This is a genomic window from Bradyrhizobium sp. KZN70725 (assembly GCF_055264925.1).
Genome location: NZ_JBUYWT010000033.1, coordinates 1 through 96,143, shown reverse-complemented (window position 1 = coordinate 96,143; position 96,143 = coordinate 1). Strand labels below are relative to the sequence as shown.

General features: G+C 64.0%; 83 protein-coding genes, 1 tRNA gene and 1 pseudogene. 31 read left to right on the top strand and 54 right to left on the bottom strand.

Annotated elements, in window-relative coordinates; translation table 11 throughout:
* Positions 1-269: 269 nt before the first annotated feature.
* The 3 genes from ACZBJS_RS27275 to ACZBJS_RS27265 all read left to right on the top strand — a co-directional run bounded on the left by ACZBJS_RS27275 (position 270) and on the right by ACZBJS_RS27265 (position 4,122).
* The gene (locus ACZBJS_RS27275) at positions 270-722 is read left to right on the top strand and encodes a hypothetical protein (protein ID WP_463439492.1); all 453 of its coding nucleotides are present in this window, start codon (positions 270-272) and stop codon (positions 720-722) included.
* Between the two features lie 539 nt (positions 723-1,261).
* Positions 1,262-1,666, top strand: coding sequence for a hypothetical protein (locus tag ACZBJS_RS27270; RefSeq protein ID WP_463439491.1), 405 nt, complete (start codon positions 1,262-1,264; stop codon positions 1,664-1,666).
* A 56-nt stretch (positions 1,667-1,722) separates the two neighbouring features.
* A complete protein-coding gene (locus ACZBJS_RS27265; protein WP_463439490.1) occupies positions 1,723-4,122 on the top strand; it encodes a PriCT-2 domain-containing protein in 2,400 nt (799 codons plus the stop codon).
* 210 nt (positions 4,123-4,332) lie between these two features.
* Here the strand turns inward: ACZBJS_RS27265 and ACZBJS_RS27260 are convergent, their stop codons facing one another.
* The 4 genes from ACZBJS_RS27260 to ACZBJS_RS27245 all read right to left on the bottom strand — a co-directional run bounded on the left by ACZBJS_RS27260 (position 4,333) and on the right by ACZBJS_RS27245 (position 10,565).
* A complete protein-coding gene (locus ACZBJS_RS27260; RefSeq protein ID WP_463439489.1) occupies positions 4,333-6,063 on the bottom strand; it encodes a restriction endonuclease subunit S in 1,731 nt (576 codons plus the stop codon).
* Positions 6,060-7,517, bottom strand: coding sequence for a type I restriction-modification system subunit M (locus ACZBJS_RS27255; RefSeq protein ID WP_463439488.1), 1,458 nt, complete (start codon positions 7,515-7,517; stop codon positions 6,060-6,062). The genes ACZBJS_RS27260 and ACZBJS_RS27255 overlap by 4 nt, the downstream gene beginning before the upstream one ends.
* Positions 7,517-9,850, bottom strand: coding sequence for an EcoAI/FtnUII family type I restriction enzme subunit R (gene hsdR, locus ACZBJS_RS27250; RefSeq protein ID WP_463439494.1), 2,334 nt, complete (start codon positions 9,848-9,850; stop codon positions 7,517-7,519). Before hsdR ends, ACZBJS_RS27255 begins: the two co-directional genes overlap by 1 nt.
* Positions 9,851-10,355: 505 nt before the next feature.
* The gene (locus ACZBJS_RS27245) at positions 10,356-10,565 is read right to left on the bottom strand and encodes a helix-turn-helix domain-containing protein (protein WP_463439493.1); all 210 of its coding nucleotides are present in this window, start codon (positions 10,563-10,565) and stop codon (positions 10,356-10,358) included.
* 90 nt (positions 10,566-10,655) lie between these two features.
* Between ACZBJS_RS27245 and ACZBJS_RS27240 the strand changes: the two genes are divergently transcribed.
* The gene (locus ACZBJS_RS27240; RefSeq protein WP_463439487.1) at positions 10,656-11,177 is read left to right on the top strand and encodes a hypothetical protein; all 522 of its coding nucleotides are present in this window, start codon (positions 10,656-10,658) and stop codon (positions 11,175-11,177) included.
* 23 nt (positions 11,178-11,200) lie between these two features.
* Here ACZBJS_RS27240 and ACZBJS_RS27235 read toward each other — a convergent pair whose 3' ends face one another.
* Positions 11,201-11,434 carry a hypothetical protein gene (locus tag ACZBJS_RS27235; protein WP_463439486.1) on the bottom strand — a complete coding sequence of 78 codons (234 nt, stop codon included), beginning with the start codon at positions 11,432-11,434 and terminating at the stop codon, positions 11,201-11,203.
* 485 nt (positions 11,435-11,919) lie between these two features.
* Here ACZBJS_RS27235 and ACZBJS_RS27230 point away from each other — a divergent pair, with 485 nt between their 5' ends.
* Entirely contained in the window at positions 11,920-12,150 is a 231-nt protein-coding gene (locus ACZBJS_RS27230; RefSeq protein ID WP_463439485.1) for a hypothetical protein, read from the top strand.
* A gap of 1,148 nt (positions 12,151-13,298) precedes the next feature.
* On the opposite strand, the gene ACZBJS_RS27225 is transcribed toward ACZBJS_RS27230, so the two are convergent.
* The 3 genes from ACZBJS_RS27225 to ACZBJS_RS27215 all read right to left on the bottom strand — a co-directional run bounded on the left by ACZBJS_RS27225 (position 13,299) and on the right by ACZBJS_RS27215 (position 14,668).
* Positions 13,299-13,375 (bottom strand) — tRNA-His (locus tag ACZBJS_RS27225).
* A 188-nt stretch (positions 13,376-13,563) separates the two neighbouring features.
* Positions 13,564-13,998 carry a phasin gene (locus tag ACZBJS_RS27220; protein WP_028336028.1) on the bottom strand — a complete coding sequence of 145 codons (435 nt, stop codon included), beginning with the start codon at positions 13,996-13,998 and terminating at the stop codon, positions 13,564-13,566.
* 271 nt (positions 13,999-14,269) lie between these two features.
* The gene (locus tag ACZBJS_RS27215; RefSeq protein WP_092085090.1) at positions 14,270-14,668 is read right to left on the bottom strand and encodes a phasin family protein; all 399 of its coding nucleotides are present in this window, start codon (positions 14,666-14,668) and stop codon (positions 14,270-14,272) included.
* Between the two features lie 356 nt (positions 14,669-15,024).
* Between ACZBJS_RS27215 and ACZBJS_RS27210 the strand changes: the two genes are divergently transcribed.
* Complete coding sequence (locus tag ACZBJS_RS27210) at positions 15,025-18,900, top strand: PAS domain-containing protein (protein WP_463439484.1); 3,876 nt, start codon at positions 15,025-15,027, stop codon at positions 18,898-18,900.
* A 162-nt stretch (positions 18,901-19,062) separates the two neighbouring features.
* Positions 19,063-19,890, top strand: coding sequence for a metallophosphoesterase family protein (locus ACZBJS_RS27205; RefSeq protein ID WP_316396104.1), 828 nt, complete (start codon positions 19,063-19,065; stop codon positions 19,888-19,890).
* Here the strand turns inward: ACZBJS_RS27205 and ACZBJS_RS27200 are convergent.
* Positions 19,829-20,314 (bottom strand): Crp/Fnr family transcriptional regulator, encoded by a 486-nt coding sequence (locus ACZBJS_RS27200; protein WP_229192476.1) that lies wholly within the window; start codon positions 20,312-20,314, stop codon positions 19,829-19,831. The two genes, ACZBJS_RS27205 and ACZBJS_RS27200, sit on opposite strands and share 62 nt — an antisense overlap.
* Before the next feature lie 131 nt (positions 20,315-20,445).
* Positions 20,446-21,243 (bottom strand): alpha/beta fold hydrolase, encoded by a 798-nt coding sequence (locus tag ACZBJS_RS27195; RefSeq protein WP_316396103.1) that lies wholly within the window; start codon positions 21,241-21,243, stop codon positions 20,446-20,448.
* Between the two features lie 156 nt (positions 21,244-21,399).
* Here ACZBJS_RS27195 and ACZBJS_RS27190 point away from each other — a divergent pair, with 156 nt between their 5' ends.
* From ACZBJS_RS27190 to ACZBJS_RS27180, 3 genes are all read left to right on the top strand, one after another.
* On the top strand, positions 21,400-22,053 hold the full coding sequence (locus tag ACZBJS_RS27190) for a GntR family transcriptional regulator (protein WP_075969134.1): 654 nt from the start codon (positions 21,400-21,402) through the stop codon (positions 22,051-22,053).
* Entirely contained in the window at positions 22,050-23,579 is a 1,530-nt protein-coding gene (locus tag ACZBJS_RS27185; protein ID WP_057019029.1) for an aldehyde dehydrogenase, read from the top strand. Before ACZBJS_RS27190 ends, ACZBJS_RS27185 begins: the two co-directional genes overlap by 4 nt.
* A 79-nt stretch (positions 23,580-23,658) precedes the next feature.
* Positions 23,659-25,026: an MFS transporter gene (locus ACZBJS_RS27180; protein ID WP_057019028.1), complete on the top strand. Its 1,368-nt coding sequence runs from the start codon at positions 23,659-23,661 to the stop codon at positions 25,024-25,026.
* Positions 25,027-25,083: 57 nt separating this feature from the next.
* On the opposite strand, the gene ACZBJS_RS27175 is transcribed toward ACZBJS_RS27180, so the two are convergent.
* The 6 genes from ACZBJS_RS27175 to ACZBJS_RS27150 form a co-directional block, all read right to left on the bottom strand.
* Positions 25,084-26,067, bottom strand: a complete 984-nt coding sequence (locus tag ACZBJS_RS27175) for a carbon-nitrogen hydrolase family protein (protein ID WP_316396102.1) — start codon at positions 26,065-26,067, stop codon at positions 25,084-25,086.
* Between the two features lie 13 nt (positions 26,068-26,080).
* A complete protein-coding gene (locus tag ACZBJS_RS27170; RefSeq protein ID WP_057019026.1) occupies positions 26,081-26,608 on the bottom strand; it encodes a tautomerase family protein in 528 nt (175 codons plus the stop codon).
* Positions 26,609-26,711: 103 nt separating this feature from the next.
* Complete coding sequence (locus ACZBJS_RS27165; RefSeq protein ID WP_316396101.1) at positions 26,712-27,719, bottom strand: GlxA family transcriptional regulator; 1,008 nt, start codon at positions 27,717-27,719, stop codon at positions 26,712-26,714.
* Between the two features lie 349 nt (positions 27,720-28,068).
* Positions 28,069-28,713, bottom strand: a complete 645-nt coding sequence (locus ACZBJS_RS27160) for an N-acetyltransferase (protein ID WP_316396100.1) — start codon at positions 28,711-28,713, stop codon at positions 28,069-28,071.
* 1 nt (position 28,714) lies between these two features.
* A complete protein-coding gene (locus ACZBJS_RS27155) occupies positions 28,715-29,365 on the bottom strand; it encodes a 3-oxoacid CoA-transferase subunit B (protein WP_018268725.1) in 651 nt (216 codons plus the stop codon).
* Positions 29,366-29,389: 24 nt separating this feature from the next.
* Entirely contained in the window at positions 29,390-30,097 is a 708-nt protein-coding gene (locus ACZBJS_RS27150) for a CoA transferase subunit A (protein WP_016842309.1), read from the bottom strand.
* A gap of 244 nt (positions 30,098-30,341) precedes the next feature.
* Between ACZBJS_RS27150 and ACZBJS_RS27145 the strand changes: the two genes are divergently transcribed.
* The 4 genes from ACZBJS_RS27145 (at position 30,342) to ACZBJS_RS27130 (ending at position 35,773) form a co-directional block, all read left to right on the top strand.
* Positions 30,342-32,309 carry an AsmA family protein gene (locus ACZBJS_RS27145; protein ID WP_076829623.1) on the top strand — a complete coding sequence of 656 codons (1,968 nt, stop codon included), beginning with the start codon at positions 30,342-30,344 and terminating at the stop codon, positions 32,307-32,309.
* Positions 32,310-32,465: 156 nt separating this feature from the next.
* Positions 32,466-33,851 carry an ABC transporter substrate-binding protein gene (locus ACZBJS_RS27140; RefSeq protein ID WP_316396099.1) on the top strand — a complete coding sequence of 462 codons (1,386 nt, stop codon included), beginning with the start codon at positions 32,466-32,468 and terminating at the stop codon, positions 33,849-33,851.
* A 204-nt stretch (positions 33,852-34,055) separates the two neighbouring features.
* Entirely contained in the window at positions 34,056-34,925 is an 870-nt protein-coding gene (locus ACZBJS_RS27135; RefSeq protein WP_026191797.1) for a carbohydrate ABC transporter permease, read from the top strand.
* A complete protein-coding gene (locus ACZBJS_RS27130; RefSeq protein ID WP_316396098.1) occupies positions 34,922-35,773 on the top strand; it encodes a carbohydrate ABC transporter permease in 852 nt (283 codons plus the stop codon). The genes ACZBJS_RS27135 and ACZBJS_RS27130 overlap by 4 nt, the downstream gene beginning before the upstream one ends.
* A 92-nt stretch (positions 35,774-35,865) precedes the next feature.
* On the opposite strand, the gene ACZBJS_RS27125 is transcribed toward ACZBJS_RS27130, so the two are convergent.
* Genes ACZBJS_RS27125 through ACZBJS_RS27115 form a run of 3 tightly spaced genes read right to left on the bottom strand, consistent with a single transcriptional unit; the run spans position 35,866 to position 38,701 of the window.
* Complete coding sequence (locus ACZBJS_RS27125) at positions 35,866-36,690, bottom strand: ABC transporter permease (protein WP_168855443.1); 825 nt, start codon at positions 36,688-36,690, stop codon at positions 35,866-35,868.
* Positions 36,690-37,604 (bottom strand): ABC transporter permease, encoded by a 915-nt coding sequence (locus ACZBJS_RS27120; protein ID WP_057019022.1) that lies wholly within the window; start codon positions 37,602-37,604, stop codon positions 36,690-36,692. Before ACZBJS_RS27120 ends, ACZBJS_RS27125 begins: the two co-directional genes overlap by 1 nt.
* Positions 37,601-38,701: an ABC transporter ATP-binding protein gene (locus tag ACZBJS_RS27115; RefSeq protein WP_316396111.1), complete on the bottom strand. Its 1,101-nt coding sequence runs from the start codon at positions 38,699-38,701 to the stop codon at positions 37,601-37,603. Before ACZBJS_RS27115 ends, ACZBJS_RS27120 begins: the two co-directional genes overlap by 4 nt.
* A gap of 295 nt (positions 38,702-38,996) precedes the next feature.
* Between ACZBJS_RS27115 and ACZBJS_RS27110 the strand changes: the two genes are divergently transcribed.
* Positions 38,997-40,226: a tetratricopeptide repeat protein gene (locus ACZBJS_RS27110; RefSeq protein ID WP_316396110.1), complete on the top strand. Its 1,230-nt coding sequence runs from the start codon at positions 38,997-38,999 to the stop codon at positions 40,224-40,226.
* A gap of 155 nt (positions 40,227-40,381) precedes the next feature.
* Here the strand turns inward: ACZBJS_RS27110 and ACZBJS_RS27105 are convergent, their stop codons facing one another.
* The 3 genes from ACZBJS_RS27105 to ACZBJS_RS27095 form a co-directional block, all read right to left on the bottom strand.
* Positions 40,382-41,848, bottom strand: coding sequence for a glycerol-3-phosphate dehydrogenase (locus ACZBJS_RS27105; protein ID WP_253625403.1), 1,467 nt, complete (start codon positions 41,846-41,848; stop codon positions 40,382-40,384).
* 335 nt (positions 41,849-42,183) lie between these two features.
* Positions 42,184-43,707 carry an ABC-F family ATP-binding cassette domain-containing protein gene (locus ACZBJS_RS27100; RefSeq protein WP_316396096.1) on the bottom strand — a complete coding sequence of 508 codons (1,524 nt, stop codon included), beginning with the start codon at positions 43,705-43,707 and terminating at the stop codon, positions 42,184-42,186.
* 343 nt (positions 43,708-44,050) lie between these two features.
* Positions 44,051-46,738 (bottom strand): sensor domain-containing protein, encoded by a 2,688-nt coding sequence (locus tag ACZBJS_RS27095; RefSeq protein WP_316396095.1) that lies wholly within the window; start codon positions 46,736-46,738, stop codon positions 44,051-44,053.
* A 274-nt stretch (positions 46,739-47,012) separates the two neighbouring features.
* Here ACZBJS_RS27095 and ACZBJS_RS27090 point away from each other — a divergent pair, with 274 nt between their 5' ends.
* On the top strand, positions 47,013-48,116 hold the full coding sequence (locus ACZBJS_RS27090; protein ID WP_057019051.1) for an NAD(P)/FAD-dependent oxidoreductase: 1,104 nt from the start codon (positions 47,013-47,015) through the stop codon (positions 48,114-48,116).
* Positions 48,117-48,212: 96 nt separating this feature from the next.
* Here the strand turns inward: ACZBJS_RS27090 and ACZBJS_RS27085 are convergent, their stop codons facing one another.
* A complete protein-coding gene (locus ACZBJS_RS27085) occupies positions 48,213-48,398 on the bottom strand; it encodes a YdcH family protein (protein ID WP_016847370.1) in 186 nt (61 codons plus the stop codon).
* Positions 48,399-48,638: 240 nt separating this feature from the next.
* Here ACZBJS_RS27085 and ACZBJS_RS27080 point away from each other — a divergent pair, with 240 nt between their 5' ends.
* From ACZBJS_RS27080 to ACZBJS_RS27070, 3 genes are all read left to right on the top strand, one after another.
* On the top strand, positions 48,639-48,845 hold the full coding sequence (locus tag ACZBJS_RS27080; protein WP_016847372.1) for a YdcH family protein: 207 nt from the start codon (positions 48,639-48,641) through the stop codon (positions 48,843-48,845).
* 196 nt (positions 48,846-49,041) lie between these two features.
* Complete coding sequence (locus ACZBJS_RS27075; RefSeq protein WP_028336001.1) at positions 49,042-49,251, top strand: hypothetical protein; 210 nt, start codon at positions 49,042-49,044, stop codon at positions 49,249-49,251.
* Between the two features lie 30 nt (positions 49,252-49,281).
* Positions 49,282-49,533: a hypothetical protein gene (locus tag ACZBJS_RS27070; protein ID WP_018268738.1), complete on the top strand. Its 252-nt coding sequence runs from the start codon at positions 49,282-49,284 to the stop codon at positions 49,531-49,533.
* Here the strand turns inward: ACZBJS_RS27070 and ACZBJS_RS27065 are convergent.
* Positions 49,528-50,253, bottom strand: coding sequence for a GGDEF domain-containing protein (locus ACZBJS_RS27065; protein WP_057019015.1), 726 nt, complete (start codon positions 50,251-50,253; stop codon positions 49,528-49,530). The two genes, ACZBJS_RS27070 and ACZBJS_RS27065, sit on opposite strands and share 6 nt — an antisense overlap.
* A 145-nt stretch (positions 50,254-50,398) precedes the next feature.
* On the opposite strand from ACZBJS_RS27065, the gene purE reads away from it, so the two are divergent.
* Both purE and ACZBJS_RS27055 read left to right on the top strand, forming a co-directional pair.
* On the top strand, positions 50,399-50,887 hold the full coding sequence (purE, locus tag ACZBJS_RS27060; RefSeq protein WP_316396094.1) for a 5-(carboxyamino)imidazole ribonucleotide mutase: 489 nt from the start codon (positions 50,399-50,401) through the stop codon (positions 50,885-50,887).
* A complete protein-coding gene (locus tag ACZBJS_RS27055; protein WP_076829604.1) occupies positions 50,884-51,990 on the top strand; it encodes a 5-(carboxyamino)imidazole ribonucleotide synthase in 1,107 nt (368 codons plus the stop codon). Before purE ends, ACZBJS_RS27055 begins: the two co-directional genes overlap by 4 nt.
* A gap of 173 nt (positions 51,991-52,163) precedes the next feature.
* Here the strand turns inward: ACZBJS_RS27055 and aqpZ are convergent, their stop codons facing one another.
* On the bottom strand, positions 52,164-52,886 hold the full coding sequence (aqpZ, locus tag ACZBJS_RS27050) for an aquaporin Z (protein ID WP_057019013.1): 723 nt from the start codon (positions 52,884-52,886) through the stop codon (positions 52,164-52,166).
* A 264-nt stretch (positions 52,887-53,150) separates the two neighbouring features.
* On the opposite strand from aqpZ, the gene rpsU reads away from it, so the two are divergent.
* Together rpsU and ACZBJS_RS27040 are read left to right on the top strand one after the other, a co-directional pair.
* The gene (gene rpsU, locus ACZBJS_RS27045; protein ID WP_021078544.1) at positions 53,151-53,447 is read left to right on the top strand and encodes a 30S ribosomal protein S21; all 297 of its coding nucleotides are present in this window, start codon (positions 53,151-53,153) and stop codon (positions 53,445-53,447) included.
* 113 nt (positions 53,448-53,560) lie between these two features.
* Positions 53,561-54,223: a tetratricopeptide repeat protein gene (locus tag ACZBJS_RS27040; RefSeq protein WP_057019012.1), complete on the top strand. Its 663-nt coding sequence runs from the start codon at positions 53,561-53,563 to the stop codon at positions 54,221-54,223.
* 48 nt (positions 54,224-54,271) lie between these two features.
* Here the strand turns inward: ACZBJS_RS27040 and ACZBJS_RS27035 are convergent, their stop codons facing one another.
* From ACZBJS_RS27035 to ACZBJS_RS26990, 10 genes and pseudogenes are all read right to left on the bottom strand, one after another.
* A complete protein-coding gene (locus ACZBJS_RS27035) occupies positions 54,272-55,195 on the bottom strand; it encodes a hypothetical protein (RefSeq protein WP_316396092.1) in 924 nt (307 codons plus the stop codon).
* Between the two features lie 264 nt (positions 55,196-55,459).
* Positions 55,460-55,744 (bottom strand): cupin domain-containing protein, encoded by a 285-nt coding sequence (locus ACZBJS_RS27030; RefSeq protein ID WP_028340624.1) that lies wholly within the window; start codon positions 55,742-55,744, stop codon positions 55,460-55,462.
* Between the two features lie 37 nt (positions 55,745-55,781).
* Complete coding sequence (locus ACZBJS_RS27025; protein ID WP_057019011.1) at positions 55,782-56,879, bottom strand: calcium:cation antiporter; 1,098 nt, start codon at positions 56,877-56,879, stop codon at positions 55,782-55,784.
* Positions 56,880-56,932: 53 nt separating this feature from the next.
* Positions 56,933-57,751 carry an alpha/beta hydrolase gene (locus ACZBJS_RS27020; RefSeq protein ID WP_168855435.1) on the bottom strand — a complete coding sequence of 273 codons (819 nt, stop codon included), beginning with the start codon at positions 57,749-57,751 and terminating at the stop codon, positions 56,933-56,935.
* A gap of 15 nt (positions 57,752-57,766) precedes the next feature.
* Positions 57,767-57,937 carry a hypothetical protein gene (locus tag ACZBJS_RS27015; protein WP_200844487.1) on the bottom strand — a complete coding sequence of 57 codons (171 nt, stop codon included), beginning with the start codon at positions 57,935-57,937 and terminating at the stop codon, positions 57,767-57,769.
* A 10-nt stretch (positions 57,938-57,947) separates the two neighbouring features.
* Positions 57,948-59,345, bottom strand: coding sequence for an NAD(P)(+) transhydrogenase (Re/Si-specific) subunit beta (locus ACZBJS_RS27010; RefSeq protein ID WP_253638613.1), 1,398 nt, complete (start codon positions 59,343-59,345; stop codon positions 57,948-57,950).
* A gap of 43 nt (positions 59,346-59,388) precedes the next feature.
* On the bottom strand, positions 59,389-59,706 hold the full coding sequence (locus ACZBJS_RS27005; protein ID WP_016841609.1) for a proton-translocating transhydrogenase family protein: 318 nt from the start codon (positions 59,704-59,706) through the stop codon (positions 59,389-59,391).
* An 11-nt stretch (positions 59,707-59,717) separates the two neighbouring features.
* Positions 59,718-60,842: a Re/Si-specific NAD(P)(+) transhydrogenase subunit alpha gene (locus tag ACZBJS_RS27000; protein WP_229192827.1), complete on the bottom strand. Its 1,125-nt coding sequence runs from the start codon at positions 60,840-60,842 to the stop codon at positions 59,718-59,720.
* Positions 60,843-60,986: 144 nt separating this feature from the next.
* Entirely contained in the window at positions 60,987-61,139 is a 153-nt protein-coding gene (locus ACZBJS_RS26995) for an aa3-type cytochrome c oxidase subunit IV (protein WP_092080774.1), read from the bottom strand.
* A 267-nt stretch (positions 61,140-61,406) separates the two neighbouring features.
* A pseudogene (locus tag ACZBJS_RS26990) lies at positions 61,407-63,322 on the bottom strand (M3 family oligoendopeptidase).
* Positions 63,323-63,464: 142 nt separating this feature from the next.
* Here ACZBJS_RS26990 and ACZBJS_RS26985 point away from each other — a divergent pair.
* From ACZBJS_RS26985 to ACZBJS_RS26975, 3 genes are all read left to right on the top strand, one after another.
* Complete coding sequence (locus ACZBJS_RS26985) at positions 63,465-64,955, top strand: sigma-54-dependent transcriptional regulator (protein WP_316396090.1); 1,491 nt, start codon at positions 63,465-63,467, stop codon at positions 64,953-64,955.
* Between the two features lie 307 nt (positions 64,956-65,262).
* Positions 65,263-67,560 (top strand): L,D-transpeptidase family protein, encoded by a 2,298-nt coding sequence (locus ACZBJS_RS26980; RefSeq protein WP_316396089.1) that lies wholly within the window; start codon positions 65,263-65,265, stop codon positions 67,558-67,560.
* Between the two features lie 265 nt (positions 67,561-67,825).
* The gene (locus ACZBJS_RS26975; RefSeq protein ID WP_316396088.1) at positions 67,826-69,421 is read left to right on the top strand and encodes a peptidoglycan L,D-endopeptidase MepK; all 1,596 of its coding nucleotides are present in this window, start codon (positions 67,826-67,828) and stop codon (positions 69,419-69,421) included.
* Between the two features lie 36 nt (positions 69,422-69,457).
* Here the strand turns inward: ACZBJS_RS26975 and ACZBJS_RS26970 are convergent, their stop codons facing one another.
* The 3 genes from ACZBJS_RS26970 to ACZBJS_RS26960 all read right to left on the bottom strand — a co-directional run bounded on the left by ACZBJS_RS26970 (position 69,458) and on the right by ACZBJS_RS26960 (position 72,241).
* Positions 69,458-71,221: an adenylate/guanylate cyclase domain-containing protein gene (locus ACZBJS_RS26970; RefSeq protein WP_076828030.1), complete on the bottom strand. Its 1,764-nt coding sequence runs from the start codon at positions 71,219-71,221 to the stop codon at positions 69,458-69,460.
* Between the two features lie 173 nt (positions 71,222-71,394).
* Positions 71,395-71,667, bottom strand: a complete 273-nt coding sequence (locus ACZBJS_RS26965) for a DUF2312 domain-containing protein (RefSeq protein WP_016841616.1) — start codon at positions 71,665-71,667, stop codon at positions 71,395-71,397.
* A gap of 271 nt (positions 71,668-71,938) precedes the next feature.
* On the bottom strand, positions 71,939-72,241 hold the full coding sequence (locus ACZBJS_RS26960) for a DUF1244 domain-containing protein (protein ID WP_050422684.1): 303 nt from the start codon (positions 72,239-72,241) through the stop codon (positions 71,939-71,941).
* Positions 72,242-72,437: 196 nt separating this feature from the next.
* On the opposite strand from ACZBJS_RS26960, the gene ACZBJS_RS26955 reads away from it, so the two are divergent.
* Together ACZBJS_RS26955 and pyk are read left to right on the top strand one after the other, a co-directional pair.
* A complete protein-coding gene (locus ACZBJS_RS26955; RefSeq protein ID WP_038377731.1) occupies positions 72,438-73,046 on the top strand; it encodes a DUF1036 domain-containing protein in 609 nt (202 codons plus the stop codon).
* Positions 73,043-74,479 (top strand): pyruvate kinase, encoded by a 1,437-nt coding sequence (pyk, locus tag ACZBJS_RS26950; RefSeq protein WP_316396087.1) that lies wholly within the window; start codon positions 73,043-73,045, stop codon positions 74,477-74,479. The genes ACZBJS_RS26955 and pyk overlap by 4 nt, the downstream gene beginning before the upstream one ends.
* A gap of 77 nt (positions 74,480-74,556) precedes the next feature.
* On the opposite strand, the gene ACZBJS_RS26945 is transcribed toward pyk, so the two are convergent.
* Positions 74,557-74,985, bottom strand: a complete 429-nt coding sequence (locus ACZBJS_RS26945) for an OsmC family protein (RefSeq protein WP_016841620.1) — start codon at positions 74,983-74,985, stop codon at positions 74,557-74,559.
* Positions 74,986-75,079: 94 nt separating this feature from the next.
* The gene (locus tag ACZBJS_RS26940) at positions 75,080-75,754 is read right to left on the bottom strand and encodes a TetR/AcrR family transcriptional regulator (protein ID WP_026191806.1); all 675 of its coding nucleotides are present in this window, start codon (positions 75,752-75,754) and stop codon (positions 75,080-75,082) included.
* A gap of 397 nt (positions 75,755-76,151) precedes the next feature.
* On the opposite strand from ACZBJS_RS26940, the gene ACZBJS_RS26935 reads away from it, so the two are divergent.
* Positions 76,152-77,651, top strand: a complete 1,500-nt coding sequence (locus tag ACZBJS_RS26935; RefSeq protein ID WP_316396086.1) for a hypothetical protein — start codon at positions 76,152-76,154, stop codon at positions 77,649-77,651.
* 210 nt (positions 77,652-77,861) lie between these two features.
* On the opposite strand, the gene ACZBJS_RS26930 is transcribed toward ACZBJS_RS26935, so the two are convergent.
* From ACZBJS_RS26930 to ACZBJS_RS26865, 14 genes are all read right to left on the bottom strand, one after another.
* On the bottom strand, positions 77,862-79,061 hold the full coding sequence (locus tag ACZBJS_RS26930) for an ABC transporter substrate-binding protein (RefSeq protein ID WP_316396085.1): 1,200 nt from the start codon (positions 79,059-79,061) through the stop codon (positions 77,862-77,864).
* A 121-nt stretch (positions 79,062-79,182) separates the two neighbouring features.
* The gene (locus tag ACZBJS_RS26925) at positions 79,183-79,359 is read right to left on the bottom strand and encodes a hypothetical protein (RefSeq protein WP_316396084.1); all 177 of its coding nucleotides are present in this window, start codon (positions 79,357-79,359) and stop codon (positions 79,183-79,185) included.
* A gap of 250 nt (positions 79,360-79,609) precedes the next feature.
* Positions 79,610-81,532 (bottom strand): ATP-dependent zinc metalloprotease FtsH, encoded by a 1,923-nt coding sequence (gene ftsH / locus ACZBJS_RS26920; protein WP_057018122.1) that lies wholly within the window; start codon positions 81,530-81,532, stop codon positions 79,610-79,612.
* A gap of 258 nt (positions 81,533-81,790) precedes the next feature.
* Positions 81,791-82,825, bottom strand: a complete 1,035-nt coding sequence (gene tilS, locus ACZBJS_RS26915; RefSeq protein WP_316396082.1) for a tRNA lysidine(34) synthetase TilS — start codon at positions 82,823-82,825, stop codon at positions 81,791-81,793.
* Positions 82,826-82,877: 52 nt separating this feature from the next.
* Positions 82,878-83,918, bottom strand: a complete 1,041-nt coding sequence (gene ybgF, locus ACZBJS_RS26910; RefSeq protein ID WP_168855424.1) for a tol-pal system protein YbgF — start codon at positions 83,916-83,918, stop codon at positions 82,878-82,880.
* Between the two features lie 250 nt (positions 83,919-84,168).
* Complete coding sequence (pal, locus tag ACZBJS_RS26905; RefSeq protein ID WP_016846948.1) at positions 84,169-84,651, bottom strand: peptidoglycan-associated lipoprotein Pal; 483 nt, start codon at positions 84,649-84,651, stop codon at positions 84,169-84,171.
* A 272-nt stretch (positions 84,652-84,923) separates the two neighbouring features.
* A complete protein-coding gene (locus ACZBJS_RS26900) occupies positions 84,924-85,658 on the bottom strand; it encodes an N-acyl amino acid synthase FeeM domain-containing protein (RefSeq protein ID WP_057018120.1) in 735 nt (244 codons plus the stop codon).
* A 172-nt stretch (positions 85,659-85,830) separates the two neighbouring features.
* Positions 85,831-88,155 (bottom strand): putative bifunctional diguanylate cyclase/phosphodiesterase, encoded by a 2,325-nt coding sequence (locus ACZBJS_RS26895; RefSeq protein ID WP_316396081.1) that lies wholly within the window; start codon positions 88,153-88,155, stop codon positions 85,831-85,833.
* 184 nt (positions 88,156-88,339) lie between these two features.
* Positions 88,340-89,665 carry a Tol-Pal system beta propeller repeat protein TolB gene (gene tolB, locus ACZBJS_RS26890; RefSeq protein ID WP_028340643.1) on the bottom strand — a complete coding sequence of 442 codons (1,326 nt, stop codon included), beginning with the start codon at positions 89,663-89,665 and terminating at the stop codon, positions 88,340-88,342.
* Between the two features lie 72 nt (positions 89,666-89,737).
* Entirely contained in the window at positions 89,738-90,670 is a 933-nt protein-coding gene (locus tag ACZBJS_RS26885) for a cell envelope integrity TolA family protein (protein WP_316396080.1), read from the bottom strand.
* Positions 90,671-90,700: 30 nt separating this feature from the next.
* Positions 90,701-91,168: a biopolymer transporter ExbD gene (locus ACZBJS_RS26880; protein WP_016846953.1), complete on the bottom strand. Its 468-nt coding sequence runs from the start codon at positions 91,166-91,168 to the stop codon at positions 90,701-90,703.
* Positions 91,169-91,202: 34 nt separating this feature from the next.
* Positions 91,203-91,916 (bottom strand): protein TolQ, encoded by a 714-nt coding sequence (tolQ, locus tag ACZBJS_RS26875; protein WP_016846954.1) that lies wholly within the window; start codon positions 91,914-91,916, stop codon positions 91,203-91,205.
* Between the two features lie 550 nt (positions 91,917-92,466).
* Positions 92,467-92,853: a fluoride efflux transporter CrcB gene (gene crcB, locus ACZBJS_RS26870; RefSeq protein WP_057018130.1), complete on the bottom strand. Its 387-nt coding sequence runs from the start codon at positions 92,851-92,853 to the stop codon at positions 92,467-92,469.
* Positions 92,854-93,096: 243 nt separating this feature from the next.
* Positions 93,097-93,696 carry a superoxide dismutase gene (locus ACZBJS_RS26865; protein ID WP_016846956.1) on the bottom strand — a complete coding sequence of 200 codons (600 nt, stop codon included), beginning with the start codon at positions 93,694-93,696 and terminating at the stop codon, positions 93,097-93,099.
* Positions 93,697-93,835: 139 nt separating this feature from the next.
* On the opposite strand from ACZBJS_RS26865, the gene ACZBJS_RS26860 reads away from it, so the two are divergent.
* Together ACZBJS_RS26860 and ACZBJS_RS26855 are read left to right on the top strand one after the other, a co-directional pair.
* On the top strand, positions 93,836-94,366 hold the full coding sequence (locus tag ACZBJS_RS26860; protein WP_316396079.1) for a GNAT family N-acetyltransferase: 531 nt from the start codon (positions 93,836-93,838) through the stop codon (positions 94,364-94,366).
* A gap of 136 nt (positions 94,367-94,502) precedes the next feature.
* Positions 94,503-95,888 carry an MATE family efflux transporter gene (locus tag ACZBJS_RS26855; protein WP_316396078.1) on the top strand — a complete coding sequence of 462 codons (1,386 nt, stop codon included), beginning with the start codon at positions 94,503-94,505 and terminating at the stop codon, positions 95,886-95,888.
* Positions 95,889-96,143: the final 255 nt, after the last annotated feature.

The following is a 96,143-nucleotide window of genomic DNA, read 5'->3' as shown; positions in this document are numbered from 1 at the left end:
TCTAGTTCCAGAACTAGGCGCAGACATAGAAGCTCACATCGGCTCACAAACTTAGCAGCCGATAGCCGATCGTTCACCTCCTCCGCCAGACGGGGTCTCCTTGCCGCTTACTTCAGGAATGGCGTAGGCAATCAATTGCCGTACAGAGCCATTTGGAGCCGGTCTGAGCAATCTTTCCGCCTTCAGGCTACCAACAGCCCTCCACGCAACAACGAATCCAGACCGCCTCTAAAGCCATTAGGGGCCAAGCCATCGCAGATGGCGTAACGGTGCTTCGCACCTATCACCCAGGCCAACACCACAAAGCAATCTTTGCAACGCTGGCCGCAACAAAGCAACAAAGGACCATCATGGTCAAAGTAAACCGAGAAAAAGAACCCTTCGAGATGGCCAGCGAGGACGATCAAAGGCGAGAGCTTCAGTCCGATTTAATCCAGCTTTCCGAACACGAGGGTCTCATCTCCTACGGCCGGGGCGATGTCGTGACCCGAGCCAACATCCAAAAGCTCTCTGAGGAAGAGGAACGAACCGGCACACCAGTTTCCAGACAGCCAGATGGAGCCCGAAAGATCAAAGATTTACCCAACGGTTATCAGGCTCGATGCCTTCCTCCCTATTGGCATTGGTCCCTGCATAAGGATGGGGCCCTTCTGCCTCTTGGTGCATTCACCGATCTACCGAGAGCCGAAGCAGCTGCTCTCACCCACCAACATAAGAACTAAGAATGACCGATAACGAAGACATCTCCCTATTCAACGAACCCAAGTCTCAGGAGCTAATCGAAAAGCATGAACGAAGCTCTTGGGACCTAGCCGAACAGGTTAGGCGCCAGGACCCACGCCAGTATTGGTCTCCCTCATTTCAATCCAAGCTCCATCAACTCGCGCACAAAGAAAAGGAAAAGTTCTACGATGGCAACTAAATCCGAAGGACGTACGCCGCCTACGGCGGCTAAGACTAGTTTCGAGCCTCAGAAGGGACCGAAGACCGTCTCCATCGCTGAAGCCCTCGCTATGGCTAACGCTCAGACCGGAGGCAAGCAGGCACCAACCGATGCCTGGGCCCCCGCAAACGCTCATAAGCCCCAAGTTACAACCACCACCGCAGCCGATCCTCTCGCTCTAGCGAACTCCAACGGAGGCAACCTGCAGAAGCAGCGCTAAACTAATCTTCGCTCCAGGCGGGTTGGCATCAGCTAGCCCGCTCCCTGTACGACCGTCTCTGACGGTCTTTTTCACGACCAAAGAAATTTATACCACCAATGACAGTTATCGACGAGCAAGCTCAGGAGCGAAGCTCTTCTCTTGCGACCATCATCACCGTGCCCGTATCCCCGAACCTAGAGGCTAAGATCAATGCTGACGATCTTAACGAGCTCGTCCGACTAGGCGTGCCTGTAGATCGCTGGGTCTTCAGAAATCACGCCGTCCTGGTAAGCGGGCGCTATCGGCCGGGATCACTTCACAAGCACCTCAGCATTGCTCGTCTCGTTATGGACGCTCAGGAAGGTCAGATAGTCCGATTCAAAAATCATAACTCCCTCGATCTACGCCGCGAGAATCTAAAGTTGGCAAAATCTGCAAAGGGCAAGCACAGGGACAGGGCCTACATCCCGGAGAAGACCCAGAAGCAGGCGCAGCTGATCAACGCTCTCGGACTTATTTGAGTACGAATTTGACTAACTTGAACTTGAGTAACCTAGACGAACTAGAGACCGAACGATTGACCGTACTCGGACCTGAGGGTTACAGGAAATGGACTGAGGAGGACGAAGCAACAAGGAAGGTCCTAGAAGATCAGCTTCAGCCTATTATCGATACAGACGATGACGAAGATGTTGAAGACGAAGATACTGAAGATATCGACTGGGCAGCAGAGAGGCCGAGGATCGAAGAAGCTCTAGCCTTCATCGACAACCACGACCGAGAGACTTGGCTTCTGGTCGGCATGGCGCTCCACCATGCCACAGACGGATCACGTGAAGGCTACGGCATCTGGCGTGACTGGTCTTCGTCATCGGAGAAGTACGACAGCAAACGGCAGCGCTATGAATGGACAACGTTCAAGGTCGCCAGCCACCCGGTCACAATCACCTCGGTCTACAAGATCGCTAGGGAGAATGGTTGGCAAGAGGCAGCACGCCTGCCAAAGGCAGGCTCAGCTCCGAAAGCTCCGAAGACAGAACCCAAGCATTCCGTCTTCTTTGATTGGACTGTGAACGGTAACGAAATCGAAGACAAAGCCCTTGCCGGGATGCATTCAGCTTTCGAGAACAATCGCAAGAAAGGATCTTCTCACAACCCATCCGATAACCAATGGAAGGGCCTCCGGCAGATTGTGAAGACCATCGAAGGCATGGCCTGCCGTCTCCAAGACGCCCCTGAAACCAAAAGACGGCAGCTTGGCTGGACCAAGAGCTTCTACGCTTCCTTCATGGATTGCGGTGTCGGCAAGACCACGGCACTAATCGAGACCGTAAAGGCCGTGCTGGGAATTCCAAGGTACGATCACGTTTCGTTTGTTATCTTTCTGTCCAGACTCGAAGAGATCAGAACCCTAGTCGAGCGTATGGGCTTGGATAAGCAAACCTTCGCTGTCATCTCATCGGATGAAGCCTACAACGCTTTAGGCAACGATGATCCGAAGGAAGCCAGGGTTCTTTTCACGACGCAGAAGATGCTAGAGAAGAAATCCCAGCTCCATCAGCTGAGCTTCATCAGCATGACTGACTTCTACTACCGGGGCAAACCCAGGCAAGTCCGTATTTGGGATGAAGCCATTCTGCCGTCCTCGATCTTCACACTAGAGAGATGGAAGACACTGAAAATCATTGCCGACCTTGGCAGTCTGAACCGAGCCCTCGGGAACGCAATCGATGACTTTGCTAATAAGACGCTCGTACAGGCAAACGACGGTGACCTCATCGAGATGCCGATGTTTTCTCAGTACGGCATTGGAATGCAGGACGCACGTCAGGCTGTCCACGATAACGCCGAAGACGCTTCCGATATCGTAGAGGCTTTGTTCAATTCTGAAGGCCGTGTGGTCCGAATATCGAAAGACAAGGAAGGTACGACAACAATCGAGTACCAAGACTTCCTGCCGGATGACCTTCGTCCAATGCTGATCCTTGATGCATCAGGAAGACAGCGGAAGACGTATGAGCTTTGGGCAAGAGACCGTAAGGGTTTGGAGACCCTGTACTCACCGGAGAAGGACTACACCGGTTTCACGATCCATCACTGGAACGAAGGTGCTGGCAAGAGATCTCAGCAAAAGAGACAGAAGGACAAACTTCTAGCCGAAGGCATCGCAAAGGCGATCAATGAACTTCCTGAGACAGAGGAGTGTCTGGTCATCTATTTCAAGAAGATCAAAAGCCTGCCCGACATGATCCGGAAGCTCGTTAAGAACCCTGATCGGGTCCACTTCCTGCACTACGGAAAGCACACAGCAACGAACGACTACGCGCACATCAAGCACGTCTTCCTAGCTGGCATCCTTCAGTACAACACGGCGCAGTACGTCGCTACGGCACTAGCGGCCAAGGGAGCCCCGAAGGATCAGCAGTTGTCAGCTGACGAGCTCCTGAGCATCCGCTATGGAGAAATCGCTCACCACATCCTTCAGGCAGCTTGCAGAGGATACGTCCGCAACTGCATTGGCGATACATGCCCTCCGGATTGCCACCTGTACATCGTCTTCCCTACCGCCAAAGGCACAGGCATCCCCCAGGAGCTCATGGCCGATATCTTTCCTAACTCCAGCATTGAAGACTGGAGACCAATTGTGAACGTGAGGGGCAAAGCCTTGGAGCTCTTCAGCGCGCTGACGAAGGCCAAGATCGGAACAGTCATCCCTAAGGCCGATCTCCTGCTCAGCCTGACGATCAGAGCGGACAACCTCGCTAGGTCACTGAAGCATCCTGACCTCGGAGCCAAGCTCAAGGAGCAGGGACTACGGCTGATCATCAACCACGCAACCGTACAGCTCCTCCCTATTCCTAAGGACCGTAGGTCTCCATACGCCAACCTTCGGTTGGCTACACGCCTAGGCAGGAGGAGCCGGGCTTCGTCTGGTGCTAAGGCTCCAAGCAACCGCACCGTAGCCTTACCCTATTAGGTCATGAGGCCGCTTCGAGATCTGTGACCTTCGACGAAGAAAAAGAAAGAGCCCCGGAGTCCGCCAAGGATCCTGGGGTTTTCTTTTGCTCTCTGGAAAGAGTTTTCCAGATCCAGCTAAAATCTCACCTTGGAGAATGAGTGCTCACGCAGCTGTAGCAATTTCAAGCCAGCTTCCCGGCTCCCTCCTGCGCCTTGTCGAGCAGCGAGTTCACTCTGCTGCCTCAAGCTCGCGCTCTTCGTCCGGCTCTAGTGCCTCGGCCAGCAGCGCTTCAAGAAGACAGCTGCGGGTTTCGTCGGCCGTAGTGAGGCTGGCCTCCAGCCGATAGCATAGCGTCATCAGTTCATCCAGCTTGGCGACGATGCGGTGCTGCTCGGCCAGAGAAGGAAGAGGGATACGATAGGCCTTGATTTCGCCTAGCCCCAAGTCTGGCACTCCAATACTTTGAACTCCCGAGTGCGCCTGCTTCAACGCTAAATGAGAATCGAGAAAGAGCTGAAGAAATCGTTTATCGATGAAACGATGCTTCGGGCGGATCAGGCAACAAGAGTATGAAATCAGAAATCTTGTATCGACTTTAACAAGCCGAGCTTTTCCAAGGCGTGCACCAATTCTTGAGTAGATTATATCGTCCCGCCTTGGCAAAATCTTTCTTGAAAGGCGCTTGAAATCGTCTTCGGAAATGTACTTTGGGTTGCTAAAATCCAGCTCGCCGCCATCCTTCAAATCCTTGGCAGAAAGAAACGGAACCCCTTCCGCGACAGATCGAGGCATTTTGTGGTCAATGTCGCCGATCTGGTCGCAAAGCGAGTCCAAGCGCATCCAACCCCAAGTTTCGGGTGCTGCAAAAGCCGGTTCGCATTTCGCTTCCTCACGAACTTCCAATTTGCGCGCGCGGGATTGTTTGAGTTTGTTCCCTTGCATCCCAACCAGTACTTGCTTCGCGAGATCAGTGCCTGAGCCATCCTCCTTTCCTCGCTCGGTTAACCTCCCTTGAAACACGAGATCGAGGATGGTTTGGCGCAGTTGCTTGATCTGGTCGGCGCGCGCGGTGAGCGCCGGCAGGGCGTCGAGCGCAAAGCGGGCATCGTCACGGAAGCTGTCCGGATCCGGCGCATTGAGCCGAGAAAGAGTCGCCGCCGTGAACCGGTCGCGCGTCGCCTCGCGGTTAGCACGCGCTGTTACCAACCGGTCACATAGCGCCATCAGCTCATCGAGCTTAGCGACGATTCGGTGCTGCTCGGCAAGTGGCGGGAGGGGAAAGGGCGAATGCGCGAAATACTCAGCCGGCACGCGCTTCTGGCCGGCGGTTCCGGTCATTTTCGGGATGCCAGTTTCGATGAAGTGTGGGCTCTTGAGAAACAGCAGGATGTAGTCCGGATTGACGAATAGCGGGCGCACGATATGCAATTCCGTGGTACCGCTGCCGATCCCGCCCGTGAGGTGTCGAAACACGGTCGATTTGCCGTTCTCGAAGCATGGCGTGATCTTAGCGAGACCAACGTCGCCCTCGGCAAAATGCGTGTAGCCTTTCTTAATATCGCCCCAAGGGCAAACTTCATGTTCGTTCGCGACGCCGTACTCGGCGGCAATCATCGGCATCGGCACAAACGACACTTCAAGCGCATCGGGCGCTTCATTGCGGGGACTCAAAACCCCGATTTCGGCAAGCTGCGACCACTGCCAGTTGGCCGGTATTGAGAATGGTGTTTCGGATAGGGTCGGGATCGGCTTGCGGGTTCTAATCTCCCCGGCCTCCAGGAGCTGGGCCTTCTCCTTCGCAATCCGCTTCAGCAATTCCGATGCCGGCTCGTCACCACTGTCCTGCGGTACGAGCTTTCCGCGGATTGCAAGATCTAGCACAAACCGCCGAAGTCGCGGAACCGCGTCGCGCGCGCCAGCGATACGATCATAATACGTCAGCAAAAGCTCGGCGTTCATCGTGTGAGCGCCTCGACAAAAACCGCCTTCAGCTGGTTCCGGAGCGCCATCGCCTCGGCTTCAGCGGCCGTAAGCTTTGCCAGCAGCTCCTCTGGGTTTCCGTGGTCGTCCTCTACTGTGTGCGGATTCTTGATGTCGAGATTGTAGCCGCGTGCCTTCACTTCATCGAGCGCAATCTTCCAGGCCAAAGGCCCCTCTTTTCGGCCCTTGCGCTTTGGCCCGCCCCACCAGTCTACGCAGCCTTGCAGATGCTCTAACCGGATCGGCCTAGTCATCGAATAGGCCTTCTGTCCTTCAGGCACTCGGTGTTCCCAGAACCAAATATCCTTCGTTGGCTCGCCCTTCTCGAAGAAAAGGAGATTAGTGCCTATCGAAGCGTAGGGCCTGAAGACGGAATTGGGCAAGCGAACGATGGTGTGGAGGTTGCACTCCTCCATCAGGTGTTCCTTGAGCCGTGTCTTGACGCCTTCGCCGAACAGCGTGCCGTCGGGCAACACTACCGCAGCGCGTCCACCCGGCTTCAGCAGACGCACTATCAGCGCTAGGAACAGGTCCGCAGTTTCACGCGTCCTAAACTGGCTCGGAAAATTGTTCTCGATACCGTCCTCTTCCTTTCCACCGAACGGCGGGTTCGTCAGGACGACGTCAACTCGGTCGGAGAGCCCGTAATCGGCATAAGGGCGGCTAAGCGTATTATCGTGCCGAACGAAGTTAGGATTCTGGATTCCGTGCAGCAACATGTTCGTAACACAGAGCATGTGCGGTAACGGCTTCTTCTCGACAGCTCGAAGGCTGCTCTGCATAAGAGCTTCGTCTTCCGGACGCTTTACATAGCGCTTGCGCATGTGGGCGAGAGAGCACGTCAAAAATCCACCGGTTCCACATGCGGGATCAAGCAGGGTTTCACTAGGCTTAGGATCGACCCTGTCAACCATGAAAGCGGTCACCGCACGAGGCGTGTAATACTCACCAGCATTTCCGGCGCTTTGGAGGTCATTCAGAATCTGCTCGTAGATGTCTCCAAAGTGCTGTCGTTGAGCGAGGTCGTTGAAATCGATCTCCTGAATCTTATTGATCACTTGGCGCATCAGCTGGCCAGACTTCATGTAGTTGTAGGCGTCTTCGAACACGCCGCGAACAACAGCACGCTTCGCACCACCCGGCCCGCTGGTTTCCAAGGATTTCAACGCCGGAAAGAGATCGGTATTTACAAAATCGAGAAGTTTGTCGCCGGTAATGCCCTCCGGATTTGAAGCCCAATCCCGCCAACGCTGACCTTTAGGTATTGGGGAAGCATGCTTCTTATTCAGGAGCTCCAGTTCCTGGTCCTGATCGTCCAAGATCTTCAGGAAGAACATCCAGCAGAGCTGCGAAATCCGCTGGGCGTCACCGTCAACACCTGCGTCTTGCCGCATGATGTCTTGCACGGATTTGACCAAGTTTCTCACTGACATCAGCCGACATCCTTATAGAGCGTATTTTGGAGGTCTCTTACCGCAGATTCGAAATCCGACGGAGAGCCGAATCCCTTCACCAACTGGACCGGAGTACCCATGCTAGAAAGCGGAGCAATCCGCAATATGTTCGGATCATTCAGGTCAACCACTCCCTCATCCTGATACTTGTCCAATAGAACCTCAAGTACAGCACGCGCGGCCGGGCCATACTTAGCAAAGTAATTTCTCTTACGAATCTTTTCTGCGCGTTCCTTTCGCGTGAGCGGGCGTTGGTCGTAGCCTACATGAAGAATCAGGTCGAAAGGATCCAGGTCCTTACCGACTTCCGCGGCTAGATTCTTCAGGCTGACCCCATACTGTTCCAGTTCATCAACGATTGCTTGCTTTCGATCTGCCGCGTTCCAACGGCGTATGAAATCATTCAAAGACGAGAACTCGGCCCGGACCTGCTTCTTCGCGAACTCGCGGTACGACTCTGTCACCAGCTTGCCGTCGGCGCCAAGGAATTCGACACGCTCGCCAATGATCCGGACAGGAACGCCGCTCACGTAAACCTTCTGCTCCCCGCCGGCATCGCCCTCGTCGTCCTCTCCATCATCCTCTGGCCCGCCAATAGGGTCGGGAGGCACAGGATCGTCGTCATCGTCAGGCTCCCAAATCACGACGGGCTCACCGTCGAAATCTGGATCATTGAAGAGCGTCGTGGCCTTCTTGAAGTCCATGATCGTGAAGAAGAACTTGTTGTACTCTTCCAGTATCCGCGTGCCTCGCCCGATAATTTGCTTGAATGTCGTCATCGAGTTGATCGTCTTATCTAAGACAATCAGCTTGCACGTGCGCGCATCGACTCCGGTTGTCATTAGCTCCGACGTTGTGGCAATGACTGGGAAACGGCTCTGAGGGTCGATGAAGTTGTCTAGTTCTGCTTTCCCTTCGTTGCTGTCTCCAGTGATACGCATCACGTATTTCGGGTGCTCGATTGCAAGCGGACCGGCCTCATTGACAATCGCCGCCCTCATGCGTTCGGCATGATCGATGTCCTCACAGAAGACAATCGTTTTTGCGTAGGGGTCCGTTGCTTTGAGATACTGCATGACACGCCGCGCAACCAGCCGAGTGCGCTGATTCAGAACTAGAATGCGATCCATGTCAGCTTGATTGTATTCTCTTTGCGGCACATCGCGCCCAAGGTCATCGACCATTCCGGGCGGGGGCGTCCAACCCTCGATGTCCTTATCGATGTCGATCCGGATCACCTTGTAAGGCGCTAGAAATCCATCTTCGATTCCTTGCTTGAGACTGTATGTGTAAACCGGCTCCCCGAAATACGACATGTTGGAAACGTACTTCGTCTCCTTCGGAGTTGCCGTCATTCCGATTTGCACGGCTCCGGAAAAGTAATCGAGGATCTCGCGCCATTGAGCATCTTCGGCCGCGCTGCCGCGATGACACTCATCAATAACAATAAGGTCAAAGAATTCCCGCGATAATTTTTTGAAGGACTTATCTTCCTCTGCGGTGCCGGTTATCGCCTGATATAGCGCGAGATGAATCTCGAAAGCCGGATCGAATTTATGACCGGTGACCTTCACCATGGCCCCAGCGAACGGTTTGAAGTCGTTAATCAATGCTTGATCGATTAGGATGTTTCGATCTGCAAGGAAGAGTGCTCGTTTAACCTTTCCGGCCTTCCAGAGTCTCCAGATTATTTGAAAGGTCGTGTAGGTCTTACCGGTCCCGGTAGCCATAACCAGCAGCACGCGCCTCTGACCAGCCGCAATCGCCTCGATTGCGTGATTGATGGCGTCAGCTTGGTAATAGCGCGGTTCCTTTCCCGATGCGTCCTCGTGAAATGGCTGAAGAACTAACGGTTCTTCCTGATCCTTGATGCCGCGGTGACTCTTGTATCGAGACCAAAGGACGCTCGGTTCTGGGAACACTTGAAGTGAAAATTGAGTCTCGATGTCCTCTCCCGCTGCGGGCACCTTGTTGTGGGACGCAAAGGCATCGCCATTCGAACTGAATGCGCTGGGGACATTGAGTATCTCAGCGTAGCCAAGAGCCTGTTGCAACCCGTGGCTGACGGTGTGGTTGTTGTCCTTCGCTTCCACCACAGCTAAAGGAACGCCAACTTCCTTGTAGAGAACATAGTCGGCGAATTTTTTCTTCTTCTTATTGCGACTCGCTACGTTTCCTCGAACGACTACAGGGCCGGGAGCAAGCGTCACTTCCCGCCGAATCTGCGATATCGGATCCCAACCAGCATCCTTGATAGCCGGGGTTATAAAGAGGTCACAGACATCGATCTCGCTCAGTGTTTTCTTATCTATTGAACTCAAGGCCAGCCCCGCCGTTTGCGTTCTTTGTATCGATTTATAAGCCCTTAGGGGCGCCCCCCAGGTTCCAAGCTGCCACAACCTTTACGACAGTCAAATGCAAGTTTGCACTCGGTCTTGGGCTAATTCGACTAAGGTCGGACGCCGCGACAGGTAGGACCTCACCCAAGACGGCCGCGAACCTCGCTTCTTTTCTCGCTCGCGGTAAGGTGGAGAAGCCGTGGCAATCCTGAACGACCATCGGGGCCTTGGTAAGGGTGCAGTTCGCGATGCATGAAGCCGTATCAAGGAAGTGAGGATTAGCCGACTACGGACATGATCGGAAGACCGCAGAATTACTGCGTGGCTATTGCCGCATGCTGGGCAGAGAGATCCCAACTGAGCAGGTCTCGGCAAAGCCGAAGCAAACGTGAGAAAGAGTACGCCCATGGCGAATTCCGGCCAGGGGCCGCCTTACTCGGATAAATCTACCGCCAGGTACTACAGTTTCAGGTCAGGCCTAATCCGAGAGAAGTTTCGTCAAGGGCACGGATAGAGCTTCGGCGATCCGGCCCATAACTCGAAGACTCGGATTTCGTCTTCCGCGCTCGATCCCACCCATATACGTTAGGTCAATCTCAGCCTCGAACGCCAGCTCTTCCTGAGTCAGTCCACGCTGCTGACGAATGCGCCGAACGTTGCGCCCGAATATGCCGCACCAATCCCGCATTGCGAGATCGAGCAGCATCGGGCATATAAGCTCTAGGGAATATAGTCCCTATCGAACGATAACCACTATCTTCGTGCTGGAGGGGGCACCGTGTGGGAGAGGATAAAGCGAAGACTTGATCGGCCCTGGAAGCGCATCGCCTTCATTTTATGGCTTCCTTTATTCACCGCTACTGCCGTCTTTGCGTCCTATGCACTCCTGGTTCTGTACAAGGTGCAGGTCGCTTCGGGTGGGGATGAGCGGTACCTTTATTCGTGCCATCTCCAGGTCGCCCGTCAGCAATTAAGTGCGCGTGGGGACCAAAGCGATAGCTCGACCCTTGGCTTTGATCTCGCGAACGAAAGGCTGGCGTCGCGCCTCTCGGAGGACACAAGAGAAGTCGAACGAAGTCCGGCCTTCATGCGCTGCATAGGACAGGCGGAAAGCTTTGACGATTCTTGGTTGGGGAGACTTGGATTCTACTACGGCGCGTATTGGCTCAATTACGACTTCGCCGTCTGGAACACCCTCCTGCTGGTGATCTGGACCGGTTTGTCGGGAGTGATTCTCTTCACACCCATATTGCGGTTCATCAAGACAAGCGCGGTTAGCTGGGTCACATTGAGAGATTAGAGAGTGGCGACTGGGCCGAAAGCCTAATCCAGCGTAGCCGCCCGAATGTCGTGGAGCACCGCGAGCGCCATGTCGTTGACGCCACCTTTTCGACTCTTCACCATTTCCATATAGACGCCAAGCGCCTCCGGAAACTGTCCTGGTAGAAGCGCGTCGCTTTCCTCAAGACAGTTGATGAGAACTTGGAATGCCGCGACCATGGCCGCACCATAGGCGGCGATGACTTCGCCTTCGGGCGAGAGTTTCCTGTTCGGCATCAATCCCTCCGTTCATTATGTATCGGGTAGATGGTGGTTCGCCCGAACGAAAGTAGGCGCGCCTTCAAGGTTGTAGACACGCCTCGGCCAAAGATGGATCGCGCCTTACGCGGCCTGGCCAAAGAGCTCTGAGACCACGCAGGTACGGACGACGAAATATGGATAACGGTCTTTCCGGCAAAGTCGTCAGAAGTTGATATAGACCCTTATATCAAAAGTTGACGACTTGAGCGCTGGAGCGAAGCTCCCTAACGGCGCTACGCGCCAAATAAACCCTGCCTATGACCACTTAGTCTGTTCTTGTCGTCCACGCCTACGTGCGACCTTCGGTCCACTGGGCACTTTCGGAACGTTGACCGCAACTGGGCGGCATGCCGACTAAAGACTTCCTTGAAGCAGGCTTCCGCGCATGGCAGGAGCAATAGTGCGACGACGAGACGCTTCGCTATATGCCACCGGAGCTTTGAGAAAGTGAGTATCTGGAAGTGAAATTTGGAATTCTGCTGCCGATCGCGCTGGCCATTGGTGGCTGCGCGATCAATACGGTCAACACCCCCCCGTCCGTGGACATGCGTGGCGTCGATGCCAGCAAGTATGCGAACGACCTCGCTGATTGCCAGGACCAGGCCCGCAACGGCGGGTTCATCCAGATGGGAGCGCCGGTGAGCCGCTGTCTTGAGGAGCGCGGCTATAAAGTCACCGCGCGTATCAGCTAATGGAATGATCGTCTCCCGACCATTGAGCTGTTTTTGGGAATTTCTGCCAGCAATTTTTAAGGCTTGATACGCTTAAGCAAGGGTACCCCTTCCCCCTGCTACCCCCTAGGATGGATCTCTCAGCACAACCGGAAGCATTCCCCTTGGAGGTCACCAACACGGCTTCCTATCATCACACCCGAATCCGAACTGTCCAACGAACTATGAAATCTCTAAGACCTTTAAGCTTTCGATTGGGCCTAAGTGCGATTGTCTCGCTTGCCGCGTCACCAGCATGGCCTCAACAGAAGACCGATCAAGAGATAGCGTTAGCAGCGAAACCCTTTGTGCAGGCTTATCAACGATGCGTCGTGGCTCAAGCCACGCGATACGCTCCCTCGAAGGACTCCGCAGAATTTCTCGTAAAGGTAGCGGTGCAAGCTTGTCAGAACGACCGGCAACAACTTAGATCAATGATGATCAGAGAGGGAGCGCCGACTTGGCTCGTGGATGGCGCGCTAACCAATGTCGACAAACAGACCGAACAAATGGCGGCCGTGACAATTCTGGAGTCGAGGATTCAATAACCCTCCGTCAGAATCCAAACTGAGACACAAGCACCCTGCCCCTAGCATTCGCCGCCGCAATCTGTCGTCTCCCTGTCGTCCCTTCGGTCAACCGTAGCACCACACTCGGAAAGTCAAGGCCGACCTGGAAGCACCGAGCAAGGTTCAGCTCCAGCGTGCCGGTCAACCTTGACTGTCCTCCCTTTGGTGCTTTTGGATCTTGCGCCGGGACGGAAGAGCGCCTTACGCGGCCTGCGGCCGAACAAAAGAGCGGCAAAAAGAATGCCAGCAAGGTTGGTTGTCGAACCGAAATCGCCGCCCCGCTTGAGCGGGCCGCGCGTCAGGATGCAGTTGTAGCTCAGTTGGTTCAGCGACCGAGCGCAGCGAGGAGCGTCAAGGGAGTAGCGTGCGACGGAGCGAGCGAAGCGAAGCGAAGGAGTGCGGCACCCGAGCATCGCAAGCCAAGCTTGCTTGGCGAGAAGCGAGGGCTACGACCGCAGAGCGCCCCTGTGAGATCGAATTAGGTCAATGTCCTGGTCAATACTTTCTCCAAGGAGCAAACCCCATGGAGACAATCACACCTAGCTAAGTTATTGATTTGTATGGTACAGTTGGGTGGGCTCGAACCACCGACCTCCTGTTCCACAGACAGGCGCTCTAACCAACTGAGCTACAACTGCATCCTGACGCGCGGCCCGCTCAAGCGGGGCGGCGATTTCGGGCGGAAACTAGGTGCAACGCCGCGCTTTGGCAAGGCCGTAACGCGCCGATTTCCGCTGTTATGTCGGGCCGTTCGACGGCCGCGTCCAGCAAAAAGGCCCGGACCGCTTCGGCCCGGGCCTTTCGCTGGTTTCCCAAACGGCAGCGATCAGGCGGCCGGCTTGTAGAACTTCGAGGCGCTGGCCTTGATCGGCTCGGCGGTCTCGCTGGCGACCTTCTGGCCGAGCTCGGCCAGTTCCTTGGCCTGCGCGGTGTAGGTCTCGAACTGCTTGCGGGCGTGCGACGTCCACAGCTCGACCGCTTCGGTCGGCGACTTCACGCTGAACAGCTCCTGGGCGAAGTCGAGCGAGGAGGTGGTGTTGGCCTTGAAGAACTCGATCAGCTTGGCCGAATACTCGCTGGCGCCCTTGCTCACCGAGGTGAACACGGCCTCGACCGTCGAGTTGTGGGTCTCGGCAGCGTCCTTGAACTTGGCGTAGCTGTCGCGGGCCTGCAGAACGCCCTTCTCGGCGAACGCGCGCATCTGCTCGGGAACTTCAAACGGAATGATCGAGGCGGAAAACGGATCGGACGGGTTGGTCATACGTGTAATCCTTCGCAACGGGTGAGTAGATGTGACCATTGCGGACGTCCCGGAGCCCATCAGGCCGGGAGCGCTGAAATGGATCACGCTGCCTTGATTCACGGGAGCGCCCTTCGTCGGGCGCGCCTAATAAACACCCATATCATGTCAATTTTGTGCAACGCAACGTAAGATCGCGTGCGACGCCACATTTTTTATCTGACGGAACAAAAGATTACCGCGGCCGACCGAGGCTGAATGCGCCAGGGTCGGCCGCGGCCAATGCGCCTCGTCAGTTCTTCGGCTTGACCGCGTCCATCGCGGCCCGGCTGACGGCCTGGCCCATCTCGCTGGCCTGCTCGGCGAGCGAGCGCATCTGGCCCTGCACATATTCGCTGTGCAGCCGCATGACGTCGCTGAGGTCCTTGGCCTTGAGCAGCGCCTCGGCGTAGTCCAGCGACGACTGCACGTTCTTTTCGGCATAGGACAGCGCCTTGGTCGAAAGATCCTTGGCGCCGGCGCGCACCGTGGCGTTGCGCTCCTCGATCTTGCCGGCGGTGTCCTTGGCGTTGGTCACGAATTGCTCGAACGCCTTGCGCGCCTGCTCAAAACTCGCCTCCGCCATCGACCGCATATCCTTGGGAATCTCGAACTTGGGGATCTCGAAATGGTCACGCCCGTTGTCGCTCATGGTCGCTCTCCCTCGCTTGCTGATCGGCCCGCCGCTTGGCCCTGCGGGCCCAGGGCAAGATAGACGGCAGAATATATATCGTGGCACTGCAATCGCAGGTGTGACGCGGCGCCGCCTGGTTCCGCATCGCGCGGCTCGCAGCAACCTCTCTTTGTCCGACAACGCCAAACGGCTGTGGATCGTTCAGCCGAGTTAACGTTATCCCGGCTTTGGCGGGGGCAGTTTCGCTGCGGACATGGACCTGCCGCCCCCCAGTTGCGATACTAACCTTCTGTTAAGGCTGTCGTCCTGCGGCTGCCGGGCCTTCGGCTGAGCTTAAGGAAGAAAGCCAAACCCATGCGGTCAAATCTTGCGTGATGAGTGACGCGGAATTCCAGATCCAGGCGCTTGGCGATGTCAGGCTGGCGGATCATGCGACGGGCGCCCTGCCGGCATGGCTGTGGGCGGCCGACGGCGCGCGGATTCTCTGGGCCAATCCGGTCGGCGCGCAGGTATTCGGTGCCGCCAACGGCGCCGAGCTGGCGAAGCGCGGCTTCGGCCCGGCCGATCCGCACCGCCGCCAGGTCGCGCGGCTCGGCCACAGCCTGAACGCCAATGGCGCGGTCCGCCTGGAGCGGCTGCGCGGCTTCGGCGCTGCGCCCGGCATGCTCGCGACCTGCGGCTGCGCCCGGATCGACCTGCCGGACGGCAGCCACGGCATCCTGATGACGGCGCTCAACGCGACCGGCCGCGGCATGCCGCTCGCGGAACGCCTGCAGCGGCTGCTGCAGGGCTTGCCGCGTCCGGCCGCCGCCTTCACCAGCAACGGACTGCTGGTCGCAACCAATGAGGCGGCGCGTACGCTGCCCCGCCTGCACGACCTCACCGAAGCCGGTCTCGATGCCGCGCGCGGTGAGGCGCTGGCGCAGGGCCGCGCGGCGGCGAGCGTTGCGATCGGCCGCGTCGTGCTGCAGCGGATCGGGCACGGCGCCGATCGCGCGCTGGTCGCGTTGATCAAGCCGGCGGCGCATCTCGCCGCAAGGCCGGCGCCGATCGTGCCTGCGCCGGTTGAGCCGGAGACGCCGGCGCGCGAAGCACCGGCTCCCGCAGCGCCAGCGCAGCAAGAGGCCATGGCCGTAGAGCCGCCGCCAGCACCTGCAGTTGTAGAACAGGCCGTTGCGCATGACGAAGCGCCCGCGACGGCCAGCGCAGCACCGATCGCCTTGTTCGACGCGCTGGATCCGCAGTTGGAAGAGCGCGTCACGATCGAGCCGATCGTCAGCGCGGCCAAATCCGAACCTGAGAATGCTGCTCCATCTGCCGCGGCAGCAGAGGCGGCGCACGTAGAGACCGCAGCTCTCGACACCACGCAAGACGAAACAGCTGCCGCCGAGGAACCTCTGTCGGAAGCACTGATCGAAGTGCCGGACGGCGCGCAGATCGAAGAGCCTACGCCTCTTGCCCCGCCACTTGCGTCGGCAGAACTCACGCATTCAGAGCCGACGCCCGTCGAGACTGCACCTCTCGACACCACGCCCGACGAAAGCCCCGCCGTCGAGGAGCCGCTGTCGGAAGCGCTGATCGAAGCACCCGCTGAAGCGCCGGTCGAACAGCCTGCGCCTGATCTCGCAGAGACGGCACGCACGCACGCGCCGGAAATATCGGCGCCCCCGGCCGATCCCGCCCCCTCGCCTTATGCGATCGCGGATGCGCCCGCGCCGCCGCCTGCCGCCGAGCCGGAGCCCGCGACATTGGCGCCGGTGCCACCACCATCATGGCTCGACGAGCCGTTGCCGGTGCGGCGCCATCCGCTGCGCTTCATGTGGCAGATGGACCATGAGGCCCGCTTCTCGCTTGGCTCCGATGAATTCACCCGCCTGATCGGCCTGCACACCGCGGCGGGCTTCGGCCGGCTGTGGAGCGACATCGCCGAGAGTTTTGGCCTCGATCCCGAGGGCCGCGTGATGCAGGCGTTCGCCAGCCATGACACCTGGAGCGGCATCACGCTGCACTGGCCGGTCGACGGTGGCGGCCGGCTGCCGGTCGAACTGTCCGGCCTGCCGGTGTTCGATCGTGCCAGGAATTTCGCCGGCTACCGCGGCTTTGGTGTGTGTCGCGACCTCGACGGGCTTGCGCGACTCGCCGCATTGCGCCGCTATGAGTTCTTCAGCGGCACGGTCGCGCCGCAATCGCTGTCGGCCGATGTCGCACCGGCGCCGCGCACCGTTGCGCCGCCCGGGCCCGCCGCGCCACAGGACGATCCTCCGCCGCACGCGGAGCCGCCGCCCGACACGACCGCAGCAGCACCACCCGAGGAATTGACCGAGCCGACAGCCGCAGAGACTTCACACCGAGCCGATCCGGATCACGCCGTGGAAACGCACGAGGAAACGCACGAAGTGCGTCACGACCCGCCACCGAATGTGGTGCCGTTCCGTCCCGCCGGCGACACCCGGCCGCCGTCGCTGACGCCGGTCGAGAACAACGCCTTCAACGAGCTCGCCCGTCAATTGTCGGCGCGGCTCGAGAACGAGGCCGGCCTCGCCGCGACGACGGACGACAGCGTGCCGGCCGAGCCGGTCGCCGAAGCGCCGCCCGCAAGCGAACCGCCGCAGCAAGCAGAGGCGCCAGCGCAAGAGGCGGTCGCGCAGCTGGAGACACCGGCGGAAACACCAAAGGCCAGCTGGCTGGCTGCGGCGGAGCCGGCGCCGCGCGCCGACTCCCGGCGCGACCGCGCGCTGCTCGATCTGTTGCCGGTCGGCATCCTGATCTACCGGCTCGACCGCCTGCTCTATGCCAACCGCGCCTTCCTCTCGCGCATGGGCCATGACAGCCTGCACGCGCTGGAAGCCGCCGGCGGCCTCGACGCGCTCTATGTCGAGCCCGGCGTCTCGCAGGCGAGCAGCACGTCGGGCACCGGCACGCCGGTGACCATCTCCGCGAACCAGAGCGCCGAGCACGGCGCGCAGTCGGTGTCCGCCGAGGCGCGGCTGCACACCATCACCTGGGACGACGATTCCGCGCTGGCGCTGATCTTCTCGCGCACGCTGGACGAGGATGCTGCGATCGCCGCGGCGCTGTCCGAGCCGGAGCCTGCGGCCGCCGCCGAGCCGCTGCTTGCGCCGGCTGAGCCGCAGGCCGGCCAGGCCGACGCCGAGGAGCTCGGCGCGATCCTCGACACCGCGGCCGAAGGCATCATCATGTTCGATGCCGAGGGCAACATCCATTCCTGCAACCGCAGCGCCGAGGCGCTGTTCGGCTATGACGGCGACGAGTTCGTCACCCGCAAGCTCGCCGACCTGTTCGCGCCGGAAAGCCAGCACGGCATCCACGACTATCTCGCCAGCCTGAAATCGGCCGGCGTCGCCAGCCTGCTCGACCATGGCCGCGAGACGCTCGGCCGCGTCCGCCAGGGCGGCATCATCCCGCTGTCGGTGACGATGGGCCGCACCCGCGCCGACGGACCGAACTTCTTCGCGGTGTTCCGTGATCTCTCGCAGACCAAGAAGAGCGAAGGCGAATTGCGCGAGGCGCGGCGGCTCGCCGAACGCGCCGCCAACGCCAAGTCCGACATGCTGGCGCGGATCAGCCACGAGCTGCGCACGCCGCTCAACGCCATCATCGGCTTTGCCGAGGTGATGATCGGCGAACGCTTCGGCGCGCTCGGCAATGAGCGCTATGTCGAATACATGAAGGACATCCGCGCTTCCGGCGAGCGGGTGATCGCGATCGTCAACGATTTGCTCGACCTGTCGCGGATCGAGACCGGCAAGCTCGACCTCGCCTTCGCCAGCCAGAATCTCAACGAGATGGTGGAGAGCTGCGTCGCGGTCATGCAGCCGCAGGCCAACCGCGAGCGCATCATCATCCGCACCTCGCTGGCCCACACGCTGCCGCCTGTGGTCGCTGACGCCCGCGCGCTGCGCCAGATCACGCTGAACCTGATCGGCAACTCGATCCATCTCGCCAATGCCGGCGGCCAGGTGATCGTCTCGACCGCGCTGTCGGATTTCGGCGAGGTGATGCTGCGCGTGCGCGACACCGGGCAGAGCCTCAACGACAACGAGGTCGCCGCCGCGCTCGAGCCGTTCCGCGCCCCGACGCCATCAGATCAGGCCGGCTCCGGCGGCGTCAGCCTGTCGCTGACCAAGGCGCTGGTCGAAGCCAATCGCGCCAAATTCCAGATCCGGACCGGCGGCCGCACCGGCACGCTGATCGAGGTGACCTTCGCCCACGCCACAGCAAGGGCGTGAGCCGCGATCCGCCCTTCGCGCTCTTGCCGGCCGATTCCAGGACACTGCGAACATCTGTCGCGTCGGATCCGCGCGGCGCGGCATAGATCTTGCTGCGATTCGGCTTGTTTGAAATCATTGCCGTGCGGCCCCGCCCGTTTTCCGGGCATTCGGATTTCACCGATGCGCTGTCTTGTCGTCGCCGATCTGCATTACTCGTTGCCGCAGTTCGACTGGCTGCTGGCGGCGGCACCGCAATTCGATCTCGTGATCTTCGCCGGCGATGCGCTCAACCTCGGCTCGGCGGTCGATTTCCGCGCCCAGATCGTCGTCGTCACGAAATACCTGTCGCGGCTCGCCGATCTCACACGGGTGATTTTCTGCTCGGGCAATCACGACCTCGACGAGCGCAACCCGGAGGGCGAGAAGATCGCGCGCTGGGTCGCCGGCATCCGGGAGTTCGGCGTCGCCTGCGACGGCGACAACCTGACGATCGGCGACACGCTGTTCACGGTGTGCCCGTGGTGGGACGGCCCGCTGGTCAAGGCGCGGATCGACGATCAGCTTCGCGCGGCGGCCGCGGTGCCGCACCGCCGCTGGGTCTGGGTCCATCACGCCCCGCCGGCGGATTCGCCGACCAGCTGGGGCGGCAAGCGCTTCTTCGGCGACGCCGAGCTGCTCGGCTGGATCGAGCGCCACCATCCGGCGATGGTGATCTCGGGCCATGTGCATCAGTCGCCGTTCATCCAGAGCGGCTCGTGGTTCGACCGGATCGGAGCGAGCTGGGTGTTCAACACCGGCCTGCAGCCCGGCCGGCCTCCGGTCTACATCGTGCTCGATCTCGCGCAGGACAAGGCGTTCTGGCTCGCCGCCGGCGATGCGCAGATGATCGATCTCAAGGCGCCGCTGTCGCGGCCGGCGGCGCCTGTGCGCGATGCGCCGGACTGGCTCATATCCTTGGATCGGATTGCCGATCCGAGCCTGGCGCGACCTGCATCGGCGGCAGGTTGATCATGCTCTGCAGCACCTCGCCGACCATCGCCAGATGGGTGCCGTGATCGGCATATTGGTGCATCAGGTCGGCAAGATAGGTCGTGGCGACATGAAGCCGTTGCGCCAGGAGCTGCGCGATCAGCAGCGCCACCTCCGGCTGCTCGCGCAGGAACGACGCCGCATCGTCGAACTCGTACAGGACGCAATCAGTGGCCGTGCGCACCTTGGCGCTGTGCGCCCGGTCGAGCAACACACTCATCTCGCCGAACACCGCGCCGGCCTCGTCGATCACGGCGACCAGACTGTCGCCCTTGACGACTTCCACCTTGCCCTCGAGCAGCACGAACAGATGACCGGTCTTGCCGCCCTCCTCGATGAAATCCGTGCCCGCCGGCAGGCTGCGCCTGCGACCGCCGGTGCAGTGATCAAGGATCGCTCGCATGTTTCATCTCCGTCTCCGGTCAGACTAGGCAGAGATGCTGTCGCGTCAAACGGCATTAGCTGGGCGTTCTGCCCAAATTGTCGGCACGCCACCGCGTGACCCGCGGCGCGATCCAGCCCTTTGCGCGCGCCTCAGGCGGGCGCGTTATGCTTGACCGCCAGGAAATCGCCGATCGTATCGAGGAACAGTTTTGGCGATTGCAGTTGCGGGACATGCGCACATCCCGGAATGACCCTGAGCCTGGCTCTCGGCAGGCCGCCTGCCAATTCGTATGACATCGGCGGCGGCGTCGCCTCGTCATATTCGCCGACCACGACGAGCGTCGGTACAGTCACGCTGCGTAGTTTGGCACGAAGATCGAGGCTCGCCAGCGCGTCACAGGCCGCGCAGAACACGTTGAGATCGGTGCGCAGGAATGCGTCGCGGCGATCCTGCATCAGCGCGGGATGCTGTGCCTGGAAATCCGGTGCAAACAGCCGGCGCATTGCAATGTCGGTGATCGCGGCGAGCCCCTTCTCGCGTGAAACCCTGGCCATGTTGCGAAACGCCTCGCGGCCCGGCTCGGAGAACGCCGCACCGCAGTCGGCGAGGATCAGCCGGCTCGCGATCGCCGGGTGGCGGATCGCCATCTGCAGCGCGACGAACCCGCCATAACCGTTGCCGAGCAGGATGGCCGGCGTGCCATCAGCCGCATCATGCACCGCGTCCGCCATCCGATCGGCGATCGCGGCGAGGCCACCACCCTCGACCGCGCTCGACCGACCGAATCCCGGTAGTTCCGGCACGATGGTCCGAAACGACCGGGCAAGTTCCGGCACGATCGCATCGAAGCTCGCGCGATCCGACAGCAGCGAGTGAAACAGGACCAGCGGCGGCCCCTCGCCCGACTGGGCTGCGTTGACTGTGCGGTTGGCCAAAAGCCTGTCCATCGTCGCTCTCTTTCAAATCGTGCCCGAAATTCGCGCATTTGGGCTCCAAAGCGCCCCTGCGGACGATTGATAAATCAAATCGCCCGAATTTCAAGGATTTCAGCTTGACGTGATATTTCACAGATTGCATTTTATTGGGCAGGAGACTCCAATAAAATGATCCTTCTCCGCGAGAATATCTACGAAAACCTGCGATCTGATATTTTATCGTGTCAGCTTGCTCCTGGCGATGAAATACGAGAGCAGGATCTGGCGGAGCGTTACGCGGTCAGCCGCCAGCCGGTCCGCGACGCCCTGCTGCGGCTCGAGCGCGAGCACCTCGTGACGGTGCAGCCCCGCCAGGGTTACCGGGTCAATCCGATCTCGCTGTCCGACGCGCGCGATCTGCTGCGCTTCCGCCTTGCGCTCGAACCGGCCTGCGTCGCCGAAGCAATCGAGAGCGCGCCCGACAGCATCCTGAAATCACTCGACGAATTCCGCCGCTTCTCCGGCAGCCACGAGGACTTCATCACCTACAATCGCGGCTTCCACTCGGCGCTGGCGCACGCATCGGGCAACCGCCGCATGGCGACCACGCTCTGCGACCTGATCGGCCAGGCCGATCGGCTGGTGCGCGTCAGCGTCTCCAATCTGAAGGGCCACGATCCGGCGAAGCTCGTGGCCGAGCATGTCGCATTGATCGACGCCATGCAGCAGCGCGAGGCACGCACCGCGGCCCGCATCATCAAGGCTCACATCGCGGCGACCGAAAAGCGCGTGCTGCCGGCACTCAAGCGCAACGCCGTCATCGTCGAAGAGAGGTCATCATGAACATTCCGTCGAAGCCCGCGACGATCGACGTCGAGATCCACGGCAACTTCATCGACGGACGCGAGGTCGAGGCCGGAGACGGCGAGATGCTCGACGTCCGCAATCCCGCGACCGGCGACGTCATCGCCCGGATTCCGAATTCGACCGCCGCGGATATCGACCGTGCGATGAAGAGCGCTCGCGCTGCATTCGAAGGCAAGGCGTGGGGCGGGATGGACACGAGGGCGCGCGCCCGGCTCGTCAACAGGCTGGCCGACGCGTTCGAGGCCAATCTCGACACGCTGTACCGGCTGGAGACGTTGAACAACGGCCGTCCGGTCAACGAAACCCGCGCGCAGCTGTCGCGCCTGCCGGATTTCTTCCGCTACTTCGCCGGACTGGCGCTGTCGCGCCGCGATTCCGTCATCCCGGTCGAAGGCGCGTATCTGAACTACACCCTGCGCACGCCGATCGGAATCGTCGCCAACTGCACGCCCTTCAATCACCCGCTCATGATCCTGTGCAAGTCGCTTGCCGTCGTGCTGGCGACCGGATGCGTCACCGTTGTCAAGCCGTCGGAATATACGCCGCTGACGACATTGAAGCTCGCCCAGATCTTCAGCGAGGCCGGACTGCCTCCCGGCGTCTTCAACATCGTGCTTGGCCTCGGCCAGAGCGCCGGCAAGATGCTCGCCGAGCATGGCGACATCGACAAGCTTGTGCTGACCGGCGGGACCGAAGCCGGCCGCATCGCGGGCAGCGCCGCGGCGAAGGTGTTCGCGCACCAGACCATGGAGCTCGGCGGCAAGACGCCGGTGATGATATTCGACGATTTCGACGTCGACCGCGCCGTCAACTATGCCGCATTCGGCGCCTTCATCGGCGCCGGCCAAACCTGCGTTTGCGCGTCGCGCCATATCGTGCAGGCCTCGATCTACGACGAGTTCGTCGAAAAGCTGCAGGCCAAGACCCGCACCATCCGCATTGGCGATCCGTACGATCCGAACACGCAGCTTGGGCCGGTGATCTCGGCACGCCAGCGCGACCGCGTTCTCAGCTATGCGCGCTACGGTCATGAAGACGGCGCGCGGCTGCTCACCGGCGGCGTGGCCGCAAAGGTCGCGGGCCACGACAACGGCTATTTCGTCGAACCGACCGTGTTCGCCGACGTCAAATCCGACATGCGGATCTTCCAGGAGGAGGTGTTCGGCCCCTTCACCTCGGTGACCCCCTTCAAGGACGAGGCCGACGCGCTCCGGCTCGCCAACGATTCGCCCTTTGGCCTCGCCGCCGCCATTCGCACCCGCGACGTCGCGCGTGCGCATCGCGTGGCCGCCGCGGTCAAGGCCGGGATCGTCTGGATCAACGATCACCACCGGCTCGATCCGGCCTCGCCCTGGGGCGGCGTTGACGATTCCGGCATCGGCCGGGAATGCGGCACCGAGAGTTTCGACGACCATTTCAACACCAAGAGCGTGATGGTCGCGACCCACGAACAGCCATTCGATTGGTACCGCGACACGGCCAGCCAGCGCCGGTTGAACTAGCCGCAGTCGAGCAAAGCGGCAAACCGCCCACAGATGGCGGGCCGCATCACCGAGGAAAACAGTCAAGGGGAGAGCGCATATGTCGACATCGGTCAATGCCGGGAGCCGCCTCGATCGGCTACCGATCGGACCATTCCATCGCCGGATCATGATCCTGATCGGGATCGGAATGTTCTTCGACGGTTTCGACATCTATATCGCCGGCACAGTGCTCGGCGTGACGCTGAAAACCGGGTTCTCGACGCTCGCCCAAAACGCCGCGTTCATCTCCGCAACCTTCGTCGGCATGATGCTCGGATCTTTCGGCACCGGCTTCCTCGGCGACCGTTACGGACGGCGTTTCACCTACCAGTTCAATTTGCTGCTGTTCGGCATCGCGTCCCTGGCGGCGGCGCTTGCGCCAAACATGGCCTTTCTGATTGCCTGCCGTTTCGTGATGGGCGTCGGTCTCGGCGCCGAAAATGTTGTCGGCTATTCCACCATGACCGAGTTCGTGCCGGCCCGGAGCCGCGGCAAGTGGCTCGGCTTCACCGCCGTCTGCGTCGTGACCGGCCTGCCCATCGCGCTGCTGGTCGCATCGGTCGTCGTCCCGCAATTCGGCTGGCGCGCGATGTTCGTGCTGGGCGGCGTCGGCGCCTTGATCGTCTGGTACCTGCGCAAGTCGCTGCCGGAGTCGCCGCGCTGGCTGGAGGCGGTGGGACGCACCGCCGAGGCCGAGGCGCTGATGCAGGCGATCGAGAAAGAAGCTTCCCAGGGGCAGCCCTTGCCGGCGCCCGCGGCTGCAACGCCGGCACCGGTGTCGCCCGATCTCGCCACGCTGTTCACCGCGCCGCTGCTCTCCCGCATGATCGTCGGCGCGGTATGCCTGATTACCATCAATACGCTGCTCTACGGTTTCGTGACCTGGCTGCCGGTGTTCTTCATCAAGCAGGGCCTGTCCGTCGCGACCTCGTTCGGCTACTCGCTGCTGATGGCGCTTGGCGCGCCGATCGGCTCGGCGATCGGCGCCCTGACCGCCGACCGCTGGGGCCGCAAGCCCACGATCATCGGCGCATCGCTGATATCGATCATCCTCGGCGTCATCTATCCGATGATCTCGGATCCATTCCTGCTGCCGGCCGCCGGCTTCGCGCTGACCGTGCCGATCTATGTCTTGGTCGCGCTGTTGTTCGGCATCTATATTCCCGAACTGTTCCCGACCGAGGTGCGGCTGCGGGCATCCGGCATAGTCAACACACTCGGTCGAGGTGCCACCATGGTGACACCATTCCTGGTCGTGATGCTGTTCGAAGCGCGCGGCGTCGCCGGCGTGATGGCCCTGATGATCGGACTGCTCATCGTGCAGATCATCACCGTATGGGCGCTCGGCATCGAGCCGCGGCACCGCAGCCTCGAGGAGCTCAAGGGCGAGGAATCACCATCCGCAATTCCGCAGGAAGCTTCGTGAGGCGGAGCGACCTTTCTCGCGATAAGCTTGACGGCGCGGGCTACCCGCGCCGTCGCGTCACTCCCACATCTCCGGCGTGACACGCCCGGCGAAGCCGCAGTCGATGACCCGCTCCTGCGGATTGCGATCCACGATCAGCCGCAGCAGGTCGGGGCGCGAATAATGGCCGCCGATATCGCACAGCGCCTTGGCGGCGAGCACGGCCTCCCGCGAGCCGTCCGCGATCAGGATGGTCTCGCCCTGCGCCGGACCGGCGATGACCTCGCCGCGCGGATCGATGATGACGCTGTCACCGCTGTACTCGATCGTCGATAGTTCGCGGTAGCGTTCCGGCGTGATTTCGTGCGAGCGCATGCCGCCGACCGCGATGACGTAGCAGCCGGCTTGCGAGGCGAACGCTCGCGACAGCAACAACTGCCGCGGCCAGAGCGGCGTCGGCGACGGTGGCGCCGCCGCGGGCTCCCGCCCCGGCCACGCCGCGACGTGGATCTGCGTTCCCTGCGCGGCCAGCGCATAGCCGGGCAGCATCGTGTTGTGCTCCCAGCAATTGAGGCCGCTGATCCGGCCATAGGGCCGCTCATGCACGCGCAGGCCCGCCGCGTCGCCATCGGCCCACACCGAGCGCTCGTTGAAGGTGGGCTTCAGCTTGCGATGGCGGCCGAGCAGCCGTCCCTCGCGGCCGATGAACAGCAGCGTGCAGTAGACCGTGCCCTTGGTCACGGCATCACGTTCGGCGACGCCGATCACGACATCCAGTCCCGCGGCCTCGGCAGCGGCGCAGAGCCGATCGGTCGCGGGCGAGGGAATCTCGACCGCGTTGTCGAGATACTCGGCCATCGCGCGAAACGTGTTCGGCCCGGTCGGCGCGTGACAGAAGAAGGGATAGCCGGGCAGCCAGGTTTCCCCGAAGGCGGCAATCGTCGCGCCCATGGCGCCGGCCTCGCCGATCAGGCGGCAGGCCTTCTCCAGCGAGGCGTCGCGATCGAATGGCACCGCGGCGGCCTGGACCGCCGCGAGCCTGAAATGCGTGTCGGATGTCATGGTTGCGCCCGCGTCAGTCGACGCCCTTACGGGCAGCGTCGAGCGCGCCCGCAAGCAACTCCAGCGCCTTGACGCGCCGCCGTCGCGCCAGACGCGCCTCGCCGACCTTGCGCTCGTGCTCGCCGGCGATGAAGGCCTGGATGTCCGGCAGCGGACGAATGACGCCACGGCTGCCCCACTGGCCGTCGGGGATCTCGGTCGGAAACACCCAGACCTGCGGCGCCACATCCTCGAACGAACCGCCGGCGGCGCGTACCACCGCATCGGTCACGTCCTTCACCAAGGCCGCGCGCGAGGCTTCGGTGTACTGCCCCTCGGGGACCGTCGGCACGATGCGAAATCGTGGCGATGGCGACGGCCGGCCCGCCACATAAACGGCGGCCGGCCGATGCAGGAAGACAACGGTGACGCCTTGCGCAACCTTGTTCGCCGGATCGAACCCCTCGTGGCCGATCAGGATATCGCCGAGCTCCTTGATGAGCCGCGCTTCCGCCTCCGGCTTCAGGGCTCCTTCGGGAATTGTCACGTCGATCATCGGCATTGAGGCGACCTCCTGTTGTTGACAGCAGGAGGTCTATGCGCGGCGCACTCCCGGCAGCAGTGGCAGTATCGCCATTTTCAGGGCAAATTCGGACACGGCGTGCTCAGGCGGCGGGGGCCCTGCGCACGAACCGACGCTGGTATTCGCGGGGCGAAAGCCCGGTTTCGCGCTTGAACAGACGACGGAAGGTCGACAGATCGTTGTAGCCGACGCGCCCGCTGACCGCGTCGAGCTTCAGCCGCGTGGTTTCGATCAGGCGCTTGGCGACATCCACCCGCAGCGCCTGCAGATATTGCAAGGGCGCCTCGCCGACCGCCAGCTTGAAGCGGCGGTTCAACGTCCGCTCGCTGACCGAAAGGTCGCGGGCCAGCCTGGCCAGACTGAAGCCCTGTTGCAGCGACTTCTCCATCATGCTCTGCGCCCGCGCCACCAGCGCGTCGGAGTGCTGCGTGTCGCGCGCGCGGCTGGCATAGGGTGCCTGCGAGACGCGATTGCTGTCGATCAGCATCAGCTTGCCGGTCTCGGCGGCTACGTCGGCACCGGCGAATTTCTCGACCAGCCGAAGCGCGAGATTGAGCGAGGTGGTCACCGCGCCCGAGCAGACAATGCGGTTCTGCTCGGTGAGGATCTCGGCGACGCGCAGATCCACTGCCGGGTAGCGCATCGCGAATGTCCGTCCCTTCGCCCAATGGGTGGTCGCAACCCTGCCGTCGAGCAGGCCGGCCTCTGCGAGGATGAAGCTGCCGGTGCAATAGGACGCGAGCAGGGTACCGCGCTCATGCTGCCGACGCAGCGCCGCGAGTAGCGGCTCGACGGTATCGAGCCGCGCGAAGAAACGCTCGATATCGCCGACGAACGGTCCCGGGATCACCACCGCGTCTGCCGAAGACCGCGCACCGATCGGCCCATCGACGCCGATGACCTGGCCTGACGCCGTGTGGACCGGCCGGCCACTCAAGGACTCGACGCGCCACCGCAACTGCGACGGCGTGCCGCTGCGACGTCGCGGTCGCCGCGACGTCACCGAATTGGCGGCGGTGAACACGTCGACAATCCCCGCCACGCCCGAAGCGAGGATACCGTCATAGACCCAGATCCGGATGAGTGGCATGGCCCGTGTCCGATTTTGCACAACATGGCGCAATTCTGCCATTGCATGGACGACCGGACAAGCGGGCGGCGGGCGCCGAATGCGCCGCGCCGTGTGGCTGCCCGACGGGAAACTCAGCAAAACTGTCAACCCGGACAAACCATGTCGCGAAAATGCGGGCGTATGACTCACAAGCCGTGCCGCACACTCACCGTCGTCCCGGCGAAGGCCGGGACCCATAACCACCGACGCGAATTGTCATGCGCGATTGCAACGACGAGTCCCGCCTGCAACATCCGCCGCGGCGTATGGGTCCCGGCCTTCGCCGGGACGACAGATGTATATGCGGGCCGTTCGCCGTGCGCCCTATTCACATCGCCCGCGCAAATCTGCGAAAGCCAGGCGCGCCGGTCATCGCCTCGAAGGCGGCGTCGCGCTTCTCTTCGGCGAAGGCGAAGCCGGCCTTGGCATAGCAGCGTTCGGCGGCGTCGTTGCCGATCAGGAACGAGATCGATGCCTGCGTGTAACCGGCCGTCTTGCCGTCGGCGAGTGCGCGGCGGATCAAGTCCTGCACCAGGCCGCCGCTGCGATGGGACGCTTGTCGGGCGACATGCTCGATCAGCCAGTCGCCCTCGCCGACTTGTACCCAGCAGTTACGGGCATAGCCGCCGCGCGCGACGATGGCATCGGCGTCCATGCCGGTCTCTGCTGCGACTTCCTCGATCGCCGCACGTGCGGCGACGACGGTTCCGGATGCCGGCATCGCGCACAGCGCGGCGGCCGGCACGCCATCGACTTCAGCAATCAGGAAATGGGCGACGTGATACCATGACCGCACCCGCGCCACGGCGAGCCGTGTCATGAACGCCAGGCATTCCGCCTCGCCCCGGTCGAGCGCGATGTCGAACCAGCCGCGCGGCAACTGGCCGCGCTGCGCGGCCAGGACAATGCGGGCGATGAAGCCGGCGTCATCGGATCGTGCGGGACGGATCGAGGATCGTCCCGCGCCGATCATCTCAGGTGTTCTTCAGCGCGACGCGGAATTCGGCCTCGGTCTTGGCCTTGACCTCGTCGAGCGTGACGCCGTCGGCGAGCTCGATCAGCGCCATGCCGTCCTTGCCGTGCTTGTCGATGGTGAACACCGCAAGATCGGTGACGACCATGTCGACCACGCGCTCGCCGGTCAGCGGCAGGTTGCACTGCTTGAGCAGCTTGGGGCCGTCCTTGGCGGAATGCTCCATCACGACCACGACGCGCTTGACGCCGGCGACGAGGTCCATGGCGCCGCCCATGCCCTTCACCATCTTGCCGGGGATCATCCAGTTGGCGAGGTCGCCGTTCTGCGCCACCTGCATGGCGCCGAGGATCGACAGATCGATATGGCCGCCGCGCACCATGCCGAAGGAATCGGCCGACGAGAAATAGCTGGTCGAGGGCAGCTCGCTCACGGTCTGCTTGCCGGCGTTGATCAGGTCGGCGTCGACCTCGTCCTCATAGGGGAACGGGCCCATGCCGAGCATGCCGTTCTCGCTCTGCAGGCTGACGTCGATGCCGTCGGGGATGTAGTTCGAGACCAGCGTCGGGATGCCGATGCCGAGATTGACGTAATAGCCGTCGCGCAACTCCTTGGCGGCGCGGGCGGCCATCTGTTCACGGGTCCAGGCCATGTGGCTCTCCTGAAGGATTATGTTTTAGGCGGCGGGCCGCGGACGGGTGTTGCGGAACTCGATCCGCTTCTTGCCGGTCCCGACCTCGACGATGCGCTTGACGAAGATGCCGGGGGTATGGATGTGGTCCGGATCGATCTCGCCGGCCGGCACCAGGTGCTCGACCTCGGCGACGGTGACCTTCGCCGCGGTGGCCATCATCGGGTTAAAGTTGCGCGCGGTCTTGCGGTAGACCAGATTGCCGGCGGTGTCGCCCTTCCAGGCATGGACGATGGCGACGTCGGCGAACAGGCCGCGCTCCATGATGTACTTCTCGCCGTCGAATTCCTTCACTTCCTTGCCTTCGGCGATCAGCGTGCCGACGCCGGTCTTGGTGTAGAAGGCCGGGATTCCGGCGCCGCCGGCGCGGATGCGCTCGGCCAGCGTGCCCTGCGGGTTGAACTCGAGCTCGAGCTCGCCGGCGAGATACTGTTGGGCGAACAGCTTGTTCTCGCCGACATAGGACGAGATCATCTTCTTGATCTGGCGGGTCTCCAGCAGCCGGCTGAGGCCGATGCCGTCGACGCCGGCATTGTTGGAGACGACGGTGAGGCCCTTGACGCCGGACTCGCGGATCGCGTCGGACAGGGTCTCGGCGATGCCGCAGAGGCCGAAGCCGCCCGACATGATCATCATGCCGTCCTTGAGGAGACCATCGAGTGCCGATTTGGCGTCGGGATAAACTTTGTTCATGCAGCGAATACCTGATGGAGGGCGCGGAACGGCTGTGGCAAAGCGGATTATTAGGCGAAATCTTCGCAATGCGTCAATCACGGCCCGGTGCGGCGACGGGCGGCGGCCCGCGGCAGCAACATGGCCTTGAAAGCGACAAGAAAACCCTTCAAGTTGCGTGGGTTGGCAGGGGCCTCCGGCGAGAGCCCGCTGTGTTCGACGACGACCCGACAAAATTCAACCCGACCCGGATATGTCATTGACGATGGCCCAAGGAATTAAGCGCCTGGGGATGCCGATCGCGGCGCTTTTCGGCCTGGCGCTGGTCGGGCTGGTCGGAACGTCGTGGTTCCTCAACCGGGACGCGCTGCAACGCGCGGTGGAGGCGCAGATCCGCGCCGTGACCGGGCTCGAGCTCGTCGTCAACGGTCCGATCGACGTCTCGGTTTTTCCGGGCAGCTACGTTTCCTTTCATAATGTCGGGCTGAAGGGCGCCGATACCATCGGTCCCGCCCTGCAGGTCGACGTGCTGACCGCCAATCTGCGCCTGCTGCCGCTGTTGCTGCGGCGGTTCGAGATTGCCGACGTCATGATGCTCCGTCCGCATATCCATGTGGTCCGCGACGGCGCCGGCGAGAGCAACTGGACGCCGTTCGTCGAGACCATCGCCAAGGCGATGACGCCCGGCGCCGAGAACCAGGTGTCGTTCTCCGAAATCCGGATCCAGGACGGCGAGCTGAACTACCAGGACGGCACCAACAACATCTCCGAGCAGCTCGGCGATATCGACCTCTCGCTGGCCTGGCCCTCGATCTCGCGTTCCTTTGCCGCAACCGGCCAGTTCGACTGGCGCGGCGAACGCGTCGACGGCTCGATCAGCGCCAGCGACTTCGTCGCGCTGTTGTCGGGTGACCGCTCCGGCCTGAAGGCACGGCTCGCCAGCGCGCCGCTGAAAGTTGCTTTCGACGGAACCGTCGCCAACCGCACCAGCCTGATGATGGAAGGCGTCGCCACCATGGACTCACCGTCGCTGCGCAACGCGTTGCGCTGGATGGGCCAGGCGCCGCCCGGCGGCGGTGGCGGCTTCGGCCGCTTCGCGCTGAAGGCCCGCGCCAATGTGGTCGGCGGCTCGGTCGCGCTCACCAATGTCAATGTCGAGCTCGACGGCAACGTCGCCGAGGGCGTGATGACCTACGCCAATAACGGCCGGCAGACGCTGCAGGCGACGCTTGCCGCCGGCAATCTCGATTTCACGCCTTACATCTCGACGTTCCGCCTGCTGGCCAGCGGCCAGCGCGACTGGAACAGGCAGCTGTTCGACCTTTCCTCGCTGTCGTCGACCGATCTCGACATGCGCCTGTCGGCGGCCAAGGTGACGGTCGGCCCGTCCAAGCTCGGCCGCACCGCGTTCGGCGCCAATCTGCGCGGCGGCGCGCTGGCGCTCAGCGTCGGCGAGGCGCAGATGTATGGCGGCATCGCCAAGGGCTCGTTCGCGATCGCGCGCTCGGATGCGGTCGCCGACGTCAGGGCACAATTCCAGTTCACCGATGTCGATCTGCAGGCCTGCGCCAGCGAATTGTTCGGCATCAACAAGCTGTCCGGCCGCGGCAACCTGAACGTCTCGCTGACCGCCTCGGGCTCGAGCCCGTTCGGGCTCGCGTCGTCGCTCGACGGCACCGCGACGCTGAATGGACATGACGGCGCGATCGCGGGCTTCAATGTCGAGCAGCTGTTGAAGCGGCTGGAGAAGCGGCCGCTGTCCGGCGGCGGCAATTTCCGCTCCGGCTCGACGCCCTACGACAATCTCAGCATCTCGGTGAAATTCGCCGACGGCGTCGCGACCGCTGACGACATTCATGTCGAAAGCCCCACCGCGAAGATCACGCTGACCGGCACGGCCTCGGTGCCGTCGCGCGAATACGATCTCAAGGGCGTCGCCAGCCTGACCTCGGCATCGGCCGGCGGCAACGGTTTCGATCTGCCCTTCGTGATCCAGGGCCCGTGGGACGATCCGCTGATCTTCCCCGATCCGGAAAGCCTGATCCGCCGCTCGCCGGCCTCCGCTCCGCTGCTCGATGCGGTGAAGGATCGCAAGACCCGCGACGCGGTGCGCTCGGTGATCGAGCGCTTCACCGGCGGAGGAGCCGCACGGCCCGCGGCGGCGCCCGATGCTGCGGCAGGCGCGCCCGGCGGCGCACCGGCGGCGTCGGCCGAGAATGCGAAGTCGAACTGAATCCATTCACTTTGCGCATCGATGCACCGGGACCGATCCACGCGCTCGCCGCAAACCCCTACACAAGTCGGCGGCGCGACATCTTTATCGGGTCACGGGCATGCGCTAGTGTTTTCTCCAACCGGTTAAAAAGCCGGCCTCATGAGGGAGAACAACGTGAGATCCAAGGTTATCGGTGCGCTATCAATTGCGGTCGCCGCGGTCGGCCTGTTCGCCGCAACTGCACCCGCTCTCGCCCAGGGCAAGACGATCACCGTCTGGTGGGGCAAGGGATTTTACAAATCCGAAGACGACGCGCTGCTCGAGACGATCAAGAAATTCGAAGCCAAGACCGGCATCAAGGTCGAACTGTCGCAATACGCGATCCAGGACATGATTCCGAAGACGGTCGCCGCGCTCGATTCCGGCACCGTGCCCGACGTCGCCTATTCGGACACCTACGATGTGCAGGCCCAGGGCAAATGGGCCTATGAAGGCAAGCTCGAGGATCTCTCCGACATCATGCTGCCGATGAAGGACGCGTTCGCGCCGAACACGCTGGAAGCCGCGCTGCTTTACAACGACGTCACCAAGAAGAAGTCCTATTACGGCTTCCCGCTGAAGCAGCAGAGCATGCACGTCCAGATCTGGGGCGACATGCTGGAGAAGGCCGGCTTCAAGGCCGCCGACATCCCGACCAAGTGGGAGGACTACTGGTCGTTCTGGTGTGACAAGGTGCAGCCGGCGATCCGCAAGGCGACCGGCCAGCGCATCTACGGCGTCGGCCAGCCGATGGGCGTGGAATCCACCGACTCGTTCCAGTCGTTCTACACCTTCATGGACGCCTATCACGTCAAGCTGGTCGACGACGACGGCAAGCTCCTGGTCGACGATCCCAAGGTCCGAGACGGATTGATCCACGCGCTGAAGGACTACACCGAAACCTACATCAAGGGCTGCACGCCGCCCTCCTCGACGACCTGGAAGGATCCGGACAACAACGTCGCCTTCCACAACAAGACGATCGTGATGACCCACAATTTCACGATCTCGATCGCGGCGAAGTGGTTCGAGGATTCCACCAACCCGGCGCTGACCGACGCGCAGCGCGCCGCCGGCAAGCAGGCCTATGAGCAGGACATCATCACCGCGTCCTTCCCCAAGGCACCGGACGGCTCGACCATCAAGTACCGCTCCGACGTCAAGACCGGGCTGATCTTCGCCAACGCCAAGAACAAGGCGGAAGGCAAGCAGTTCATCGCGTTCCTGATGCAGGAAGACAATGTGCGGCCCTATGTCGAGGGCGCGCTCGGTCGCTGGTTCCCGGTGACCAAGGCCAGCCAGGCGAGCCCGTTCTGGCAGGCCGACCGGCACCGCAAGGCGGTGTGGAATCAGTTCACCGGCGGCACCGCGCCGTTCGACTTCACCAAGAACTGGAAGTTCACCATCCTGAACAACGAGAACGTCTGGGCCAAAGCCATGAACCGCGTCGTCAGCGAGAAGGTGCCGGTGGACAAGGCCGTCGACGAACTGATCGCCCGCATCAAGCAGGTCGCGGGGTAACATCAACGATGACCGGCACTGCCGACACTTGCTCCGCGTCGTCCCGGCGAAAGCCGGGACCCATACGCCGAGGCAGTAATTTGGGAGCAGGCTGGTCGACGGCTTTCTGGCAACGGCCGGGCCCTGTGGTTATGGGTCCCGGCCTTCGCCGGGACGACGACGTAGGCGACATCGACGACGTAAGCGACATCTTAGAGTAACCGAATGGCGATCACACTCTCCGCATCCGATGTCCCCTCGCCGCCGTTGTCGGCGCGGCTGTCGCCGCCGCAGGTCTGGGGCATCGTGCTGCTCGCGCCCTATCTGCTCGTCTTCCTCGCCTTCGTGGTCTATCCGGTCGGCTACGGCCTGTGGCTGGCGCGCCATCCGGCGAGCTATGTCGCGCTCTATCACGACCCGATTTTCGCGCGCGCGGCGATCAACACGCTGATCTTCCTGGTCATCGGCATCAACATCAAGATGCTGATCGCGCTGTTCCTGTCCGGCTTCTTCGCCCAGCAGCGGCCCTGGATCAGGTGGCTGTCTGTCATCTTCATCCTGCCCTGGGCGGTGCCCTCGATCCCGACCATCCTGTCGGTGCGCTTCATGCTCAATCCCGAATGGGGCGTGGTCAACCAGTTGATCTTCAAGTTCACCGGCGACGACGGCCCGAACTGGCTGAACGATCCATCGGTCGCTTTGGCGATGGCGATCGGCGTCCACATCTGGAAGTCGCTGCCGTTCTGGACGCTGATCCTGCTGACCGGACGGCTCGCCATCTCGCACGATCTGTACGAGGCCTCCGACGTCGACGGCGCCAATTGGTGGCAGAAATTCCGCTACATCACATGGCCGTCGATGCAGACGCTCTACGTCACGTGCACGCTGCTCTCGATGATCTGGACGCTCGGCGACTTCAACAGCGTCTATTTGCTCACCGGCGGCGGGCCCGCCGACCTCACCCATGTGCTGTCGACGCTCGGCATCCGCTATCTGCGCCTCGACCAGCTCTCGCTGGCGATGGCCTCGATCGTCTGCGCCATGCCGTTCGTGCTGCCGCTGGTCTATTTCATGATGAAACGGTTGTCGCGATGAAGCTGCCCACCCTCCGCGAAGTCGGTACCGAGGCCAAGCTGCTCCTGATCGGCATCCCGGTCTTCATCTGGACCATGATTCCGATCTACCACATGTTCGTGTTCGCGATCTCGCCGAAGGAGGACGCGTTCACCGGCAAGCTGTGGCCGACGCATCCGACGCTGCACAATTTCTCGATCGTGTTCCACCAGCAGCATTACTTCCTGCGCGACTTCTGGATCCAGTTCTGGAATTCGACCGTGATCGCGCTCGCGGTCGGTGCGCTGACGCTGTTCGTCGCCACCGCCGCCGCGTTCTCGATCTCGCGGCTGCGCGTGCCGGGCGGCCGCTCCGTCATGAACTTGGCGCTGTTCACCTACTTCATTCCGGCCGCGTTCCTCGCCGTGCCGATGTACCGCACCATGGGCAATTACGGCCTGCTCAACAATCACTGGTCGCTGATCCTCGCGATGGTGACGATCGCCGCGCCCTACGCGATCTGGGTCTTGAAGCAGGCCTCCGACAAGCTGCCGGTCGAGCTCGACGAGGCCGCGACGATGGACGGCGCCACCACACTGCAGCTGTTCCGCCTGGTCTATGTGCCCTTGATGATGCCGTCGCTGGTCGCGGTCGGCACCTATGCTATCCTGCTCGCCTGGAACGAATATCTCTACGCGTTCCTGCTGCTGTCGAAGGACACCGACATCACGCTGCCGGTCGCGCTCGGCAACTTCCTCGCCGCGGACGACTCGCCGTGGGAGCTCCTGATGACCACCGGCTTCATCTACGCGCTGCCGCCGGCCGCGGTCTATTACGCCTTCAAGCGCTACATGGTCGGCGGGCTGACGGCAGGCGCCGTCAAGTCGTGACGCGCTGTCATTCCGGGATGGTGCGCTAGCACCAGACCCGGAATCTCGAGATTCCGGGTTCGATGTTTCACATCGCCCCGGAATGACGGAAATTACAGCGGCGCGGCGCTCTCGCCGCGCGCGCTCGACAGTTTCGAGGCGAACGAGGCAATCACGATGATCACGGCAATCAGCGCGATCCCCAGCGTGCAGATCGCGTTGATCTCGGGTTTCACGCCGAGCCGGACCTCGGAATAGATCCGGATCGGCAGCGTCGCCGAACCCGGGCCGGTGGTGAAGCTCGCGATCACGACGTCGTCGAGCGACAGCGTGAAGGCAAGCATCCACCCCGCCACGATCGCCGGCACGATCAGCGGCAGCGTCACCAGGAGGAACGCCCGCACCGGATCGCAGCCGAGGTCCATCGCGGCCTCCTCTAGGCTGCGGTCGAGCGTGGCGAGGCGCGACTGCACCACGACCGTGACGAAGCACATCGTCAGCGTGGTGTGGGCGATCGTCACCGTCCAGAACCCGCGCTCGGCATTGAGCGCCACGAACAAAAGCAGCAGCGACAGGCCGGAGATCACCTCGGGCATGACCAGCGGCGAATACAACATGCCGGAGAACAGTGCCCGGCCCCGGAACCGCTCGCCGCGCGCCAGCCCGATCGCCGCCAGCGTGCCCAGCAGTGTCGCCAGCGTCGCCGACACCGCGGCGACCGACAGGCTCATCCACGCCGCTTCCAGCATGGCGCGGTCGCCAAAGAACTCGCGGTACCAGCGCAGCGACCAGCCGCCCCACACCGTCACCAGCCGCGAGGCGTTGAACGAGTAGATCACGAGGATGACGATCGGCAGATAGAGGAACGCCAGCCCGAGCGCCAGCGACGTCATGTTGAAGCGGGTGAGCCTGGTGAGCCTGGTGACGGGGCGCGCCATCAGCTGTTGGCCTTGAGCTGACGCCGCTGCAGGCGATCGTAGAGTACGAGCGGCGGCACCAGCAGCAGCAACAAGGCGACCGCGGCGGCCGATGCGACCGGCCAGTCCTTGTTGGTGAAGAACTCGAGCCACAGCGTCTGCCCGATCATCAGCGAGTTGGAGCCGGCGAGCAGGTCGGGGATCACAAACTCGCCGACAACAGGAATGAAGCAGAGCAGCGCGCCGGCGCCGACGCCGGGCAGCGACAGCGGGAATGTCACCAGCCAGAACGCCTGCAACGGCGAGGCGCCGAGATCGCCCGCGGCCTCCAGCAGCGACGCGTCCATCCTGGAGAGCGTCGCATAGAGCGGCAGGATCATGAACGGCAGATAGGAATAGACGATGCCGAGATACATCGCGCTGTCCGTCGACAGCCAGACCACCGGCGCGGACACGATGTGCAGCGCCAGCAGAACCTGGTTGAGCAGGCCGTCATGCTGCAGGATGTTGATCCAGGCATAGATGCGGATCAGGAACGAGGTCCAGAACGGCACGATGACCAGCATCATCGCCACGCCCTGCCAACGCTGCGGCAACCGCGCCATGCCGTAGGCAATGGGATAACCGATCAGGAGCAGGATCAGCGTCGCGGTCACCGCGACGACGAGGCTGCGCAGATAGGACAGGATGTAGAGATTGTCCGAGATCAGCAGGCGGAAATTGTCGAACGACAATTGCGCGAACGCCGCGGCCAGCGCCGCGCGGCCCTCAGTGAACTCGAACACCGGCGTATAGGGCGGCTGCGCGATCGCGGTCTGCGACAGGCTGATCTTCAGCACGAAGCCGAACGGCACCAGGAAGAACAGCACCATCCACAGATAGGGCGCGATCGCGGCGAACCGCGCCGGCCGGGCGAAGATGCGGCGCGCGCTCATTGTTCGAGCACCAGGCAATCGTCGGCGGTGAACCATGCCACCACACGCTGGCCGGCGAGATAGGCATCCACATCGAGCCGCGCGGTGTTGGCCATCGACGCGCACACCACCGCGCCCGTCTCCAGCTTCACCCGGTAGCTGGTCACGCCGCCGAGATAGTTGACGTCGGTGACGACGCCCTCCAGCCGGTTGATCGCCTGCGACGCGCCGCCGTCCGTTGCCGGCGCGCGGCGCGACAGCTTCACCTTCTCGGGGCGGATCGCGACGGCAACGACCTGCCTGGTCACCGGCGGCCACAGCTCGCTGACCGCCAGCCTGCCCGCATCAGCCGTCGCGACCGTCAGGCGCCCGTTCTCGCGGGACGTGACCTCGCCGTTGAACAGATTGATGTCGCCGACGAACTCGGCGATCCAGCGCGAGGCCGGCGCCTCGTAGAGATTGCGCGGGGTGGCGACCTGGACCAGACGGCCGGCATCCATCACCCCGATGCGGCCGGCCATCGTCATCGCCTCCTCCTGGTCGTGGGTGACGATGATGAAGGTCATGCCGAGCCGGCGCTGCAACTCCATTAGCTCTCCTTGCGTGCTCTCGCGCAGCTTCTTGTCGAGCGCCGCGAGCGGCTCGTCGAGCAGCAGCACCTGCGGGCGCCGCGCCAGCGAGCGCGCCAGCGCGACACGCTGCCGCTGTCCGCCGGAGAGCTGGTCGGGCTTGCGCTTCTCCATCCCCTCGAGCTTGACGAGCGCCACCATCTCGGCGACGCGGGCCGCGATGTCGGCGCGCGCCATGCCGGCGCGCTTCAGCCCGAAGGCGATGTTGTCGCGCACCGACAGATGCGGGAACAGCGCGTAGTTCTGGAACATCATGTTGACGGGCCGCTCATGCGGCAGCACCTGCGCGATGTCGCTGCCGCCAAGCAGGATGCGGCCCTCGTCCGGCGTCTCGAAGCCGGCGAGCATGCGCAGCAGCGTGGTCTTGCCGCAGCCGCTCGGGCCGAGCAGCGCGAAGAATTCGCCGGCGCGGATATCGAGCGAGAGCTTGTCGACCGCGCGGAAATTGCCGAACGACTTGGCGACACCCTCGATCCGCAGCAGCGGCATGTCCGGGACGGCCGGTTCAGGCAACGGCCTTGCCGCCTCCGCACTCGCTTCGCCCGATGTCACGTCCGTCAGCCCCGATTCCCCGTAAGGTCCGATTCTGGCGGCAAGCTAGCGGCGGATCGCCACCGGCTCAACCGCCTCACGGACATCTCCCGCAATATTGTCGGCGTCCGCACCTCTGCTAGACTTCGCAGTCAAATTCGAGGGGCAACCGATGATTCACGACCGCTACGGCCTGCCGCTGACGACGAGCTCGGACCGCGCCGCCGCCTACTATGTCGACGGCGTCGATCGCATGCTAGCGGCGCTGCATGGCGCCGATGCGGCATTCGAGGCGGCGATCGCCGAGGACCCCGATTTCGCATTGGCCCATATCGGCCGTGCCCGCGTCCACCAGCTCAACATGGAAGGCGCCAAGGCCCGCGCCAAGGCGGCCGATGCACGGCAGCTGGCCGCGGCCGCAAGCCCGCGCGAGCGCCAGCACATCGAGATCATCGCCTCAGTCATCGAGGGCCAGGGCAAGAAGGCGATGGCAGCGGCCGAACAGCACCTTGCCGAATATCCGCGCGATGCGCAGATCCTCTCGCTGTTGCTCGGCGCCTTCGGCCTCTATGCGTTCTCCGGCCGGCCCGACCATGACTCGGCGCGGCTTTCGATCTGCGAGCGCTACATCAGCGACTATGGCGACGATTGGTGGTTCCTCACCTATCTCGGCTGGTCGAAAACCGAGGCCGGCGATATCGTCTCGGGTCGCGCCATCACCGAGCGCGGCTATGCGCTGAAGCCGGAGAACGCCGGCGCCGCGCACGCGGTCGCGCATGCGTTGTTCGAGCAGGGCGACGCGGCGGAAGGCCGCAGCTTCCTTTCCGCCTGGCTACCGGCGAATGATCGCACCAGCTTCCTTCAGGGCCATCTCGCCTGGCACCTGGCCTTGATTGCGATCGAGGAAGGCGACGCCGACAGCGCGCTCGACATTTACGAGCAGCACATCAAGCCGGCGGGCCGCCCCTATCCGCCGCTCAATATCTTCACCGACACGGCCTCGCTGCTGTGGCGGCTGACGGTCGCCGGCAAGACCGGTCTCGAGCAGCATTGGAAGGATGTCGCCGCCTATGGCGACGGCTACTTCCCGAAGGCCGGCGCGCATTTCGCCGACGTGCACCACGCGCTCGTCGCAGCCACGACCAACAACGACGCGCTCGAGGCGCGGCTGGTCGAGATGGCCACGCGCGACGCCGACGGCAGACTGGCGCCGGGCCCCGCGGCGATCGGGCTCGGCCGCGGGATCGCGGCCTTCGCCGCCGGCGATCACGACGACGCGGTGCGCATTCTTGCGCCGCTGATGCCAGAGCTGGTGCGAATCGGCGGCAGCCATGCGCAACGTGAATTGTGGGAGGACACCTTCATCGTCGCATGCCTGCGCGCCGGCCAGGGCCGGCAGGCAACGAGCCTGATCTCGGAGCGGCTGCATCGCCGTCCGTCCCGGGGCGACCTCGCCTGGTCACAGGAGGCGGCCCGGCAATAGCCGCTGCTGGAGCTCTCCTCCTTCCCTGAAAGGGGGAAGGTCGGGATGGGGGTCGGCCACGAACGACACCGGTTGTCATGGAGGCAGAATCCCCACCCGCTTTGCTCTGGCGAGCAAAGCGACCTCCCCTTTTCAAGGGGAGGTTTGAATCGAGCTCAATCCATCTTCGCCATGAACGCCGCAAGCGCGTCGCGATCGGCTTGCGGCATGGTCAGCCCGAGCTTTGAGCGGCGCCACAGGATATCGTCGGCAAAGCGCGCCCATTCCTTGCGCATGAGGTAGCGCACCTCGGCGCCGGTCAGTTCGGGACCGAAGGCCGGGCCGAGATCGGCCTTCTCTTTGGCGTCGCCCAGAACATCTCTGACGTTCAGCCCATAGGCGGCCACCAGCCGCCGCGCCTGCGCCTCGCCGAGGAAGCGCCAGCGGTCGCGGACGATGTCGACCTCGGTCTCGAAGCGCTGCCACGCGAACTCGCCGCCCGGCAGCGGCGCCGTTGCGGTCCAGCGCGGCGTCATCGGATAAAACCGCGTGAACTCCGACACCGTCCGCTCGGCGCGGCGCCGCGCGGTGGTGACGTCGCCGCCGAAGATCGTAAGCAGCGGCGCCTTGCCGCGCCTGACATCGAGCAGCGCTGCGCCATCGCTCATGTGCCGGCGCGCGGGCACGAGCACGGAATTGGCACCGGAGACGGTCCGCAGCACATCGACTGGAGCGATCTGTTCGCGAAAGTAGCGATTGGCTGCGTCGCAGAGATAGGCCTCCTCGCGCACACCAATTGCGACCACCGCCGGATTACCCTTGAAGGGATGACTGACGCTGCCGATCAGGGTGAAGTCGCGCTCGTAGGGACTGGCGAAGATCAACCGGCCGTCAGGGTTCTGAAACACATAGACGTTGTCGCAGTCGAACAGGCGGCGCACGACAATCTGGCTGATCTGCACGGTCGCAAGCTGCGGCGCGGGCACGCGCAGCACGATGTCGGCGACCGAGGCGCTCCACGCGCCGGTCGCGCTGACCAGCGCCCGCGCCGTGATCACCCGCCGGTAGCCGCGGTCGATCGCGACCAGCCGCCAGGTCTCGCCGCGCTCGGCCCGGGTCACGCGCGCGCCGGTGCGGATATCGGCGCCGCGCGCTGCGGCATCGACGGCGGTGAGCACGACGAGCCGGGAATCGTCGACGACGCAGTCGGAGTATTCGAACGCGGTTCCGAACGGCCGCTTCAGCGCATTGCCGACCGGATGGTGGGTGACATCGAGCGTCGCCGAGCGCGGCAGACCGCTGCGCGAAGTCAGCCGTTCGTAGAGCAGCAGCAACGACCGCAACTGCCACGGCGGCCGCTCCTCGGCATGCGCCGGGATCACGAAGCGCACCGGCCGCACCAGATGCGGCGCAATGCGCAGCAACACGTCGCGTTCCCTCAGCGCCCGGCGGACGCGGAAGAACTCCCGCCGTTCCAGCCCGGCCAGATCGCCATGGACCAGCCGTGGCGAAGCCTGCGATGCGCCGGAACCGAGATCGCCCTGCTCCAGCAGGATCACGCGCAGGCCGCGGCCGGCGGCATCACGAGCAATGCTCGTGCCGTTCAGGCCACCGCCGATGATCGCGACGTCGTAGTCCGCCATGCGCAACGCCTATCGCATTTCAATGCGAACAAAAGACGGGTTCGCACGAAAAATGCGTCAAGGCGCGGCGCTGAACTACATGATGTCCGGGTGAATCACGGCACACTCACCTTCCCGCTTGCGGGGGCGATCGTACGTTTGCACGATTTCGGAATATTGGAATAATGCCCCTGAGTTGCCCGACGTGTCAAGTAGCCTGCTCGAACGCCGGCCGCCGCCGGCTACTTTGCATGGGGTTGTTTTCGATATTTTGGCAGCGCTCCTCCTGCGACGGCCCGCGAGCGGGAGAGGCACACCGTCTTCGCGACGGCTATCCAACCTGACTCCATCACGCGCTAGTCCGCGCCGGCCGCGGCGAAGAACTGTTCCGGTCCATCGACCTCGATCAGCTTCCTGCCGTCGATCACCCAGAACCGGTTGGCCACCGTGCGCACGAACTGGCGGTCGTGCGACACCAGGAGGCAGCTGGCCTGCTGTTCCATCAACTCGTCCTCCAGCGCCTCCTGGCCCTCGATGTCGAGGTGGTTGGTCGGCTCGTCGAGCAGATAGAAGTTCGGCTGGGTGAGCCGCAGCACCAGCATGCCGAGGCGGGCCTTCTGCCCGCCCGACAGCCGCCCGATCGGACGGCCCTGCATCTCGATCGAGAGCCCGGCGCCGGCGAGCAGGCCGCGCGCCCGCTGATCACCGACCTCGAAGCGCCGCGTCAGCATGCGCATCGGCGTGTCGCTATCGGCGAGATCCGCCAGTGCCTGGTCGCAATAGCCAAGCACCAATGACTCGGTGGCCCGGATCTCGGCCGGTGCCGCTGCGGCATTCTCGATCGCCAGCCGCAGCGCCGCGACGAAGCGGGTCTTGCCGGCGCCATTCGGCCCGAGCAGCGCAATCCGGTCGCCCTTGCAGATGAACTGCTGGCCGGTCCTGAACAACAGCCGGCCGTCGGGTGTGGCGATCCCGGCGTTGTCCAGCCTGATCAGGACCCTGGCATGGGTGTCGCGGTTAGCGAGCCGGATCGTTCCGGCCGAGCGTTCCAGATGCGCGGGCTTCGCCGTCTCCTCCAGTCTCTCGGCGCGCTGCTTCAATTGCCTGGTCTTCGACAGCAGAAGGTCGCTGCCGGAATTGATGCCGAGATTGTTGAGCTTCGCGGCCTGCTGCCGGAGCTGCCGCACGGCCTTCATGTCGCGCTGATAGCGCCGCTCGTCCGAGGCATCGAATTCGTCGATCGCCGCGCGCGCCGCGGTATAGGGCAGCGAGAACAGCTGCGACCGCTCCGGGCGCAGGAACAGTGTCCGGTTGGTCGTCGCATCGAGAAAGGCGCGATCGTGGCTTGCGATCACCACCGGCATCTCGCGCGGCAGCGCGTTCAGCCAGCCCTCGAGCCGGCCGATCTTGGCGAGGTCGAGATGGTTGGTCGGCTCGTCGAGCAGCAGCACGTCGGGCTCGGTCACCATCACGCGGGCGAGCACCGCAAGCCGCAGCCAGCCGCCGCTCAGCTGCTTCAGCGGTCTCGTCCACAGCTCCTCCGGCACCTCGAGCGATTGCAAGGCGACGTCGACCCGCCAGCCCTCGCTGGCGCGCTGCTCGCCGGGAAGCGCCTCGAGCACGGCGGCATGGAACGGCGTATCCAGCAGTCTGGGCGGCGCATCCTGCTCGACATGGCCGACGGTCAGTCCGCGCGCGCGGGTTATATCGCCTTCGTTGGGCTCCATCGCATCTGCGATACAGCGCAGCAGCGTGGACTTGCCGCGGCCATTGGCGGCCACCAGCCCGATGCGGTCGCCGGCATTGACGACGAAATTCAGTTCGGAAAACAGCGGCGCGTTCAGCGTCACGCCGAGATTGCGGACATTGATGAGGGTCACGATCAATTCTCTGGTCTTGCCGGCAATCGCAACATCCCGAGGCGTCCAGCCATCATCGGATGTGCGTGTCGAAGCGCGGCGAGGGATTGATGTGCGGGCGCGAACGCTCAAGCGTCGACGCCGCACGGCCACGAAGGGCAGACCAGGAAGGATTTAGCGCGAGTTTCCGGTCAGCCCTGCAAACGCATCTGCAGGGCGTTGACGGGGCCACGCTTGAGGTGGGGATCGGTGTATCTCGCCACGACGCAGCCCTCCTTTCTCGGCTGAAATGATGTGGTGGGTCGAGATGTAGCCGGACGTGCAGCGGATGGCAAGCACAGCCGGCCGGGCGATTCAGGCCAAATTACCCGGCTCTGCGCACGGTTTCGGCAAGCTGGTCGCCGCCGACCAGCGCGGCGAATTGACCGATCGGGGCCGGCCTGCCGATCAGATAGCCCTGCACTGCGTCGCAGCCCTCTTCGGCGAGAAAGTCGAGCTGCGCCTCGGTCTCGACGCCTTCGGCGACGATCGACATTTCAAGGCCGTGGCCGAGATCGATCACCGCGCGCACGATCGCGGCCGATTGCGGGTTGCGGCCGAGATTGATGACGAAGGCACGGTCGATTTTGATCTTGTCGAACGGAAATGCCTGCAGGTAGCTCAGCGAGGAATAGCCGCTGCCGAAATCGTCCATCGAGATGCGGACGCCGAGCGCCTTCAGCCGCCGCAGCAGCGACAGGCCGCGGTCGAAATCCTCGATCAGCACGCCCTCGGTGATTTCGAGCTCGAGCCGGTCCGGCGTGAGCCCGGTCTCGAGCAGGATCGAATGCACGAGGCCTACGAGGTCGCCATGGGTGAATTGCGCCGGCGACAGGTTCACCGCGACCTGCAGCGGGATCGCCCAGGAGGCCGCCTCCCGGCAGGCTTCGCGCAGAATCCATTCGCCCATCTCGACGATCAGGCCGCTTTCTTCCGCGAGCGGAATGAAGTCGCCGGGCGGCACGAAGCCGCGCACCGGATGGTGCCAGCGCGCCAGCGCCTCGAAGCCGATGATCTGGCTGGCCGCCACGCTGCCGCCCGCCGCGGCCTGCGGCTGGTAGTAGAGCGACAATTCGCCATTCTTGATCGCGACCGACAGCTCCTGGTGCAGCACGCGGCGATCGCGAATCTGCTGGTCCATCTCCGGTTCGAAGATCGAGATCGTGCCGCGCGACTTCGCCTTGGCGCGAAACAGCGCCGCGCCGGAATTGGCCAGCAGCGAGGCCGCGTCGGATCCGTTGTCCGGGAACACCGCGATCCCTGTGGTGAGGCCGGTTCGCACCGACTTGCCGTCGATTAGGAAATCCTGCCCGAGCGCCTCGGCGGCCTGCTCGGCCAGCGCGATGCCGACGACCGGCTGCTTGCCGTCGATGATGAGGCCGAATTCGTCGCCGGACAGCCGCGCCACCACGCCGCCGCGTGCCACGGCCTGCAGACGCTGCGCGACCTCGACCAGCACCTTGTCGCCCATCGCATGGCCGTAGACGTCGTTGATCTCCTTCAACCCGTCGAGATCGACGCAGAGCACGGCGAACTCCTCGTCGGTGCCGTCGCAGGCCTCGATCATCTGGGTCAGCGCCTGCAGGAAGGCGGCGCGGTTCGGCAGATCGGTCAGGCCGTCATGATAGGCCATGTGCGCCATCCGCGACTCGGTCTGGCGCCGGTCGGTGACGTCCTCATGGGTCTTGATCAGATATTGCGGCTCGCCGACATCGTCGAGCACGGTCATGCGGCGGGTCAGGAACAGCCGCAGGCCGTCCTTGGTCGAGATCGGATGCTCCTCGGCGATCATGCTGCGCTTCCTGATCGCGGCCTCGTCGCGGGCGATGATCAGCTTGGCTTCACGCGCATTGAAGATGTCGGACGCGGTCAGGCCGGCGGCGTCCTCGCGGCGGCGATTGAGGATCGTCTCGGCGCTGCGGTTGGCCAGGAGGTAGCGGCCGTCGCTGACCCGCTGCACGATCAGCGAGACCGGGATGTTGTCGACCACGAGCTCGAGGAACTTCTTGTTGTTCTCGAGCTCGCGCGACAGCGAACGGCGATCGGTGACGTCCTCGAACAGCGCGATCAGGAATTCCGGCTCGCCGGCCTCGTTGCGGGCGATCACGCGGTTGGAGGCGAGGATCCGCTTGTCCGAACCGCGTTCGACGAAGAATTCGCTGCGATGATAGCCTTCCGCCGCGTTCAGCGCCGCGCGGTCGGCGGTGTCGATGCTGGCGGCGGTCTCGGGGCGGAAGATCTCGTCGGCGCGCTTGCCCACGATGTGATCGCGCGAGAAGCACGAGAAGCGCTCGAAGGCGCGGTTGGCGAAGATGTAGCGGCCGTCCTCGATGTTCTTGGCCGCGACGCAGACCGGAACGTTGTCGAGCACCGATTCCAGGAATTGTGTGGTCGAGGCGAGCTTGCGCGACAGCTTGCGCTGGTCGGTGCAATCGAGATGGGTCGCGACCGAGCCGCCGTTCGGCAATGGAAAATACTTCACCAGCACCGACCTGCCGCCGGGCAGCTCGCTAACCAGTCCCTCCGGCGCCGCGGCCCTGGCGAAGAAATCCTCGGCGCTGACGTCGAGCACGCCGCGGTCGCGGCGCAGTTCCAGCAGCTCGACGCCGGTCATGTTGCGCCTGATGTCGGCGCGCGACAGGCCGTAGATGTCGAGATAGCGGTCGTTGCAGAACACGATGCGCTCCTGCGCATCGGTCATCACCACGCCCTGGTTCAAATGGTTGAGTGCCGACGAGACGAAGGCGTTACGCCGCAATTGCGCGCGCTTGGCCTTGCGCAGCGCCGAGAGGATCCACAGCCCGACCGCGCCGAAAAAGGACGCCACCACCACGCTGCCGATCAGCAGCTCCCAGACCAGGCCGGGATCGAGGCTGCCCAGATAGCTCGACGGCGCGAACGCACCGGTGCCGGCCCGGGCTGCAGCGCACGGCGCGACGGCGGCGATCAGGCAGAGCACGGCCCTTGCCGGAATCGAATTCTTCCCGCCCGCCTGCACCTTCCTGCCAACCATCGATCACCCGCGGATTTCCGGGGCGAGTGTCCGGCTCCGGCGGTTTGGATCGGGTAAACGCGTACTGATGCAACCGGAAAATGCTGACTTAATTTATGGCAATTGCCCTGACATGATTAATGCTCCACTAACAGGGCATGGCTTCCCAACTATTTGAGATGGCCCAAGCACTTGCCTAATAAGCACTTGCCCAAGGCGGCCGGATCGGCTGAACGATGTTGGCGGCAACGGTCATGGCGTGGCTGGGCGGAAATTTTCGGACCTGAAGGACGAGATGGACAGGGTTGATTGCGTGATCGTCGGTGCGGGGGTGATCGGCCTCGCCGTGGCGCGGCGGCTGGCACAGGCCGGCCGCGAAGTGATTGTGCTCGAGGAGGCCGAGGGGATCGGCACGGTGACCTCGTCGCGAAACAGCGAGGTGATCCACGCCGGCATCTACTACCGCGCCGGCAGCCTGATGGCGCGGATGTGCGTCAGCGGCAAGCGGGCGCTCTACCGCTACTGCGCCGAGCACGGCATCCCGCACAAGAATTGCGGCAAGCTGATCGTGGCCACCACGCCTGCGGAGACCGAGAAGCTGCAGTCGATCCGCGCGCATGCCGAGGCCAACGGCGTCGACGACATGCAGCTTCTGTCCGGCGAGGCGGCGCGCGCGCTGGAGCCGGCGCTGAATTGCGACGCAGCGCTGCTGTCGCCCTCGACCGGGATCATCGACAGCCATGCTTACATGCTGGCGCTGCGCGGTGACGCCGAGGCGGCCGGGGCGGCGTTTGCCTTCCATACGCCGCTGCTCCACGCCAGGGCCACCGCCGACGGGTTCGAGATCGAGGCCGGCGGCGCCGCGCCGATGACGCTGGCCTGCGATCTCCTGGTCAATGCCGCCGGGCTCGGCGCGACGGCAGTCGCGCGCAACGTCGAGGGCATGCCGATCGAATTGATTCCAACGGCCTATTTGGCCAAGGGCAATTACTTCAGCTGCAGCGCCAGGGCGCCGTTCTCGCGGCTGATCTACCCGGTGCCGGAACCCGGTGGGCTCGGCGTCCACCTGACGCTCGACATGGCCGGACAGGCGAGATTCGGGCCCGACGTCCAATGGATCGATCACATCGATTACGCGGTCGACCCTGATCGGGCCGAGCGGTTCTATCCGGCGATCCGGAAATACTGGCCGGCCCTGCCGGACGGCGCGCTGATGCCGAGCTATTCGGGAATCCGCCCCAAGATCGTGCCGCCGGCGGTGGCGACCCAGGATTTCCTGATCCAGGCGCCGGCCGATCACGGCGTCGCGGGCCTGATCAACCTGTTCGGGATTGAATCGCCCGGACTGACATCGTCCCTCGCGGTCGCCGACCATGTCGGCGCGTTGGCGGAACTCTGAGCAAATACAGTAAGGCCTCCCGGGGGATGCGCGCGCGCTTGGGCGTTCATCCCTCGGTGAAAGGCCAGGCTATTTGCTAATTTGCAGGGGGGCGGTCTAGTGGACCGTGTCGTCGGCGGACAGTCTCAACCGCTCGATTTGATCCTTGACCATCAACTTGCGGCGCTTCAGCTCGCAAATATGCAGGTCGTCTACAGAGGGGTGAACGAGCGCTTCGTGCAGTTCGTTCTCGAGTATTTTGTGTTTACGCTCCAGCTCAATGAGATGGGCCTGTATTGCCATTGCGAACACTCCTCGGTGCGTTAAACCTCAGGTTCGATCCGGACCGCCGAGTGTACACGAGTGGACGGCGCTGTCGATGGGGGACGCGAAATGCCGCACGCACTCATTTCGGTTTATCTGTAACCAATCGTGACTATGGAACCGGTCCGGCTTGCGCGGCGCGCGTTCAAGGAGGATATTCCGGCGAGCGGCGACTTCAGCCGCAACAACCTTATCGTGCTTATCAGTTAATACACAACCATGAACGATCAGGATGAGCGCGAACTAATCGCCGAACTCGCGCGGCTGCAACAAGAGCACCGCGACCTCGATGCCGCGATCGACGCGCTGCATCAGTCGCCGGCGCCGGATCTCTTGATGCTGCAGCGCTTGAAGAAGCGGAAGCTGCAACTGCGCGATCGCATCGCCTTCATCGAAGACCAGATCACGCCCGACATCATTGCCTGACGCGTGCCGCGGCGCGGGCCTTCGCGGTTCGGCGCTTCCGGTTCAGACCGGGCGACGGTTTTCCCCGTCATCCACAGCGCCTCGCCGGCTTCACGTTCGCGGCAACGGACGGAAGGCGGTTTCCCGGCGCTTGACTCCACATGAACAAAAAGAGAACATGCCAGCCCAGCCGCCAGCCATCAGAGGGAGTTTCGCCATGTCCGCACCGCCTTCCCTGCCCGACAACAGCCGCTACGAGAAGGCCTGCGATCAGGCGATCGCGATGTGCGACGGCAACCTGCGCAGCACCATCAAGGCGCTGATCATGGCCAACGAATATCTGGAAGCCGAGCTTGAGGAATTGCAGGCCGCGATCACCGCCGGCTGCGTGCCGGCGCAGACCCGGGCGGCGAGCGATGCCGCCTGATCCTTGGCCTGATCTTCAGGGAGCACAGCGATGGCCGATGTAACGTATTACGTGGCACTGCCCTTCATGCAGGATGATGACGGCACGCCGGTCGCCGGCAATGCCGAGGAATGCCAGAGCTCGGCGGTCGCGCTGCGCCGCGCGGAGACCATGTCGCGGATGCCCGGCAGCATCGGCGCCGTCGCGTTCAGCCGCACCGGCGATCCTGCGATCGGCGAATTCGGCGATGCCAAGCTGTTGCGTGCTTACGGAAATGTGCCGGAGGATTTGAGCGCGTTATAGTTCTCGGGATTCGTGGCGCCGCTGGGCCTTGCGCACATACATCGCACGGTCGGCCTCATCGAGCACGCGATCGATATCCGAGTGCGCGGTAAGGATAGCAACGCCCGCGGAGGCGCCTGCGGTGACCTGGCTGTTACGAAACATGAAGGTCAACCGATCGATCGCCTCTTCCAGCGCAGCCGCCTTGGCGCGGGCATCGATCTCGCTGAGATTCCACAGCAGCACGGCGAACTCGTCACCGCCGAGACGGCCGATCACATCGGAAGCGCGCACCTGATCCGATATCGCGGCAACGATCGCCTTCAGCACCTCGTCGCCCGCCGCGTGGCCGAAGGCATCGTTGATCGGCTTGAGGCGATCGACGTCGAGCACGATCAGCGCACCGGAGGCCTGATAACGCTTGATGAAGGAGAGCGAACGGGCGAGCTCGCGCTCGAATCCGCGCCGGTTGAAGATGTCGAGCAGGAAGTCGGTCTCGGCGGAGGCCTGCAGCTCCTCGATCCGGGCCTGCGCCCGCGCCAGCTGCGCCCGCAAGCTGCGGATGGTCGATTTGTCGCCGGATGCGACCGCGCCTCGCGTGGAAGCTCCGGTTCCAGCCCGTTTGGTTCCAGCCCGCTTGGCTGCAGTCTTGCCCGGCCTGGATTTGCGCGCGGCGGGCGCGCCTTTCCGTCGTTTCGCGGCCCCGGAGGCGGCCGACGTCGTCTTCTTCTTCATGCGCATCCTTGTTGAGGCCTGCTTATGAAGGCTTGCCGGGATTCACCAAGACAGGATAGTCCATTCTAACTCCCTTGCCACGCCTTGGATGACGCCCGGGCCGTCCCTATAATCGGCCTATGCTTTTGGATTCCTGCACAGAATTGAAGAGATGACCGCTCCGATCGCCATCATCATGGGAAGTCAGTCCGACTGGGAAACCATGCGCCATGCCGCCGAGACGCTGGCTGCGCTCGGCGTGGCCTGCGAAACGCGCATCGTTTCGGCCCACCGCACCCCGGATCGGCTCTATGCCTTTGCCAAGGGCGCCAAGGCAGCCGGCCACAAGGTGATCATTGCCGGCGCCGGCGGCGCCGCCCATCTGCCGGGCATGACGGCCGCGCTGACGGAGCTTCCGGTGTTCGGGGTTCCCGTCGAGTCGAAGGCTCTGTCGGGCGTCGATTCGCTCTATTCGATCGTGCAGATGCCGGCCGGCGTCCCGGTCGGAACGCTGGCAATCGGCAAGGCCGGCGCGATCAATGCCGCGTTGCTCGCGGCGAGCGTGCTCGCACTCAACGATCCGGCTGTGTCGGCCCGCCTTGCGGCCTGGCGCAAGCAGCAGACCGACGCGGTCAACGAGCATCCGGAGGGCGCGGCGTGACGGCTTCGAACGCAGTGAAGCTGAAGCCGGGCGACACCATTGGAATCCTCGGCGGCGGACAATTGGGCCGGATGCTGGCGATGGCCGCGGCGCGCCTCGGGCTCCGCTGCCAGGTGTTTTCGCCGGATCCGGACTCCCCGGCGTTCGACGTGGTGCAGAACGCGACCTGCGCGGAATATGCCGACGTCGAGGCGCTCGAACTGTTCGCCAACGATGTCGACGTCGTCACCTATGAGTTCGAGAATGTCCCGGCCGCGACCGCGATGGTGCTCGCCGCGCGGCGCCCGGTGCTGCCGGCCTACAAGATCCTGGAGACCACGCAGGACCGGCTGATCGAGAAGGATTTCATCAGCAAGCTCGGCATCGGCACGGCCGACTACGCCGACGTGTCCTCGGTCGGCACGCTGCGCACGGCAATCGAACGCATCGGCCTGCCCGCGGTGATCAAGACCCGCCGCTTCGGCTATGACGGCAAGGGCCAGGCCATCATCCGCGAGGGCGATGACCTCGAACAGGTCTGGGAGGACCTCGGCACCAAGTCGGCCATCCTCGAGGCCTTCGTGCCGTTCGAGCGCGAGATCTCGGTGATCGCGGCCCGCTCCGCGTCCGGCGAAGTCGAATGCTTCGACGTCACCGAGAACGAGCATCGCGACCACATCCTGAAAATTTCCCGCGCGCCGGCCGCGATCACCGATGAGCTTGCCGTGCAGGCGCGCGCGATCGCCGAAGAGATCGCCTCGGCGCTCGACTATGTCGGCGTGCTCGCGGTGGAGATGTTCGCGGTGCCCGGCAACGGCAGCAAGGCGACGGTGCTGGTCAATGAGATCGCGCCGCGCGTGCACAATTCCGGTCACTGGACGCTCGACGGCGCCTCGATCTCACAGTTCGAGCAGCACATCCGCGCGATCGCCGGCTGGCCGCTGGGCAAGCCGGTGCGCCACGGCGACGTCGTCATGACCAACCTGATCGGCGACGACATCCTGAGCTACGAGCAGTGGCTCACCGTTCCCGGCGCCACAGTGCATCTGTACGGCAAGGGCACGCCGCGCCCCGGCCGCAAGATGGGACACGTCACCGAAGTGACGCCGGCCCGGAAGGGATAATTCCACACGCGGCCGATAGCCGCCTTCGTCGCATCGATGGAAATGGGATCGTGGCAACCACGATCCATTAGAGCAACGGTTCTGATTGAATCAGAACCGATGCTCTGGATTTTTGTTTACCCGTTTTCTTCACGCGAACCGGCGTCCACTTCGCTCGAAAACGCTCTCGCCGATCACGCCGTCTTCGCGCCGGCGACGATGCCGGTCGGCTCGTCGCTGAGCCAGCGATAGATCACGCCGCCGAGCGCACCGCCGATCAGGGGTGCGACCCAGAACAGCCAGAGCTGCCCCAGCGCCCAGCCGCCGACGAACAGCGCCGGCCCGGTGCTGCGCGCCGGATTCACCGAGGTGTTGGTGACGGGAATGCTGACGAGATGGATCATCACCAGCGCGAGGCCGATGGCGAGCGGTGCGAAGCCGGCGGGTGCCTTGCCATGGGTCGATCCCATGATGATGAACAGGAACATCATGGTCATCACCACCTCGGTGATGAAGCACACCACCATGTTGTACTGGCCGGGTGAGTGCGCGTCATAGCCGTTGGAGGCAAAGCCCTTGCTGACATCGAAGCCGGGCGCGCCGCTCGCGATCACATAGAGCAGCCAGGCCGCGATGATTGCGCCCACAACCTGCGCGATGATGTAGGGCAGCACCTGGCCGCCCGGGAAACGCCCACCCGCGGCGAGCCCGACCGTCACCGCCGGGTTGAGGTGGCAACCCGAGATATGGCCGATCGCATAGGCCATGGTCACCACGCTCAGCCCGAAGGCCAGTGACACGCCGACCAGGCCGATCCCGACCTGCGGAAAGCCGGCCGCGATCACCGCGCTGCCGCAACCAGCGAATGTGAGCCAGAACGTACCGATGGCCTCGGCAGCGTATTTCTTCATCTCCATCTCGCATCTCCCCTATTTCCAATGTCCGGGTTATCCAAAACGCCGGGAGCGGCCCTCATCTGGGCGCCAAACCACCCAAATCAGGGCCGCACAATGGCATTTTCGCCCTATTTCGTGGCTTTACTAGGCCCGAAAGTCACTCGACCGGTGGACATCTGCGCGTTTGTCTGATACATGCGCGCGCCTAGGGTTAAGAGGCAGGCCTTTTGCCGTCCCTTCACCTCGCCAGAATTCCGAACCGATCAATTCAAAAGAGGATGCCGCGTGCAGGTTCTCGTCCGCGATAACAATGTCGACCAAGCCCTGAAGGCGCTGAAGAAGAAGATGCAGCGCGAGGGCATTTTCCGCGAGATGAAGCTCCGCGGTCACTACGAAAAGCCGTCTGAGAAGAAGGCCCGCGAAAAGGCCGAAGCCGTGCGCCGCGCGCGCAAGCTGGCGCGCAAGAAGCTGCAGCGCGAAGGCCTGCTGCCGATGAAGCCGAAGCCGGTGTTCGGCGCTGGCCCCGGTGGCGACCGCGGCGGCCGTCCGGGCGGTGCAGGCGCCGGTCGCGGCCCTCGCTGAACCGTTTTGCCGATATGGAAGTCTAACAGCGCGGGCCACGGGCCCGCGTTGTCGTTTTGAAGCACGCCGCGTTCCGGGGTACCCATGCAAAACGACCGGCAAGAGCATTTTGCATGACGGCTGATCCGGTAGCCCGCCCGCCCTTTCCAGGACCGGCGCAGCGCCGTTGCGCGCCGCATCTCGTCATCATTGCAGTGCTTCTCGGCCTGCCGCTCGCAGGCTGCTCCTTCGACCTCGGTTCATGGGGCTCCTCGGACGACAAGCCGAAGCCCGCTGCCACCGCCGACAAGCCCGCCGCCGACACCATCACCCCGCAAGACGTCAACAGCGCCAAGGATCACACCACGCGTGCGCAGGCGCTGGCGCGCTCCGGCAAGCTCGACGAGGCGATGGCGGAGTTCGAACAGGCGCTGGCGGCCGACCCTTACAACATCCAGGCGCTCTACGGCCGCGCCCTGATCTATCAGGGCCGCGGACAGCATCAGCAGGCGATCGACGATTTCACGGCAGCCAGCGGGCTGTCGCCGCAGAGGGCCGAGCCCCTGGTCGGCCGTGCCACCAGCTACCTCGCGCTCGACAAGGCCAAGCAGGCCGCCAGCGATCTCGACGAGGCCGTGCAGGCCGATCCCGGCAATGTTGGGGCGTGGAGCACGCGCGGCCAGGCCTATGAGCGGCTCGGCGACAAGGCCAAGGCGGCGGCGTCCTACAATCGCGCGCTCGCGCTGCGGCCAGGCGACGGCAATGCGCGCAGCGGGCTGGCGCGCACCGGCGGCTAGCCCTTGGCGTGAAGACAATCCGTCAGCAACGATCGAGCGGCGCTGCGGCTACTTCGGCAGGACGGCGTGGAACATCGACTTCATGCCGGAGAACATGTCGTCGGTCACCGACGTGCGCTCGTTCTTCTGCGCCGGCATGATCGCCTCGGCGCGCAGGTCGAGCGGGGCCTGCACCACCGGGACCGGAATGTCGGCCGGCGGCGTCAGCCGGTTGGAATCCTGGCCGCCGGCGGCATAGGGCGGACGCGGCTGCGAGGATTGATCGACATTGTCAGTGGACGGGCTCGACACCATGATCGGCGGCGGCAACGGCCGGATCGCCGACGTGGCTGCCGGACGCTGCGCCTCAGGCAGGCGGGCGAGATCGGTGCGCGTGGCATCCTGGGACCGCGCCGCCTCCTGCGGACGCTCCTTGCGCAGCCGCTCGATGGCGGCGCGTGCGAGGTCGTTGGCGTCGCGGCTTTCCTCGGGCGTCACAGCAGCCTCGACCGGCGCGGCTGACGTCGCGGGCGCGGCCGGCTGCGGCGCGGCGGGCGCGACCTTCGCGACCGCCTTCGGCGCCGCCGGGTGATGGCGGGTGTCGGCGGGGATGCTGGCGGTATCTGCCGGCGCGTCAGGCTTCACATCGGCCGATTTGGGGTCGGCCGATTTCTCGGCAGGCTTCTCGGTGACGGTGGCCTTCTCAGTGACGGTGGCCTTCTCGGACGCCGACCGTTCGATCAGCGTGCGCTCGGACATGCCCTTGGCCTTCACGCCGGCTTCGGGGAGGCTGCTGACGACGGTGGCGGGCTTGGCGGCGGCTTTCGGATCTGCCTTGGGATTTGCCTTGGGATCGACTGCGGCGGTCACGGCTGCGGCTGACGGTGCTTCCGGCTTGGCCACGATGTAGTGATTAACGATGTACGCCCCGATGATGGTCGCTGCCACCGAGGGTAAGATGTCCATCACAAATTTCTTCAGGTAACTCAGCATGACCTGCCACTCCCCACCCCGCTACTACATGCTGGAACTTTGAGGCACATTCAGGGATCAACTGCGTCGGATCGGTGGCAAACCCCCGTTCCGACGTCACCTTTGGTGTCGCTTTGGTTTCAGCCGGAGGCGTCCCCTGCGCAGGCCGCATCCGCCTTCTAGATCATCGCGCAGCCGTTAACGGGTTATGAATTTCCACAGCCGCGCCGGCTCGGACCTGCCATTCGGCGGGTGCAGGGTTCCTTGCTTGGTTCTCGCGCCGCGTCAGGGCTTGAGTTCGACCTCGAGGAACACGATCTCGCTGGCCGTCTCGTTGAGCACGTCGTGCTGGACCCCGGCCTTGCGGAAATAGGATTTGCCGGCTCCGAGCTGCGCCTTCGAGCGCTCGCCGTTCGGCGCCACGATCGTCATCTCGCCCGCCGTGATCGGAACGATGACATAGTCCATCTCATGGGTGTGGTGGCCGGTGGCGCTGCCCGGCGCGAGGCGCCATTCGGTCACCCGGACTTCCGCCGTATCCACCTGCACATCCGATTTGGCACTGAGCATCGTCATTTTCTCCAATTTTTTTTAAGCGGATCATGCTCTACGGCACGAAAACCATGAACACGAACACGGCGAACACCACCATGTGAACCAGCCCGAACAGGATGTTGGTGCGGCCGGTTCCGAAGGTGAGCATGCTGACCATGAAGGTGAGCAGCAGGATCAGCATATGCTGGTTGCTGAGCCCGAGCACCAATTGCTTGTCGAGCGCATAGGCGGCTACGGCCACCGCGGGAACCGTAAGCCCGATGGTGGCGATCGACGAGCCGAGCGCAAGGTTGATGCTCTTCTGCAGGTCGTTCTTGCGCGCCGCCGACACAGCGGCAACGCTCTCCGGCAACAGGATCAGGGCCGCCACCACCAGGCCGGCAAAGGCCGGCGGCGCGCCGATCTTGACGGTAACGACATCGACCACCAGCGAGAATTTCTTCGCCAGCAGCACCACCGCCAGCAGCGAGACCAGCAGCAGTGCAACGCTGATCGCCGTCATGCGGTCCGACATCACCTCGCCATGCGCCGCTGCCTCATTGGCGCCGCTGACGAAATAATCGCGGTGACGGATGGTCTGGGTGTAGAGGAACACCGCATAGAGCAGCACGGTCACTATGCTGACCACGGCGAGCTGGGCCGTGGAAAACACCGGGCCCGGAGAGGTCAGCGTGAAATTGGGCATATCGAGCGTGATGGTCGCGAGCACGAACAGCACGCTGAGGTAAAGGTTCGCCCCGGTGATCTGGAAATCCTGCTCCTTGTAGCGCAGGCCGCCGATGAAGATGCAGAGCCCGACCAGACCGTTGCAGACGATCATCACCACCGCAAACACCGTGTCGCGGGCCAGGGTCGGCGCCGGCGTTTCGCCCAGCATGATGGTCGAGATCAGCGCCACCTCGATGATCGTCACCGCGAGCGTCAGCAGCAATGTGCCGAACGGCTCGCCGATCCGCTCGGCTATCATCTCGGCATGGTGGACCGCCGCGAACACGGTGCCGAACAGAATGACCAGCAGCACCGCCGCAAACACCCAGCCCCCGGCCGATGGCGCGAAGCTGTAACCGGTGGCCGTGACCGCGGCAAACAACAGCACCGCCAAAACGGGATACAGCCAGGCCGACCGCGGCATCGGTCCGTGTGCACTCATCGTGGGGTCCCCTCACTTCGGTGGCGCGATTATGCGACAGACAATCGCCGCCGTCAGCCTCTTGCGGCGCCGATAAACCGCCGCGCCGTCGCCATCGCACCGAAATCGTCGAGATTGTCGTGCCCGCCACCGGGCAGTCGCACGAATTGCTTGGGCTCATGGGCGAGATCGAACAGGCGCTCGCCGAAGCGAATCGGGATCACCGGATCGTCGGTGCCATGCATGATCAGGAGCGGCGCCTTGACCTGCGCGATGAGCCGGTCGGAGTGGAATTGATCGCGCATCAGGAGGCTGACCGGCACATACCAGAAATGCGCACCGGCGACGTCAGCCGTTGATGTGTAGGGCGCCTCCAGGATCAGCTTGCCGAGGGGATGTTCGGCGGCGAGCGCGACCGCAACGCCGCTGCCGAGCGAGAAACCCCAGGCCACGATCTGCTCGGCGCGGTAGCGCGCGATGGTGAAGGCGTAAGCCGCTGCGGCGTCCTGCAGCAGTCCTTGCTCGCTCGGAGACCCGCTCGACCCTGCGTAACCCCGAAAGGACAGCGCCACCAGCCCGGTGCCGTCGGCCGTGATGGCCTTGAAGCGCGCCACGCGCCCGGCAAGGAAATCGCCATTGCCATGAAAGAACAGCGCGACGGGCCGGCCCGGCTTCGCCGGCACGTGCCAGACGATGACCTTCTCGCCGTCGCCCGTGGTCAGGACATGCTCTTCCGCTTCGGGAAGGCCCGCGGCTGCCGGCGCAGTCCGTCCGACCGGCGGGATCGGAAACAGCAGCTCGCGCTGCTTGACGTAGAGCACCGCGAGCCCGCCGAGATAGACGACGACCGCGGCGATCAGGAACCATTTCAGGATTGCGAGTGCCAGCGCCATCAGCGGTGGCCGCGGCTATGTCTTGCCGTGGAGCTTGAGCAGCTTCTCGACGTCCGCCTTGATGCTGTCGGGGACCGGTCGGCACGCGCACGCCGCCGCATGCGCGACGTGCCACTTGATGCGCTGCTCGCGCGTCGCCTGGAGCGGCATGCGATGCGCTCGATGCCACTCCCGGTTCAGCGCCATCGCTACCGCCTTACATCGCCTTGACGATGTTCTCGGTGACCTTCTTGGCGTCGCCGAGCAACATCATGGTGTTGTCGCGGTAGAACAGCGGGTTGTCGATGCCGGCATAACCCGAGGCGAGCGAGCGCTTGATGAACATCACGGTGCCGGCCTTCCAGACCTGCAGCACCGGCATGCCGTAGATCGGCGAGGTCTTGTCCTCTTCCGCCGCCGGGTTGGTGACGTCGTTGGCGCCGATCACGAAGGCGATGTCGGCCTGGGCGAACTCCGAGTTGATGTCCTCGAGCTCGAACACCTCGTCATAGGGCACGTTGGCCTCGGCCAGCAGCACGTTCATGTGGCCGGGCATGCGGCCCGCCACCGGGTGAATGGCGTATTTCACCTCGACGCCTTCCTTCTTCAGGATGTCGGCCATCTCGCGCAGCGCGTGCTGGGCCTGCGCCACCGCCATGCCGTAGCCGGGCACGATGATGACCTTCGAGGCGTTCTTCATGATAAAGGCGGCGTCATCCGCCGAGCCGAGCTTGGCGGGCTTCTGCTCGCCCGAGCCGCCGCCGGCCGCGGCGGTCTCGCCGCCGAAGCCGCCGAGGATCACCGAGATGAACGAGCGGTTCATCGCGTGGCACATAATGTAGGACAGGATCGCGCCGGAGGAGCCGACCAGCGCGCCGGTGATGATCAGCGCCGAATTGCCGAGCGTGAAGCCGATGCCGGCCGCGGCCCAGCCGGAGTACGAGTTCAGCATCGAGATCACGACCGGCATGTCGGCGCCGCCGATCGGAATGATCATCAGCACGCCGAGCGCCAGCGCGATGATCGTGATCAGCCAGAAGTCGAGCGCGCTGCCGCTCATCACGAGGCCGACGATGAAGAACACCAGCGCCAGCGCCAGCACGATGTTGATGACGTGGCGGAACGGCAGGATGATCGGCGCGCCGCTCATCCGTGCCGACAGCTTCAGGAACGCGATCACCGAGCCGGTGAAGGTCAGCGCGCCGATCGCGACGCCGAGCGACATCTCGACCAGGCTCTGCGGATGGATGTGGCCGGGCGTGCCGATGTCGAACGCCTCGGGCGCATAGAACGCACCGGCGGCGACCAGCACCGCGGCCATGCCGACCAGCGAGTGGAACGCGGCGACGAGCTCGGGCATCGAGGTCATCGGCACCCGGCGCGCGATGACGGCGCCGATGCCGCCGCCGATCGCGACCGCGAGGATGACCAGCACCCAGGCCACGCCGTCGGCCGGCGGATGGCTCGCCAGCGTGGTGCCGACGGCGATCGCCATGCCGATCATGCCGAACATGTTGCCCTGGCGCGACGACGCCGGGCTCGACAGGCCGCGCAGCGACAGGATGAACAGCACCCCCGCCACGAGATACAACAGTGCAGAGAGATTGGCGCTCATCTCAGGTCCCCCAAAATCCTCATCACCCCGAGGTGATTGCCGCTCACTTGGCTTTCTTCTTGTACATCGCGAGCATGCGCTGGGTGACCAGGAAGCCGCCGAAGATGTTCACGCAGGCGAAGATCAGCGCGACGAAGCCGAAGCCGCGGGCCCAGCCCGAACCGCTCGAGACCATGCCGACGCCGACCGCAAGCAGCGCGCCGACCACGATCACCGACGAGATCGCGTTGGTCACGCTCATCAGCGGCGTATGCAGCGCCGGCGTCACCGACCACACCACGAAATAGCCGACAAACACGGCGAGCACGAAAATCGACAGCCGGAACACGAACGGATCGACGGCCTGCGCGAGATGCTCCATGGCTTCTCTCCTTACTTCGGCTGGAAGTTGGGATGGATGACGGCGCCGTCCTTGGTCAGCGCAGTGGCCTTCACCAGCTCGTCGTCCCAATTGACCGCGAGCGCTTTGTTGGCCTTGTCGACCATCGTCTCGATGAACGAGAACAGGTTGCGCGCGTAGAGCCCCGAGGCCGACGCTGCGACGCGGCCGGCGACATTGGTGTAGCCGACGATCTTGATGCCATCGGTCTCGACCACTTCGCCGGGCCTCGCGCCCTCGACATTGCCGCCGCGCTCGACCGCGAGATCGACCAGCACCGAGCCGGGCTTCATCGATTTCACCATCTCGCCGGTGACGAGCATTGGTGCCGGACGGCCGGGGATCAGCGCGGTCGTGATCACGATGTCCTGCTTCTTGATGTGCTCAGCGGTCAGCGCGGCCTGCTTGGCCTGGTACTCCTTGGACATTTCCTTGGCGTAGCCGCCGGCGGTCTGCGCGTTCTTGAATTCCTCGTCCTCGACGGCGAGGAATTTCGCGCCGAGCGATTCGACCTGTTCCTTGGTGGCCGGGCGCACGTCGGTCGCGGTGACGACGGCCCCGAGCCGCCGCGCGGTCGCGATCGCCTGCAGGCCGGCGACGCCGACGCCCATCACGAACACCTTGGCGGCCGGAACGGTGCCGGCGGCGGTCATCATCATCGGGAAGGCGCGGCCAAACGCCTCGGCGCCCTCGATCACGGCGCGGTAGCCGGCCAGATTGGCCTGCGAGGACAAGACGTCCATCACCTGCGCGCGGGTGATGCGCGGCATCAATTCCATCGCGAAGGCGGACACGCCGGCATCGGCCATCGCCTTCAGGGCGGCCTCGTTGCCGTAGGGATCCATGATCGCGATGACCAGCGCGCCGCGCTTGTATTTGGAAAGTTCGGAGGCTTCCGGCCGCTTCACCTTGATGATGATGTCGGCGTCCTTGAGCGCGTCCGCGCTGACGGTGGCGCCAACCGCGGTGAACTCCGAATCGGGAAGGCCCGACTTGATGCCCGCGCCCGGCTCGACCGCGACCTCGGCGCCGAGTGCCCTGAACTTCTTCACGGTATCGGGCGAGGCCGCAACCCGCGGCTCGGACGGATCAATTTCCTTGGCAACGGCAATCTTCATGGGCCCTCCGGCGGCGCGAGCGGCGCACGCGTCTTCAAACTAGCGTTATTTTCGCCAGATTTGGATACCCGGTTTTTACATCCGGGTTTCGACAGCAATTCCGGCACCGCCGCGGGACGGCGGCGCCGCTAGCCGATCTAAGGATCAGACCAGGAAATAGGCCATCAAGGCGAGAATAATGGCGACGCTGATGGTGCCCCATTTGACCAGCATGAGAAACCCTTCATAGGTCTGCTCATGCGCCACGTAATCGTTGCCGTCGGCGGTCGTGTAGGCCACTTCGCTATGGTCTGCCATCGCTGTCCCCAGTCAGAAATTCGCGTCCTCCGCGAGCCATTACCGCAAACGGATAGGCAGGGCAACGGCGCGGTCCCGATCGGGCGATTTGAAGCGCAAATCGTCCCCGATCCACGTTCGAGCGACGACGCCGCGGCAGCCCCTCGGCAGGATTGGCCTCCCAAACGCAGGCATCATGGAACGATCATGCCGCCAGGCGCAAAAAACGCCGAACGAAACTGGCACGGGACCGGCTGCCGCCCGGCCCGGCCGGAACGCCGATGGGCCTCAGCCCATCGCCTCCAGTTCGTCGATCATGCCGGCGATGACGGACAGGCCGCCGTCCCAGAATTTGGGGTCCTTGGCGTCGAGCCCGAACGGCCGCAGCAGCTCGGAATAGTGCTTGGTGCCGCCGGCGGCGAGCATGTCGAGATAGCGCTCCGCAAAGCCTTCGGACGCGTGCTCATAGACCGCATAGAGCGAGTTCACGAGGCAATCCCCGAACGCATAGGCATAGACGTAGAACGGCGAGTGGATGAAGTGCGGAATGTACATCCAGAACGTCTCGTAGCCCGGCTTGATCTCGATCGCCGGCCCCAGGCTCTCGCCCTGCACGCTGAGCCAGATCTGGCCGATCCGCTCGGCGGTGAGTTCGCCGTTCTTGCGCTCGGTATGAACCGCGCGCTCGAATGAATAGAACGCGATCTGCCGCACCACGGTATTGATCATGTCCTCGACCTTGCCCGCGAGCAGCGCCTGGCGCTGCTTGGCGTTCCTGGTCTGGGACAATAGCCGCTTGAAGGTCAGCATCTCGCCGAACACGCTTGCGGTTTCCGCCAGCGTCAGCGGCGTCGGCGCCATCAGCGCGCCGTTCTTCGCCGCCAGCACCTGATGGACGCCGTGACCGAGCTCGTGCGCCAGCGTCATCACGTCGCGCGGTTTGCCCTGATAGTTCATCAGCACATAGGGATGCGCCGACGGCGTGGTCGGATGCGAGAACGCGCCGGGCGCCTTGCCGGGACGGACCGGCGCATCGATCCAGCGATCGTCGAAGAAGCGCTCGGCAATCTCGGCCATCCTGGGCGAGAAGCCGCTATAGGCCGACAGCACCATGTTGCGCGCCTCGGGCCAGGCGATGGTGCCGGTCGCCGCGAACGGCAGCGGGGCGTTGCGGTCCCAGTGCGGCAGCTTCTTCTTTTTGAACCAGCCGGCCTTCAGCGCGTAATAGCGGTGCGACAGCTTCGGATAGGCCGCGCGCACCGAGGCGACCAGCGCATCGACCACCTCGCGCTCGACGCGGTTGTTGAGATGGCGGGAATCTGCGACATCCTGGAAGCCGCGCCAGCGGTCGGAGATTTCCTTGTCCTTGGCGAGCGTGTTGGTGATCAGCGCGAAGCTGCGCTCATTGTCCTTGAAGGTCTTGGCGAGCGCCTGCGCGGCAGCCTTGCGCTTGTCCCCCGCCTTGTCCTGCAGCAGGTTCAGCGTCGGCTCGATCGCGAGCTCCTTGCCGCCAATCTTGAAACGCAGACCGGAGATGGTCTGGTCGAACAGCCGGTTCCAGGCCGCGTAGCCGCTTTGCGCCTTTCCTGGAACAGCTGCTCGACGCGATCCTCGAGCTGGTACGGCTTGTCCTTGCGCAGATCCTCGATCCACGGCCGGTAATGGCCGAGCTCCGGTTCGGCCATCGCGCGCTCGATCACGTCGTCGTCGACGCGATTGAGCTCGAGCGAGAAGAACAACAGATGCACCGACGCGGCGGTCAGCCGCTCGGAGACATCGCCGTAGAATTTCGAAATCGCGGGATCGACGCTGTCGCCGGCATGGACCAAGCCGGCGTAAGAGCCGAGACGGCCAGCCAAATCGTCGATCGCCTCATAGCGCCTGATCGCCTCGGCCAGCCACTTTCCGCCGCCTTCCTTGGCGGTATTTTCGGCAAGCTTGCCCTTGTAGTCGGTCTCAAACGCGACGCAATCTGCGTCCATTTTCTGCAAGTCGCGTGCGACCTCCGGCGCATCGATTCCGGAGTAGAGATCTGCCAGATTCCATTCCGGAAGCTTGCCGGTCTTGCTGGCTGCCTTTTTCGCCGCCGGACCGCCTGCGGACGATTTGCGTTGCGCGGCCGTTTTGCGCAACGCGGCTTCCTTGCGGAGAGCGGCCTTGCCGAGGGCAGACTTGTTGGATGCAGTTTTGGAGCGCGAGGTCATCTTGTTCGTAACCTTAGTTCAGTCGGAAAGATGTCGGCGGCGGCGGAATGAATGCGGGTTTGCAACATTTAAGAGTGCGTTAATCGGCATCGGCGACATTGCCCCGATTCGAGACAAATAAACGTAGCGTGCGGGGAAAACCATGGCTGCCACCATTTTGATCGCCGATGACGACGCAGTACAGCGCCGTTTGGTTGAAAACATGGTGCAGAAGTGCGGCTATGAGCCCCTCGTCGTGGACAGCGGCGACGCGGCGATCGCGGCCCTGACCGCATCCGAGACGCAGGCGATTGACGCCGTCGTGCTCGACCTCGTGATGCCGGGCCTCGACGGTCTCGGAGTCCTCGCAAAAATTCGTGAAGCTGGTTTGACCGTCCCGGTCATCGTGCAGACCGCGCATGGCGGCATCGACAATGTCGTGTCGGCGATGCGCGCCGGTGCCCAGGATTTCGTCGTCAAGCCGGTCGGCTTCGAGCGGCTGCAGGTTTCCCTGCGCAACGCCCTCAACGCCTCGGCGCTGAAGGGCGAATTGCAGCGGATCCGCCACAGCCGCGAGGGCCGGCTGACCTTCTCCGACATCATCACCCGCAGCGAGGCGATGGCCGGGGTGCTGCGCACCGCGCAAAAGGCCGCGTCCTCGACGATCCCGGTGCTGATCGAGGGCGAATCCGGCGTCGGCAAGGAACTGTTCGCGCGCGCCATTCACGGCAGCAGCGAGCGCAAGGCCAGGCCGTTCGTTGCGGTGAATTGCGGCGCGATCCCGGACAATCTCGTCGAATCGATCCTGTTCGGCCACGAGAAGGGCGCCTTCACCGGCGCCACCGAGCGCCATCAGGGCAAGTTCGTCGAAGCGCATGGCGGCACGCTGTTCCTCGACGAGGTCGGTGAATTGCCGCTGGCCACGCAGGTGAAATTGCTGCGCGCCCTGCAGGAAGGCACCGTCGAGGCGGTCGGCGGCCGCAAGCCGGTCAAGGTCGATGTTCGCATCATCTCGGCGACCAACCGCAAGCTGCTCGATCTCGTGAAAGGCGGCCAGTTCCGTGAGGACCTGTTCTATCGCCTGCACGTGCTGCCGCTGACCATTCCGGCGCTGCGACAGCGGCGCGAAGACATCCCGCATCTGCTGCGGCATTTCCTGGCGCGATTCTGCGCCGAGGAGAACCGCAACATCACCGGCATCAGCGGCGAGGCGATGGCCCACCTCTCGCAGCTCGACTGGCCGGGCAACATCCGCCAGCTCGAGAACACGGTGTATCGCGCCGTGGTGATGAGCGATGGCGACCAGCTCGGGCTCGCCGATTTCCCGCAAGGAACAGCGCATCCGGCGCCGGACGGCAAATCGCTGCAGGGCGAGCCGCTCGTGGTGTCGCCTTCCACGGCCCCCGCCATGATTTCCGGTAATGAAATACCGGTTGTCGCCTCCCTGCCAACCGCCGGCGGCCTTTCCATGCTCAATGCCGCGGGCGAGGTGCGCCCTTTAGAAGATCTCGAGAACGAGATCATCCGCTTCGCGATTTCGCATTATCGCGGACAGATGTCGGAGGTCGCGCGCCGCCTCAAGATCGGCCGCTCGACGCTCTACCGCAAGCTCGACGAAGCTGCGGCCGGCGCGCGCGCAAGCGACGCCACTTAGCTCTCGAGGCCGACAGGCCGCACCAGGGAACCTTTTGAACCGTGTCGTGGCGGTGACAGACAAAGGCTGTGCCGCGTGGCAAAAACGCACAGCCCGGAGCGAAATCAGCTGCTTCGAGGTCAGTTTGTCGTGAGTTGCCCCGCATGGCGCTGGCTGCATGAGAGGGGCAAAGGTATCGTCTGCGTTCGTTGTGTGCAGGCGTGCGAGTCGATCGAGAGGCCGGCGCTTTCGCGCAAGCTATGAAACCAAATTCTGATTTGAACTGTTCCAGCTTGATGAGGGGCAGTTTCACCCAGGGGGTGTGACGATGCGTGACTGTTCGAACAACCGTCGAGGATTTGACCGCGTATTGATGGCCGTCGCGGCAACCTTCCTCACGGTGTCCGCGACCGCGGCCTTCGCGCAGGACACGCCGCACTCCAGCGCCTCGGAACTCGCGATCGACGCGGCGATCCCGCGCCCCGAACCGGCCAACGTGCCGCCCCCCACCGCAAGCGATTTCAAGGCCGACACCACCGCCGCGCTGCCCGATGCAGCCAAGCCGGCCGACGTGAAGCCAGCGGATGTGCACGCCACCGAAGCCAAGCCTGCTGAGACAAAGCCGGTCGACGCCAAGCCGGCAGAGCCGAGCGCGACTGCAAAGGCCGTCGAGCCGATGCCCGCCGATGCCGTAACCGCGCCGGCGACGAAGCCCGCCGACGCGCCAAAGACCGATACCGCCGTCGCGCCGGCGGCGGCCACCCCCGCCCCTGCAACGGCCACCGCGCCTGCCGCAAGCCCCGCGCCTGCAACGGCAGCGGCGCCGACCACAGCTCCTGCTCCCGCGACCGCCGCAGCGCCGGCGGGCGAACCGGCGAAGGCGGCAAGCAACGTTGCTGCCGAGGATCAGCCGGTTGCCGACAAGCTGCGCGAACTGCTCGCCAGCAAGTCGCTGCGTAGCTTTGACCGCAAGAACGAGCGCGCAGCGGCCGAGAAGTTCTATTCGGCTCGCGAATACGCGCCGGTGTTCACCAAGGCCGGCAAGCTGACCGACGCCGGCAAGGGCGTCATCGCCCGCCTGAAGGACGCGGCCGCCGACGGCCTCGATGCATCAGACTATCCGGTGCCGGATTTCGCCGCGGCGACCTCGCCGGACGCGCTGGCCGACGCCGAGCTGAAGCTCGCCGCCAGCATGCTGGACTACGCCCGCCAGGCCCAGAGCGGCCGCATGCACTGGTCGCAGGTGTCGGCGGACATTCTCTATCCGGAGCACCCGATCGATCCGGCGGAAGTGTTCGCCAATGTGACCTCCGCCAAGGACGCCTCCGCCGCGCTCGACGGCTACAACCCGCCGCAGAAGCTCTACAAGGAGCTGAAGAAGAAGCTCGCCGAGTTGCGCGGCCAGGGCGACGGTCCGGTCATCACGATCGCGGACGGTCCGACGCTGAAATATTTGCCGGCGCGCAAGAAGCAGGCCGCGGTCGAGATGGACGATCCGCGCGTGCCGGACCTGCGCAACAAGCTCGGCATCACCGAGGATGCCGACAGCACCAAGTATGACGCGACGGTCGCGCGGGCGGTGGAGAAATTCCAGAGCAGCGTCGACCTCAAGCCGACCGGCGTTCTCGACGAGCGCACGGTCAAGGCGCTGAACAATCCGAAGCGCGACCGGCAGATCGACACCGTGATCGTCAACATGGAGCGCTGGCGCTGGCTGCCGCGCCAGCTCGGCGCGGCCAGTGTCGGCAATGCCTATGTGATCCTCAACATCCCGGACTACACGCTGAAGGTGATGCAGAACGGCGCGCCGGTCTGGACCACCCGCGTCGTCACCGGGAAGCCCGGCCAGCATGCCACGCCGCTTCTGACCGAGACGATGAAGTACATCACGGTCAATCCGACCTGGAACGTGCCGCCGTCGATCATCTACAACGAATATCTGCCGGCCCTGCAGCAGGATCCGACGGTGCTGCAGCGCATGGGCCTCAGGCTCGAGCGCAACCGCGACGGCTCGATCCACATTTCGCAGCCGCCGGGTGAAGCCAACGCGCTCGGCCGCATCCGCTTCAACTTCCCGAACAAGTTCCTGGTCTATCAGCACGACACGCCGGACAAGTACCTGTTCGCGAAGGACGAGCGCGCTTTCAGCCACGGCTGCATGCGCGTGCAGAATCCCGATCAGTACGCCGCCGTCCTGCTCAACATTACCGAGCCGAACCAGCACTACACGCCGGAGCGGATCCGCAGCATGTACGGTTCGAGCGAGGTCGACCTGAAATTCCCGACGCCGATCCCGGTGAACATCACCTACCAGACCGCGTTCGTGGACGATGCCGGCAAGCTGCAATTGCGCAGGGACGTTTACGGCCGCGATGCCAGCATGCTGTCGCTGCTCAGGAACAACCGCGGCAAGGATCTCGAGACGGTGGTGGCGCACGCCCAGCCGAGCTACTCGCGTCCGCCGAGCAGCAGCCTGCCCGCCGGCGTCAATGTCGCCGGCGACAACGGCTTTGGCTCCTCCGGACCAAACTTCTTCGAGCGGCTGTTCGGGGGATTCGGACAGCCGGAGCCGCAGCCGATCCGTCGTGGGCAGGCCCAGCAGCAGCGCCGGGTGATCACCCGCTAGTCTGCATTTCGGCCCGATTGGGATAAATTTTGAAGCAAAATCAACGATCTCGCTCAAAAGGCGAGATCGTTTACGTTAACCATTTCGGGTCTCGGCCGGGGAGCATGGCTATCTTTTGCCACAGTCGCCCAGTTAGTTAAGCCTAACTTGGGGGCGGGTCGGTAAACCTCGGTTAACCCTCCCGCTTTAAGAAAGCGTTCACCGTCTTCCGCAGGGGGTCTGCGAAAGATGCCGACCGAACGCTCGTCGACTGGGTGGGCTCATAGTGCTGGCTGTCTTCGCACGCCGCTGCAATCCGCTGTCGTTGCCTAAGGCCGGATACCAAGTCGGCCTGACTGCGCTATTGCTGTTGGCGGGCGCAGGATCGGTGCACGATGCCACCGCGCTGAACCAGACCCGCACCCTCTCCTTCCACCACACCCATTCCGGCGAAGACCTCACCGTCACCTTCAAGCGCGAGGGCCGCTACGACGAAGGCGCGCTGAAGCAGCTCAACCACTTCCTGCGCGACTGGCGTTCCCAGGATGAAACGGTGATGGACCGTCACCTCTTCGACATCCTGTGGGACGTCTATAACGACGTCGGCGGCAAGCAGCCGATCCAGATCATCTCCGCCTATCGCGCCCCTGCCACCAACGCCATGCTCCGCCGCCGCTCCTCGGGCGTCGCGCGCCACAGCCAGCACATGCTGGGGCATGCGATGGACTTCTTCATCCCGGGCGTGCCGCTGGAGCAGATCCGCTACGCCGGCCTCCGCCTGCAGCGCGGCGGCGTCGGCTTCTATCCGACCTCGGGCTCGCCGTTCGTCCATCTCGACACCGGCAGCATCCGCCACTGGCCGCGCATGACCCGCGATCAGCTGGTCAAGGTGTTCCCCGACGGCCGCACCGTCCATGTCCCGACCGACGGCACGCCGCTCAAGGGCTATGAGCTTGCCAAGGCCGATATCGAGCGCCGCGGCAATGGTGACGATGCCGCGACCATCGGCAAGCCGAGCCTGTTCGCGAAGCTGTTCGGTGGCGGCAAGTCGAGTGACGATGAAGACGAAGGCGCGGCCAGCGTGAACGACAAGCCCGCCGCCAACACCGTGGTGGCTGCCGCCGCGCCCGCCAAAGCCGCCGATCCGGTTCCGCTGCCGCGCGCCAAGCCGCAGTTCGCCGCCGCCATCCAGCTCGCCGCCGCCGACGCCCAGCTCGTGCCGATGCCGAAGGCGAAGCCGGCGGTGCAAGTGGTGCAGGTGGCCGAGAACACCGCGCCGCAATCCCCTGCCGACATCATCAATGCCCGCGGCTTCTGGGGTGACGAGGGTGAGGCGCCGAAGCAGGCGTCGGCGGCGCAGATTGCCGCGCTGAAGGCCCGCGAGGCGGTCGGCGGTAGCGATCCGCAGACCACTGCGAGCACGACAACCGAAAACTTCAACAAGGCGCTGGCCTATGCGCCCGCGGCCTCGCCGGTCGATCGGGCCAACATCGTCGCAGCGACCGCGCCGATCCCGCGCAACGTGCGCCCGACGCGCAATGGTGCGGTCCCTAGCACCGAAATCAACACCGTCGTTGCCAAGGGCGCACCGAGCCAGGGCGTGATCACCACCTCCGCGCGGATCTCGGCTGCCAAGGGCAACGATATCTGGATGCGCGTGGTGATGCTGGCGCCGAGCGCCAGCAATGCCATGCTGACCACGGTGCTTGGCGACACCGACATGACCATGATGCGGGCTCATTTCGTGAAGCCGCAGGCCGCCGTCGTCATGACCTTCTCGGAAGATCCGATGATGGGCATGACCTGCGACCGCTTCTCGGGCTCGGCGACCGCCCTCCTGACGACCCAGTCCTTCGTGCTCCGCACCGCCTCGCTGCGCTGAGCCGCGCTTCTGCCGACAAGATAGCTTTCCGCCCCTTCAGGCCGGCAGCCCTGCCTTGAGCAGGCCGGCCTCGTAGCGTGCCCGATCGGGCTCATACTTGTAGCGCTGGGTTGTCAGATGCGCGGCAACCGAGAAGGTCGGCTCGCGCTTCAGCACCTCGGCGGCGTGGGCAGAGGCCGCCACCGTGTTGCCCATCTGCGCGAAGGTCGCCGCGAGGAAGGCATGATGGGTGTGGTCGGGGCGCGTGATGCGCGAGAACGCCTCGACGGCGTCGGCGTATTTCTCGGCGCAATAGCAGGCCCGGCCGAGATGGCTCCAGAAGCGCTCCGGATGGAACGGATTGAGGCGCATCGCCCGCTTGATCCAGTCGATGCCCTCCTCGGGCCGCCCGAGCCAGGTCAGGAGCTCGCCCTGCTGCACGACCACGAGGTCGTAGTTCGGGTTCAGCGCGAGCGCGCGCTCCTGGTGGAAGGCCGCCTTGTCGTGGTCGTCGCGGTTAAGGTTCAGCGCGGCGAGGATCCGGTGCACGTCACTGTCATTGTCGTCGAGCTTGAGCGCGATCTCGAGCTCTGCGGCGACCTGCGCCATGGTCGCGTCGCGGTCGGTGCACCAGTTGTAGACCCAGGTCTGGCCGAGCACGCAGGCCCGCCAGGCGTGGGCATGGGCATAGTTTGGGTCAAGCACGATGGCCCGCTCGAGCAGGCGCTGCGCCTCCGCGTTGTCGTCCCGTGCCGAGCGATGATGCAGCACCTTGGCGGCAAGCACGCACTCGTAGGCCGCCATGTTGTCGGTCGGCTTGCGCTTGACGCGGTCATGCGCGGCAGCCTCGACGCGCCCCGGCAAGGTCGCCACGATCGCGCGCGTCATCTCGTCCTGGATCGCGAAGATGTCGGCAAGCTCGCGGTCGTAGCGTTCGGCCCAAACGTGCCGGTCGGCCACGGCGTCGATCAGCTGCACGGTGACGCGGATCCGGCCGCCCGCCTTCCGCACGCTGCCTTCCAGCACATAGTCGACGGCGAATTCCTTCGCGACGTCCTGCACCTTCACGGCCTTGCCCTTGTACACGAAGCTCGAGTTGCGCGAGATCACCAGCAGATCGTGGAAGCGCGACAGCTCGGTGATGATGTCCTCGGTGAGCCCGTCGGCGAAGAATTCCTGCTCGGGATCGCCGCTCATGTTGACGAGCGGCAGCACGGCGATGGAAGGCTTCTTGGCGACGACAGGGGCGGCCACCGCACTCGGGTGCTCCGGAACGGGCCTGGCACCGGATTCGAGATGAACGCGAAAAACCCGGATCGGGCGCGCGATGTTCTTGACGGTCTGGTCGCCGAGATCCTCGAAGCTCAGATCTTCCAGGCGATCGCCGACCTGATCGCGCACCGCGCCGGAAATGCAAATGCCGCCGGGCTCGGCCAGCGTCTCCAGACGGGACGCGACGTTGACGCCGTCGCCGAAGATATCGGCGCCGTCAACGATCACGTCGCCAAGATTGATGCCGATGCGAAACTGCATCCACCGCGCCGGCGCGACGTCGGCGTTGCGCTTCGCCATCCGGCTCTGGACCTCGGCCGCGCACAGCACCGCATCGACGACGCTGTGGAATTCGACCAGCAGGCCGTCGCCGGTGGTCTTGATGATGCGGCCGCGATTCTTGGCGATGGCCGGATCGATCAGCTCGATGCGATGGGTTTTGAGGCGCGCAAGGGTGCCCGTCTCGTCAGCCTCCATCAGGCGGCTATAGCCGACCATGTCGGCGGCGAGGACCGCAGCGAGCCGGCGCTCTGGTCCTGGCACGTCCATCTGAACGATCTGCCCGGTTACCTCGCCGGCAGTGTAGCAAATCCCGGGATTTCACCCAAGCCTCGACAGGAGGCCTTCCAGCAGCTTTGACCTGAGCCTTTGAGGGGCGCGCCTTGGAGGACGCCTTTGGGGGCGCCCTTGGCAAACGCCAGCAGGGGTGGCCGCTGGCCGCCTCAGAGCATCCCCAGCGCCTGCATGTAGGTCTCCAGGATGGTCTCCTGCTCCTGGCGCTCGTTCGGATCCTGCTTGCGCAGACGGATGATGGCGCGCAGCGCCTTGACGTCGAAGCCGTTGCCCTTGCTCTCGGCATAAACGTCGCGGATGTCGTCCGAGATCGTCTTCTTCTCTTCTTCCAGCCGCTCGATGCGCTCGATGATGGACTTGAGCTGGTCCTTGGCAAATCGCGTTGCGGGCTCTTCCTTGACGGCGGCAGACGTGGTGGCCATCGCGCACTCCTGAACTGGCATCGAAATGTTACGCGAATACGCGCCTTGCGCACCGCTTGCTGCGGGCGACCCTCGATTTTGGCGCGCGTTCCGTCAAGGAAACATCGCGCTCATCCACAGCGCGCCCACAGGAGATGCTGGTCTTTCAGGTATAAACGTCATTCCGGGGCGATGCGGCAGCATCGAACCCGGAATCTCGAGATTCCCCGATGCGCAATTGCGCACCTGAGGTCTGGTGCTAACGCACCATCCCGGAATGACGTTGCTCGGCTTAATGCCCGCTTTGGGCTTTCTTCATCGCCGCGAGTTGCTCCGGCGTCGCGCTGCCCTGATACTTCGCCTTCCATTCCTCATACGGCATACCGTAGACCGCCTCACGGCTCTCGTCCTTGCTCACGGCAAGGCCCTTGGCGTCGGCCTCTTCCTTCATCCAGTTGGACAGGCAGTTGCGGCAGAAGCCGGCGAGGTTCATCAGGTCGATGTTTTGCACATCGGTGCGGTTGCGCAGGTGACTGACGAGACGCCGGAAGACCGCGGCCTCGAGTTCCGTTCTGGTTTTGTCGTCAATGCTCATGATCGTGATCCCGTGTGTCGCGCTCACCATATTGATATCAGGTGGGAATTGTCACAGATTTTGCCATATCGGCGCGCAAAACGGACCGGTCCGGCCACCCCGGCCATGGTCCGACAGCGTCGCAGACGGGCGCCCGCCCGTTGACAGTGCCGGCCGGGCACGCGAAATCGTCCATGATTTGATATAGCTTCGCTGCATGAGCCCAACAGATTCCCTCGCCTCAGCTCCCCGCAATATCCGTCTGACGTTGGCCGGCCTCCTGCCGGTGCTGGCGCTGGTCGCGGCCTGCCTGTGGACGAGCCCGGCGGCGGCCGATTTCCGGCTCTGCAACAACACCTCGAGCCGCGTCGGCATCGCGCTCGGCTACAAGGACGCCGAGGGCTGGACCACCGAGGGCTGGTGGAACGTGTCGTCGCGCACCTGCGAGACCTTGCTGCGCGGCAACCTTGTGGCGCGCTATTACTACATCTACGCTCTCGACTATGATCGCGGCGGCGAATGGTCCGGCCAGGCCTTCATGTGCTCGCGCGACAAGGAATTCACCATCAAGGGCACCGAAAATTGCCTGGCGCGCGGGTTCGACCGCACCGGCTTCTTCGAGGTCGACACCGGCGAGCAGCGTGCATGGACCGTCCAGCTGACCGAAGCCAACGAACAACAGCCGCAGAAAGTACCGGGAATGCCGGGCGGCGTGGGTCCAGGAAGTCCCGGGGCGATGCCGGGCCTGCCCAACCCGCCGCCGGGCGCAGCGCCGCCGGGCGCGTCTGGTCTGCCGCCAGCCGCACCACCCGGAAACAAACCATGAGACGACTGCGTCGAATCAAGATCCTCGCAACGCTCGGCCCGGCCTCCTCAGACAGCGCGATGATCCGCAAGCTGTTCGAGGCGGGCGCCGACGTCTTCCGCATCAACATGAGCCATACCCCGCATGACAAGATGCGGGAGCTGGTCAAGACCATCCGCAATGTCGAATCGAGCTACGGCCGGCCGATCGGCATCCTGGTCGACCTGCAAGGGCCGAAGCTGCGGCTTGGCTCGTTCGTTGAAGGCGCGACCCAGCTCAAGAACGGCCAGAGCTTCATTCTGGATTCCGACAAGACGCCGGGCGACAACAGCCGCGTCCAGCTTCCGCATCCGGAGATCCTCGCGGCGCTCCGCCCGGGCCATGCGCTGTTGCTCGACGACGGCAAGGTGCGGCTGATCGCCGAGGAAACCTCGCCCGAGCGCGCGATCACGCGCGTCGTGATCGGCGGCAAGATGTCGGACCGCAAGGGCGTCAGCCTGCCCGATACCGATCTGCCGGTGTCGGCGATGACCGCAAAGGACCGCGCCGACCTGGAAGCCGCGCTGCCGGAGGGTATCGACTGGGTCGCGCTGTCCTTCGTGCAGCGCGCCGAGGACGTGATCGAGGCCAAGAAGATGATCCGCGGCCGCGCCGCCGTGATGGCCAAGATCGAGAAGCCGCAGGCGATCGACCGCCTTGCCGACATCATCGAAGCGTCGGACGCGCTGATGGTGGCGCGCGGCGATCTCGGCGTCGAACTGCCGCTGGAACGGGTACCGAGCCTGCAGAAGCAGATGATCCGGATGGCGCGCCGCGCCGGCAGGCCGGTGGTGGTCGCAACCCAGATGCTGGAATCGATGATCCAGGCGCCGGTGCCGACGCGCGCCGAAGTCTCCGACGTCGCCACCGCCGTCTACGAAGGCGCCGACGCCATCATGCTGTCGGCGGAATCCGCCGCCGGCAAATTCCCGGTGGAGGCAGTCTCCACCATGAACCGCATCGGCGAGGAGGTCGAGCGCGACCCGACCTATCGCAACGTGATCAACGCGCAGCGCGTCGATCCCGAAGCGACGGTGGGTGACGCCATTGCCGACGCCGCGCGGCAGATCGCCGAGACGCTCGACCTGTCGGCGATCATCTGCTGGACGTCATCAGGTTCGACCGCGATCCGCGTGGCGCGCGAGCGCCCCAAGGTGCCGGTGGTCGCGATCACGCCGAACCTCGTCACCGGCCGCAAGCTGTCGGTGGTGTGGGGGGTGCATTGCGTGGTCGCCGAGGACGCTCACGATCTCGACGACATGGTCGACCGCGCCGGCTCGATTGCGTTCCGCGACGGTTTTGCCAAGGCCGGCCAGCGCGTCATCATCGTTGCCGGCGTTCCGCTGCGCGCGCCCGGCACCACCAACATGCTGCGCATCGCCTCGGTCGGCCCGAGGGGCGACGCGCAGCTCTAGATTCCAGTTTGACGCGTCTTCTTCACACGAACCGGTGCCTATTTCGCTCGAAAACGCTCTAACCCGCCCCGCCGCGATCAGCCCTGCAATGACGCGTCGAGCGTGATCTTGGTGTTGAGCAGCTTCGACACCGGACATCCGGCCTTCGCCTTGCCGGCCAGTTCCTGGAACGTCGCATTGTCGGCGCCCGGGATCTTCGCCGACAGCGTCAGATGCACCGCGGTGATCGCGAAGCCGTCGGCGACCTTCTCCAGGGTCACATCGGCCTTGGTCTCCATATGCTCCGCCGTGAGCTTGGCTTCGCCCAGGATCAGCGACAGCGCCATCGTGAAGCAGGCGGCGTGCGCCGCGCCGATCAACTCCTCCGGGTTCGAACCCGGTTTGCCCTCGAAACGGCTGGCGAAGCCGTAGGGGTAATCCGAGAGCGCGCCGCTCTTGGTCGAGATCGCGCCCTTGCCGTCCTTGATGCCGCCCTGCCATTTGGCCGAGCCATGGGTTGTCGTCATGCGTTGCTCCGTGAGGTTGGTTGAACCCAGCCCGCAAAACTACAACGCCAATGCGACAGAAGTGTTCTTCGCGCGCGTTGGCCTCATCCTGGACTCAGGCGCCGACCAGCGCCTTCGCCGGAGTCGTCGCCTGCACCACGAGGCCACGCGCGCGTGCGTCCATCACGCCGACCGCGCGCAGCGCAAGCAGCGTCACGGTCTGCACCGCGTCACGCAGCTTGATCGGATCGTCGAGATTGGCCGGCGCCAGCGGGCCGACCAGCGCTTCGTGCAGCGCGCCGAGCAAGGCGGTGGCGGCCAGCGCCGTGTCCTGCGCCGGCAGGTGTCCGGCGCGCACCGCGGCATCGATGCGCATGGCCAGCTCGCCGGAAATATCGCGGCGGCTGGCGAGGCGCGAGGCGGTGACGTCGACGTCGACCGGCTCGGCCAAAATGCCCCAGGCGAGCTTGCGCTGCGACAGCACGTGGACCGCGATCGTCGTCACCGCGGCGGCAAGCGCCGATGACGGCCCTGGCGCGGCATCGGCGGCACGCCGGATCGCCGTGAGCTCGTCGCGCGAGACTTCCGTGATCAATTCCGAGATCAGCTCGGCCTTCGACGGGAAATAGCGGTAGACTGTTCCCGCCGCGACATTGGCCCGCACCGCGACGGGTGCGATCTGGACCGCCGCCATGCCGCCTGCCGCCGCCGCGTCCCGCGCAGCCGACAGGATGGCGCTGCGCCGCGCGGCCAGCCGTTTCACGACCTGATGAGTTCGCCGGTAAACCATGGCATTCCGTCCCCCCGCCGTGCGCCCCGGCCGGCGCCCACCGGCAGAACACACGAGTCTTCAACGTTTTGAGCGATTGATCCCGCAATCGCCTGAAGAAGTGAACAACTATTCAGACTGGTTGACAAGCTGGAATTGTAAGGATTTTTTTGCAACCTCTGGTACCACCTCTGATTGAGCCGGCGGTGCTTCGGGCCTCTCCCCGACCGGTTCAGGGCCGCGATGGTAAATCGCCGGCTAAGGTGATCGCTCGAAATCGAGACATCTGATCTTGCACACACTCGCGATATCGCCGCGGCATTTACCCGAATTTATCGGAAGCCGTGGTCGAGTGCGCGCCAGCATCACGCGTGGCGTTGGCTCTGGATGCCCCCGGCCGAAACAAGCAAGAAAGCGCATGTCACTCTCCATCACCAGCAGCGTGAGCAGCCGTAGCGCGGCGCGAGGACTGGTGCCGCTGTGCGCCGCCGTGGGCGCCTATCTGTTTTATCTCTCGGCCGGCGAAATCCTGCTGCGCGATTCCGACACGATGTGGCAGATCCGGGTCGGACAGTGGATCCTCGAACACGGCGCGATGCCGACATCGGACGTGTTCTCGTTCACCCGTTTCGGCGAGCCCTGGATCTCGAGCTCGTGGCTGTCGCAGGTGGTGTACGCGCTCGTATACGGCGGCGATTGGGCCGGGCCGGTGATCCTGTCGTCGATGGCGATCGGCGCGACGGTCGCAATCTTCCTGCATCTGTTGAGCCCGTATTTCGATCCGGCGCGCGCGCTTCTGATCGCGGCGCTGGCGCTGCTGTTGTCGACGATCCACTTCTTGGCGCGGCCGCATGTGTTGGCGCTGCCGGTGCTGCTGGCGTTCATCGGCGGCCTGCTCGTGGCCGCGGATCGCCGCGCCTCACCGTCATGGTGGCTGCTGCCGCTGATGACGCTGTGGGCCAATCTGCATGGCGGCTTCGTTCTCGGCCTGGCGCTGATCGGACCGATCGGACTGGAGGCGGTGTGGAACGCGGAGCCCGGCCGCCGCCGCCAGCTTGTCGTGCGATGGGGCCTGTTCGGCCTCGCCGCGCTGGCCGCGAGCTGCCTGACGCCCTATGGCTGGAACAGCCTGCTCGGCGCGACCAAGATCCTCAGCCTCGGCAAATTGCTGACGCTGATCGGGGAATGGAAGCCGGCCGATTTCAGCAAGCCCAGCTTCTTCGAAGCCACGCTGCTCGGCCTGATCGGCCTGATCTGCTATCGCAGGCTGACGCTGTCGGTGCCGCGGATCCTGCCGCTGCTCGGGCTGATCTGGATGGCGCTGAGCCATGTCCGCAACATCGAGGTATTCGCGTTCATCGCTCCGCTGGTGCTCGCCAAGCCGATCGCCGAGCAATGGGGAACGGCAGGCGCCACCGCCGCCCGCTTCGGAGAAACGCGCGCATTTCCCGTCGTCACGATCCTGGCTGTGATCGTGATGGTGATCGGCGCGTGGGTGACGACGGCGATGTTCGTCGCGCAGCATCAGTTCAAATTCCTCCCGATGTTCTCGCCCGTTGCCGCGGTCGACGTGCTGCAGCAGCACAAGGCGCAACGCGTGTTCAGCACCGCGCCGTTCGGCGGCTACATGGTCAGCCGCGACATGAAGGTGTTCATCGACGGCCGCGCCGAGCTCTATGGCGAGCAATTCGTGCTCGACTATTACGATGCGCTCGACGCCCGCGACGTCGGCCGGCTGCTGGGCCTGCTCGACAAATACCGGATCGATGCCACGCTGCTGAGCTCGGACTCGCCCGCCGGCAACGCGCTGGATCACCTGAAGGGCTGGAAGCGGCTGTACAAGGACGACATCGCCGTGATCCATGTGCGCTCGGACGAGACGAAGACCGGCGCGGCGGCGGCCACGGGTTCGAAGTAGCTTTGCTATTGCGTTGCCTGGAATCGCGCACTGCTGAGCCCGTCATCCTGAGGTGCGAGCCTTGCGGCGCAATTGCGCCGCTGGGCGAGCCTCGAAGGATGAATCGGCCACCAGTCGGGCCGTCGATCCTTCGAGACGCCGCTGCGCGGCTCCTCAGGATGACGGGTTTGAGCCCCGGCGCTCACAGTTCAAGCGCGATCAGCCCCACCCTCAATTCCCTGTCTGAAGCTCGCCGAAGCGATCCCAGGTCTTGCCGTTGAAGCGCATCAGTTGCATCTGATCGACCGGCACGTGGTCGGCCGGCGAGGTGTTGACCTTGATGCCCGGCAGCAACATCGGCAATTCCAGGCCCTTGATCGCGAATGCCTGACGCAGGATGTTCTCGGTCGAGAGATCGTCGCCGCAGGCCTTCAGCACCGCCTCCAGCGCCATCGCGCTGTTGTAGGCGTTGACGTAGTTGGTGTCGTGCTGGTCGCCTTCCGGCACGTATCCGCTCATGAACTCGCGCCAGCCCTTCATGCCGGGATCGTCGCTCCATGCCGGGTCGTCCGGATCCTTCACATAGGCCGTGGAGATGATGCCGGTGCCGGCCTCGAGGCCGGCAGGCTGCATCACGGTCGAGATCCACACCGCTGTGTTGGACAGGAAAGTCATCGGCCGCCAGCCGATTTCAAAGGCCTTGCGGATCGACTGCGCCGCGAATTTCGGCGTCGCCGCGATCACGAAGACGTCGGCATTGGTGGCCTTCAGCTTGACGATCTGGGAGTCAATCGTCGGGTCCGTGATCTCATAGGTCGCAACCGTGACCAGAGACTCATACCTCTCGCCGAGCACGTCCTTGAGGCCGGCGAGATAGTCGCGGCCGTAGTCGTCGTTCTGCGAGATGACGGCGAACCTTGCATTCGGATTCTTCGCCAGCGCATAGCGCGCATAGAGCCGTGCCTCGTAGCGGAACGGCGCCTGCACGCCCATCGTCGCCTGCGGGAATTGCGTGACGTCGCCGAATTTCGAGGCGCCGGAGGCCAGGAACAGCTGCGGGATGTTCTTGCCCTGCAGGTACTTTGCGATCGCGGTGTTGTGCGCGGTGCCGATCGAGGAGAAGATCAGCGCGACCTCGTCGCTCTCGACGAGGCGGCGCGTCTGCTCCACCGTCTTCGGCGGCGCGTAGGAATCGTCCAGCGAGATGAAGTTGATCTTGCGGCCATTGATGCCGCCGCGATCGTTCAGCATCCTGAAATAGCCGGCTTCGCCCTTGCCGAGCGCGCCGAACGCCGACACCGGCCCGCTATAGGGCATGGTCTGGCCGATCCTGATTTCGGTTGATGTGACGCCGCGCATCTCGGCGGCGAGAGAAGACGTGGGCAGCAGCAGGAACGAAATGGCGCCAAGCGCGCCGAATGCCTTGCGCATCGACCTCCCCTCCCCTTTTTCTTGCCGCGCCTTCAGACATCGCGGCTGTGCCGTTTGACGGCTTGGCGGGAGGATGCCACGGCGTTGCAGCGGAGGCCACGGATATTCGAAAGGCGCGATCTCAGCGCTTGCCGCGGTCCTTGACCGGGATCACGAATTTCAGCCCCGACCAGACGTCATCGACCGCACAGACCTTGACGTCGACCAGGCCGTTCGCGAGCCCGGTTGCGCGGACCTCCTTCTCCGTAAGGTCGGTCGCGACACCCGAACTCTTCTTCGGCCACGATACCCAGATCATGCCGTCAGGGGCGATCGCATGACGGTAACGCCGCAGCCTGGCCGCAAGCCCCTCGGCCTTGGCGGCGAACAGGTGCTACGGCATCGAGCGGTGCCCGTGCGGTCTTCGCTACCAGCACATCGGCGGGCAGCTCGCCGACAACGTCGCCATAGGGAACGGACAACCCGTCGACAAAAATACAAAAGCCCGGCTTGAGGCCGAGCTTTTGCACAACTGGTCTGCCGGAAGTGCCGGCCATCGCGGGCGAGGCTTACGCCTGCGGCTGCGGCTCCATGCCGGTGTCCGGATCGGGACGCGGGCGCGGCTTGCCGGCCGGCGGCACGGCGGATGCGCGCGGCGTCGACGGCTCCAGCACCGACTCGCGATTGGGCTTCTTGCCCTTCAAGAGGTCGATGATCTCGTCGCCGGTCAACGTCTCGAACTCAAGCAGGCCCTTGGCGAGCGCCTCGAGGTCCTCGCGCTTCTCGGTGAGGATCTTGGTCGCCTCGTTGTAGCCTTCCTCGACCAGACGCCTGATCTCGGAGTCGATCTTCTGCACGGTCGCCTCGGACGCGTTCTGCGTGCGCGAGACCGACATGCCGAGGAACACCTCGTCCTGGTTCTCGCCGTAGGAGACGGTGCCGAGCTCTTCCGAGAGGCCCCAGCGCGTCACCATCATGCGGGCAAGGCGGGTCGCCTGCTCGATGTCGGAGGCAGCACCCGAGGTCACCTTCTCGCGGCCGAAGATCAGCTCTTCGGCGACGCGGCCACCCATCATGATGGCAAGGCGCGAAGTCATCTGCTCGAGCGACATCGACAGCTTGTCGCGCTCGGGCAGCTGCATCACCATGCCCAGCGCACGGCCGCGCGGAATGATGGTCGCCTTGTGGATCGGATCGGTCGCGACGACGTTGAGGCCGACGATGGCGTGGCCGCCCTCGTGATAGGCCGTCAGCAGCTTCTCTTCCTCGGTCATCACGAGCGACTTGCGCTCGGCGCCCATCATCACCTTGTCCTTGGCCTCTTCGAACTCGGCCTGCGTCACCATCCGCTTGTTGCGGCGGGCGGCGGTCAGCGCAGCCTCGTTGACGAGGTTCATCAGGTCGGCGCCCGAGAAGCCCGGGGTGCCGCGCGCGATGGTCTTGAGGTTGATATCCGGCGCCAGCGGCACCTTGCGAACGTGAACCTTGAGAATCTGCTCGCGGCCGACGACGTCCGGGTTCGGCACCACGACCTGGCGGTCGAAGCGGCCGGGACGCAGCAGCGCGGGATCGAGCACGTCGGGACGGTTGGTCGCCGCGATCAGGATCACGCCCTCATTGGCCTCGAAGCCGTCCATCTCGACCAGCAGCTGGTTCAGCGTCTGCTCGCGCTCGTCGTTGCCGCCGCCGAGGCCGGCGCCGCGATGACGGCCGACCGCGTCGATTTCGTCGATGAAGATGATGCAGGGCGCGTTCTTCTTGGCCTGCTCGAACATGTCGCGGACGCGGCTCGCGCCGACGCCGACGAACATCTCGACGAAGTCAGAACCGGAGATGGTGAAGAACGGCACGTTGGCTTCGCCCGCGACCGCGCGCGCGATCAGCGTCTTGCCGGTGCCGGGAGGGCCGACCAGCAACACGCCGCGCGGAATCCGTCCACCGAGCCGCTGGAATTTGCCGGGGTCGCGGAGGAATTCGACGATCTCCTGCAGGTCCTGCTTGGCCTCGTCGACACCAGCGACGTCCTCGAAGGTGACGCGGCCATGGGCCTCGGTCAGCATCTTGGCGCGCGACTTGCCAAAGCCCATCGCCTTGCCGGCGCCGCCCTGCATCTGCCGCGACAGGAAGATCCACACGCCGATCAGCGCGATGAACGGCAACCAGGAGACGAGCAGCGAGACGAACCACGGCACGTTGTCGCCGGGCGCCTTCGCGGTGATCTGCACCTTGGCGTCAAAGAGGCGCTTCACGAGCGTCGGATCGCTCGGCGCGTAGGTCTGGAAGCTCGTGCCGTTGTTGAAGGTGCCGTGAATCTCCGGTCCCTGGATCACGACGTCGCGGACATGGCCCTGATCGACCTCAGTGAGAAGCTGCGAGAACGAGATGTCCGAGGACGACGAGCGCTGGCCAGGATTCTGGAAAAGCGTGAACAACGCCAGCAACAGCAGGACAATGATGACCCAGAGGGCGAAATTCCGCAGATTGGCGTTCATGGTCTTCCTTCGTGGTCGCGCGGATCGCGGCCTCTCTCTATCCTTGGGCAGGCTCTGTGGGAATCCCCAGGGAATCCATCCCGTCGATGGCATACAATTTAGGTGCCGCTGGGGTAGATGCCAAGGGAACCACGCACGACTATTTACCGCATCCTAGCGCGATTCCCGGTCAAAAAATGGCGCTGAATCCGGTGTTTTTCCGGGGTGGTTAAGCCTCTTTGCCCGATTATGACAGCGATTGAAACAATCGAACCCGGCTCAGCGGGAGCGCCCCCGGCGGGGCGGTGCCGGGCCGATCCTGATCCGGCCGGCGGCGATGCTGATGACCGCTCCGGCAAGGGTCTGTTTCAGCCTGGATTCGCGTTTTCCCAAAGTCCCATCCAAGGCCTCGTCCATCGCGGCGACCAGGGTTTCGACCTTGCCGAGCTCGGCCGGGCCCTCATGTCCGACGCGGTCGATGGCGCGCTTGAGCAGACGGACGCGGATTTCCTCGGGCATTACTGCGAACAGTGCAGCATCGAAGCCCGCGCCGGAGTTATCCTCGCTCTTCAACGCAAGATAGTGCTCGGCGCCGTCGACCAGCACCTCCAGCGCGGCGTTGGCGCGCGCGATCCGCGCGGCAAGCCGCGCCAGGTTCCGCGCGTCGCCGCCCTCCGCCGCGAGCATCGGCATCAGCGCGCGCAACCGTGGACGCGTGTAGGATCGATCGCGGTTGGTCGGATCGTCGGCAGAGCCGATGCGCGCCTTCTTCAGCGTCGCGATCAGCTGGGCCTTGGAGATGTCGAGCAGCGGCCGTGTCAGCAAGACGCCGTCGCGCTCGGTCTCGCGCGCCATTGCCGAAAGGCCCGCAACGCCGCTGCCGCGCAGCATCCGCATCAACAGCGTCTCGGCCTGATCGTCACGGGTGTGCGCGGTCAAAATATGCGTGGCGCCATGCTTGCGTGCGGCCTGCGCGAGCAGTCGGTAGCGGGCCGCGCGCGCGGCCGCCGGCACGCCGGTTCCAGGCTTTGGTCCAGTCCAACGCAACGTGTGATGCGGCAGCTCGAGACTTCGCGCCAGCCGCTTGACGTCGCGCGCCTCGCGAGCCGCTTCAGGACGCAGGCCGTGATCGACCGTGACCGCCACCAGCCGCGGTCCCTGCGCGAGCGCGCGGCGCCAGCGCGCGGCGAGCCACATCAGCGCGACTGAATCGGGACCGCCGGACACCGCAAGCAGGAGCGCCGGCGCGCCCGCAAGGCCTGCGAACAGGCGCTTGGCGTCCCTTGCCGGGATGGCGGATTGATCGTCGGGCATCGCAAAACCAGCTGCTGGCGGAGAGGCCGGAAGCGGCCTTCCCGCATCTGGTTTAGCACTTCACGCGCTTCTGCTCGCGGTCAACCGCAGCCTTGACCCCGCCGGACGCGCGCGGGTACTTCCGCGTGATCTCGCCGAACGCGGCGCAGGCCGCTTCCTTCTCCTTCAGCGCCGCCAGCGACTGGCCGAGCCGCAGCAGGGCGTCGGGCGCCTTCGCGGACTTGTCGAACTTGGTGGTCACGCCGAGGAAGGTCTCCGCAGCATCGCGATATTGCTGGCGCTGGAAATAGCTTTCGCCGAGCCAGTATTGCGAGTCCGCCACCAGGGGATCGTTCGGATACTTCTGGCCGAAGTTCTTCATTGTCTCTTCGGCGAGCGCATAGTCCTTGCGCTGCATATAGCCGATGCCGAGGTCGAACTCGTCCTTCGACGTCGCCGACGGCGGCAGCGTGGTCAGGGCTGCGCTCGCGCCGGGCGCACGCTGCGGGCTGGTGTTGCCGAGATTGAGCGGCTCGCCTGCGCCACGGCCGCCGGGCGCACCAACCGCCGCCTCACTGGGCATCGGCATCCCGCCGCCGCCAAGTGCGCGCGGCGCCCCTGGGGCATTCGGGTTCTGGTTCGGATCGAAGGCATCGCCGCGGCCGCGGCGGCCGGAAGCCGCCGGCGCCGGCTCCTGCGCGATCGGCGCAGGCGCCGCGATCTGCTGCTGCTGGTCATAGCCGCCCTGCGGCGGCCTGCCATATCCTTGCTGCGGCTGGCCGTAGCCTTGCTGGGGCTGGGCGTAGCCCGGCTGCGCTTGCGGGTAGGCCTGCGGCGGCTGCGCCGGTGGCGCCGCCGCAACGGGTTGGCCCGCCGGAGCCTGTCCAGCTGGGCCGGGCGGTTGCCCGCCAAGCTGCCGCAGCCGCTCCTCGAGCTGGCGGTTACGGTATTGCAGTTCCTCGTTCTGGCCGGTCAGCTGCCGCAGCTGGTTCTCGAGCCGCTCGATCCGCATTTCAGCATCGGAATCGTCGGATTGGGCAAACACTGGCGCGGAAACGGCGAGCAACGCCGCGATCGCCGCGGCGGAGGAAAGAAAATGAATCCTGGATGACATTTTGCCCTGACGACGAGATCGACGTGAAAAGCGAGCGACATTGAAAGACGGAGTACGCCGGAATTGTGACTGGCACTTCAAATCCGGGACAGCGTCGCGGGATACCGGTTTAGTACGGACGCTGGAACAAGCAAGCGGCCAATTGCGCGCAGCTTCGTTCATCTTGATGACGGCGGGCCGGGCCTTCATGCGGCAAAAACAAAACCGGCGCCCGAAGGCGCCGGCTTGAAAACACTCATTCAGGATCGCGTCAGGAGCTGGCGTTCAGCACGGTGACGGCACGACGATTCTGCGACCAGCAGGAGATGTCGTTACAGACCGCGACCGGACGCTCCTTGCCGTAGGAAATGGTGCGCATGCGGCTCGGATCGATGCCGCGCGAGGCGAGGTAAGCGCGGACCGACTGGGCACGCCGGGCACCGAGCGCGATGTTGTATTCGCGCGTGCCGCGCTCGTCGGCATGACCTTCGATGGTGAAGGAGTAACGATTATAGGTCTGCAGCCACTGCGCCTGCTTGTCGAGGGTCGCCGTCGCCTGCGGGCTGAGATCGGTCTGATCGCTCTCAAAGAACACGCGGTCGCCGACATTGACCACGAAATCCTGCTGGCTGCCCGGGGTCGCGGCGCCCCCAATCGCGCCATTGGCGTCCAACGGGTTCTTGTTGGCACAGGCACCCATCGACAGCGCCACCGCCAGAACCGCAACCAGCTTCATACCCTGGAGATAATTCATTCCCGGAGCCTCCACGCTCGCGCTCTTCGTACTACCCAATCGGTCTACAGGGCGATGGTTAAGCGAACGTTCCGTCAACCTTGACGAGACCTTGCTGAACCCCATCAAATGCCAGGCAATGGCGAAAAGCGCCCCCGATGGTTAATGGGTGGCAAATGTGGCGCGATGGTGAAGGGGAGGCAAGGTTCGCGGGAACCGGCCGCTTTTGCAGGACAATTTGGCCTGCGCGCAACAGTCGATCGACACTGACTCGATGAGAATGGCCGATTCCCTCAGGGATTCGGCACGATCGAAGCGCGCTCGAACGGCTGCACGAAGCCGTCGGGCTGCAACTGGCCTTCGCGGTCGAACAGCATGCGCCGCTCGAAGGCGCTGGAGCGCAGGAAGGGATAGCGGGCCAGCACGCGTTCCCGCACCGTCGGCAAATGCGACGCCATCAAGCCGACCGGCTTCACCAGCCCGGGATAAAGCCGCGGCTCCGACCAGGTCTCGTGCAGGAACACACGCCGGTAGAACGCCATGTGCTCGGGCCGGACCGGCGCCAGGCCGTAATCGGCGTTGAAGTGCACGCCCGCGGTCGAGCCGAGGCGCACGGTGACATAGGGCAGTTCCGGAACGTTCCGGGCCTTTTCGGGATCCGCGACGAAGCGCGTCGAGTCGATGAAGACCAGACCCTGATCAAGCTTGGGCAGCAGCACGTCGCCGAACACCTCGAGCGTCGGCGAGGTACGCCATTCCGGCGTCACCACGGTGATGCGGATCGAGCTGCAGAGTTCGCCTTGCAGATAGACACCGAACACCCAGGCATTCGGCGCATCATCGAACTGATCGACAACCCGCTCGTCCGCCGAGGGCCGGATCGCACCTTCGCGCAGATAGGCGCGATAGCGAAGCCGGTAGATCTCGTCTTTCTGTTCCGGGGTCTGAGCGAGGCGGTAATCGACTTGATCCAGAGGGTCCGCAAGCCTTCCTGTCGCGGGCTTGATGGCTTCGGCCGCGGACCTCATTTGGTACTCCCTGAACAACGCAACAACTTCAACGCGCGGCCAAAAGATTAACAGCTTCTTAATTTCCGTCAAAGCAATCGAGGCAATACAGTTAACCTCTCGCCGCAAGGGCACACTACGAATGGTGCAGCCGAAGGCTCTCACAACTATCGATTGAGGGTATTGCGCCGGGTCAAGCGATCGAGCGCGAGGGAACCACGTGCAGTTGCTCGTCGGTCCGCCGGCCGTGCGAGGCATTGAGCAGCTGGCGGATGCGGACGGAGGGAACCGGCCGGCTGAACAGGTATCCCTGTGCTTCGGTCACCGCGCCATCGGCGCTGATCAGTTCGAGCTGCTCATTGGTCTCGATGCCCTCGACCACCACCGACATGCCGAGATCCGCCGACAGCCGCGCCACCCCGCGCAGCAGGGTCAGCGGACGGTCGCTGTCGATGCCTTCGAGGAAGGAGCGGTCGATCTTGACCTTCTGCAGCGGGAAATTGTGCAGGTAGCTGAGCGACGAGTAGCCGGTGCCGAAATCGTCCAGCGAGATCCGCACGCCGAGCGAGCGCAACTGGGACAGCAAGTCGTGGGTCAGCTCGGTGTTGTGCAGCAGCGAGGATTCGGTGATCTCGATCTCGAGCCGGTGCGCCGGCAGGCCGGAGACCTCGAGCGCGTAGCGAACCTCGCTCAGCACGTCGCGCTGGTGGAACTGCTGCGGCGAGAAGTTGACCGCGACGCTGACCGCCTCGGGCCACTTCATGCATTCCATGCAGGCCTTGCGCAGGATCCAGCGGCCGAGATCGACAATCAGGCCCATGTCCTCGGCAACGGGAATGATGTCGACCGGAGAGACCGTGCCGCGTGCCGGATGGTTCCAGCGTAGCAGCGCCTCGCAGGTGCTCACCTTGCCGGACTTCAGGTTGATCAGCGGCTGGTAGAACAGCTCGAACTCCTCGTTGGCGAGCGCCTTGCGCAGGTCGAGCTCGAGGATGCGGCGGGCCTCGACGGTTTGCGCCATCTCGTCGCGGAAGAAGCAGAAGGTACCGCGGCCGTCGGCCTTGGCGCGGTAGAGCGCCATGTCGGCGTTCTTCAGCAGCGTGTCGGCGCCGACGCCGGGCGCGGTCATCGCGATGCCGACGCTGGCGCCGATCTCGACCAAATGGTTGTCGATCTTGTAACGCTCGCTGAGGCGGTCGACGATGCGCCGAGCCAGCGCCGCAGCGTCCTCGTGCGAGTGGATGTTCTGCTGGAACACCACGAACTCGTCGCCGCCGAACCGCGCCACGAAATCCTCCGGCCGCAGCATCTCGCGCAGCCGCTCGGCGACCGCGCAGAGCAGCTGGTCGCCGCAGGGATGACCGAGCGTATCGTTGACCTGCTTGAACTGGTCGAGGTCGACGAACAGCAATGCGGAGCGATGGTCGCCGTGCTGCATGGCGAGCAGCCGGCCGATTTCGTCGCGGAAATTGACGCGGTTGGGCAGCGCGGTCAGCTCGTCGTAGCGCGCGAGGTGGCTGATCCGGGCCTCGGCGTCCTTGCGCTCGGTGATGTCCTCGACCAGCACCACCGTGCCGCCGCCGGCCATCGGCTGGAAAGTCCAGTCGAGCGAGCGGTTCTTGGTTGGGTCGGGATCGCTGGTGACGATATCGCCGCGCTGCGAGCTCTCGATCTCGTAGAGGATCTGCTGTGCGGCCGCGGCCGAGATCGAGCCGGACAGGACACAGGCGTTGCAGATGTCGGTCGCGCTGGCGCCGCGCTGCACGAAATCGTCCGACAGCTTCATCATCTCGATGAAGCGGTGGTTCATCACCGCAACGCGGCCGTCGGCGCTGAACATGCACAGGCCGTGCGGCATGTTGTTCAGCGCGGTATCGAACTGGCCCGCCAGCGCGGCCTCGCGCTCCTTGGCGATCCAGGCGTTGACGTAGATGCGCTGCAGGCTGGAGGTCAGATGCCGGATGGCGCTGAAGAACACCAGGCTGAGCAGTGCAAGGGCGATGTGATAGGGGCCGCCGACATACATCAGCGCCAGGATCAGGGGACCGATCGACATCAACAGATGCAGGTGGAAGATCTGCGGCCGGCCGAAGGTCCGCCCTACCCCCGCCGAGGTGTAGGCGACCACCGTGGTCACGCACAGCATGTGCGCGGCGGCATCATTGGTCGTGAGCAGCACGGTGACGCCCCAGATGCCGAGCGAGATGCCGTAGGCGATGGTGCCGATCCGGTAACGCTTCTCCCAGGTCACGGACTCTTCGACGGTGAGCCGGGAATTGCGCTGCTGGTAGCGGTACATCTGCAGCGCGCGCGCCAGCCCCACCACGATGAACAGCGGCACGCATAGCCAGCACAACAGATTGCTCGTGACAGCCGCAATCACGGCGCCCGCAATGGCGGGACCGAAGGCGCCGAAAATCATGGGCGCTGGGTTCATGAACAGGGAATCGACCAGTGCCGCCGAAATCGTCGGCGACATCGACCGGTCCGGTTCACCCGTCTGACTTGCAAACTGCATTGTGAGAGCGCGCGTCCTTTTCAGCTCGCACTCTTACTGATCGCAGGTGAAGTCTTTCTGAGCGAACATCGTTAGCAAGTCCTTGCCGCGCCCAGGCGACGACCGGAATTCACTATAAAATTCAGTGCGCTAGGTGAGAAGTGCTGACCGCCGCCGAGGTTCCCGGAGCAGCTCTGCACCCGGCTCACGACAACAGCGGCGACCAGGCCGGGTCGGAGGCAAAGCCCGGGGTCGGTACCCGCAGCTCGTTGCGGCCGGAGACGTCGATGGTGAACAGCGACGGGCCGCTGTTGCCGCCGGGATCGCGGAAAAACATCACGACGCGCCCGTTCGGCGCAAAGGTCGGGCCTTCATTGTGGAAGCCCGAGGTCAGGATGCGCTCGCCCGAACCGTCGGGTTTCATGATGCCGATCGCGAACTGCCCGCCGCCCTGCTTGGTGAAGGCGATGTAGTCGCCGCGCGGCGACCAAACCGGCGTCGAATAGGTGCCGTCGCCGAACGAGATGCGCTGTGCACCGCCGCCGGTTGCCGGCATCACGTAGATCTGCGGCTTGCCACCGCGATCCGACTCGAAGCACAGCCGCGTGCCGTCGGGCGCGTAGGACGGCGAGGTGTCGATCGCCGGCGTGTCGGTCAGCCGCGTCATCGACTTCGAGCGGAGATCCATCACGAACAGGTTGGAGTTGCCGCCCTGCTGCAGGCTCATGATGACGCGCTGGCCGTCGGGCGAGAAGCGCGGCGAGAACGACATGCCCGGGAAGTTGCCGACGATCTCGCGCTGGCCGGTCTCGATGTTGAGCAGATAGACGCGCGGGTCGCCCTGCCCGAATTCCATATAGGTGATTTCCTGGGTCGACGGCGAGAAGCGCGGCGTCAGCACGAGATCCGAGCCGCGGGTCAGGTAGCGCACATTGGCGCCGTCCTGGTCCATCAGCGCGAGCCGCTTGACGCGGCGATCCGCCGAGCCGCTCTCGTCGACGAACACGACGCGGGTATCGAAATAACCCTTCTCGCCGGTCAGCCGCTCGTAGATCTGGTCGGAGATGATGTGGGCGATGCGCCGCCAGTATTCGGCCGAGGTGTCGTACTGCTGGCCGGCGAGCTGCTGGCCGGTGTTGACGTCCCAGAGCCGGAACTCCGCCTTGACGCGCCCGTTGCCCTGGCGCGTCATGCGGCCGGTCACCAGCGCCTGCGCGTTGATGCTCTTCCAGTTGTTGAAGTTCGGCGCCGCGTCGATGTTGATCTGCTTCTCGAGATAGGCCGCCTGATCGATCGGCGCAAACAGGCCGCTGCGCTTCAGATTGTTGGTGATCACCTGCGTCACGCCGACACCGACCTCGGTGTCCCCGGGCGTACCGGCGGCGAAGTTCGGGATCGCGATCGGCAGCGGCGCGAAGTCGCCTTCCGGAATGACGACGCGCTTCTGTGCAAAGGCGCTGCGGCTTCCGGCCAGCACGCCAAGGGCAGCCATTCCGGAGATCATCTGTCGGCGGTCGAGGCGAAACGTCATTGTACGCAAATCGTTCTGGTCGGTCATTGTCCGTAGACTTTGTTTGCTATTGGCCAAGCGACGCCGTCGCCCTCAGGTCTTTCGCTCTGTGAACACCGGCGCAAAATACTTCCATTCGTCGAAGAAGGCCGCCGGCAGATTGTACGGCTGGCATTCGATGATCGCCCGCAGCGCGCTCTCCTGATAGACGCGCAGATAGGGCGTCGCCGGCGTGCCTTCCGGCACCGGCATGCCCTCGAGCGAGCCGTCACGCTTCAGCTTGATCGAGAACACCGCCTCGGTCTGCTGCGCCTCGATGCCGCCATAGGGCTTCTTCCAGCAGCGCTCGACCTGCTGCTTGAACATCGCGCCCCAGGTCGCGGAGTTGTCGGCAGCCTTGCCCTTCGCGGTGCCGAGCGCCGCATTGGCATTGAGCGTATCGCCGGTCGCCGCGGCCCGCGTCGGGTCACGCTTGTCGAGCAGGGCTGCGATCTTGCTCTGGTCGAACACGCGATCCTTCGGCTTCTGCTCCGGCGGCGGCTTGGCGGCCTGTGCGACCGGCTTCGGCGGCGGCTTCTTCTCTTCCTTCTTGATCGCTTCCGCGATCGGGTCGGGCTTCACCGGATCGGGTTTCTTCTCGACCGGCTTCGGCTCTTCCTTCGGCTTGTTCTCGACCTTCTTCGGCGGATCCGGCTTCTTGTCTTCCGGCTTCTCCACCTTCGGCGCCGGCTGCGGCGCGGTGTCGGTCACGACAGGGGGCTTTTTCTCCTCGACCTTGCCGACGGTGTCGTCGACCGGCTTGGCTTCAGAGACCTTGTCGACCAGCGGCTTGGGATTTTCCTTCTTGCCGTCCTTCTGACCGGCCATGACATGCGAGAGCTGGTCGGGCGAGATCACGTCGACGGCAACCGATTCCTCTTCGGGCATCACGTACGCCTTGGTCGACCACGACACGAGGCCCCACCCGATCACGAGGACGTGCAGGACAATCGATGCCGCCAGAGTCTTGTCGACCTTGACCTTCAAATCAGGCTTCCCCGTGCCTTGGCATGGTGGTTATCCGCCTTCCGGGATGATGACGATATTCGCCTTGAATCCCGCGGCCCGGACCTCCCCGAGCAGTTTCATCATATCCGTGTAACAGACGTCCTTGTCGCCACGCAGATAGACCACTTTTTCGGCATCCGACCGGGCGTCACCGATCGCCTTGATCTTGGCCGGAAAATCGGCGGCCGTGACCGGCGCGTCACCCAGATAGAGCTCGACATTCGAGTTGCAGCCGCCGCCGGTGCGCTTGACCGACAATGTCAGCGGCGGCTGGTTCGACGAGATCGACTTGCCGCCGCTCGCCACCGGCAGGTCGATGTCGATGTTCGACGTCATCAGCGGCGCCGCGACCATGAAGATGATCAGCAGCACCAGCATCACGTCGACCATCGGCGTGACGTTGATCTCGGCCATGACCGGCTTGCGGCCGCCGCGGCGGCGTCTGCCACCGCCGGACCCTGCCATGCTCATCGCCATGATCGCGCACCCGCAAAAGTGACCATCATCTAACTCAACCCCGCTCGTCGATCTGACGGGACAGGATGGCGGAGAACTCGTCGGCGAAGCCCTCCAGGCGCGCGGCCTGCCGGTTCACCTCCGAAGTGAACTTATTGTAGAAAATAGTCGCCGGAATTGCGGCAATCAGGCCGATTGCAGTGGCAAACAGCGCTTCCGCGATACCGGGCGCCACCACCGCCAAAGAGGTGTTTTTGGAGGCCGCGATCGACTGGAAGCTCGACATGATGCCCCAGACGGTGCCGAACAGGCCGACAAAGGGGCCTGCCGAGCCCACGGTGGCGAGCACCAGCAGCCGGCGTTCCAGCCGCTCCACCTCCCGGGCGATCGAGACGTTCATGACCTTCTCGATCCGCGCCTGCAGGCCGGCAAAGGACCGCGACTGGCTCTCGAAGGAGCGCTTCCACTCCCGCATCGCCGCGACGAAACAGGCCGCCATCGACTGGGTCGGCTTGGCCGAGAGGGCCCGGTAGAGTTCCTCGATCGACTGGCCGGACCAGAACGCCTGCTCGAACTTGTCCATGGCCCGCTTGGTGCGGGCGTAGAGCAGGATCTTGTCGATTGCGATCGCCCAGACCCACACCGAGCAGGACAGAAGTCCCAACATCACGCATTTGACGACCCAATGGGCCTGCCAGAACAGCGCGATCAGCGACACGTCGCTCGATGCCAGTGGCAGAGTTGACTGAGCCACGTCGGCGGGATTCATCGGCAATATCCTCTCAACGCAAGTGTCCCAATTCGGCGGGCCGCCAATCGGCACCCCTTCCACGGCCGCGCGCCCGGCGCGGCAAAACTGCGCGAGAGCCTCTTACATCTGTCGCATGGGGGGCCCGTCCAAAGCCGCGCCCTGCTTCCCCTGCCAACATGTCAAAACGAGGGCTTTTCACGCGTCATTCCGACCCTAACCAAACGCTAATCATGGTTAAGGCGAGGTTACCAAAGGGAAATTTGGAGGCGGGAAATGCCGCCGGCCGGGGAGGTTGGCGGGTTCCACAGATGAACAGTTTCCGCATGGAAGGTGACGAGACCCCTTCCCACGTCGTCCTGGCGAAAGCCAGGATCCATAACCACCGCACTCAGTGATGAACGGGATCGCGGCCCCAGCGCGCGCAACATTTGAGACTTGGGGTAATGGATCCCGGCCTTCGCCGGGACGACGGGAAGGATGGTTCTCGATTCAAGTTGCCACACCACGCGGTGTCATCACCCGCATGCGGGTGATCCAGTATTCCAGAGACGGCGGTCCCGAGTGCATCTCACGTCAAATGCCTGATGATCGCGAGCCCGGCGAACAGGCCGGCGATCGAGAGAGCGACCGAGCCCGCGACATACAACACCGCAAGGCCGAGCTCGCCGCGCTCGTAGAGCAGCGCGGTGTCGAGCGAGAAGGCGGAGAAGGTGGTGTAGCCGCCGAGGATGCCGGTCATCAAAAATAGCCGCCAGGGCTGCGAGGCGTCGCCCTTGAAGGCGAGATAGCCGGCGATCAGGCCCATCACGGTCGAGCCCGTGATGTTGATGATGAAGGTGCCGTAGGGAAACGCGGTGCCGATGCAGCGCGCGCAGGTGACGTTGATCAGCTGGCGCAACGTGGCACCGAGACCGCCGCCGAAGAAGACTAGGAGATAGCTTGCCGCGTTACCCACCAATGCCCCCGCTGGTGTGTCGAGTGAGGGCGCATCTTGCCGCACACTCAAATCACCCACCCCTGAAAGGGGAGGGTCGATGCGAATGAAATGAGCGGCGGGGCGGGGTCACAGTCTCTCCATTGAGAGACTGCTCGTGCTGAGAGATGACCCCTCCCCGTTTCGCATTTCGCTTCGCTGCATGCGAAACGACCCTCCCCTTTCAGGGGAGGGTGAAGAAATATGCGACGGTCGAAGCCGCGCTTAGCCGGCCTTGCCGAACAGCTCGTCGACATAGTCCCAGTTGACGAGGTTTTCGACGAACGCCTTCAGATAGTCCGGACGGCGGTTGCGGTAGTCGATGTAGTAGGAGTGCTCCCAGACGTCGACGCCGAGGATCGGCACCGCGCCGTGGACCAGCGGGTTCTCGCCGTTCGGAGTCTTGGCGACCTCGAGCTTGCCGCCCTTGACCTGCAGCCAGGCCCAGCCGGAGCCGAACTGACCGGCGCCGGCAGCGGCGAAGTCGGCCTTGAACTTGTCGAAGCCGCCGAGGTCCTCGTTGATTTTCTTCTCGAGCCGGCCGGGCAGCTTGCTGCCGCCGCCATTCGGCTTCATCCACTTCCAGAAATGGATGTGGTTGTAGTGCTGACCGGCATTGTTGAAGACGGCCGCGTTCTTGCCGAACGAACCCTTCACGATCTCCTCGAGGGACTTGCCTTCGAATTCGGTCCCCTTGATCGCGTTGTTGCCGTTGGTGACGTAGGCTTGGTGATGCTTGTCGTGGTGAAACTCCAGCGTTTCCTTGGACATGTAGGGAGCAAGGGCGTCGTGGGCGTAGGGCAGATCGGGTAGCGTGAAGGTCATGGGGTAATGTCCAACAGAGGGTGGGAGACTACACTTAACGGGCCCCCCTTATAGAAGGTTCCATGGCGGAGAAACACCGCATTTTCGGATCGCCCATGACAGATCGGCACAGCCCGAACCAAGACCAAGGACCCAGACGATGAGCATCGAAATCGACATTCTCAACGGAGGTGCGTCGTGGCGGCGCGCCGAGCCGCTGCTCCAGGCGGTCTGGAGCCCGGATGCCGCCGAGAAGCCGGTCTGGGCGGACATCAAATGGGCCCACGCGGATTTGCGCGTACTGCTCGATGCGCCCGACGACAGCGGGCTGGCCTGCCATGTCGGTATCTATTTCCGGACCATCACCTGGAATGGCCACAAGGTGCATGTCGGCGGCATCGGCGGAGTCTCGACCCGTGCGGACTGCCGGCGGCGCGGCTATGCGTCACTGGCGTTAGATGCCGCCGTGCACACCATTCGTGCCAACGACGCGGTGAAATTTGCAATCTTATTCTGCGAGCCGCACAATTTCGCGTTCTACCAGGCGCGCGGCTGGCATCCCTTCAGCGGCGAAGTCTATTGCGAACAGCCTTCCGGGCAGATCCGCTTTGAGGCGATGGCGCCGTTCGTCAACGACATCGTCCGCGCGCCGCGCCAGGGCAAGATCGACCTATGCGGCCTGCCGTGGTGACCCCTGCATCGGCGGCGGTGGCGATGATCGGTGCAACATCGTAACATGTCGATCATCATTTATTGATTGCGAGCCCGGTTCACTGACGTTGGATTGCAGTGCGCCCCTCTCCCGCTTGCGAAGTGAGCCGTGACGCATGACCATTGATGCCTCGATCGACGACGTGCAGCCGGCCACGCCCGCGCCCGCCACGCCGGTCAATGACCTGCTGACCGCGCCGATCCTGCCGACGCTGCTTCGCCTCGCGATCCCGAACACCATCGCCATGTTCGGCTCGACGCTGGTCGCGGTGGCCGAGACCTCTTACATCGGCCGGCTCGGCACCGAGCCGCTGGCCGGCATTGCGCTGGTGTTTCCGTTCGCGATGCTGACGCAGATGATGTCGGCCGGCGCGATGGGCGGCGGCGTCTCGTCGGCGATCAGCCGCGCGCTCGGCGCCGGCGACCGCGACCGCGCCGCCGATCTGGCGCTGCATGCGGCAATCATCGGCGGATGCGCCGGACTGTTCTTCACCGTGATGATGCTGGGCTTCGGCCGAAACTTCTATGCGCTGCTCGGCGGACATGGCGGCGTGCTCGAGCAGTCGATGCATTACTCGCAGGTGCTGTTCTCCGGCGCGATCTCGATCTGGCTGGTCAACACGCTCGCCTCCGTGGTGCGCGGCACCGGCGACATGCGGATTCCCTCGATGACTCTGATCACGGTCTCGATGATCCAGATCGCGGTCGGCGGCGTGCTGGGTCTCGGGTTGTTCGGCATGCCCGGTCTCGGCATGCGCGGCGTCGCCGCCGGACAGCTCACGGCCTTCACGTGTGGTGCGATCTTCCTCGCCTGGTATCTCGCCTCTGGCCGCAGCCGGTTGAAACTCGACTTCGCCGCCTTCAGCTTCCAGCGCGCGATGTTCCTCGACATTCTCAAGGTCGGCGCGATCTCCTGCCTGTCGCCGCTGCAGAGCGTGCTGACCATCCTGATCTTCACCAAGATCCTGGCCAGCTTCGGCACCGAGACGCTGGCCGGTTACGGCATGGGCTCGCGGTTGGAGTTTTTGCTGATCCCGATCGCGTTCGCGGTCGGCGTCGCCTCGGTGCCGATGGTCGGCATGGCGATCGGCGCGGGACTCGTGACCCGCGCCCGCAAGGTGGCGTGGACCGCCGGCACCGTCGCCGGACTTGTCGTTGGCTTCGTCGGACTTGTGGTCGCGCTCAAGCCGACGCTGTGGATTGCGCTGTTCACCACCGATCCCGGCGTGACCGCCGCGGCTTCGTCCTATTTCGCGCTGGCCGGCCCGGGCTTCGGCTTCTTCGGCGTCGGCGTCTGTCTCTATTTCTCCTCGCAGGGCGCGGCCAAGGTCGGCGGACCGGTGCTGGCCGGCACCATCCGCCTGCTGCTAGTCGGCATCGGCGGCTGGTGGCTCGCTACCGTGAGCGCCCCGGCGTGGACGCTGTTTGCGCTGGTCGGCGGTGCAATGGTGGCGTTCGGCCTCGCCACCATCATTTCGATCCGGCTGACCCGCTGGGGATAAATACGACGCAGCGCCCTCGCACCGGAGCGTTGCCTGAGCATGACTGCTCCGGAAACAGGCACCAAATTTTGTCGGGACCGCGCTCACCTGATCGCGCGAATATGACATTGCAGAAATTCTTCGGCTTGCTATGCAGGCCGACCTCTAATCTTACTGAGTCAGAAAGCCGCGATCTGGAGGGTTGAGAATCGCATATTAAGGGAGATTCAACGTGGTCGAGGAGGCCGAGATGGATCGCCGAGGGAGAGGAACCAG

Bases quoted from the DNA above. Each gene is read 5' to 3' on its own strand.
- pal (WP_016846948.1), bottom strand. From the start codon at position 84,651: ATGAATTATCTCCAGGGTATGAAGCTGGTTGCGGTTCTGGCGGTGGCG.
- ACZBJS_RS27205 (WP_316396104.1), top strand. From the start codon at position 19,063: ATGCGCTGTCTTGTCGTCGCCGATCTGCATTACTCGTTGCCGCAGTTC.
- ACZBJS_RS26980 (WP_316396089.1), top strand. From the start codon at position 65,263: ATGCGTGACTGTTCGAACAACCGTCGAGGATTTGACCGCGTATTGATG.
- ACZBJS_RS27125 (WP_168855443.1), bottom strand. From the start codon at position 36,690: ATGGCGCGCCCCGTCACCAGGCTCACCAGGCTCACCCGCTTCAACATG.
- ACZBJS_RS27155 (WP_018268725.1), bottom strand. From the start codon at position 29,365: ATGGCCTGGACCCGTGAACAGATGGCCGCCCGCGCCGCCAAGGAGTTG.
- ACZBJS_RS27120 (WP_057019022.1), bottom strand. From the start codon at position 37,604: ATGAGCGCGCGCCGCATCTTCGCCCGGCCGGCGCGGTTCGCCGCGATC.
- ACZBJS_RS26955 (WP_038377731.1), top strand. From the start codon at position 72,438: ATGAGCCCAACAGATTCCCTCGCCTCAGCTCCCCGCAATATCCGTCTG.
- ftsH (WP_057018122.1), bottom strand. From the start codon at position 81,532: ATGAACGCCAATCTGCGGAATTTCGCCCTCTGGGTCATCATTGTCCTG.
- tolQ (WP_016846954.1), bottom strand. From the start codon at position 91,916: ATGAATCCCGCCGACGTGGCTCAGTCAACTCTGCCACTGGCATCGAGC.
- ACZBJS_RS27195 (WP_316396103.1), bottom strand. From the start codon at position 21,243: ATGGACAGGCTTTTGGCCAACCGCACAGTCAACGCAGCCCAGTCGGGC.
- ACZBJS_RS26925 (WP_316396084.1), bottom strand. From the start codon at position 79,359: ATGATCTGGGTATCGTGGCCGAAGAAGAGTTCGGGTGTCGCGACCGAC.
- ACZBJS_RS27005 (WP_016841609.1), bottom strand. From the start codon at position 59,706: ATGGAGCATCTCGCGCAGGCCGTCGATCCGTTCGTGTTCCGGCTGTCG.
- ACZBJS_RS26860 (WP_316396079.1), top strand. From the start codon at position 93,836: ATGAGCATCGAAATCGACATTCTCAACGGAGGTGCGTCGTGGCGGCGC.
- ACZBJS_RS27000 (WP_229192827.1), bottom strand. From the start codon at position 60,842: ATGAAGATTGCCGTTGCCAAGGAAATTGATCCGTCCGAGCCGCGGGTT.
- ACZBJS_RS27135 (WP_026191797.1), top strand. From the start codon at position 34,056: ATGGCGATCACACTCTCCGCATCCGATGTCCCCTCGCCGCCGTTGTCG.
- ACZBJS_RS27220 (WP_028336028.1), bottom strand. From the start codon at position 13,998: ATGACCAACCCGTCCGATCCGTTTTCCGCCTCGATCATTCCGTTTGAA.
- ACZBJS_RS27210 (WP_463439484.1), top strand. From the start codon at position 15,025: ATGAGTGACGCGGAATTCCAGATCCAGGCGCTTGGCGATGTCAGGCTG.
- ACZBJS_RS26985 (WP_316396090.1), top strand. From the start codon at position 63,465: ATGGCTGCCACCATTTTGATCGCCGATGACGACGCAGTACAGCGCCGT.
- ACZBJS_RS27145 (WP_076829623.1), top strand. From the start codon at position 30,342: ATGGCCCAAGGAATTAAGCGCCTGGGGATGCCGATCGCGGCGCTTTTC.
- ACZBJS_RS27065 (WP_057019015.1), bottom strand. From the start codon at position 50,253: ATGCGCATGAAGAAGAAGACGACGTCGGCCGCCTCCGGGGCCGCGAAA.
- ACZBJS_RS27260 (WP_463439489.1), bottom strand. From the start codon at position 6,063: ATGAACGCCGAGCTTTTGCTGACGTATTATGATCGTATCGCTGGCGCG.
- ACZBJS_RS27110 (WP_316396110.1), top strand. From the start codon at position 38,997: ATGCTAGCGGCGCTGCATGGCGCCGATGCGGCATTCGAGGCGGCGATC.
- ACZBJS_RS26965 (WP_016841616.1), bottom strand. From the start codon at position 71,667: ATGGCCACCACGTCTGCCGCCGTCAAGGAAGAGCCCGCAACGCGATTT.
- ACZBJS_RS26880 (WP_016846953.1), bottom strand. From the start codon at position 91,168: ATGGCGATGAGCATGGCAGGGTCCGGCGGTGGCAGACGCCGCCGCGGC.
- ACZBJS_RS27015 (WP_200844487.1), bottom strand. From the start codon at position 57,937: ATGGCGCTGAACCGGGAGTGGCATCGAGCGCATCGCATGCCGCTCCAG.
- ACZBJS_RS26935 (WP_316396086.1), top strand. From the start codon at position 76,152: ATGTCACTCTCCATCACCAGCAGCGTGAGCAGCCGTAGCGCGGCGCGA.
- ACZBJS_RS27080 (WP_016847372.1), top strand. From the start codon at position 48,639: ATGAACGATCAGGATGAGCGCGAACTAATCGCCGAACTCGCGCGGCTG.
- ACZBJS_RS27095 (WP_316396095.1), bottom strand. From the start codon at position 46,738: ATGGTTGGCAGGAAGGTGCAGGCGGGCGGGAAGAATTCGATTCCGGCA.
- ACZBJS_RS27090 (WP_057019051.1), top strand. From the start codon at position 47,013: ATGGACAGGGTTGATTGCGTGATCGTCGGTGCGGGGGTGATCGGCCTC.
- ACZBJS_RS27175 (WP_316396102.1), bottom strand. From the start codon at position 26,067: ATGACATCCGACACGCATTTCAGGCTCGCGGCGGTCCAGGCCGCCGCG.
- ACZBJS_RS27025 (WP_057019011.1), bottom strand. From the start codon at position 56,879: ATGAGTGCACACGGACCGATGCCGCGGTCGGCCTGGCTGTATCCCGTT.
- ACZBJS_RS26960 (WP_050422684.1), bottom strand. From the start codon at position 72,241: ATGAGCATTGACGACAAAACCAGAACGGAACTCGAGGCCGCGGTCTTC.
- ACZBJS_RS27215 (WP_092085090.1), bottom strand. From the start codon at position 14,668: ATGAGCGACAACGGGCGTGACCATTTCGAGATCCCCAAGTTCGAGATT.
- ACZBJS_RS27185 (WP_057019029.1), top strand. From the start codon at position 22,050: ATGAACATTCCGTCGAAGCCCGCGACGATCGACGTCGAGATCCACGGC.
- tilS (WP_316396082.1), bottom strand. From the start codon at position 82,825: ATGCCCGACGATCAATCCGCCATCCCGGCAAGGGACGCCAAGCGCCTG.
- ACZBJS_RS26945 (WP_016841620.1), bottom strand. From the start codon at position 74,985: ATGACGACAACCCATGGCTCGGCCAAATGGCAGGGCGGCATCAAGGAC.
- aqpZ (WP_057019013.1), bottom strand. From the start codon at position 52,886: ATGGAGATGAAGAAATACGCTGCCGAGGCCATCGGTACGTTCTGGCTC.
- ACZBJS_RS27270 (WP_463439491.1), top strand. From the start codon at position 1,262: ATGACAGTTATCGACGAGCAAGCTCAGGAGCGAAGCTCTTCTCTTGCG.
- purE (WP_316396094.1), top strand. From the start codon at position 50,399: ATGACCGCTCCGATCGCCATCATCATGGGAAGTCAGTCCGACTGGGAA.
- ACZBJS_RS27040 (WP_057019012.1), top strand. From the start codon at position 53,561: ATGACGGCTGATCCGGTAGCCCGCCCGCCCTTTCCAGGACCGGCGCAG.
- ACZBJS_RS27105 (WP_253625403.1), bottom strand. From the start codon at position 41,848: ATGGCGGACTACGACGTCGCGATCATCGGCGGTGGCCTGAACGGCACG.
- ACZBJS_RS26895 (WP_316396081.1), bottom strand. From the start codon at position 88,155: ATGCAGTTTGCAAGTCAGACGGGTGAACCGGACCGGTCGATGTCGCCG.
- ACZBJS_RS27020 (WP_168855435.1), bottom strand. From the start codon at position 57,751: ATGGCGCTGGCACTCGCAATCCTGAAATGGTTCCTGATCGCCGCGGTC.
- ACZBJS_RS26900 (WP_057018120.1), bottom strand. From the start codon at position 85,658: ATGAGGTCCGCGGCCGAAGCCATCAAGCCCGCGACAGGAAGGCTTGCG.
- tolB (WP_028340643.1), bottom strand. From the start codon at position 89,665: ATGACGTTTCGCCTCGACCGCCGACAGATGATCTCCGGAATGGCTGCC.
- ACZBJS_RS27245 (WP_463439493.1), bottom strand. From the start codon at position 10,565: ATGCGGGATTGGTGCGGCATATTCGGGCGCAACGTTCGGCGCATTCGT.
- ACZBJS_RS26855 (WP_316396078.1), top strand. From the start codon at position 94,503: ATGACCATTGATGCCTCGATCGACGACGTGCAGCCGGCCACGCCCGCG.
- ACZBJS_RS26940 (WP_026191806.1), bottom strand. From the start codon at position 75,754: ATGGTTTACCGGCGAACTCATCAGGTCGTGAAACGGCTGGCCGCGCGG.
- ACZBJS_RS27070 (WP_018268738.1), top strand. From the start codon at position 49,282: ATGGCCGATGTAACGTATTACGTGGCACTGCCCTTCATGCAGGATGAT.
- ACZBJS_RS27075 (WP_028336001.1), top strand. From the start codon at position 49,042: ATGTCCGCACCGCCTTCCCTGCCCGACAACAGCCGCTACGAGAAGGCC.
- ACZBJS_RS27150 (WP_016842309.1), bottom strand. From the start codon at position 30,097: ATGAACAAAGTTTATCCCGACGCCAAATCGGCACTCGATGGTCTCCTC.
- ACZBJS_RS27190 (WP_075969134.1), top strand. From the start codon at position 21,400: ATGATCCTTCTCCGCGAGAATATCTACGAAAACCTGCGATCTGATATT.
- ACZBJS_RS26995 (WP_092080774.1), bottom strand. From the start codon at position 61,139: ATGGCAGACCATAGCGAAGTGGCCTACACGACCGCCGACGGCAACGAT.
- ACZBJS_RS27085 (WP_016847370.1), bottom strand. From the start codon at position 48,398: ATGGCAATACAGGCCCATCTCATTGAGCTGGAGCGTAAACACAAAATA.
- ACZBJS_RS27030 (WP_028340624.1), bottom strand. From the start codon at position 55,744: ATGCTCAGTGCCAAATCGGATGTGCAGGTGGATACGGCGGAAGTCCGG.
- ACZBJS_RS27255 (WP_463439488.1), bottom strand. From the start codon at position 7,517: ATGTCAGTGAGAAACTTGGTCAAATCCGTGCAAGACATCATGCGGCAA.
- ACZBJS_RS27170 (WP_057019026.1), bottom strand. From the start codon at position 26,608: ATGCCGATGATCGACGTGACAATTCCCGAAGGAGCCCTGAAGCCGGAG.
- ACZBJS_RS27010 (WP_253638613.1), bottom strand. From the start codon at position 59,345: ATGAGCGCCAATCTCTCTGCACTGTTGTATCTCGTGGCGGGGGTGCTG.
- ybgF (WP_168855424.1), bottom strand. From the start codon at position 83,918: ATGTCATCCAGGATTCATTTTCTTTCCTCCGCCGCGGCGATCGCGGCG.
- ACZBJS_RS27115 (WP_316396111.1), bottom strand. From the start codon at position 38,701: ATGCCGCTGCTGCGGATCGAGGGTGTCGCCAAGTCGTTCGGCAATTTC.
- ACZBJS_RS27160 (WP_316396100.1), bottom strand. From the start codon at position 28,713: ATGATCGGCGCGGGACGATCCTCGATCCGTCCCGCACGATCCGATGAC.
- ACZBJS_RS27165 (WP_316396101.1), bottom strand. From the start codon at position 27,719: ATGCCACTCATCCGGATCTGGGTCTATGACGGTATCCTCGCTTCGGGC.
- ACZBJS_RS27180 (WP_057019028.1), top strand. From the start codon at position 23,659: ATGTCGACATCGGTCAATGCCGGGAGCCGCCTCGATCGGCTACCGATC.
- pyk (WP_316396087.1), top strand. From the start codon at position 73,043: ATGAGACGACTGCGTCGAATCAAGATCCTCGCAACGCTCGGCCCGGCC.
- ACZBJS_RS26970 (WP_076828030.1), bottom strand. From the start codon at position 71,221: ATGGACGTGCCAGGACCAGAGCGCCGGCTCGCTGCGGTCCTCGCCGCC.
- ACZBJS_RS26865 (WP_016846956.1), bottom strand. From the start codon at position 93,696: ATGACCTTCACGCTACCCGATCTGCCCTACGCCCACGACGCCCTTGCT.
- ACZBJS_RS27130 (WP_316396098.1), top strand. From the start codon at position 34,922: ATGAAGCTGCCCACCCTCCGCGAAGTCGGTACCGAGGCCAAGCTGCTC.
- ACZBJS_RS26930 (WP_316396085.1), bottom strand. From the start codon at position 79,061: ATGCGCAAGGCATTCGGCGCGCTTGGCGCCATTTCGTTCCTGCTGCTG.
- ACZBJS_RS27035 (WP_316396092.1), bottom strand. From the start codon at position 55,195: ATGCTGAGTTACCTGAAGAAATTTGTGATGGACATCTTACCCTCGGTG.
- ACZBJS_RS27200 (WP_229192476.1), bottom strand. From the start codon at position 20,314: ATGCGAGCGATCCTTGATCACTGCACCGGCGGTCGCAGGCGCAGCCTG.
- ACZBJS_RS27235 (WP_463439486.1), bottom strand. From the start codon at position 11,434: ATGCCGAACAGGAAACTCTCGCCCGAAGGCGAAGTCATCGCCGCCTAT.